Source organism: Kribbella sp. NPDC051137 (assembly GCF_040682535.1).
GTDB lineage: Bacteria > Actinomycetota > Actinomycetes > Propionibacteriales > Kribbellaceae > Kribbella > Kribbella karoonensis.
The window spans coordinates 1302091-1413588 of sequence record NZ_JBFBBI010000001.1 but is presented as its reverse complement, the minus strand read 5'-3'; the positions used below and the strand labels follow the sequence as shown (position 1 = coordinate 1413588).

General features: G+C 69.9%; 110 protein-coding genes (1 of these 110 only partly in view). 44 read left to right on the top strand and 66 right to left on the bottom strand.

The window, feature by feature from the left end:
• The 7 genes in view from tal to AB0M51_RS06680 are tightly spaced (at most 33 nt apart) and all read left to right on the top strand, a layout consistent with a single transcriptional unit that may run on beyond the window.
• Positions 1–539 carry the 3' portion of a transaldolase gene (gene tal, locus AB0M51_RS06710; RefSeq protein ID WP_344196587.1) on the top strand. 571 nt of this gene lie to the left of the window's left edge, so only the last 539 of its 1110 coding nucleotides appear in the window; the start codon falls outside the window, past its left edge; its stop codon occupies positions 537–539.
• Positions 536–2116, top strand: a complete 1581-nt coding sequence (locus AB0M51_RS06705) for a glucose-6-phosphate isomerase (RefSeq protein WP_344196588.1) — start codon at positions 536–538, stop codon at positions 2114–2116. Before tal ends, AB0M51_RS06705 begins: the two co-directional genes overlap by 4 nt.
• Before the next feature lie 28 nt (positions 2117–2144).
• Positions 2145–3695: a glucose-6-phosphate dehydrogenase gene (gene zwf, locus AB0M51_RS06700; RefSeq protein WP_344196590.1), complete on the top strand. Its 1551-nt coding sequence runs from the start codon at positions 2145–2147 to the stop codon at positions 3693–3695.
• Positions 3692–4828 carry a glucose-6-phosphate dehydrogenase assembly protein OpcA gene (locus AB0M51_RS06695; RefSeq protein ID WP_344196591.1) on the top strand — a complete coding sequence of 379 codons (1137 nt, stop codon included), beginning with the start codon at positions 3692–3694 and terminating at the stop codon, positions 4826–4828. Before zwf ends, AB0M51_RS06695 begins: the two co-directional genes overlap by 4 nt.
• Positions 4825–5544, top strand: a complete 720-nt coding sequence (pgl, locus tag AB0M51_RS06690; protein ID WP_344196593.1) for a 6-phosphogluconolactonase — start codon at positions 4825–4827, stop codon at positions 5542–5544. Before AB0M51_RS06695 ends, pgl begins: the two co-directional genes overlap by 4 nt.
• Positions 5545–5577: 33 nt before the next feature.
• Complete coding sequence (locus AB0M51_RS06685; RefSeq protein WP_344196595.1) at positions 5578–6393, top strand: isocitrate lyase/phosphoenolpyruvate mutase family protein; 816 nt, start codon at positions 5578–5580, stop codon at positions 6391–6393.
• Positions 6383–6961: a hypothetical protein gene (locus tag AB0M51_RS06680; RefSeq protein WP_344196596.1), complete on the top strand. Its 579-nt coding sequence runs from the start codon at positions 6383–6385 to the stop codon at positions 6959–6961. The genes AB0M51_RS06685 and AB0M51_RS06680 overlap by 11 nt, the downstream gene beginning before the upstream one ends.
• Here AB0M51_RS06680 and AB0M51_RS06675 read toward each other — a convergent pair.
• On the bottom strand, positions 6920–7552 hold the full coding sequence (locus AB0M51_RS06675) for an NAD(P)-binding domain-containing protein (RefSeq protein WP_344196598.1): 633 nt from the start codon (positions 7550–7552) through the stop codon (positions 6920–6922). The genes AB0M51_RS06680 and AB0M51_RS06675 overlap by 42 nt on opposite strands.
• A 65-nt stretch (positions 7553–7617) precedes the next feature.
• Here AB0M51_RS06675 and AB0M51_RS06670 point away from each other — a divergent pair, with 65 nt between their 5' ends.
• The 3 genes from AB0M51_RS06670 to def (AB0M51_RS06660) all read left to right on the top strand — a co-directional run bounded on the left by AB0M51_RS06670 (position 7618) and on the right by def (AB0M51_RS06660) (position 9683).
• Entirely contained in the window at positions 7618–7953 is a 336-nt protein-coding gene (locus tag AB0M51_RS06670) for a helix-turn-helix domain-containing protein (protein WP_344196600.1), read from the top strand.
• 95 nt (positions 7954–8048) lie between these two features.
• The gene (locus tag AB0M51_RS06665; RefSeq protein ID WP_344196602.1) at positions 8049–8864 is read left to right on the top strand and encodes an LLM class F420-dependent oxidoreductase; all 816 of its coding nucleotides are present in this window, start codon (positions 8049–8051) and stop codon (positions 8862–8864) included.
• A gap of 216 nt (positions 8865–9080) precedes the next feature.
• Entirely contained in the window at positions 9081–9683 is a 603-nt protein-coding gene (def, locus tag AB0M51_RS06660) for a peptide deformylase (protein ID WP_344196603.1), read from the top strand.
• Between the two features lie 4 nt (positions 9684–9687).
• Here the strand turns inward: def (AB0M51_RS06660) and AB0M51_RS06655 are convergent, their stop codons facing one another.
• The 6 genes from AB0M51_RS06655 to cobT form a co-directional block, all read right to left on the bottom strand.
• Entirely contained in the window at positions 9688–10236 is a 549-nt protein-coding gene (locus tag AB0M51_RS06655) for an AAA family ATPase (protein WP_363748378.1), read from the bottom strand.
• Positions 10237–10258: 22 nt separating this feature from the next.
• Entirely contained in the window at positions 10259–11098 is an 840-nt protein-coding gene (locus AB0M51_RS06650) for an MBL fold metallo-hydrolase (RefSeq protein WP_363748376.1), read from the bottom strand.
• Positions 11099–11195: 97 nt separating this feature from the next.
• Positions 11196–11999 carry a helix-turn-helix transcriptional regulator gene (locus AB0M51_RS06645; protein ID WP_363748374.1) on the bottom strand — a complete coding sequence of 268 codons (804 nt, stop codon included), beginning with the start codon at positions 11997–11999 and terminating at the stop codon, positions 11196–11198.
• Between the two features lie 40 nt (positions 12000–12039).
• Positions 12040–12840 (bottom strand): RNA methyltransferase, encoded by an 801-nt coding sequence (locus tag AB0M51_RS06640; protein WP_363748372.1) that lies wholly within the window; start codon positions 12838–12840, stop codon positions 12040–12042.
• Positions 12837–14045, bottom strand: a complete 1209-nt coding sequence (cobA, locus tag AB0M51_RS06635) for a uroporphyrinogen-III C-methyltransferase (protein ID WP_363748370.1) — start codon at positions 14043–14045, stop codon at positions 12837–12839. Before cobA ends, AB0M51_RS06640 begins: the two co-directional genes overlap by 4 nt.
• A complete protein-coding gene (gene cobT, locus AB0M51_RS06630; protein WP_344196610.1) occupies positions 14042–15076 on the bottom strand; it encodes a nicotinate-nucleotide--dimethylbenzimidazole phosphoribosyltransferase in 1035 nt (344 codons plus the stop codon). Before cobT ends, cobA begins: the two co-directional genes overlap by 4 nt.
• A gap of 126 nt (positions 15077–15202) precedes the next feature.
• Between cobT and AB0M51_RS06625 the strand changes: the two genes are divergently transcribed.
• Positions 15203–15733, top strand: coding sequence for a YbhB/YbcL family Raf kinase inhibitor-like protein (locus AB0M51_RS06625; RefSeq protein ID WP_344196611.1), 531 nt, complete (start codon positions 15203–15205; stop codon positions 15731–15733).
• An 11-nt stretch (positions 15734–15744) separates the two neighbouring features.
• Here AB0M51_RS06625 and AB0M51_RS06620 read toward each other — a convergent pair whose 3' ends face one another.
• The 4 genes from AB0M51_RS06620 to AB0M51_RS06605 all read right to left on the bottom strand — a co-directional run bounded on the left by AB0M51_RS06620 (position 15745) and on the right by AB0M51_RS06605 (position 18034).
• Positions 15745–16008, bottom strand: coding sequence for a YchJ family metal-binding protein (locus AB0M51_RS06620; protein ID WP_344196613.1), 264 nt, complete (start codon positions 16006–16008; stop codon positions 15745–15747).
• On the bottom strand, positions 16008–17063 hold the full coding sequence (locus tag AB0M51_RS06615; protein WP_344196615.1) for a crosslink repair DNA glycosylase YcaQ family protein: 1056 nt from the start codon (positions 17061–17063) through the stop codon (positions 16008–16010). The genes AB0M51_RS06620 and AB0M51_RS06615 overlap by 1 nt, the downstream gene beginning before the upstream one ends.
• Before the next feature lie 44 nt (positions 17064–17107).
• Positions 17108–17479 carry a hypothetical protein gene (locus tag AB0M51_RS06610; protein ID WP_344196617.1) on the bottom strand — a complete coding sequence of 124 codons (372 nt, stop codon included), beginning with the start codon at positions 17477–17479 and terminating at the stop codon, positions 17108–17110.
• Between the two features lie 81 nt (positions 17480–17560).
• Positions 17561–18034, bottom strand: a complete 474-nt coding sequence (locus tag AB0M51_RS06605) for a winged helix-turn-helix domain-containing protein (RefSeq protein WP_344196619.1) — start codon at positions 18032–18034, stop codon at positions 17561–17563.
• Positions 18035–18088: 54 nt separating this feature from the next.
• Between AB0M51_RS06605 and def (AB0M51_RS06600) the strand changes: the two genes are divergently transcribed.
• Together def (AB0M51_RS06600) and AB0M51_RS06595 are read left to right on the top strand one after the other, a co-directional pair.
• Complete coding sequence (gene def, locus AB0M51_RS06600; RefSeq protein ID WP_344196621.1) at positions 18089–18718, top strand: peptide deformylase; 630 nt, start codon at positions 18089–18091, stop codon at positions 18716–18718.
• 18 nt (positions 18719–18736) lie between these two features.
• The gene (locus AB0M51_RS06595; protein ID WP_344196623.1) at positions 18737–19351 is read left to right on the top strand and encodes a class I SAM-dependent methyltransferase; all 615 of its coding nucleotides are present in this window, start codon (positions 18737–18739) and stop codon (positions 19349–19351) included.
• A 45-nt stretch (positions 19352–19396) separates the two neighbouring features.
• Here AB0M51_RS06595 and AB0M51_RS06590 read toward each other — a convergent pair whose 3' ends face one another.
• From AB0M51_RS06590 to AB0M51_RS06570, 5 genes are all read right to left on the bottom strand, one after another.
• Positions 19397–20281 carry a carbohydrate ABC transporter permease gene (locus AB0M51_RS06590; protein WP_344196625.1) on the bottom strand — a complete coding sequence of 295 codons (885 nt, stop codon included), beginning with the start codon at positions 20279–20281 and terminating at the stop codon, positions 19397–19399.
• Positions 20281–21249, bottom strand: coding sequence for a sugar ABC transporter permease (locus AB0M51_RS06585; protein WP_344196627.1), 969 nt, complete (start codon positions 21247–21249; stop codon positions 20281–20283). Before AB0M51_RS06585 ends, AB0M51_RS06590 begins: the two co-directional genes overlap by 1 nt.
• On the bottom strand, positions 21246–22526 hold the full coding sequence (locus AB0M51_RS06580; RefSeq protein ID WP_344196629.1) for a sugar ABC transporter substrate-binding protein: 1281 nt from the start codon (positions 22524–22526) through the stop codon (positions 21246–21248). Before AB0M51_RS06580 ends, AB0M51_RS06585 begins: the two co-directional genes overlap by 4 nt.
• Positions 22527–22735: 209 nt before the next feature.
• Positions 22736–24871, bottom strand: coding sequence for a 3-hydroxyacyl-CoA dehydrogenase NAD-binding domain-containing protein (locus AB0M51_RS06575; RefSeq protein WP_344196631.1), 2136 nt, complete (start codon positions 24869–24871; stop codon positions 22736–22738).
• Complete coding sequence (locus AB0M51_RS06570; protein WP_344196632.1) at positions 24868–26085, bottom strand: acetyl-CoA C-acetyltransferase; 1218 nt, start codon at positions 26083–26085, stop codon at positions 24868–24870. The genes AB0M51_RS06575 and AB0M51_RS06570 overlap by 4 nt, the downstream gene beginning before the upstream one ends.
• Positions 26086–26146: 61 nt before the next feature.
• Here AB0M51_RS06570 and AB0M51_RS06565 point away from each other — a divergent pair, with 61 nt between their 5' ends.
• Positions 26147–26893: a MerR family transcriptional regulator gene (locus AB0M51_RS06565; protein ID WP_344196634.1), complete on the top strand. Its 747-nt coding sequence runs from the start codon at positions 26147–26149 to the stop codon at positions 26891–26893.
• On the opposite strand, the gene AB0M51_RS06560 is transcribed toward AB0M51_RS06565, so the two are convergent.
• The 6 genes from AB0M51_RS06560 to AB0M51_RS06535 all read right to left on the bottom strand — a co-directional run bounded on the left by AB0M51_RS06560 (position 26890) and on the right by AB0M51_RS06535 (position 31656).
• A complete protein-coding gene (locus AB0M51_RS06560; RefSeq protein ID WP_363748365.1) occupies positions 26890–28116 on the bottom strand; it encodes a sugar ABC transporter permease in 1227 nt (408 codons plus the stop codon). The two genes, AB0M51_RS06565 and AB0M51_RS06560, sit on opposite strands and share 4 nt — an antisense overlap.
• Positions 28113–28901 (bottom strand): ATP-binding cassette domain-containing protein, encoded by a 789-nt coding sequence (locus AB0M51_RS06555; protein ID WP_344196637.1) that lies wholly within the window; start codon positions 28899–28901, stop codon positions 28113–28115. Before AB0M51_RS06555 ends, AB0M51_RS06560 begins: the two co-directional genes overlap by 4 nt.
• Complete coding sequence (locus AB0M51_RS06550) at positions 28901–29959, bottom strand: sugar ABC transporter substrate-binding protein (RefSeq protein ID WP_363748362.1); 1059 nt, start codon at positions 29957–29959, stop codon at positions 28901–28903. The genes AB0M51_RS06555 and AB0M51_RS06550 overlap by 1 nt, the downstream gene beginning before the upstream one ends.
• 142 nt (positions 29960–30101) lie before the next feature.
• Positions 30102–30365, bottom strand: a complete 264-nt coding sequence (locus tag AB0M51_RS06545) for a DUF6510 family protein (protein WP_344196640.1) — start codon at positions 30363–30365, stop codon at positions 30102–30104.
• Positions 30362–31090, bottom strand: coding sequence for a ferredoxin reductase (locus AB0M51_RS06540; protein WP_363748360.1), 729 nt, complete (start codon positions 31088–31090; stop codon positions 30362–30364). The genes AB0M51_RS06545 and AB0M51_RS06540 overlap by 4 nt, the downstream gene beginning before the upstream one ends.
• Entirely contained in the window at positions 31060–31656 is a 597-nt protein-coding gene (locus AB0M51_RS06535) for a sulfite oxidase-like oxidoreductase (protein ID WP_344196644.1), read from the bottom strand. Before AB0M51_RS06535 ends, AB0M51_RS06540 begins: the two co-directional genes overlap by 31 nt.
• 114 nt (positions 31657–31770) lie before the next feature.
• On the opposite strand from AB0M51_RS06535, the gene AB0M51_RS06530 reads away from it, so the two are divergent.
• Positions 31771–32511, top strand: a complete 741-nt coding sequence (locus tag AB0M51_RS06530) for a GAF and ANTAR domain-containing protein (protein ID WP_344196646.1) — start codon at positions 31771–31773, stop codon at positions 32509–32511.
• A gap of 9 nt (positions 32512–32520) precedes the next feature.
• Here the strand turns inward: AB0M51_RS06530 and AB0M51_RS06525 are convergent, their stop codons facing one another.
• The 8 genes from AB0M51_RS06525 to AB0M51_RS06490 are packed head-to-tail and all read right to left on the bottom strand — an operon-like array spanning position 32521 to position 40402.
• Entirely contained in the window at positions 32521–33663 is a 1143-nt protein-coding gene (locus AB0M51_RS06525) for an acyl-CoA dehydrogenase family protein (protein WP_344196648.1), read from the bottom strand.
• A 12-nt stretch (positions 33664–33675) separates the two neighbouring features.
• A complete protein-coding gene (locus AB0M51_RS06520; RefSeq protein WP_344196650.1) occupies positions 33676–34797 on the bottom strand; it encodes a CaiB/BaiF CoA-transferase family protein in 1122 nt (373 codons plus the stop codon).
• Positions 34798–34831: 34 nt separating this feature from the next.
• Positions 34832–35221: a hypothetical protein gene (locus AB0M51_RS06515; RefSeq protein ID WP_363748357.1), complete on the bottom strand. Its 390-nt coding sequence runs from the start codon at positions 35219–35221 to the stop codon at positions 34832–34834.
• On the bottom strand, positions 35218–35943 hold the full coding sequence (locus AB0M51_RS06510; protein WP_363748355.1) for an NAD(P)H-binding protein: 726 nt from the start codon (positions 35941–35943) through the stop codon (positions 35218–35220). Before AB0M51_RS06510 ends, AB0M51_RS06515 begins: the two co-directional genes overlap by 4 nt.
• Positions 35944–35959: 16 nt before the next feature.
• Positions 35960–36862, bottom strand: a complete 903-nt coding sequence (sigJ, locus tag AB0M51_RS06505; protein ID WP_363748353.1) for an RNA polymerase sigma factor SigJ — start codon at positions 36860–36862, stop codon at positions 35960–35962.
• Positions 36855–37418: a DinB family protein gene (locus AB0M51_RS06500; protein ID WP_363748351.1), complete on the bottom strand. Its 564-nt coding sequence runs from the start codon at positions 37416–37418 to the stop codon at positions 36855–36857. Before AB0M51_RS06500 ends, sigJ begins: the two co-directional genes overlap by 8 nt.
• On the bottom strand, positions 37415–38866 hold the full coding sequence (locus tag AB0M51_RS06495; protein ID WP_363748349.1) for a cobyric acid synthase: 1452 nt from the start codon (positions 38864–38866) through the stop codon (positions 37415–37417). The genes AB0M51_RS06500 and AB0M51_RS06495 overlap by 4 nt, the downstream gene beginning before the upstream one ends.
• Before the next feature lie 9 nt (positions 38867–38875).
• Positions 38876–40402 carry an MFS transporter gene (locus tag AB0M51_RS06490; RefSeq protein WP_363748347.1) on the bottom strand — a complete coding sequence of 509 codons (1527 nt, stop codon included), beginning with the start codon at positions 40400–40402 and terminating at the stop codon, positions 38876–38878.
• A gap of 89 nt (positions 40403–40491) precedes the next feature.
• Between AB0M51_RS06490 and AB0M51_RS06485 the strand changes: the two genes are divergently transcribed.
• Complete coding sequence (locus tag AB0M51_RS06485) at positions 40492–40791, top strand: GNAT family N-acetyltransferase (RefSeq protein WP_363748345.1); 300 nt, start codon at positions 40492–40494, stop codon at positions 40789–40791.
• Positions 40788–41318: a YbaK/EbsC family protein gene (locus AB0M51_RS06480; protein ID WP_363748343.1), complete on the top strand. Its 531-nt coding sequence runs from the start codon at positions 40788–40790 to the stop codon at positions 41316–41318. The genes AB0M51_RS06485 and AB0M51_RS06480 overlap by 4 nt, the downstream gene beginning before the upstream one ends.
• A 25-nt stretch (positions 41319–41343) precedes the next feature.
• Here the strand turns inward: AB0M51_RS06480 and AB0M51_RS06475 are convergent, their stop codons facing one another.
• Together AB0M51_RS06475 and AB0M51_RS06470 are read right to left on the bottom strand one after the other, a co-directional pair.
• Complete coding sequence (locus tag AB0M51_RS06475; RefSeq protein WP_363748341.1) at positions 41344–41778, bottom strand: organic hydroperoxide resistance protein; 435 nt, start codon at positions 41776–41778, stop codon at positions 41344–41346.
• Positions 41779–41792: 14 nt separating this feature from the next.
• Positions 41793–42746 carry a zinc-binding dehydrogenase gene (locus AB0M51_RS06470; protein WP_363748339.1) on the bottom strand — a complete coding sequence of 318 codons (954 nt, stop codon included), beginning with the start codon at positions 42744–42746 and terminating at the stop codon, positions 41793–41795.
• Positions 42747–42797: 51 nt separating this feature from the next.
• Here AB0M51_RS06470 and AB0M51_RS06465 point away from each other — a divergent pair, with 51 nt between their 5' ends.
• Positions 42798–43460: a TetR/AcrR family transcriptional regulator gene (locus AB0M51_RS06465; protein WP_363748337.1), complete on the top strand. Its 663-nt coding sequence runs from the start codon at positions 42798–42800 to the stop codon at positions 43458–43460.
• Here AB0M51_RS06465 and AB0M51_RS06460 read toward each other — a convergent pair.
• From AB0M51_RS06460 to AB0M51_RS06445, 4 genes are all read right to left on the bottom strand, one after another.
• Positions 43444–44190: a sulfite exporter TauE/SafE family protein gene (locus AB0M51_RS06460; protein WP_344196674.1), complete on the bottom strand. Its 747-nt coding sequence runs from the start codon at positions 44188–44190 to the stop codon at positions 43444–43446. The genes AB0M51_RS06465 and AB0M51_RS06460 overlap by 17 nt on opposite strands.
• A 106-nt stretch (positions 44191–44296) precedes the next feature.
• A complete protein-coding gene (locus tag AB0M51_RS06455) occupies positions 44297–45499 on the bottom strand; it encodes an SPFH domain-containing protein (RefSeq protein WP_344196676.1) in 1203 nt (400 codons plus the stop codon).
• 81 nt (positions 45500–45580) lie between these two features.
• Positions 45581–46087, bottom strand: a complete 507-nt coding sequence (locus AB0M51_RS06450) for an NfeD family protein (RefSeq protein WP_344196678.1) — start codon at positions 46085–46087, stop codon at positions 45581–45583.
• Positions 46088–46158: 71 nt separating this feature from the next.
• Positions 46159–46941, bottom strand: a complete 783-nt coding sequence (locus AB0M51_RS06445; RefSeq protein ID WP_344196680.1) for an ABC transporter ATP-binding protein — start codon at positions 46939–46941, stop codon at positions 46159–46161.
• 61 nt (positions 46942–47002) lie between these two features.
• Here AB0M51_RS06445 and AB0M51_RS06440 point away from each other — a divergent pair, with 61 nt between their 5' ends.
• The 4 genes from AB0M51_RS06440 to AB0M51_RS06425 all read left to right on the top strand — a co-directional run bounded on the left by AB0M51_RS06440 (position 47003) and on the right by AB0M51_RS06425 (position 51531).
• Positions 47003–47737 (top strand): hypothetical protein, encoded by a 735-nt coding sequence (locus AB0M51_RS06440; RefSeq protein WP_363748334.1) that lies wholly within the window; start codon positions 47003–47005, stop codon positions 47735–47737.
• Between the two features lie 243 nt (positions 47738–47980).
• Positions 47981–49198, top strand: coding sequence for a phosphoserine phosphatase SerB (serB, locus tag AB0M51_RS06435; RefSeq protein WP_344196684.1), 1218 nt, complete (start codon positions 47981–47983; stop codon positions 49196–49198).
• A gap of 17 nt (positions 49199–49215) precedes the next feature.
• Positions 49216–50097 carry a GNAT family N-acetyltransferase gene (locus AB0M51_RS06430; RefSeq protein ID WP_363748331.1) on the top strand — a complete coding sequence of 294 codons (882 nt, stop codon included), beginning with the start codon at positions 49216–49218 and terminating at the stop codon, positions 50095–50097.
• A 66-nt stretch (positions 50098–50163) separates the two neighbouring features.
• Complete coding sequence (locus AB0M51_RS06425; protein WP_363748329.1) at positions 50164–51531, top strand: glycoside hydrolase family 16 protein; 1368 nt, start codon at positions 50164–50166, stop codon at positions 51529–51531.
• Between the two features lie 101 nt (positions 51532–51632).
• Here the strand turns inward: AB0M51_RS06425 and AB0M51_RS06420 are convergent, their stop codons facing one another.
• Positions 51633–52643 carry a hypothetical protein gene (locus AB0M51_RS06420; protein ID WP_344196690.1) on the bottom strand — a complete coding sequence of 337 codons (1011 nt, stop codon included), beginning with the start codon at positions 52641–52643 and terminating at the stop codon, positions 51633–51635.
• A 212-nt stretch (positions 52644–52855) separates the two neighbouring features.
• On the opposite strand from AB0M51_RS06420, the gene AB0M51_RS06415 reads away from it, so the two are divergent.
• Both AB0M51_RS06415 and cphA read left to right on the top strand, forming a co-directional pair.
• Positions 52856–53899 carry a cyanophycinase gene (locus tag AB0M51_RS06415; RefSeq protein WP_344196692.1) on the top strand — a complete coding sequence of 348 codons (1044 nt, stop codon included), beginning with the start codon at positions 52856–52858 and terminating at the stop codon, positions 53897–53899.
• Positions 53900–53903: 4 nt separating this feature from the next.
• Positions 53904–56693: a cyanophycin synthetase gene (gene cphA / locus AB0M51_RS06410; protein ID WP_344196694.1), complete on the top strand. Its 2790-nt coding sequence runs from the start codon at positions 53904–53906 to the stop codon at positions 56691–56693.
• Here the strand turns inward: cphA and AB0M51_RS06405 are convergent, their stop codons facing one another.
• The 5 genes from AB0M51_RS06405 to AB0M51_RS06385 are packed head-to-tail and all read right to left on the bottom strand — an operon-like array spanning position 56694 to position 61024.
• Positions 56694–57548, bottom strand: coding sequence for a hypothetical protein (locus tag AB0M51_RS06405; protein WP_363748326.1), 855 nt, complete (start codon positions 57546–57548; stop codon positions 56694–56696).
• Positions 57549–57587: 39 nt separating this feature from the next.
• Positions 57588–59273 (bottom strand): Mur ligase family protein, encoded by a 1686-nt coding sequence (locus AB0M51_RS06400; protein WP_344196698.1) that lies wholly within the window; start codon positions 59271–59273, stop codon positions 57588–57590.
• 3 nt (positions 59274–59276) lie between these two features.
• Positions 59277–60047 carry an enoyl-ACP reductase FabI gene (fabI, locus tag AB0M51_RS06395; protein WP_344196700.1) on the bottom strand — a complete coding sequence of 257 codons (771 nt, stop codon included), beginning with the start codon at positions 60045–60047 and terminating at the stop codon, positions 59277–59279.
• Positions 60047–60751 (bottom strand): 3-oxoacyl-[acyl-carrier-protein] reductase, encoded by a 705-nt coding sequence (fabG, locus tag AB0M51_RS06390; RefSeq protein WP_344196702.1) that lies wholly within the window; start codon positions 60749–60751, stop codon positions 60047–60049. The genes fabI and fabG overlap by 1 nt, the downstream gene beginning before the upstream one ends.
• A 60-nt stretch (positions 60752–60811) precedes the next feature.
• Entirely contained in the window at positions 60812–61024 is a 213-nt protein-coding gene (locus AB0M51_RS06385; protein ID WP_344196704.1) for a dodecin, read from the bottom strand.
• A 74-nt stretch (positions 61025–61098) separates the two neighbouring features.
• Between AB0M51_RS06385 and AB0M51_RS06380 the strand changes: the two genes are divergently transcribed.
• Positions 61099–61470: a DUF3099 domain-containing protein gene (locus AB0M51_RS06380; protein WP_344196706.1), complete on the top strand. Its 372-nt coding sequence runs from the start codon at positions 61099–61101 to the stop codon at positions 61468–61470.
• 176 nt (positions 61471–61646) lie between these two features.
• Positions 61647–61847: a hypothetical protein gene (locus AB0M51_RS06375; RefSeq protein WP_344196708.1), complete on the top strand. Its 201-nt coding sequence runs from the start codon at positions 61647–61649 to the stop codon at positions 61845–61847.
• Positions 61848–61912: 65 nt separating this feature from the next.
• Here AB0M51_RS06375 and moaA read toward each other — a convergent pair whose 3' ends face one another.
• A complete protein-coding gene (gene moaA / locus AB0M51_RS06370) occupies positions 61913–62932 on the bottom strand; it encodes a GTP 3',8-cyclase MoaA (RefSeq protein ID WP_363748322.1) in 1020 nt (339 codons plus the stop codon).
• Positions 62933–62989: 57 nt separating this feature from the next.
• Between moaA and AB0M51_RS06365 the strand changes: the two genes are divergently transcribed.
• From AB0M51_RS06365 to AB0M51_RS06355, 3 genes are read left to right on the top strand one after another with little or no spacing between them, the layout of a single operon-like run.
• Positions 62990–63799 carry an SURF1 family protein gene (locus AB0M51_RS06365; RefSeq protein WP_363748320.1) on the top strand — a complete coding sequence of 270 codons (810 nt, stop codon included), beginning with the start codon at positions 62990–62992 and terminating at the stop codon, positions 63797–63799.
• Positions 63708–65570: a glycoside hydrolase family 15 protein gene (locus tag AB0M51_RS06360; RefSeq protein ID WP_363748318.1), complete on the top strand. Its 1863-nt coding sequence runs from the start codon at positions 63708–63710 to the stop codon at positions 65568–65570. Before AB0M51_RS06365 ends, AB0M51_RS06360 begins: the two co-directional genes overlap by 92 nt.
• A 60-nt stretch (positions 65571–65630) precedes the next feature.
• The gene (locus tag AB0M51_RS06355) at positions 65631–66395 is read left to right on the top strand and encodes an SDR family oxidoreductase (protein ID WP_363748316.1); all 765 of its coding nucleotides are present in this window, start codon (positions 65631–65633) and stop codon (positions 66393–66395) included.
• A 92-nt stretch (positions 66396–66487) separates the two neighbouring features.
• On the opposite strand, the gene AB0M51_RS06350 is transcribed toward AB0M51_RS06355, so the two are convergent.
• Together AB0M51_RS06350 and AB0M51_RS06345 are read right to left on the bottom strand one after the other, a co-directional pair.
• Positions 66488–66961 (bottom strand): carboxymuconolactone decarboxylase family protein, encoded by a 474-nt coding sequence (locus AB0M51_RS06350; RefSeq protein ID WP_344196718.1) that lies wholly within the window; start codon positions 66959–66961, stop codon positions 66488–66490.
• 54 nt (positions 66962–67015) lie between these two features.
• Positions 67016–68110, bottom strand: a complete 1095-nt coding sequence (locus tag AB0M51_RS06345; RefSeq protein WP_344196720.1) for a DNA primase small subunit domain-containing protein — start codon at positions 68108–68110, stop codon at positions 67016–67018.
• Positions 68111–68258: 148 nt separating this feature from the next.
• Here AB0M51_RS06345 and AB0M51_RS06340 point away from each other — a divergent pair, with 148 nt between their 5' ends.
• The 5 genes from AB0M51_RS06340 (at position 68259) to AB0M51_RS06320 (ending at position 77016) form a co-directional block, all read left to right on the top strand.
• On the top strand, positions 68259–69854 hold the full coding sequence (locus AB0M51_RS06340; protein WP_363748313.1) for a M4 family metallopeptidase: 1596 nt from the start codon (positions 68259–68261) through the stop codon (positions 69852–69854).
• Between the two features lie 132 nt (positions 69855–69986).
• Positions 69987–72371 (top strand): lamin tail domain-containing protein, encoded by a 2385-nt coding sequence (locus AB0M51_RS06335; protein ID WP_363748311.1) that lies wholly within the window; start codon positions 69987–69989, stop codon positions 72369–72371.
• Between the two features lie 62 nt (positions 72372–72433).
• Positions 72434–72850, top strand: coding sequence for a peptide-methionine (R)-S-oxide reductase MsrB (msrB, locus tag AB0M51_RS06330; protein WP_344196726.1), 417 nt, complete (start codon positions 72434–72436; stop codon positions 72848–72850).
• A gap of 100 nt (positions 72851–72950) precedes the next feature.
• Positions 72951–74936 carry a S53 family peptidase gene (locus AB0M51_RS06325; protein WP_363748308.1) on the top strand — a complete coding sequence of 662 codons (1986 nt, stop codon included), beginning with the start codon at positions 72951–72953 and terminating at the stop codon, positions 74934–74936.
• A 43-nt stretch (positions 74937–74979) separates the two neighbouring features.
• Positions 74980–77016 (top strand): AAA family ATPase, encoded by a 2037-nt coding sequence (locus AB0M51_RS06320; protein WP_363748306.1) that lies wholly within the window; start codon positions 74980–74982, stop codon positions 77014–77016.
• An 18-nt stretch (positions 77017–77034) separates the two neighbouring features.
• Here the strand turns inward: AB0M51_RS06320 and AB0M51_RS06315 are convergent, their stop codons facing one another.
• The 5 genes from AB0M51_RS06315 to hemE are packed head-to-tail and all read right to left on the bottom strand — an operon-like array spanning position 77035 to position 81045.
• Positions 77035–77409, bottom strand: coding sequence for a VOC family protein (locus AB0M51_RS06315; protein ID WP_344196732.1), 375 nt, complete (start codon positions 77407–77409; stop codon positions 77035–77037).
• Entirely contained in the window at positions 77402–78097 is a 696-nt protein-coding gene (hemQ, locus tag AB0M51_RS06310) for a hydrogen peroxide-dependent heme synthase (RefSeq protein WP_344196734.1), read from the bottom strand. Before hemQ ends, AB0M51_RS06315 begins: the two co-directional genes overlap by 8 nt.
• The gene (gene hemG / locus AB0M51_RS06305) at positions 78094–79500 is read right to left on the bottom strand and encodes a protoporphyrinogen oxidase (protein ID WP_363748303.1); all 1407 of its coding nucleotides are present in this window, start codon (positions 79498–79500) and stop codon (positions 78094–78096) included. Before hemG ends, hemQ begins: the two co-directional genes overlap by 4 nt.
• Positions 79497–79994 carry a GNAT family N-acetyltransferase gene (locus tag AB0M51_RS06300; RefSeq protein ID WP_344196738.1) on the bottom strand — a complete coding sequence of 166 codons (498 nt, stop codon included), beginning with the start codon at positions 79992–79994 and terminating at the stop codon, positions 79497–79499. The genes hemG and AB0M51_RS06300 overlap by 4 nt, the downstream gene beginning before the upstream one ends.
• Entirely contained in the window at positions 79981–81045 is a 1065-nt protein-coding gene (hemE, locus tag AB0M51_RS06295) for a uroporphyrinogen decarboxylase (RefSeq protein ID WP_363748301.1), read from the bottom strand. Before hemE ends, AB0M51_RS06300 begins: the two co-directional genes overlap by 14 nt.
• A gap of 105 nt (positions 81046–81150) precedes the next feature.
• On the opposite strand from hemE, the gene AB0M51_RS06290 reads away from it, so the two are divergent.
• Positions 81151–81753 carry a DUF3000 domain-containing protein gene (locus tag AB0M51_RS06290; RefSeq protein ID WP_344196740.1) on the top strand — a complete coding sequence of 201 codons (603 nt, stop codon included), beginning with the start codon at positions 81151–81153 and terminating at the stop codon, positions 81751–81753.
• Positions 81750–83009, top strand: coding sequence for a ribonuclease D (locus tag AB0M51_RS06285; protein WP_363748299.1), 1260 nt, complete (start codon positions 81750–81752; stop codon positions 83007–83009). Before AB0M51_RS06290 ends, AB0M51_RS06285 begins: the two co-directional genes overlap by 4 nt.
• Positions 83010–83167: 158 nt before the next feature.
• Here the strand turns inward: AB0M51_RS06285 and AB0M51_RS06280 are convergent, their stop codons facing one another.
• From AB0M51_RS06280 to AB0M51_RS06255, 6 genes are all read right to left on the bottom strand, one after another.
• A complete protein-coding gene (locus AB0M51_RS06280; RefSeq protein ID WP_363748297.1) occupies positions 83168–83668 on the bottom strand; it encodes a VOC family protein in 501 nt (166 codons plus the stop codon).
• On the bottom strand, positions 83607–84914 hold the full coding sequence (locus AB0M51_RS06275) for an MFS transporter (RefSeq protein WP_363748296.1): 1308 nt from the start codon (positions 84912–84914) through the stop codon (positions 83607–83609). Before AB0M51_RS06275 ends, AB0M51_RS06280 begins: the two co-directional genes overlap by 62 nt.
• The gene (locus AB0M51_RS06270) at positions 84911–85501 is read right to left on the bottom strand and encodes a helix-turn-helix domain-containing protein (protein WP_363748294.1); all 591 of its coding nucleotides are present in this window, start codon (positions 85499–85501) and stop codon (positions 84911–84913) included. Before AB0M51_RS06270 ends, AB0M51_RS06275 begins: the two co-directional genes overlap by 4 nt.
• Before the next feature lie 87 nt (positions 85502–85588).
• Positions 85589–86077 (bottom strand): glutathione peroxidase, encoded by a 489-nt coding sequence (locus AB0M51_RS06265; protein ID WP_363748507.1) that lies wholly within the window; start codon positions 86075–86077, stop codon positions 85589–85591.
• A gap of 2 nt (positions 86078–86079) precedes the next feature.
• Positions 86080–86724 (bottom strand): dienelactone hydrolase family protein, encoded by a 645-nt coding sequence (locus AB0M51_RS06260; RefSeq protein ID WP_363748292.1) that lies wholly within the window; start codon positions 86722–86724, stop codon positions 86080–86082.
• The gene (locus AB0M51_RS06255) at positions 86721–87389 is read right to left on the bottom strand and encodes a hypothetical protein (protein WP_344196749.1); all 669 of its coding nucleotides are present in this window, start codon (positions 87387–87389) and stop codon (positions 86721–86723) included. Before AB0M51_RS06255 ends, AB0M51_RS06260 begins: the two co-directional genes overlap by 4 nt.
• 168 nt (positions 87390–87557) lie before the next feature.
• On the opposite strand from AB0M51_RS06255, the gene AB0M51_RS06250 reads away from it, so the two are divergent.
• Positions 87558–88757 (top strand): acetyl-CoA C-acyltransferase, encoded by a 1200-nt coding sequence (locus tag AB0M51_RS06250; protein ID WP_363748289.1) that lies wholly within the window; start codon positions 87558–87560, stop codon positions 88755–88757.
• Positions 88754–90865 (top strand): 3-hydroxyacyl-CoA dehydrogenase NAD-binding domain-containing protein, encoded by a 2112-nt coding sequence (locus AB0M51_RS06245; protein ID WP_363748287.1) that lies wholly within the window; start codon positions 88754–88756, stop codon positions 90863–90865. The genes AB0M51_RS06250 and AB0M51_RS06245 overlap by 4 nt, the downstream gene beginning before the upstream one ends.
• Positions 90866–91046: 181 nt before the next feature.
• On the opposite strand, the gene AB0M51_RS06240 is transcribed toward AB0M51_RS06245, so the two are convergent.
• From AB0M51_RS06240 to dxs, 4 genes are all read right to left on the bottom strand, one after another.
• Positions 91047–92528: an amino acid permease gene (locus AB0M51_RS06240; RefSeq protein WP_344196755.1), complete on the bottom strand. Its 1482-nt coding sequence runs from the start codon at positions 92526–92528 to the stop codon at positions 91047–91049.
• An 87-nt stretch (positions 92529–92615) separates the two neighbouring features.
• Entirely contained in the window at positions 92616–93917 is a 1302-nt protein-coding gene (locus tag AB0M51_RS06235; RefSeq protein WP_363748285.1) for a hypothetical protein, read from the bottom strand.
• Positions 93914–95248, bottom strand: a complete 1335-nt coding sequence (locus tag AB0M51_RS06230; protein WP_363748283.1) for a hypothetical protein — start codon at positions 95246–95248, stop codon at positions 93914–93916. The genes AB0M51_RS06235 and AB0M51_RS06230 overlap by 4 nt, the downstream gene beginning before the upstream one ends.
• 9 nt (positions 95249–95257) lie before the next feature.
• Entirely contained in the window at positions 95258–97144 is a 1887-nt protein-coding gene (gene dxs, locus AB0M51_RS06225; protein WP_344196761.1) for a 1-deoxy-D-xylulose-5-phosphate synthase, read from the bottom strand.
• A gap of 175 nt (positions 97145–97319) precedes the next feature.
• Between dxs and AB0M51_RS06220 the strand changes: the two genes are divergently transcribed.
• Positions 97320–97820 (top strand): DUF402 domain-containing protein, encoded by a 501-nt coding sequence (locus AB0M51_RS06220; RefSeq protein ID WP_363748505.1) that lies wholly within the window; start codon positions 97320–97322, stop codon positions 97818–97820.
• Positions 97821–97838: 18 nt separating this feature from the next.
• Positions 97839–98333 carry a DUF402 domain-containing protein gene (locus AB0M51_RS06215; protein ID WP_363748281.1) on the top strand — a complete coding sequence of 165 codons (495 nt, stop codon included), beginning with the start codon at positions 97839–97841 and terminating at the stop codon, positions 98331–98333.
• Here the strand turns inward: AB0M51_RS06215 and AB0M51_RS06210 are convergent.
• A complete protein-coding gene (locus tag AB0M51_RS06210) occupies positions 98330–99844 on the bottom strand; it encodes a CocE/NonD family hydrolase (protein ID WP_363748279.1) in 1515 nt (504 codons plus the stop codon). The two genes, AB0M51_RS06215 and AB0M51_RS06210, sit on opposite strands and share 4 nt — an antisense overlap.
• Positions 99845–99987: 143 nt before the next feature.
• Here AB0M51_RS06210 and AB0M51_RS06205 point away from each other — a divergent pair, with 143 nt between their 5' ends.
• Both AB0M51_RS06205 and AB0M51_RS06200 read left to right on the top strand, forming a co-directional pair.
• Positions 99988–101895 (top strand): Na+/H+ antiporter, encoded by a 1908-nt coding sequence (locus AB0M51_RS06205; RefSeq protein WP_363748277.1) that lies wholly within the window; start codon positions 99988–99990, stop codon positions 101893–101895.
• The gene (locus AB0M51_RS06200) at positions 101868–102311 is read left to right on the top strand and encodes an HIT family protein (RefSeq protein WP_363748275.1); all 444 of its coding nucleotides are present in this window, start codon (positions 101868–101870) and stop codon (positions 102309–102311) included. Before AB0M51_RS06205 ends, AB0M51_RS06200 begins: the two co-directional genes overlap by 28 nt.
• On the opposite strand, the gene AB0M51_RS06195 is transcribed toward AB0M51_RS06200, so the two are convergent.
• A complete protein-coding gene (locus AB0M51_RS06195) occupies positions 102288–102833 on the bottom strand; it encodes a GNAT family N-acetyltransferase (RefSeq protein WP_363748273.1) in 546 nt (181 codons plus the stop codon). The genes AB0M51_RS06200 and AB0M51_RS06195 overlap by 24 nt on opposite strands.
• A complete protein-coding gene (locus AB0M51_RS06190) occupies positions 102814–103371 on the bottom strand; it encodes a HEAT repeat domain-containing protein (RefSeq protein ID WP_363748271.1) in 558 nt (185 codons plus the stop codon). Before AB0M51_RS06190 ends, AB0M51_RS06195 begins: the two co-directional genes overlap by 20 nt.
• Positions 103372–103528: 157 nt before the next feature.
• Between AB0M51_RS06190 and AB0M51_RS06185 the strand changes: the two genes are divergently transcribed.
• Positions 103529–104338, top strand: coding sequence for a matrixin family metalloprotease (locus tag AB0M51_RS06185; RefSeq protein ID WP_363748269.1), 810 nt, complete (start codon positions 103529–103531; stop codon positions 104336–104338).
• 73 nt (positions 104339–104411) lie between these two features.
• On the opposite strand, the gene acnA is transcribed toward AB0M51_RS06185, so the two are convergent.
• From acnA to AB0M51_RS06170, 3 genes are all read right to left on the bottom strand, one after another.
• Positions 104412–107186: an aconitate hydratase AcnA gene (acnA, locus tag AB0M51_RS06180; protein ID WP_344196779.1), complete on the bottom strand. Its 2775-nt coding sequence runs from the start codon at positions 107184–107186 to the stop codon at positions 104412–104414.
• Between the two features lie 191 nt (positions 107187–107377).
• The gene (locus AB0M51_RS06175) at positions 107378–108304 is read right to left on the bottom strand and encodes an LLM class F420-dependent oxidoreductase (RefSeq protein WP_344196781.1); all 927 of its coding nucleotides are present in this window, start codon (positions 108302–108304) and stop codon (positions 107378–107380) included.
• Between the two features lie 10 nt (positions 108305–108314).
• Positions 108315–109130 carry a hypothetical protein gene (locus tag AB0M51_RS06170; RefSeq protein WP_363748266.1) on the bottom strand — a complete coding sequence of 272 codons (816 nt, stop codon included), beginning with the start codon at positions 109128–109130 and terminating at the stop codon, positions 108315–108317.
• Between the two features lie 1236 nt (positions 109131–110366).
• Between AB0M51_RS06170 and AB0M51_RS06165 the strand changes: the two genes are divergently transcribed.
• Positions 110367–110660, top strand: a complete 294-nt coding sequence (locus tag AB0M51_RS06165; RefSeq protein WP_363748264.1) for a hypothetical protein — start codon at positions 110367–110369, stop codon at positions 110658–110660.
• Positions 110661–111498 lie beyond the last annotated feature (838 nt).

Here is a 111498-nt window from a genome sequence, read left to right as displayed (position 1 = left end):
ATGACGTCAGCAAGATGGCCAGTGTGGCGTCGTTCTTCGTCAGCCGGGTGGACACCGAGGTGGACAAGCGGCTGGACGCGATCGGCACCGACGAGGCGAAGGCCCTGAAGGGCAAGGCCGCGATCGCCAACGCGCGGCTCGCGTTCCAGGCGTACGAGGAGATCTTCGACACCGACCGCTGGCGGGAGCTGGAGATCGCCGGCGCGAAGCCGCAGCGCCCGCTGTGGGCGTCGACCGGCACCAAGGACCCGTCGTACTCCCCCACGCTGTACGTCGACAACCTGGTCACCAAGGGCGTCGTGAACACGATGCCCGAGGCAACCATCAAGGCGGTCGAGGAGCACAGCGAGATCACCGGTGACACGGTCCGCGGCGACTACGCGGCCGACCGCAAGGTGATCGACGACCTGGAGCGGCTGGGGATCTCGTACGACGAGGTCGTGCAGGTGCTCGAGGACGAGGGTGTCGCGAAGTTCGACGCCTCCTGGTCGGAGCTCCAGGACACCGTCACCGCGGCCCTGAAGGCGGCCGCCAAGTGACGACTCCGAAGGTATCCACCCAGAACGGCGACTGGTCCGAGGTCGTCGACAAGCTGGTGGCCGAGAAGATCGCCTCCCGGATCGCCGCGAAGGACGCGACGATCTGGGGCCCGGAAGCCGAGCACGAGGCGTCGATCCGGCTCGGCTGGGTCGATCTGCACGAGACCTCGCGGCCGCTGCTGGCCGAGATCGAGGCGCTGCAGGCCGACCTGCGCGCCGAGGGCCTGGACCGGATCGTGCTGTCCGGCATGGGCGGCTCGTCGCTCGCGCCGGAGGTGATCACCCGGACCGCGGGCGTCGAGCTCGTGGTCCTGGACTCGACCGACCCGAGCGTCGTGCGGCGTGCGCTCGACGGAGACCTGTCGAAGACCGTGATCGTGGTGTCGAGCAAGTCCGGCGGGACGGTCGAGACCGACAGCCACCGGCGTACCTTCGCGAAGGCGTTCACCGACGCCGGGATCGACGCGGCGTCGCGGATCGTCGTCGTCACCGACCCGGGTTCGCCGTTCGAGAAGCTGTCGAAGGACGAGGGCTACCGCAAGACGTTCCTCGCCGACCCGAACATCGGCGGCCGGTACAGCGCGCTGACCGCGTTCGGCCTGGTGCCGTCGGGTCTGGCCGGTGCCGACATCGCCGAGCTGCTCGACCAGGCGGCCGAGGCAGCCCCGGCGCTGCAGGCCGACTCGACCGACAACCCGGCCCTGTGGCTGGGTGCCGTGCTCGCGGCCAGCGCGGGCCGGGACAAGGCGATCATCACGGCCGACGGGTCCGACATCGTCGGCTTCCCGGACTGGGCCGAGCAGCTGATCGCGGAGAGCACCGGCAAGAACGGCACCGGCGTACTGCCGGTCGCGGTCGAGGTGACCGCGCCGGAGCTGCGCAGCGACGCGGCGGACCTGACCAACGCGCTGCTCGCGGACAAGGCGACCAGCGGTGTACCGACCGCGCTGACGTCGGGGTCGCTCGGCGGGCAGATGCTGTTGTGGGAGACGGCGACGGCGGTCGCGGGGTACCTGCTCGGCATCAACCCGTTCGACCAGCCGGACGTCGAGAGCGCGAAGAAGGCCGCGCGTGGTCTGCTCGACGCGCAGCCGAAGCCGGAGGCCGCGGCCTTCACCGAGGGCGCCGTCGAGGTCCGGGGCTCCGAGGGGCTGCTGGACGGCGTCGACTCGCTGCGGGGTGCGGTCGACGCGCTGCTCGGCAAGCTCGACTCCGTCGGCTACGTGGCAGTGATGGCGTACCTCGACTCCGAGCGGGACGCCGACCTGCTGGCGATCCGGCCGGCGCTGGCCACCAAGACCGGCCGTCCGACCACCTTCGGGTGGGGCCCGCGGTTCCTGCACTCGACCGGCCAGTACCACAAGGGCGGCCACCCGGAGGGCGTGTACCTGCAGATCACCGGCGCGCATCCGACGGACGTGGAGATCCCCGACCGGCCGTTCACGTTCGGCACGCTGATCTCGGCGCAGGCCGCGGGGGACGCGAACGTGCTGGCGGAGCGCGGACGTCCGGTGCTGCGGCTGCACCTCACCGACGTCGCTTCCGGCGTACAGCAGCTGCTGTCGCTGTTCAAGTAGAGCCACCTGACACGGGAGGAAAGTGGCTATGACCGCTGAGCTCGACGAAGAGCCGACAGGTCCGGTCAACCCCTTGCGGGATCCGCAGGATCGGCGGCTGCCGAGGATCGCCGGGCCGTGCGGCCTGGTGATCTTCGGGGTCACCGGCGACCTGGCCCGGAAGAAGCTGATGCCGGCGGTCTACGACCTGGCGAACCGGGGACTGCTGCCCCCGGGTTTCGCGCTGGTCGGGTTCGCCCGCCGGGACTACACCAACCAGGACTTCGCCCAGATCGTGCACGACTCGGTGAAGGAGCACGCCCGGACGCCGTTCCGCGAGGAGGTCTGGCAGCAGCTCTCCGAGGGCTTCCGGTTCGTGCCGGGCGACCTGACCGACGACGAGGCGTTCAAGCGGCTGCGGGAGACCGTCGACGAGCTCGACGTCACCCGCGGCACCGGCGGCAACCACGCGTTCTACCTGTCGATCCCGCCGGGCCTGTTCCCGGAGGTGGTCCGGCAGCTGTCCGAGCACGGGCTGACCGACGAGAAGCCCGGCTCCTGGCGGCGGGTGGTGATCGAGAAGCCGTTCGGCCACGACCTGAAGAGCGCCCGTGAGCTGAACCAGGTTGTCGAGTCGGTGTTCCCGCCCGAGGCGGTGTTCCGGATCGACCACTACCTGGGGAAGGAGACGGTCCAGAACATCCTCGCGCTGCGGTTCGCGAACGCGATGTTCGAGCCGATCTGGAACAGCAACTACGTCGACCACGTGCAGATCACGATGGCCGAGGACATCGGCATCGGCGGCCGCGCCGGGTACTACGACGGCATCGGCGCCGCCCGGGACGTGATCCAGAACCACCTGCTCCAGCTGCTCGCGCTGATCGCGATGGAGGAGCCGGTCAGCTTCGACGCGTGGTCGCTGCGGCAGGAGAAGAAGAAGGTCCTGAACGCGGTCACACTGCCGGAGCGGCTGGACCTGCACACCGCCCGCGGGCAGTACGCCGCCGGCTGGGCCGGTGGCGTGAAGGTGAAGGGCTACCTGCAGGAGGACGGCATCCCGTCCGACTCCGCGACCGAGACGTTCGCGGCGCTCCGGGTCGACGTCGACACCCGGCGATGGGCGGGCGTCCCGTTCTACCTGCGGACCGGCAAGCGGCTCGGCCGCCGGGTCACCGAGGTCGCGGTGATGTTCAAGCGCGCGCCGCACCTGCCGTTCACCAAGACCGAGACCGAAGAGCTCGGCCAGAACGCTCTGGTACTGCGGATCCAGCCCGACGAGGGCATCACGGTCCGGTTCGGCGCCAAGGTGCCGGGGACCTCGATGGAGATCCGCGACGTGAACATGGACTTCGCGTACGGCGGCTCGTTCACCGAGTCCTCCCCCGAGGCGTACGAGCGGCTGATCCTCGACGTACTGCTCGGTGATCCGCCGCTGTTCCCGCAGCACACCGAGGTCGAGCTCGGCTGGAAGATCCTCGACCCGGTGCTCGACTACTGGGCCCGGCACGGCAAGCCGGAGCAGTACGCGTCCGGCGACTGGGGCCCGGACTCGGCGCACGAGATGCTCGCCCGCGACGGACGTGCCTGGAGGCGGCCATGATCATCGACCTGACCGATACCACGTCGAGCGAGATCGCGTCGGCGCTGCTGAGGGCGCGGCGGAACGCCGGATCGCCGGCGATGGGCATGGTCGGCACGATCGTGGTGGTCGTCGACGAGGCGTCCCACCACGACGCGATGAAGGCCGCCAACGAGGCCGGCCGCGAGCACCCGTCCCGGGTGCTGGTCGCGATCCTGCGGCCCGGCAAGGGCGCGCCCGGCCTGGACGCCGAAGTCCGTGTGGGTGAAGGGATTCCGGGCGAGGCGGTGCTGCTGCGGCTGCACGGGGAGCTGGCGAAGGTGCCGGAGTCCGTGATCACGCCGCTGCTGCTGCCCGACTCGCCCGTGATCGTGTGGTGGCCGGGCGGCGGGCCGCGTATTCCGGCCGAGGATCCGCTGGGCAAGCTGGGCCGGCGGCGGGTGACCGACGCGGCCGCCACCCGGCGGGCGTCGGTCGACTACAGCGCCCGGGCCGAGGGGTACGCACCCGGCGACACCGACTTCGCGTGGACGCGGCTGACGCCGTGGCGGGCGTTGATGGCGGCCGCCCTGGACCAGTACCCGACACGCGTGACCGGCGCCGAGGTGTCGGCGGCGCGCGGCAACCCGAGCGCGGACCTGATGGCGGCGTGGCTGCAGTCCCGGTTGAAGGTTCCGGTGGAGCAGCGGACGTCGCGCGGTCCGGGCGTGACCGCCGTACGGCTGTTCACGCCGTCGGGGCCGATCGCGCTGACCCGGCCGGACGGTGCGGTGGCGACGTTCAGCGTGCCGGGGCAGCCGGACCGGCCGGTGGCGTTGAAGCGGCGTACGACGTCCGAGCTGCTCAGCGAGGAGCTGCGGCGGCTGGACCCGGACGACGTGTACGCGAAGACGCTCGCGTGCATGGTGGAGCGGGACAGCATGCCGGCCGAGCAGAAGAAGGTCACGGAGACGGCGCGGAAGTCGGAGCCGGTGAAGGCGTCCGCGGCAGCCAAGAAGGTCGTCGCCGAGAAGGTGGCCGACCGGAAGGTCGTCGCGCAGAAGGCTCCGGCGAAGAAGACGGCTGCCAAGAAGACCGCGGCCACGAAGACCGCCGCGAAGAAGAGTGCTACCAAGAAGACCGCCGCGAAGAAGGTTGCCGGGAGCAAGCGATGACTGTGGATCCGGAGCTGGTGATTCGTCCCGACGCCGAGGACCTGGCGTTCTCGGTGGCGGAACGGCTGATCACCGCGATCGTCGACGCGCAGAGCACCGGCGGCGTCGCACAGGTCGTGCTCACCGGCGGCCGGGTGGCCGCGAAGGTGTACCAGGCGGTCGCCGAGTCTCCGGCGCGGGTCGAGGTCGACTGGCACCGGGTCGAGTTCTGGTGGGGTGACGAGCGGTTCCTGCCCGCCGGCGACCCCGAACGGAACGAGACCCAGGCCCGGGAGGCCTTCCTGTCGGCACTGGACGTCGACCCGGCGCGGGTCCACCCGATGCCCGCCGACACCGGTCAGAGCGCGGAGGCGGCAGCCACGGCGTACGCAGCTGAGCTCGAAGCGGCCGGGTCGCCGACGTTCGACGTACTGATGCTCGGGGTCGGTCCCGACGGGCATGTTGCTTCGCTGTTCCCCGGGTACCCGCAGGTCGCGGTGACGGACGTAGCGGCGGTCGCCGTACACGACTCGCCGAAGCCGCCTCCGACGCGTGTGTCACTGACGCTGCCGTTGCTCGACCGGGCGCGCGAGGTCTGGTTCGTCGTGTCGGGCGAGGACAAGGCCGACGCGGTCGCGAAGGCGCTGGCCGACGGCGACGTCCCCGCCGCGCACCCGAAGGGGCGGAACCGCACCCTGTGGCTGCTGGACGAGGCAGCCGCACAGAAGGTTCGGTAAGCGCCGAACTGTCGCGGTGACAGACTCGAGGACATGACGTTCCGAGAGTTGCATGCCGGGCAGTTCGTGATGCCGAACGCGTGGGACGCCGGGAGCGCGGTGCTGCTCGCAGCGGCCGGGTTTCCGGCGATCGCCACGACCAGCGCGGGGATCGCGTTCTCGCTCGCGAAGGGCGATCACACACTGCCGGACGGCGCGTCGGCGGTGTCGCGGGACGAGATGTTCGCGCGGGTCCGGGAGATCACCGCGGCCGTCGACGTACAGGTCAACGGCGACCTCGAGGACGGGTACGGCGCCGCACCGGCGCAGGTCGCCGACACGATCCGGCTGGCGCGCGAGGCCGGGTTGGCCGGCGGGAACATCGAGGACTACGACGGGCGGGAGCTGTACGACGTCTCGCTCGCGGTGGAGCGGATCGCCGCGGCCCGCGAAGCGGCGGGCCCGTCGTTCGTCCTCACGGCTCGCACCGACGGACAGCTGCTGCGTACGCCGGTGTCGCTGGCGGACTCGATCGACCGCGCGAACCGGTTCCGGGAGGCCGGAGCGGACTGCCTGTACGTCCCCGGGGTCAACTCGCCGGAGACGATCCGCACGCTGGTGCAGGAGATCGACGGGCCGTTGAACGTGGTGATCGGCCTGGGGACGTCGACGTTGACGGTCGCCGATCTGCAGGCCGTCGGCGTCACCCGGATCAGCCTCGGCGGCTCGATAGCCCGCGCAGCGCTCGGTTTCATCCGTCGCAGCGCCGAGGAACTGGCCACCCGCGGCACGATCAGCTTCGCGGCCGACCAGATCCAACAGGCTGACCTCAACCAGCTCTTTGCGCGATCATCCAAGGGTGAGCGCTGATCGCACCCTGCGGCCCTTGGCAACAGCCCACAGCGTCGTGGGCTTCGCCACCTGCGCCTGTCTGCTGGTCTTCTACGCCGTCGGAGAACCGTTCGGCGTCATCAACGACCTCGGCAACGCGCTCCTGGGCGCCTTGAGCCTGTGGCTGGCCTGGCTCCTCCGACCGCCGGCCACGGCGGCAGCGAGGTCCCCGCTGTCCGACCTCCTGCTCTGCGTCGCCGGTGCCGGGGCGGCGCTGACCGCCACCGGCACCGTGCTGGTGCTGACCGGCATCACCGGGTTCTACCTCGCCGGGCTCTGGTCGAGTCTCGGGTTCGCGTTGATCGGCGCGTGGCTGGTCGGAGTCGGTCGGCACACGCCGTCAGGCGGCCGATCGGGGCTGATCGCCGGTCTGGTGATGCTGCTCGGGTTGGTCGGCCTGCCGGGGATCGTGATGGGTCTCGACGACCTCGACAAGGCGCCGGCGTGGACGTTCGTGGCCGGGGTGAACTGGGCGGGCACGTACTTGCTGTTCCCGGCCTGGAGTTCACGGCTGGCCCGGGAGGACCGTCCCGAACGCCTCCGCTGACGGCGGAAACATCCCGCGCACATCTCCCCCGCTCACCCAGATCCCGATCGCGAACACAGCCGTTGCCTCCAGCAACTTAGCTCGCACCAGCCCACCCGCCGGAACCGGCACACACCCGAGATCCCGCGCCAACTCCGCCACGACCTCGGCCCCACCGGTCCGAGCCGGGTCCCCGCAGATCGGCACGCCGAGGTTGGGTGGTGGGTTCCGCCATACGGTGTCTGCTGCGAGGTTGAATGCCTTCACCACGGTGACGCCCGGCCCCACTGCCGCGCTCACGGCTTCGGCAACTGAGGCCTGGGCCAGCGTGAAGTCCCGGTGATCCACGGCATTCGTGCAGTCGATCAGCGTCGTACCCTCCGGCACCAGGCGGGCGATCTCCACCGCGACCTCGGCCGGTACGGCCAGCAGCACAACCTCGCCGTACGCCGCCGCCTCGTCCAGCGTCCCCGCCACCGCACCGACCCGCTTGGCGGCCTCGGCCGCCCGTTCGGCCGAGCGGCCGCCGATCATCACGTCGTGCCCGGCGTTCACCCATCCGCCCGCGAGTGCCTCAGCCATCAGTCCGTTGCCCAGTGTTCCTATTCGCATGACCAAGACCGTAGACAGTTCGATGCGCACCTCCCGGTGCCCAACGGAGGACGCACAATGGACGGGTGGAGCCGAGATTCTTCGCCGACTGCCAGGCGCGGGTCGCCGCCGACCTGATCAGCGGACGCTGGCCGATGGTCGTGCTGTACTCGCTGGCCCACGGCCCCGCGCGCCCCGGCGAACTCCGCCGGCAGATCGGCGGCATCAGCCAGAAGGTCCTCACCGAGACGCTGCGCCGCCTGGAACACAACGGCCTGGTCGAACGCCGCCGGTACGCCGAAGCACCGCCACGCGTCGAGTACTCGCTGACCACCGCCGGCCAGGACCTGCTCGTCCCGATCCGCGCCCTCGGCGACTGGGCCACCGTCTACGCCGACCGCCTCCCGACCGACAACCCGTAAACGCCGCGCTCCCGCAGCCAGACTCCCAGCGCCCCGCCTACCAGATCCTGGCCCTATCCGGAGGGGCCTCCGTAACGGCGGATAGACTTCGGGGTATGACAGCTTCCGAGTCCACCGACCGGCCGTACGGCGCGTTTCCCGCACGGATCGGTCTGCAGGTCCAGCCCCAGCACGCCCAGTACGCCGACATCCGGCGGACCGTCGCCGCGGCCGAGGAGATCGGCGTCGACGTGGTGTTCAACTGGGACCACTTCTACCCGCTCAGCGGTGAGCCCGATGGTCTGCACTTCGAGTGCTGGACCATGCTGGCCGCCTGGGCCGAGGCGACCGAGCGGGTCGAGATCGGCGCGCTGGTGACCTGCAACTCCTACCGCAACCCCGACCTGCTCGCCGACATGGCGCGCACCGTCGACCACATCAGCGACGGCCGGCTGATCTTCGGCATCGGCTCCGGCTGGTTCGAGAAGGACTACGACGAGTACGGCTACGACTTCGGTACGGCGGGTGGCCGGCTGGACGCCCTCGGCGAGGCGCTGCCGCGGATCGAGCAGCGCTGGGACAAGCTCAACCCGAAGCCGACCCGGGACATCCCGGTGCTGATCGGCGGCGGCGGCGAGAAGAAGACGCTGAAGCTGGTCGCGCAGCACGCGAACATCTGGCACGGCTTCGGTGACGCCGAGACGATCGCGCACAAGCACGCCGTACTGGACGAGCACTGCCGGACGATCGGCCGCGACCCGGGCGAGATCGAGCGTTCGGTGGGCGTCGGTGACAAGAAGCCGGAGGAGGTCGGCAAGCAGTTGCTCGACGTCGGCACCCGGTTGTTCACCGTGCACAGCTCCGGTCCGGACTACGACCTCGGTCTGCTCCGCGCCTGGGTCGCCTGGCGCGACGAGGTCAACGCCAAGTAGCACCTGAGCCGGGTGGCCGCGCCCACGGCCGCCCGGCCTAGGTCCTGTCTGGTGATCCAGCGCCGTAGCGAGGAGGTGCTCGGTGCGGTAGCTCGGCGCGCGGGGGCGAAGGTCTCGATGCGGAGCATCGTGGCCTTTGCACCCGTGCGGCGAGATGCCGTGCCGAGTGCCCCGCAGTAGGCGATGGATCACCAGACAGGACCTACACTTTCCCGCATGTCTACGTTGCCTCAGAACGGTTCGGTGCGGCCCATCACCCGTTGGGGTGAGGACGTCATGCACCGGGTCAACAAGCCCGTCACCGACTTCGGGGACGAGTTGCAGACGCTGGTCGCCGACATGGTCGCGACGATGAACGCGGCCGAGGGCGTCGGCCTGGCGGCGAACCAGGTCGGCGTGGACCTGCAGTTGTTCGTGTTCGACTGCCCGGACAAGGACGGCAACCACGTCCAGGGCGTGGTCTGCAACCCGAAGCTGGAGCTTCCGGAGGGCAAGGACCGCAACCTCGACGAGGGTGACGAGGGCTGCCTGTCGCTGCCCGGCGCGTTCACCAAGTGCGCCCGCCCCGACTACGCCAAGGTGACCGGCGTCGACCAGCACAACCAGCCGGTCACGTTCGAGGGCAACGGTCTGCTCGCGCGCTGCCTGCAGCACGAGACCGATCACACGCAGGGCATGGTGTTCGGCGACCGGCTGTCCCGAAAGTACCGCAAGCGCCTGTTCGCGGAGGCCGAGGAGTTCGCCCCGGACTACCCGGGCGACTGGCCGGTCTCGCCCATGGTCGACCACGACCAGGAGGAACAGACCCCGGCGACCTGAGCGGTTACCAGCGGGCCTTCTCCAGGTCGATCGCGTCGACCGTCTCCTCCGGGGTCTGACCAGTGGTGTCCAGCCACAGACCCCGGCGCGGGATCCCCTCCAGGTCCGCCTGGAGTGCCCGTACGGCGTCGTCCAGCGAGCCACCCGGCTGCTGCCAGTCACGGTAGGCGTTCCCGCCGCCGCGCCCGAGCTCCCGGGCCACGATCGACTCGACGGTCGGGACCAGGACGACCAGGTACGGGTCGACGTCGTGCAGCCGGGCGAACCAGCGCTCGACGTGCTCGCCGAGCACGATGTCGCTGCAGACGAAGTCGAACCCGGCGTCGGCGTAGTGCTGCGCCACCAGCGCGCTGGCGTCGTACCGTAACTCCAACTGCCGAACCGCCTCGGCCGACGGGTCCGGCGTCATTACCTCCGCACCCGCGACGACGCCGCGGTAGAACACGTCCCCGTCGAGCGTAGCCGCCGGCGGCCCAAGACGAGCAGCCAACAACGGCGCGACCGTGGACTTCCCGGCAGCCTGCATCCCGGTGATCAGCACGACCTTCGCCATGACACCTATGGCATCACCACGGTCAATTGCTTTTGAGGGAGCGCGTCGAGTTCCAGAGCACACCGCGGTTCAGCCGGTCGGCGTACGCCTCGATCATGGCGTTGTAGAGGTCGAGCGCTGTGCTGGTCCGGGCCCCGGCGGCGGCGAAGGTCTCGAGGTACCGGCGGGTCTCCTCGATGTACCGCGGGTCGTCCGAGGCATCGGGCAGGCGGTGCCCGGAGACGACCGCGGCCGGGTGCAGCGCGTCGAGGACATCGAGCGCCGCCAGCCACTGCTCGATGCCGTCGGCAACGGCTTCGGAGAGGTAGAGGTGGACCTCGTCGTACACGGCGTCGCCCGCGACCACCAGCCCGATCGACGGGACGTACAACGCCGAACTGCCGTCGGTGTCGGTGTGACCCAGATCGATCGCGACCAGCTCCGCACCTTCCAGCGTGAACGTGTCGCTCTCGAGCGGCTCGGCGACGACCAGGCGTTCCGGCAGCTGCCCCGGGAACCGCGCCCGCCAGAAGCCGTCCAGCCATGGCGGGGTGAGTTGCTTGCGCATCCCCTCGACCACCGGGAACAGAGCGACCATCCGGGCACCGGGGAAGCGATCGAGTATCGGGGCGGCGCCGAAGAAGTGGTCGCCGTGGCTGTGCGTGACGTAGATCGTGGTGAGGTTCTTCCCAGTGGCAGCAATCCAGCCGGCCAGGTCCTCACCTTCGGCCTGCGTCATCAGTGGGTCGACGAGAACGGCGTCGTGGTCGCCGTAGATCAGCGTGGCCGTGGTCGGTGACCACATCCGCCGTACCTCACCCGGCGGCAGATCGTCGGAGACGGCCGGCTTGGACGGCGCGACGTACGTCGAGTAATTCAACATGTTCTGCTCCTCCGCTGTTCGGCTACACGAACAGCGTCGGGCGGCGGGTGCCGTCGCAGAAGGTCGGTTCTTCCTGGGTGTGGCACACCCAGGAAGTTCAGGATGTGGCCAGCCGGGCCAACGCCTCGGCACTCGGGCTGCCCGGTTCCGCCGTACCGACGAGGAGTTGCTGTCCCGAGGCTGCGCGCACGTCGAACGTCTGGTAGGTCAGCTCGACCCGGCCCACCTCGGGATGGTTGAAAATCTTGTACGCCCGGCTGAATCCACGGGCCGTCCGGTCCTCCCACAGGGCACGGAACTCGGGCGAGCGCGGCAGCAGGTCCGCCACCAGCGCCTTGATCTCGGGATCGTCAGGGTACGTCGCCGCGTTGAACCGGACGGCGTACACGGCGCGCCGGACGACCACCTCCCAGTCACCGAAGATCTCGCGCGCCTTGGGATGGTCGAACATCATCCGCACCATGTTCGTCATCCCGAAGGGTGCCAGCAGACCGTGGGCGATCCTGTTCGTCGCGAGGATCTCGTACGCCGGGTTCAGTACGTAGGCCGCCGCAGTGCAGAAGGTGTCGAGCAGCTGCAGCAGCGCCGGATGGACCTGGTCCCGTGTGGCGCCGAGTACCGGCGCGGGCGCGAGGCCGGCGAGCCGGAACAGGTGGACCCGAGCGTCCGGGTCGAGCCTCAGCGCGTGCGCGATCCCGTTGAGCACCTGGGCCGACGGATTCCGCTCGCGGCCCTGTTCGAGCCGGGTGTAGTAGTCGGCGCTCACCACGGCCAGTACGGCGACCTCCTCGCGCCGGAGTCCCGCCACTCGCCGGCCAGCGCCGGCAGGCAGCCCGACCACGCCCGGGTCGACCCGGGCCCGTTCGGCTCGCAGGAACGCGCCGAGTTCGCCGACGGTCATGGCGATCAGACTACGCGCCCTTCGGCGTCCCCAGCGCCCGTCAGCTTCGGGTGGCGTAGAAGGCGACTGCTGCCGAGGAGGCGACGTTGAGGGAGTCGACGCCGGCGGCCATCGGGATCCGGACGGTCAGGTCGGCCTGGCGGAGGACGTTGGGTTTGAGGCCGTGGCCTTCGGTGCCGAAGATGAGCGCGAGCTTGTCGTCCTCGCGGGCGGCGAGTTCGTCGAGCGTGATCGAGTCGTCGGCGAGCGCCATCGCGGCGGCGACGTACCCCTTCTCCTGCAGGAGTTCCAGGTCGCCTGGCCAGCTCTGCAGGCGGGTCCACGGGACCTGGAAGACGGTGCCCATGGACACCTTGATCGACCGCCGGTACAGCGGATCCGCGCAGGTCGGCGTCACCAGGACCAGCCCGACGCCGAGCGCGGCCGCGGCCCGGAAGCCGGCGCCGACGTTGGTGTGGTCAACGATGTCGTCGAAGATCGCGATCCGCCGTACGCCGGCCGTCAGCAGGTCCGCCAGTGGTACGGCGGCCTGGCGCTTGTACGACGCCAGCGCGCCGCGGTGCACGTGGAACCCGGTGACCTGCTCGGCCAACTCCTCCGAGACCACGTACACCGGCTTGTCCGGCCACTTCTCCAACACATCCTGCAACGAGTCGAGCCAGCGCGCCGCGAGCAGGAACGACCGCGGCTCGAACCCCGCATCGGCCGCGCGCCTGATCACCTTGTCGCCCTCGGCGATGAACAGGCCGTGCTCTTCCTCGAGCAGCCGCCGGAGGTTCACCTCGCGCAGCCGCACGTAGTCGGCCAGCCGGTCGTCGCCCGCGTCCGATATCTCGATCATCGGAGGCCCGCGGCAACCTCGACCACGTTGCCGATGACAACGATCGCCGGAGCGCCGACGCCGTTCTCCTGCATCGCGCCGGCGATCCCGGCGAGGTCGGACGTCACCATCCGCTGGCCCGGAAGCGTGCCGTCGGCAATCGCCGCGGCGGGTGTGTCCGCCGGGCGGCCGGCCTCGATCAGCCGGGCAGCGATCGCCGGCAGGTTCTCGACCGCCATCAGCAGTACGAGCGTGCCGTGCAGCTGCGCCAGCGCGTCCCAGTTCACCAACGAGTCCGGATGCGACGGCGGGATGTGCCCGGACACCACCGTGAACTCGTGGGTCACACCGCGATGCGTGACCGGGATCCCGGACACCGCCGGCACCGAGATCGAGCTCGTGATGCCCGGCACCACCGTCCACGGCACCCCGGCCGCGGCGCACGCGATCGCCTCCTCGAACCCGCGCCCGAAGACGTACGGATCCCCGCCCTTCAGCCGTACGACGACCTTCCCCTGCTGCCCGCGGTCGACCAGGATCCGGTTGATCTCCTCCTGCTGGGCCGCCCGCCCGCGCGGCAGCTTCGCCGCGTCGACCAGCTCCACGTCCGGGTGCAGCTCGTCCAGCAGCTGCTGCGGCGCCAGCCGGTCCGCCACCACCACGTCCGCCTCGGCCAGCAGCCGCCGCCCGCGCACCGTGATCAGATCCGGATCGCCCGGCCCGCCGCCGACGAGGTACACCCCGGGCCGCCGCTCAGCGTCCCGCGCCGCCAGCTCACCGGTCCGCAGTCCCTCCAGGATCGAGTCCCGTACGGCGGCCGACCGCCGGTGGTCGCCGCCGCCGAGGACGCCGATCGTGATGCTGTCGTGCTGCCCCGACGCGGGCGTCCACGCGGTCGCGCGGGACCGGTCGTCCGACCGTACGCAGAAGATCCGGCGTTGCTCCGCCTCCGCGGACACCTGGTCGTTGACGGCGGCGTCGTCGGTCGCGACCACGACGTACCAGGCTCCGTCCAGGTCGCCTTCGACGTACCCGCGCCGGATCCAGGTCAGTGCCGGGTTGCCGAGCAGTCCCTCGATCGTCGGCGTGATCGACGGCGAGATCAGGTCGATCCGGGCGCCGGACTCGAGCAGCCGGGGCAGCCGCCGCTGGGCGACGCCGCCACCGCCGACGACGACAACGCGCCGCCCGTCGAGTACGAGCCCGGACAGGTACTGGTGCGTCACGAACCGATCCCCGCGTCCTCGAAGGTCGCCATCTCCGCGAGTGCCCGCGCCGCGCAGGTCAGGATCGGGTACGCGAGCACCGCGCCGGTCCCCTCCCCGAGCCGCAGGTCCAGGTCGACGAGCGGTTGCAGCCCGAGCTGCTTGAGCGCGACCGCGTGCCCCGGCTCCGCGGACCGGTGCCCGGCCACGCAGTAGTCGATCACCGCCGGGTGGAACGCCTGCGCGACCAGCGCAGCCGCGCCCGCGATCACGCCGTCCAGGATCACCGGGACCTTGTTCGCCGCCGCGCCCAGGACGTACCCGGCGAGCGCGGCGTGTTCGAGTCCGCCGTACGCCTGCAGGGCCCGCAGGGGCTCGGTCGGCGGTACGTCGTGCCGCGCGAGCGCCTCTCGTACGACGGCCGTCTTATGGGCGAGCGCCGCGTCGTCGATCCCGGTGCCGCGGCCGGTGACAGCGTCGGCGGTCGCGCCGGTGAAGGTGGCGATCAGCGCGGCCGAGGCCGTGGTGTTGGCGATGCCCATGTCGCCGGTCAGCAGGCAGCGGTACCCGTCCTGGACCAGCTTGTCCGCGAGGCCGAACCCGACCGCGATCGCCGCGCGCGCCTCGTCCTCGGTGAGCGCGTCGGTCCGCGAGAGGTCGCGGGTGCCGGGGCGGACCTTCGCGTGCACGATGTCCAGGCCGTCGACCGGGGTCGCGACACCGACGTCGACCACCCGGACGTCGACGCCGTTGTTCTTCGCGAACGCGTTGACCGCGGCGCCGCCGGCGGCGAAGTTCGCGAGCATCGCGGCGGTCACCTCCTGCGGCCACGGCGAGACGTTCTGCGCGTGCACCCCGTGGTCGGCCGCGAAAACCGTGACGACGGCGGGCCCCGGCACCGCGGGCGCGCCGGTCATCCCGGCGAGCCTCACCGACAGCTCCTCGAGTACGCCGAGGGACCCGGCCGGTTTGGTCAGCCGCGCATGCCGTTCCGCGGCCGCCCGCATCGCCGCCTGATCAGCGGGAGCGATCCGCTCCAGGTACTCGTCCACCAGTCCTCCACTCGTAGCCTCCGGACGATCTTCGCATCCCTTCCGTACCGCCCCGGGACAGACCGGTGGTCCGTGGACAGTAGTGTCGGATTCACCACACGTCGCTCGAGGTTGGAGGGCTCACCGATGTCGCTCGATCGTCCCGTCACACCGGACCCGTACAAGCTGCTCCCGGAGGTCAGCGGGTTCACCGTCACCAGTACCGACGTCGCCGACGGCGAGCCGCTGGCCGACGCGCACGCGTTCGCGGGCGGGAACACGTCGCCGCAGCTCAGCTGGTCCGGGTTCCCGGCGGAGACCAAGGCCTTCGTCGTGACCTGCTTCGACCCGGACGCGCCGATCGTGTCGGGCTTCTGGCACTGGGTGCTGGTCAACCTCCCGGCCACCGTCACCGAGCTCCCCACCGGCGCCGGCACCACCGAGCGCCTCGACAACGGCGCCTTTCACGTCCGCAACGACTTCGGCGCCAAGGCCTTCGGCGGCGCCGCCCCGCCCGCGGGCGACCAGGTCCACCGCTACTACTTCGTCGTCCACGCCATCGACGTCGAGTCCCTCGACGTCGACTCCGACGCCACCCCAGCCGTCGTAGGCTTCAACCTCGCCTTCCACACCCTGGCCCGCGCAATCCTCACCCCGACCTACCAAATCCCCGAGTAGCCCGGGGCAGTTCAGAGGGCCGCGACGTACACCCATTGGCCGGCTTCGCGGGTGAAGGTGCTGGTTTCGTGTTGTATGCCGGTTTCGTGGTGGGCGTTGAACTCGACGGTGCCTTCGGTGTGGAAGGGGCTGCCGCCGGTGGTGTTGAGGATCTGCAGGCGGGTCCACCGGCGGTTCGGGTCGAAGTTGATGGTGGCGGGGCGGGTGGCCTGCGACCAGGTGCGGAGCAGGTACGGCGCGTCGTGCATCACGAAGGCGGTGTACCTGGACCGCATCAACTGCTCGGCGGTCGCCGCAGTGGCCTCGCCCTGGTGGAGCGGGCCGCAACACGCGACGTATGGCTGGGGCTGGCCACAGGGGCAGTTGGGCATGTCTTGATTGTTACGGACAGCTGCGGGCTCTCGAGCGGCAGGGCCGCCACCTCGGCGTGCAGGGCGTCGTACTGGTCGGACGTGAGGTCGTCCGGAAGCAGGACGTCCACCCGTCCACCCTTGCGGCCCCAGGCGCCTGCTATCTGACCGTCGACCAGCAGGCCGTGCGGATGGAAGGAGTCGGCGGTCGGCGTCAGTTCGCGCAGGCCGGGGGCGATGAAGCGGGCGGCGCGGTCGCGGCCGAGGAGACGGAGGTCGGAGGCGACGAGGAGGCGGACGCCGCGGGGTGTGGCGGCCGTCCGCAGGCGGTCCTCGGCGGACCGGAGTACCCACGCCGGTACGCCGTCGAAGTCGACCTCGGTCAGCTCGTCCGACAGGTCGGACCAGACCGTCTGCGCGTCGGCCGGTGACATCCCGGACCACCAGGCGTAGACCTTCGGCGTCGTGGGTCCGAAGTACTCGATGTGCCGCCGGCAGAGCTCCAAGCGGGCCTCGTGTACGTCGATGTCGGGGCGCGGGACCTCTCGTAGGTACAGGGCCGTGGTGGTCCAGCGCACCGCGATCCGGCCGGTCGCGCAGGCCCCGCGCCTGCCGTGCATGCCGTCGCGGCGCTCGTGGCCGCCGAGCGGGTCACAGACGTCGTCGGCGAGCCGCTCGAGCCGCCGTACCGCGGCCGGGTCGAGCGGGAGCCGGCCGAGCGTGAAGACGCCGAAGTCGCGCACCGGGAGGACGTAGACGGCCTCTCGCGGGCTGTAGGTCTGGATCAGCGACGGGTGCTCCCAGTCCGACGGAGTGCAGCCCGTCATGCGCGCGTGCAGGCCGAGCAGCGCGTCGCGCGGGCCGGTGTCCTGCAGACCAACGTACGCCGCTCGCTCGTGGGAGTCGGGTGGTAGTCGATCGGTGAGGTGGTTCACCTGCAGGCGATAGGCGACGGCCTGTTCCCGGGTCACGCTGTGCATGGCGATGACCGTACGCACAAATCACGCCACCGGGTGGCTTGTTATCAAGGAAATGCAAGCGCCAGCGGCGCGAGGATCGCCAACGCGAACAGGTTGACCACCAGCCCGATCGCCGCCATCGGTCTGCCGCGCCGCCGGCGGTCCAGGCCGACGACGGCCAGCGCGAGGCCTGGTATCGCCAGCACGACCGCGCCGTACTGGCGCACGGCGGTCAGGTCCACCGGGGGCAGGAAGGGGGCCAGGACGGCAGCAAGACCGACGGTGAGGGCGAGCGTCCCCAACACGGCCGAGCCGGCCGGCTGGGCGGCCGCAGGCCCTGCAGGCAAGTCCCGAGCGCGTTGCTGGGCTCGCGCCTGCGCATAGTCCGGCCAGAGGTGCTGCGGTGCGCGGTGGTCGATCTGTTGGCCGTTCGTCATCGGTGCTCCACATTCGGGTCGCCCGGCGGGCGTGCCGTCCCTTGTCCTGACGCGGCGTCACGGCGCGCGGTTCCCGGCGGGCTACTCCTCGTGGAGCGGGAACGCGCGGATGATCACCGCGGTCGGGGTACCGGATTCAGCGGCCGGCTCCGACCCGACGAAGTCGTGGAGGACGCGGTGCAGGCGGGCGCGGAGTTCGGCGAGTTCGCCGTCGGCGAGCGTGACCACCGCGCTGAACGCGAAATCCTCGTCGTCGGAGGTCTTCGCGGCCAGCCAGCTCGCGTACGCGGTGTCCTCGAGCTCGCGGTTCAGCGTTGCCTGCTCGGTTCGCGCCCGCCGCCAGGGCTTGACCCGGCCCGGCGCGCCCGGCACCGCCTCGATCACGCCGAGCGCCTCCAGCCGGCGGAGATGGAACGAGCACGAGCCGGTGCTCTCGCCCAGTTCCCGCGCGGCGATCGTCGAGGTGGTCGCACCGTCCCGGTCGATCAGCCGCAGCAGCGCCTCGCGCAGCGGGTGCGCGCGGACGACGTCGCGACGGTTCGGTTGGGTGTCCATGGCGGCATCCTAGTGGCTTTGCAAAGCTCTGACTTTGCATAGTACGGTCTTTGTATGCCGACGTACATCCAAGGGCGGCTGAGTCGTCGCCTGCCCGAGCTGCTGGACGAGGTACGACGGGGCACGCCGCTGCGGGTCACGGAGTACGGCGAGGAGATCCTGCACCGCCCCTGCCGGCCGGTCACCGAGTTCGGGGCGGAGCGCTGGGGTGGGCTGATCGACGACATGTTCGCGACAATGTGGATCGCCGAGGGCTGCGGGCTCGCTGCGAACCAGGTCGACGTCGACGCGCAACTGTTCGTGTACGACCTCACCGACGAGCAGGGCGACCGGCACGTCGGGCACGCGTTCAACCCGCGCGTCGAGACGAGCACCGCGCTGCTCGGCACCCAGCCCGGCTCCGAGGGCTGCCTGTCGGTGCCCGGCGCCAACGCACCGCTCCCCCGCCCGGCGCGCACGGTCCTGCACGCGTTCGACGTCCACGGCGACCCGTTCACCGTCGAGGCCTCCGGGTACTTCGCCCGCTGCCTCATCCACGAGACCCAGCACCTGGCCGGCACGGTGTACGTCGACCACCTGTCCCCCGGCGCCCGCGACGAGGCCCTCGCCGAGTCCGCGACGAACCGCGAGTCGGTCTTCACCCGGCGCTCGACCCGCGAAAATCAGCTGACCGGCGTCCGCTGAACGCACTACCGTCCTCGGATGGAGGACCCGAAGGAGATCGTCCGGCGCGGGTACGACGTACTCTCCCGCCGGTACGACGCCGCCACCGGTGCGGACTCGAAGTACGCGTCCTGGATCGCCGAGCTGACGGACCGCCTCGCGCCCGGGAGCCGGGTGCTCGACATCGGCTGCGGGAGCGGCGTACCGATGGCCCGGGCACTCACCGCCGCGGGGCACCGGGTGCTCGGCGTGGACATCAGCGAGGTCCAGATCAGCCGGGCGCGCGAACTCGTACCGCAGGCCGAGTTCCTGAACGCCGACGCGCTGACGCTGGAGGTTGCGGCCGGGTCGCTCGACGCCGTCGTGTCGCTCTACGCGCTGATCCACATGCCACTCGACGAGCAGCCGGTGCTGCTGGAACGGATCGCCGGATGGCTGCGGCCGGGCGGGTTCTTCCTGTGTACGACGGGGCACACGGCGTGGACGGGGACCGAGAACGACTGGCTCGGCGGCGGGACCACGATGTGGTGGAGCCAGACCGACGCGGCGACGTACCGGCGTTGGCTGACGGACGCCGGGCTGACGGTCGAGACCGAGACGTACGTACCGGAAGGCTCCGGCGGGCACGCGCTCTTCTGGGCAACCAAACGCTGACCTTTGGGAAGGCGGGGAGCCTGGTGGACTCCCCGCCGGAGTGGGTCAGTCTTTGATGCCGGACTGGGTGACGCCCTGGATGAGGTAGCGCTGCAGGAAGGCGAAGATCAGCACCAGCGGCAGGATCGACACCGCGACCGCCATGAACAGTTCGTGGATGTTGATCGTCTGCGCGGTGATGAACGTCGACATCGCCACCTGGATGGTCCACGAGGACGAGTCCTGGCCGATCACCAACGGCCACAAGAACGCGTTCCAGTTGCCGATGAACGTGATCGCGGCCAGCGCCGCGAAGAACGGCAACGAGTTCGGTACGACGATCCGCCAGAACACCCCGAAGTACCCGGCGCCGTCGACCCGCGCCGCCTCCTCCAGCTCGCGGGGGAAGCCCAGGAAGTACTGCCGGAACAGGAACGCGGCGAACCCGCTGAACAGCGTCGGGATGATCAACCCGCGCAGCGACGAGACCCACCCGAGCGACGACACCACGATGAACGACGGGATGAACGTCACCGCGCCGGGAATCATCAGCGTCGCCACGATCGCGTAGAAGATCTTGTCCGCGTGCCGATAGGGAATCCGGGCCAGCCCGTACCCCGCCATCGATGCCAGCAGCAACTGTCCCGCGGTGCCCAGAATGCCGACGACGGCGGAGTTGTAGAGCGCCCGCGCCATCGGCACCGTCGTGTCGTTGAACAGTTCGCTGATGTTGCCCCACTGCAGATGCGAGGGGAACAACGTCCATGTGGGCGCGGTGATGTCGGCCTCGGTCGACAATGCGTTGCGCAGGATCAGGTAGAACGGCAGCAGGAACAGCACCACCGCGACGAACAGCGCGATCCAGCGCAGCCCGGTCCCGACCCGGCCGAGCGGGGTCTGGGTGAAGCCGATCGGCTTCGGCGTACCGGTCGTACGTTCGGCGTCGGCCATCAGTCGCCCGCCTTTCCGAAGCCGAGGATCCGGCTCTGCAACAGAGTCACGATCATGATGATGACCGCCAGGATGAGCGCGCCGGCCGACCCGTGCCCGAGGTCCTGGATCGAGCCGAGCGAGATGCCGTACAGGTACACCAGCGGCGGCCGCGCGTAGTTCACGTTGCCGATCAGGTTGTAGAACTCGTCGAACGCCTGGTACGCCGCGATCAGGTTCAGGATCAGTACGGCGACCGAGGTGGCCCGCAGTTGGGGCAACGTGATGTACCGGAACACCTGCCACCCGGGCTTCGCCCCGTCGACGTACGCCGCCTCGTAGAGCGTCGGCGAGATCCGCTGCAGGCCGGCGATGAACAGGATCATGTAGAACCCGAGCTGGAGCCACAGCCGGACCGTCACCAGCGGCAGCCAGTACCACGGCGGCGAGACCGTCGAGAGCCACGCGATGTTGTCGATCCCGAACCAGCCGAGCACCGTGTTCGCGAGGCCGAACCGGACGCCGTTGAAGATCGACAGCCGCCAGATCAGCGACGCGACGACGTACGAGCACGCGGTCGGCAGGAAGAACACCGACCGGAAGAACGCCCGGGCGATCTTGACCTGGTTGACCAGCAGCGCCAGCACCAGCGAGAGCACGAACGTCAGCGGCACGATGAACACCGCGAAGATCGTGAACGTGCCCAGGCTGGACAGGAAGTTGTGGTCGGTGAGCATGTCGACGTAGTTGCGGAGCCCGACGAACTTCGACGGCGTCGCGGTGTTGTACGCCTCGAAGAAGCTCAGTACCAGGCTCCACAGGATCGGCAGGTACGAGAAGATCAGCAGCCCGAGCACGAACGGACCGACGAACACCCAGAACCACAGGGTGTTGCCCTTGATCCCCTTCTGCCCTTTCCTGCCCGGCCGCGTCCCTCGCCGCTCACCAGCGGCGGCGGGGTCCGCGGACGTCTTGGCCGTAGCGCTCATCCGAACAACCGCTTCAGTTCGTCGTTGACGGTCTTCTCCGCCTTCGCGATCTCTGCGGCTGGGTCGGCTCCCTTCTTGATGATGTTGGTCAGCATGTCGCCGAACGCCGTACCCATCTTCGGGGTCCAGGCCGGGTCGTCGGTGTGACCGTAGTCCTGGGTCAGCTTCACCGTGTCCGCCGCGACACCGCTCTGCAGCTTGGCCGCCTTGGCCGCGACGCTCTTCCGCGGCGGGATGTGGAAGCCGTAGCTCAGCGACCAGTCCTCCTGGTCGGCCGTCTGGTCGATCCACAGCCACTTCACGAACTTCTTCGCCGCGTCGACGTTCGCGCTCTTCGCGGACACGAACTGGGTCCAGCCGCCCGAGTACACGGCCGGCTTGTTCGACGCGTCGAGGGCCGGGAACGGGATCACGCCGAGGTCGTCGCCGAGCGCCTTCTGCATACCCGGCACCGCCCACATGCCGATCCACTGCATCGCGCACAGGCCCTGGTTGATCGCGCTCGGGTCGGTCCAGTCGGTCGGCGAGCCGAGCAGGATGCTCTTGCTGGCGTAGAGCTCGTGCAGCTTGCCGAACATCTTCGCCGGGCCGTCGCCGGAGAAGCCCGGCTTGTGGTCCTTGGTGAGCCGGTCGCCGCCGGCCGCCCAGAGCGCCGGCGAGCCGAGCGCGAGGCCGCCGTCGTTGCCGACGAACATGCCCTTCACCTTGTTGGTGGTGAGTTCCTTGGCCGCGGAGATCAGGTCGTCGATGGTCTCCGGCGGCTTGATCCCGGCCTTGTCCAGCAGGGACTTGCGGTAGTAGATGACCTGCGGGTCGATGATCATCCGGATGCCGTAGATCTTGCCGTCCACGGTGTTCGTGGCCAGGTCACCCGGGAGGAAGTCGTCCTTGACGTCGGCGATGATGTCGTCGAGCGCGACCACCTGGTTGCTCTTCACCATGCCGATGTTCAGCTGGCTCTCGAAGACGTCGGGGCCTTTGTTGGACAGCAGCCCGGAGGAGAGCTTGCTGGCGTAGTCGCCCGGCGTCCACTGCACGGTGACGTTCGCGTCGGTGTAGGCCTTCGCGTACTTCTGCGCCGCCTGCTGGGTGCCGGTCTCGCCGTACTGGTGGTACCACTGCGAGAGGTTGGGTTTGGATCCACCACCCCCACCGGACGACGGTCGGCCGGTATTGCCGCCGCAGGCCGCGGTGAACGCGGCGAGTGCGGCGAGTCCGCCGGTCCGCTTCAGCAGATCGCGCCGGGACAGTCCGGCGTTCGGAACATGAGCAGGCATGAATTCCACCTTCCCGAGAGGGAACGTCGCAGGGGTACGACGCACGGTTCCGAGGTACTTAACGGCGTTAAGCATCTCCGAGTTCTGGCACACGGTACTGCAAGTCAATCGTTGTAGAAGTGCCAGCACAATGTCTCAAAAGCGCGCCCGGCGCAAGACCGGACGCGCTGTTCTTTGTTTGATCGTGTGTAGTTGGTACCGGCTCGTGATCAGCCGAACAGCTCTCCCGCCGTGGCCTTGCGGAGGAGCAGCGCGGGCGGCTGGAACCGTTCGCCGTACGTCGCAGCCAGCTCACGCGCCCGTTCGGCGAAAACGCTCGGTCCGTAGGCGTTCACGTACTGCAACGCACCGCCGTGCAGCGGCGGGAACCCGATCCCGAAGATCGACCCGATGTTGGCGTCCGGCACCGATCGCAGCACGCCCTCGTCCAGGCACTTCACGGTCTCCAGCGCCATCGCGAACAGCATCCGCTCCTGGAGATCGATCAGCGGTACGTCTCCAGCGGCCGGGAAGTGCTCCCACAACCCGGGCCACAACCGCTTCGGCCCGTCCGCCGGGTAGTCGTAGAACCCGGCGCCCGCGGCCTTCCCACGCCGGCCGAACTCGTTCACGAGACGATCCGTGACGGCCATCCCCGGGTGCTCGTCGAACGCCCCGGCGCTGTCGCCGGCCGCCCGGGCGGCGTCGCGGATCTTCTGCGGCAGCGTCAGCGTGACCTCGTCCAGCATCGCCAGCGGCGGCGCCGGGAACCCGGCCTGGGTCGCGGCCCGCTCGATCAGCACCGGGTCGACGCCCTCGGCCACCATCGCGGCGCCTTCCATCACCAGCGTGCCGAACACCCGCGAGGTGAAGAACCCGCGGCTGTCGTTGACCACGATCGGCGTCTTCCTGATCTGCCGTACGACGTCGTACGCCTGCGCGATCGCCCGGTCCGAGGTCTTGGCGCCGACGATCAGCTCGACCAGCGGCATCCGGTCCACCGGCGAGAAGAAGTGCATACCGATGAAGTCGTCCGGCCGGTCGATGCCGTCGGCGAGCCCGGTGATCGGCAGTGTCGACGTGTTCGAGCAGAGCAGCGCGTCCGGCTCGACCACGCCGGCGATCTCGGCGAACACCTTCTGCTTCAGCCCGCCGTCCTCGAAGACCGCCTCGATCACCACGTCGCACCCGGCCAGATCGTTCGGGTCGGCGGTCGGCGTGATCCGGCTGAGGAATTCGATGACCTCTGCGGTCGTGGTCCGGCCTTTCCCGACCTGGACCGTCAGCAGTTTCTCAGAATATTCTTTTCCGCGCGCAGCCGCCTCCAAAGAAACATCTTTGAGCACAACCTCGATACCGGCCTTGGCGCACACATAAGCGATTCCGGCGCCCATCATCCCGGCCCCGAGCACGCCGACTCTCCGCGCCGTGAACGCGGGTACGCCGGCAGGCCGCGAACCGCCCGCGTTGATCGACTGCAGGTCGAAGAAGAACGCCTGGATCATGTTCTTCGCGATCTGCCCGGTGGCGAGCGAGACGAAGTACCGGGACTCGATCCGGGAAGCGGTCTCGAAGTCGACCTGGCTGCCCTCGACCGCGGCGCTCATGATCGCCCGCGGCGCCGGATACGGCGCGCCCTTGAGCTGCTTGCGCAGGTTCGCCGGGAACGCGGGCAGGAACGCGGCCAGCTTCGGCGAGGCCGGCGTACCGCCCGGGATCTTGTAGCCGTCGCGGTCCCACGGCTGCTTCGCATCACCGTCGTACGCCGTGATCCACCGGCGAGCCGCGTCCAGCAGCTCGTCGGCGGCGACGACCTCGTCGACGATGCCGACCGACAACGCATGCGCGGGCTTCATCCGCTGACCCTGCAGCAGCACCTTCATCAGCGCGTCCTGCAGGCCGAGCATCCGCACCGTCCGGGTCACTCCCCCGCCGCCGGGCAGCAGACCGAGCGTCACCTCCGGTACGCCGAGCTCGATGCGGTTGTCGTCGGCAACGATCCGGTGGTGGCAGGCGAGCGCGATCTCGAGCCCGCCGCCGAGCGCCGAACCGTTGATCGCGGCAACCACCGGGACGCCGAGTGTCTCCAGCGTGCGCAGCTGCTTCTTGACCAGCTCGATCGTCGCGAAGACCTGAGCGGCGTCCGACGGCTGGATCTGCGACAACATCCGCAGGTTGCCGCCGGCGAAGAACGTCGACTTCGCCGACGTGACAATCACGCCCTTGAGCAGCGCCTTCTCCGCCACCAGGCGCTCGACGGTCCGGCCCATCGCCTCGACGTACGCGTCGTTCATGGTGTTGGCCGACGCGTCCGGGTCGTTCAGCGTCAGCGTGACCACACCGGCGTCGTTCTTCCACTCGATCATGCCGCAAGCCTCTCGATGATCGTCGCGACGCCCATGCCGCCGCCGACGCACAGGGTGGCCAGTCCGTACCGGAGCTCGCGGCGCTCCAGCTCGTCCAGCAGGGTTCCGACCAGCATCGCGCCGGTCGCGCCGAGCGGGTGCCCGAGGGCGATCGCGCCGCCGTTCACGTTCACCTTCTCGTGCGGTACGCCGAGATCCTTCATGAAGTGCAGCACCGCCGCCGCGAACGCCTCGTTCATCTCGAACAGGTCGATGTCCGACACGTCCAGCCCGGCCCGGGCCAGCGCCTTCCGGGCGGCCGGCGCCGGTCCGGTCAGCATGATCGTCGGATCCGCACCGCTGACGCCGACCGACACCACCCGGCCGCGCGGCGCCTGCCCGAGTGCCTCGCCGGCCTTCTCGTTGCCGATCGCGACCAGCGCGGCGCCGTCCACGATCCCGGACGAGTTGCCCGCGTGGTGCACGTGCTCGATCCGCTCGACGGTCAGGTACTTCTCCAGCGCCACCGAGTCGAACCCGCCGTGCTCCCCGATCGCCGCGAACGACAACGGCAGCCCGGCCAGCGTCTCGACCGTCGTCCCCGGCCGGACCAGCTGGTCGTGGTCGAGGATCTGCAGCCCGTTGCGGTCCCGCACCGGTACGACGGAACGCCCGAAGTACCCGTTCGCCCAGGCCTTCGCGGCGCGGGCGTGCGACTCGGCGGCGTACGCGTCGACGTCGGTCCGGGAGAAGCCGTCGACGGTCGCGATCAGGTCCGCGCTGATCCCCTGCGGGACGAACCCGGTCTGCAGCGCGGTCTCCGGATCCATCGCCCAGGCGCCGCCGTCGGAGCCCATCTTCACCCGCGACATCGACTCGACGCCGCCGGCCAGGATGAAGTCCTCCCAGCCCGAGCGGACCCGCTGGGCCGCCTGGTTGACCGCCTCCAGCCCCGAGGCGCAGAACCGGTTGAGCTGCACGCCGCCGGTGGTCTCCGGATAGCCGGCCATCAGTACGGCGGTCCGCGCGATGTCCATGCCCTGGTCGCCGATCGGCGTCACCACCCCGAGGACCACGTCGTCGATCGCGGCCGGGTCGAGGTCGGGGTGCCGGGTCCGCAGCTCGTCCAGCAGGCCGGTGACCAGCTGGATCGGCTTGACCTCGTGCAGCGCGCCGCTCGGCTTCCCCTTGCCGCGCGGTGTGCGGATCGCGTCGTACAGGAAGGCGTCACTCATGAGCCGATTGTGACAGTAGCACTGTCATGATGGTCAAGTGCGGACCGTTATGATCTCCGCCATGTCCGAGGTGGCGGGGGCTGGATCACATGAAGGCGTGACGTTGACGGTGGACGAGCTGTCGGCGCGCGTGGGGATGACAGTGCGAACGCTGCGGTTCTACGCGGGCCGGGGCCTGATCCCGCCGCCGATCCGGCGCGGCCGGGTCGGGTACTACGGGCCCGAGCACATCGCGCGGCTCGACCTGGTGCGGGAGCTGCAGGCGCACGGGTTCACGCTGCAGGCGATCGAGGGGTACCTGGACCGGATCCCGGCCGACGCCAGCCCGCAGGACATCGCGCTGCACCGGACGCTGCTGACCCCGTGGATGCGCGACCTCCCGGAGACCCTCGACCGGGCGGCGCTGGTACGGCGTACCGGCCGGGAGCTGAGCGACGACGACATCGAGATGCTGGTCGCGCTCGGGGTCGTCGAGCCGACACCGGACGAGGACGTGTTCCAGGTGGCGACCGCGCACCTCAGCCTCGGTGTCGAACTGCTCGACCTGGACCTCCCGGTCGAGGCCGTCCTGGACGCGGGCCGGATCTTCACCGAGCACGGCCGCGCGATCGCCGAGGAGCTCACCGAGGTGTTCCGGACCAAGGTCTGGCCGCACTACCGCGACTCCGGCGGCCCGCCCGAGCACATCCAGCAGCTCGTCGAACGCTTCAAACCCGTGACCATCCAGGGCCTGGTCCTCGCCTACGAACGCGCCGTCGGCGAGACCCAGCGCGACACGATCCGCCGTACCCAGAGCAAACCGCGCTAGGCCCTGCCGTGGGACGTGCGGGTGCGGCGGGCCAGTGAGTCGACGCCGACAGCGAGGAGCAGGACGACGCCGGTGACGAGGAAGCGGTACGACGAATCGAGGCTGAGCAGCGTGAGTCCGGACGAGATCGCCTGGATGACCAGCACTCCGAGGACCGCCGCGAACGCCGTACCGCGGCCACCGAACAGGCTCGTGCCGCCGATGACCGCGGCCGCGATCGCATTCAGGTTGACGTCGCCGCCGCCGCTCGCCTGGTTCGCCGCGGCCAGCCGCGCGGCGCCGAGGATGCCGCCGAACGCGGCGAGCGTCGTACAGATCGCGAAAACCGACGCGTAGATCAGCCGGACGTTGATGCCGGCCCGGCGGGCAGCCTCGACGTTGCCGCCGACGGCGTACACGGCCTTGCCCCACTTCGTCGAGGTCAGCCCGTAGTGCAGCACCAGCGCGAGCGCGACGAACAGCACGAACATCCAGCCGACACCTCGTGCCCGGTTCAGGTACCAGACCGCGAAGCCGAGCCCGGCCACCAGCACGCCGCTACGCACCAGCAGGAAGCGCGTCGACCGCGCGGACAGGTTCGCCGTACGTCGTATGCGCGCCGTCCGGAGACCCACCGCAAAGAGCACCCCGGCCGCGAGCAGGACGATGACGTACGACAGCCACGGCGGCACGAACCGGAGCTGGGCGAACTCGACCAGCCCCGAGTCGAACGGCAGGTTGACCGACCCGATCGCACCCAGCGCCTTCAACTGGAGGCCGAGGAACGACAGCAGACCCGCGAGCGTGATGACGAACGTCGGGATACCGACCCGGTTGTAGATCTCGGCGTACAGCAGGCCGATCGCGCAGCCGGCGGCGAGCGCGACGAGCACCGCCAGCCACGCCGGCCAACCCTCCTTCACGAACAGGATCGCCATGATCGCCGCGGCCAGTCCGCTGATCGAACCGACCGACAGGTCGATCTGGCCGACCAGCAGCACCGACACGATGCCGAGCGCGATGATCCCGACCGGCACGCACTCCATCAGTAGGTTCACGAGATTGGTGCTGGACAGGAAGATCGGGTTCAGGATCTGCAGTACGACGCAGATCACCAGCAGGCCGGCGATCACCGGGAGCACGCCGAGCTCACCGGCCCGGACCCGGTTCACCAGCGCGGTCGCGGATCCGCGCAGGCCGGTCGCCTGCCGGAGCCGCTCGTCGGACAGATCCACCGCGGTCACTGTTCCCCTCCGATCGCCGTGTCTTGTACCCGGGCCGCGCGCCGCGTGACCAGGCCGTCCTGGTTGTCCTGCGCCCCGGTGATCGCGGCGACGATGTCCGCGGACGGCGTACTGCGGGCGTCGAACTCGCCGTTGTTGCGCCCGAGGCGCAGTACGACGACCCGGTCCGCGACCGCACGGACGTCGGCCATGTTGTGGCTGATCATGATCACGCCGTGGCCGTTCTCACGCAGACGGTCGATCAGGTTCAGCACCTCGGTCGTCTGGACCACGCCGAGGGCCGCGGTCGGTTCGTCGAGGACGATGATCTTCGGGTCGCCGAGCAGCGACCGCGCGATCGCGACGGTCTGCCGCTGGCCGCCGGACAGCGCCGCGACCGGGAGCCGTACGGTCGGGAGCTTCGCGGACAGCTGCCGGAGCAGCTCCCACGAGCGGACCTCCATCGCCACGTCGTCCAGCCGGAACGGCTGCAACTCGTGGCCGAGGAACAGGTTCTCGATCACGTTCAGGTTCTCGCAGAGCGCGAGGTCCTGGAACACCGTCGCGATCCCGAGCCGGTGCGCGGCCGCCGGACCGGGGATCGTCACCGCGCGACCCTCGAAGCTGATCGTGCCGGCATCCGGCGCGTGCACGCCGGACAGCACCTTCACCAGCGTCGACTTGCCGGCGCCGTTGTCGCCGACGATCGCGACCACCTCACCGGTGTCGACACTGAGTCCGACGTCGGTCAGCGCCGCGACCGCACCGAAGCTCTTGCTGATGCCGCTGAGCTCGAGGGTTGCCATCAGCTCAGCCCCAAGTCGGTGCAGGCGGCCTTGTACTCCGCCGTACAGACGTCGGCGATCTTCACCGCGAAGCCGGGCTCCTTGAGCACCTTGGCGATGTTGTCGCGGGTCACCACCGTCGGGGTGAACAGTTGCGACGGGGTATCGAACAGCGTCGTCTTCCCCTCGGGCTTCTTGCCCTGGGCAAAGTCGTTGGCGACGGTGGCGGCCGCGTCGGCGACGATCTTGATCGGCTTCGAAATCGTGTTGTACTGATCGCCGGAGACGACCCGCTGCAGCGCGGCGAGCTCGGCGTCGTTGCCGGTCACCGGCGGCACCTTGGCGCCGGCCGCCTTGAACGCCGCGATGGTCGCACCGCCGGTGCCGTCGTTGGCAGCCACCACTCCCGCGACCTGGTTCGGGAACCGGGTGATCTGGCCGCTGACCCATTCCTGCGCTTTCGGCGGCGCCCAGCCCGGTGTGTCGAACTCCGCCAGCAGTTTGAAGCCACTCGGATCGACGGCGCTGTGGATGCCCTTCTTGATCAGTCCGGCCGCGGCGTCCGTCGGCGACCCGTTGACCTCGAGGATGCCGCCGGCCGCCTTTGTCGCCTTCAGGTGATCCACCAGCGACTGCGCGATCATCCGTCCGATCTTCTCGTTGTCGAACGAGACGTAGTAGTCGGCCTTCTTGTCCGGGATCGGCCGGTCGTACGCGATCACCGGGACGCCCTGGCCCTGCGCGGCCTGCACGATCGACGCGGCGGCGGCAGAGTCGACAGGGTCGATCACGATCGCCTTCACGCCCTGGGCGAGGACCGAGTTCGCCTGCTGTTGCTGCTTGGCCGGATCGGCGGCCGCGTTCTGGTAGAGCACTGTGCAACCCGCGCACAGCTCCTTCATCTTCGCGGTGAACAGCGGCGCGTCGAACAGTTCGTACCGCGTGGACGCGATGTCCGGCATCAGGAACGCGATCTTCGCGTCCGCCGAACCACCGCCGCCCGCGCCGTTGTCAGCGCCACAGGCCGCCGACGCGAGCGCCAGCATCCCGGCCACCATCAACACCCCGAAGCGCTTCATAGCCTCACACCTCTCACGATTTACTGTTAATTTCACACAGTCACGTGATACCGAACAGCAGAGATGTACGGACTGTCAAGGTCCCGGCACACAAAGAAAACCCGGCAGGGAAGATCCCCACCGGGTTTGGCTGATCCGGGTTCTAGTTCGGGATGCGGAGGTAGGTCAGCCCCCTGAGGTCGAGGTAGGTGCTGTTCGGGGTGGTGACCACGCGCAGGAGGACCGCGTCGCAGCCGGGGCAGCGCGCCACTGTGCCGGGGGCGTTGACGTACACGCGGGACTCGGCGAACACGTTGGTCCGGCCGCAGCCGTCGCACTGGCCGATCGCCGCGGTCAGATCCACGGCGAACAGCTCGCTCAGGGCTCCGGCGGCCGCATTGCCGTCGAGATGGCTGTCTTGACTCATCCGAACCGCTCCGTTCTGACTCGCGCCGGGTCGTGGCCGGCCGCGACCAGCAGATCCGCGACCGTCTCCACGAACGCCGTCGGCCCGCACACGTACGTCGTCGCGCCGTCGGCTGGTTTGTACGCGTACTCGTCCAGAACCTCCGCGTCGATCCGGCCGACCCGCAGCTCCCCCGCCGGCGCCTCCCGGGTGTAGACGAGGTGTACGTCGACGTCGTCGGACGACGCGAGCTCCTTCAGGTCCTGGACGTAGATCACCGACTCGGGGCCGCGGACCGAGTACAGCAGCCGCATCGGTGTCGACGTACCGGTCGCGGCCTGCAGCATCGACCGGAGCGGTACGACGCCCGACCCGCCGCCGATCAGCTGCACCGGACCGTCCTGCTCCGGCTTCCACACGAACCATCCGCCGACCGGCCCGCGGATCTCGAGCGGATCGCCGGCCTTCAGGACGTCGACCAGGTAAGCCGAGACCTCTCCGCCCGGCACCGCCTCGACGGTCAGCTCGATCGTGTCACCCGACCAGGCCGAGGCGAGCGAATACGACCGTGATGCCCGGTACCCGTCGTCAGCCGTCAGCCGCACGTCGAGGTGCTGCCCGGCGAGGTGACCGGGCCAGTCCGGGACCTCCAGCACGATCGTGCGGGCCGTCGCGGTCTCCCGCCGTACCTCAGCGACCGTGGCCACCTGCCACGTCAGTCGCCGGCGTATCGCTGTTCTTTCCATGGGTCTCCGTACTCGTGGTAGCCGGCGGTCTCCCAGAAGCCGAGGTCCTCGGTGTCGGACAGCACCAGGCCGCGGACCCACTTGGCGCTCTTCCAGAAGTACAGGTGCGGGACGAGCAGCCGGGCCGGTCCGCCGTGCTCGGGGTCGAGCGGCTCACCGTCGTACTCGTAGGCGATCCAGGACTGCCCGTCGAGCAGGTCGTCCAGCGGCAGGTTGGTCGTGTAGCCGCCGTAGCTGTGCGCCATCGCGAAATCCGCGCCGGTCTCGACGTCCGCGAGCAGCGTGTCCAGCGACACGCCCTGCCAGCTCGTCTTCAGCTTGGACCAGCGGGTCACGCAGTGGATGTCCTTGGTGATCTCCTCGGACGGCAGCGCCATCAGCGCGGCCCAGTCCCACTTGTGCTTCTCACCGGTCTCGGTGGTGACCGTGAACTCCCAGTGCTCGGGCAGGATGTGTGGCGTCGGCCCGGCCGACAGCACCGGGAACTCGTGCGTCAGGTACTGCCCCGGCGGCAGCTCCGAGCCACCCCGCCGCCGTCCGGCGAACCCCGGCGAAACGATCCCCACGGCATGCCTCCCTCGGTGCGCGAACACTCCGTGTATACAGGACTAGACTGCTACCTCTCGCTGCCCCGGACCTCGGTAGCCCCAGTTGCTGTCGCCTGCCCGGAGGAAGCTCTGATGAGCGAATGGTACGACGCTCCTCCTGCCCGGAGGGTGCGGGAAGTCCTCATCGAGCTGTCCGACACGCTCGTCACCGATTTCGACGTCGGCGAGTTCCTCGACCGGTTGGCCGCGCACTGCGGCGAACTGCTCGAGGTCGCGGCCTGCGGCATCCTGCTCGTCGACCACCACGGTGCGCTGAACCTGATCGCGGCCTCCAGCGAGCAGGTTCGGCCGGTCGGGCTCGTCCAGCTGCAGAACCTCGAAGGACCGGGCCTCGACGCGTACACCACCGGGCGACCTGTGCAGTACGCCGACCTGAGCGACGGCGGCAGCCCGTGGCCGAGCTTCGCGGCCGCGGCCGTCGACGGCGGGTACGTGTCGGTTCAGGCGCTGCCGATGCGGCTGCGTGACGCCAGGCTCGGCGCGATCAACCTGTTCGGCGAGAAGCTCGGTCCGCTGTCCGGGGAGACCGTAGAACTCGGGCAGGCGCTCGCGGACGCGGCGACGATCGGGATCCTGCACCAGCGGGCGCTGGCGCAGCAGGGGCTCGTCACCGAGCAGTTGCAGAACGCGCTGAACAGCCGGATCCTGATCGAGCAGGCGAAGGGATACCTCAGCCACAGCCTGTCGATCGGCACCGACCAGGCGTTCGGCGTACTGCGGAGCTACGCACGCTCGACCAACCACCGCCTGGCCGACGTCGCCAGCGACGTCGTCCACGGCCGCCTCACCCTGCAGGCCCCGGCCTCCGACTGAGCCGCCTGGTCAGATTCCCATCGTTCGGCCGATGATTTCCTTCATGATTTCCGTGGTGCCGCCGTAGATGGTCTGGATGCGGGTGTCGAGGTAGGCCTTGGCGATCGGGTACTCGGTCATGAAGCCGTAGCCGCCGTGGAGTTGGAGGCAGCGGTCGACAACCTTCTTCTGGAGTTCGGTGGTCCACCACTTCGCCATCGCGGCCTCGGCGACGGTCAGGGTGCCGGCGTTCAGTTCCTGGATGCAGCGGTCGACGAAGACGCGCGCGATCTGCGTCTCGGTGGCAAGTTCGGCGAGCACGAAGCGGCTGTTCTGGAACGACCCGATCGGGCGCCCGAACGCCTTCCGGTCCTTCACGTAGCGCAGCGTCTCGTCCAGCATGTTCTCGCAGGCAGCGGCCGCGACCACCGCGATCGTCAAGCGTTCCTGGGGCAGCTTCTCCATCAGGTAGACGAAGCCCTTGCCCTCCTCGCCGAGCAGATTCTCGGCCGGCACCCGCACGTCGTGGAAGAACAACTCCGCGGTGTCCTGCGCCTTCAGCCCGATCTTGTCGAGGTTCCGCCCGCGCTCGAAGCCGGGCATCCCGCGCTCGACGACGAACAGCGAGATGCCCTGCGCACCGGCCTCCGGATCGGTCTTCGCCACCACGATCACCAGGTCCGCGAGAATCCCGTTCGAGATGAACGTCTTCTGCCCGTTCAGTACGTAGTGGTCGCCGTCGCGCCGGGCCGTGGTCCGGATGCCCTGCAGGTCGCTGCCGGCGCCGGGCTCGGTCATCGCGATCGCGGTGATCGTCTCGCCCGAACAGAACGCGGGCAGCCAGCGCTTCTTCTGCTCGTCGGTCGCATAGTCCAGCAGGTACGCCGAGTTGATGTCCGTGTGGATCGTGAACCCGACACCGCTCGCCCGCACCCGGGTCAGCTCCTCGATCAGTACGGCGTTGAACCGGAAGTCCCGCGCACCGCCGCCGCCGTACTCCTCGGGCATCATGAACCCGAGCAGCCCCGCCGCACCCGCGGACTCCCAGAGCGAGCGGGGCACGATACCGGCCTCCTCCCAGGAGGAGTGGTGCGGGACGATCTCCTGGTCGCAGAACGCCCGGACGGTCTCCCGGAAGGCATCCTGATCAGCGTCGAAGAGCTGACGTTCCACGGGCGGTTCCTCTCAGAGTTGTACGGCGGCGCCGGACTCCAGCAGTGCGTCCACAGCGGTGATCCCCCAGTCGGCCAGGGCCTCCCGGGTGTGCTCCCCCGGCCGCGCGGGCGGCCTGTCCAGGCTGGTCGGCGTACGGTCGAAGCGCGGTGCCGGCGCGGCCTGGCGGACCCCGTCCACCTCGACAAAGGTGCCGCGGGCAACAAGATGCGGGTGGTCGGCGGCCAGCGGCAGCACCGGCGCGACACAGGCGTCGGAGCCGTCGAAGACCGACGTCCACTCCGCCTGCGTACGTTCCCGGAACTTCTCGGTCAGCACCTTCCGCAGCTCGGGCCACTGGGCCGGATCGTTGCGGTCCGGCGGGTTCAGCCCGAGCTTGTCGATCAGTTCGGCGTAGAACCGCGGCTCGAGCGCGCCGACCGCGACGTGCTTCCCGTCCGCGGTCTCGTACACGTCGTAGAACGGCGCGCCGGTGTCGAGCAGGTTCGTCCCGCGCTCCTGCCGCCACGACCCGGCCGCGAGGGCGCCGAGCAGCATCGTGGTCAGATGCGCGGACCCGTCGACGATCGCCGCGTCCACGACCTGCCCCTGCCCGCTGCGCTGTGCCTCGTGCAGCGCCGCGAGCACGCCGATCACCAGGTAGAGCGAGCCGCCCGCGAAGTCGCCGAGCAGGTTCGCCGGCACCTGCGGCGGTCCGCCCGCGCGACCGATCAGGTGCAGCGCACCGGACACGGCCAGGTAGTCGATGTCGTGCCCCGCGGTCTGCGCCAGCGGTCCGTCCTGCCCCCACCCGGTCATCCGCCCGTACACGAGCCGCGGGTTGACCTCATGACAGTCCGAGGGCCCGAGCCCGAGCCGCTCGGCGACCCCGGGCCGGAACCCTTCGACCAGGACGTCGGCCCGCGCGGCGAGCCGGCGTACGACGTCCACGGCGGCCGGCTGCTTCAGGTCCAGCGCGGCGCTCCGGCGGCCGCGGTTCACCAGGTCGAGCTCCGGCGGGCCCATCGAGAGCCCGCCGCCGGGGCGGTCGATCCGCAGTACGTCGGCACCGAGCTCGGCGAGCAGCATGCACGCGAACGGCGCCGGGCCGATCCCGGCCAGCTCGACCACCTTCACGCCCTCGAGTGGACCCATACCGACCATTGTGACAGTTCTACTGTCACGGTCGTCAAGTGAGCTTCCGCACCCCCGCGAGCGCGACCAGCGGCAGCACCACCATCAGCGCGAGAATCACCGCCAGCCCGGTCGACAGCAGGCCCTGTCCACTCTCGAGGTGACCGAGGTGGAAGGCGAGGTGCGGCCCGGCGTACACCAGGTAGGCGATCAGCGCGACCGCGGTCAGGAACCGGTCGAACCGGATCGCGGCCGCCGCCAGCACGATCCCGAGCCCGAGGCTCGCGCCGCCGAAGTCGTGGAACAGATGATCGCTGTACGGCGGCGTCCAGTTCACCGTCGGCACGTGGTCGTAGAACGTCTTCGGCACGATCGACAGCCACAGCCCGAGGATCACCTCGAAGGCGGCGAACACGATCAGCACGGTGCGTACGTACGTCCTCATCGCAGGTACTCCGCGAACGTGATCTTCCCGTACGCCGGTCCGTCGACCGTCGCCTGACCGGCCGCGAACGCGCCGAACGCCTTCCCCGGGACCCGCACCGGCAGCACCGCGCGCCTCGCGGACCGCGCCTGCTTCCACAGCCGCGCCAACTCGACCACGGAGCGCCGTTCCGGGCCGCCGATGTCCGCGGCCCGGCCGTTCAGCGGTTCCTGTTCCGCGAGCTCGGCGAGCCGGACCGCGACCTCCTCGACCGCGATCGGCTGCAGCGGCACGGCCGGCGCCAGTACGGCCGGGAGGAACCTCTGGGTGCTGAGGATCCTGTCGACGAGGTTGTGGAACTGCGTCGCCCGCAGCACCGTGTACGGCACCCCGGACCCCGCGACCAGGCGTTCCGCCTCGAGCTTGTACCGGTAGTACGGCAGCGGGATCCGGTCGATGCCGGCGATCGACATCACGATCAGGTGCCGCACCCCGGAAGCGGCCGAGAGGAGGTTGCGGGTCTGCTCGACGTCCTTGCGGCCGGAGCTGGTGGCCAGGTGTACGACGACGTCCGCGCCGTCGAGGGCCGCGCTGAGTCCGTCGCCGGTGGTGAGGTCGCCGACGACGCGGTCGGGTCCGGGTTTCCGGCTCAGCACCCGGACCTGGTGGTCGAGGGTACGAAGCCGCGCCACAGTCGGCCTGCCGAGCGTTCCGGTACCGCCGGTGACAAGTATGGAGGTCATTCAGGTGTCCTTTCGGTCACCATGTCAGATCCGACAGCCCTCCGATCTGTGACAGCTGCGCGGTCGCGAACGCCAGCTTGTCCGGATTCATCACGAACTCCACGTGGGTCACCCCATCGGCGCCGACCGCGATGAACGCGATCGCGACCACCCCGTCCGGACCGGCCGCCACCAGCGCCGGACCGCCGTTCGCCTCGGTCAGGTACGCCTCGATGCCGCCGCCGAACCGCCGTACCGCACCGGACAGGTACCGCGCGACCTTGCTCCGGCCAGTCACCACGTTGCGGGCCGCGGTCACCTGGCCGCCGCTGTCGGCGCGCGACACCACGTCCGCGGCCAGCAGTTGCTCCAGCTCCTCGATCTCCCCCAGCCGGGCCGCCGCGACGAACAGCTCCACCAGCTTGCGCCAGCCCGCACGGTCGACCGGCTGCTCGCGCCGCGGCTCGGCCGCGAGCTTCTTCCCGGCCCGCGACGCCAACTGCCGGGCGTTGGCCTCCGACGTACCGATCAGCTCCGCCACGTCGCGATACCCGTACGCGAAGGCCTCGTGCAGCACGTACGCCGCCCGCTCGGCAGGCGTCAGCCGTTCGAGCATCAGCAGCAATGCGAACGACACCGACTCCCGCTCCGCGACGACCTCCAACGGCCCGAGCGCGTCGAACTGCCCGGTCAGCACGGGCTCCGGCAGCCACTCACCGACGTACGTCTCCCGCCGCGCCCGCGCCGAGGTGAGCTGCTTGATCGAAAGGTTCGTCACCACTCTGGCGAGGTAGGCGTCCGCGTCGCGCACCGCCGTACGGTCGACACCCTGCCAGCGCAGCCAGGCGTCCTGAACGATCTCCTCGGCGTCGGTCGCGGAGCCGGTCATCCGATACGCGATCCCGAACAGGCGACCCCGAAGCCGCTCGACATCATCCATGCCGGAAGGTCTCCGCCGCCTTCTGGATCGTGGTGTAGAACTCCGACCAGCCGGCCTCGTCGAGCATGTCCGCGTCCTGGCCGCCCTGCCCGTCGATCAGCTCCCGGACGATATCGGCGTGCCCGGCGTGGTGCGCGGTCTCGTCGACCACCCGCACCAGCAGCGCCCCGAACGTCGTACCGCGCTGCCCCTCTGCCCAGTGCGGCACTTCGGCCGGGTACTCGAGGTCGAGCTCCGCGATCGAGCGGTCGCTGTGCGCGCAGGCCTCGCGGTAGAGACCGGTGATGTACTCCGTCGACTCGTCCGCCCTCGCCCACATGTCGGCGCCTCCCCAGACCGAGCCGTCCTTCTCCCACGGCAGGACCTCGGCCGGCGGGCGCCCCACGCTGGTCCCCAGATAGACGTACTCGATCCCGACCAGGTGCTTCACCAGGCCGAGCAGGTTCGTACCGGACGGAACCAGCGGCCGCCGCCGGTCGTACTCACTCAGCCCGTCGAGCTTCGCGAGCATCAACGCGCGGGTCGCCTGGAGGTAGTCCTGCAACACGGTCTTCACGGGGCTCCTGGGGGTACGAAGGGAACCGGCGGGGCGCCGTACTCGACGAGGTGCAGGAGCGCGGCGGTGTCGGCGTACTCGTCGATCATGTCGGCCAACCGGTCCAGCCGATCCTCGCGGAGGGCGGCGAAGGAGACGGAGCCGTCAGGGGCGGGTTTGCCGGTCAGTTCGGCGATCTCGGTGAGGAAGGCGTGCCGGGCCGCGTCGTCGTCCAGCAGACCGTGCCAGATGGTCCCCCAGACGTTGCCCGAACGGCAGCCACCCGGGAAGTCCGCGGCGTCGCCGGTAACCTCGACGATCCCGTGGTGGATCTCGTACGCCGTCGGCGCGGGCCGGCGCAGCACCTTCTCCCGGTCGAAGACCGTTGCGACGGGCAACAACCCCAGTCCTGGGTGATCACCGCCTGTCTCCACCCCGTGAGGATCGGAGACGACTGATCCGAGTGCCTGGTACCCACCACAGATTCCCAGTACTGGAAGGCGGTTGGCCACCCGAGTCTGCAACGCGTCGGCCAGGCCGTTCGCGCGGAGCCAGGACAGATCGGCGACCGTCGCGCGCGAGCCGGGGAGGACCACCAGGTCGGCGTCGCGGACTTCGGTGGGGCTGGTGGTGAAGAACACGCTGTTGGTCGGCTCGGCCGCGAGCGCGTCCAGGTCGGTGAAGTTGCTGATCCGCGGAAACCGCACCACCGCGATCGTCAACAGCTCCCCCGAGGACGTACGCCGTACCGGGATGTCCAGCGCGTCCTCCGAGTCGAGCCACAGCTCCGGCAGCCAGGGCAGCACCCCGTACGTCGGCCGCCCCGTCACCCCGGCCAGCATGTCGATCCCCGGCTGCAGCAACGAGACGTCACCGCGGAACTTGTTGATCAGGAACCCGCCGATCAGCGCCTGGTCCGCCGCGTCCAGCAGCGCGACGGTTCCGAACATCGACGCGAACACTCCCCCGCGATCGATGTCGCCGACTACGACCACGGGGGCCCGGCTGTGCTGCGCGAGGCCCATGTTCACGTAGTCGGACTGCCGCAGGTTGATCTCGGTCGGGCTGCCGGCGCCCTCGCTGATCACCACGTCGTACCGGGACGCCAGGTCGTCGTACGCCGCGAACGCCGCCTTCGCCAGCTCCGCGCGCTCAGTGAGGAAGCCGCGCGCGGACAGCTCGCCCCACGGCTCCCCCATCAGTACGACGTGGCTGCGCCGGTCGCTGCCCGGTTTGAGCAGCACCGGGTTCATCGCGGCCTCGGGTTCGGCGCCGGCGGCGACGGCCTGGATCCACTGCGCGCGGCCGATCTCGGTGCCGTCGGCGCAGACCATCGAGTTGTTCGACATGTTCTGCGCCTTGTACGGCGCCACCCGCACGCCCTGCCGCGCCAGCCAGCGGCACAACCCGGTGACAACGGTCGTCTTCCCGGCGTCGGACGTCGTCCCGGCGATCAGCAGCGAACCCACCGGGTCATCTTAGGGTTCGGGGCTTCGTCGCTCCGTGCTGGGCAGGCGGGGCGTGGGCCCCTGGAAGCGGGTGCTGCCGGTCGACGACAGCGGCTTGGCGATGTTCTCGAGCGACTTGCCTTCGGCGTCGACGCCGAAGAACCAGGCGATCAGCCCACCGATCAGCATCACCGCCGCGCCGACGATGTACCCGACGGTCAGCGGCCCGCGCGCCGGGTGGTCCCCGGAGCCGATCAGCGACGCGAACAGGAACGGCGCGATCACGCCGCCGGTGAGCTGCGAGATCGCGAAGAAGAACGAGATCGCCTGGCCGCGCAGCTCGATCGGGAAGATCTCGCTCACCGTCAGGTACGCCGACGACGCACCGGCCGACGCGAAGAAGAACACCACACACCACAGCCCGGTCAGCGAGGCGGCGTTCAGTGCGCCGGCGTTGAACAGCAGCGCCGTGACGAACAGGACCACCGCCGACAGCGCGTAGGTGCCGAGGATCATCTTCCGGCGGCCGATCGTGTCGAAGAGGTGGCCGAGCAGCAACGGCCCGGCGAGGTTGCCGATCGCGAACGGGAAGAAGTACAGCGCGACGCTGGAGTCGCTGAGGCCGAAGTACGCCTTCAGCACCAGCGCGTAGGTGAAGAAGATCGCGTTGTAGAGGAACGCCTGGGTGACCATCATCGAGAAGCCGAGGAACGACCGGCTGCGGTAGTCGCGGAGCATCACCCGGGCGATCTCGCGGTACGTCACCGGCGGGTAGTCGACCAGCTCGATCGCCTCGTCGTCGCGGACCTCGCGGAGCTCGCCGCCCTGCCGGCGAACGGTCGCCTCGATGTCGTCGACGGTCCGCTCGGCCTCCGCGACCCGGCCGTGCGTCATCAGCCAACGGGGGCTCTCCGGGATGTGCCGGCGCAGGTAGATGATGAACAACCCCATCACCGGGCCGATCAGGAAGCACAGCCGCCAGCCCCACTCGATCGGGACGATGCTCTTGTCCAGCAGGACCAGCGCGACCACGGAGCCGATCAGCGCACCGCCCCAGTACGTGCCGTTGACGCCGATGTCGACGCGGCCGCGGTACCGGGACGGGATCAGCTCGTCGATCGCGGAGTTGATCGCCGCGTACTCACCGCCGATGCCCATGCCGGCGATGAACCGGAAGACCAGCAGCGACGCGAGGCCCCAGGACAGGCCGGCCGCACCGGACGCGATCAGGTAGACCAGCAGCGTGACGATGAACAGGCTGCGCCGCCCGAGCCGGTCGGTCAGCCGCCCGAACAGCAACGCCCCGACCACCTCACCGGCCAGGTAGATCGACGCCATCAGACCGACCTGGGAGGTGGTCAGGTGCAGGGTCTGCGGCTCTTTCAGCACGTTCCCGACCAGCGACACGAGCTGGATCTCCAGCCCGTCCAGGATCCACGAGACCCCGAGGCCGACGACGATCATCCAGTGGAACCGGGTCCACGGCAGCCGGTCCATCCGGGCCGGCACCAGACTGGGGATCGCCTTGCCCTGCTCCAACGCGTGCTCGTTGCTCATCTGTGCTCCTCCCGCCGTCGAGCCCCACAGCAGGTACCCCAACTGTGACGATGCCAAAACCGTCGGTCACGGTGGCTAGAGTTGCGGGCATGGAGAACGACATCGCCGTGGCGGACGCCAAGGAGCGCAGCCGGTACGAGGCGCACGCCGCCGACGGGACCCTGATGGGTTTCGTGGACTACCACCTGCACCCGGGTGTCATCACCTTCGTGCACGCCGAGACGCTGCCGGAGTTCCGCGGCCGCGGCGTGGCCGGCCGGATCGCCGCCAAGTCCCTCGACGACGCCCGCGCGCTCGGCCTGCGGGTGAGGCCGGCCTGCCCGTTCTACCAGAGCTACCTCGAGGAGCACCCCGAGTACGCCGACCTCGTGAAGGAGGCCGCGGAGTGACGGCGCCGGTGATGGGCAAGCTCGAGTGGAAGCCGGCCGCGGACGTTCCCGAGCTGCTCGCGGCGCCGGTGCGGGACGCGCTCGGCGACCTCCCGGCGTACGCGGCGCCGATCGACGCGGAGCTGGCCGACACCGCGGCGTTCTGCGCGGAGTACGACGTACCGATGGCCGCCTCGGCGAACTGCGTGATCGTGCTCGGCAAGCGGGCCGGTGAGGAGACGCACGCCGCGGTGCTGGTACTGGCCACCGACCGCGCGGACGTCAACGGCGTGGTCCGCAAGCACCTCGGCGTCCGGAAGATCTCGTTCACGGCCCAGGACGACGCGGTCGGCCGCACCGGCATGGAGTACGGCGGGATCACCCCGATCGGGCTGCCGGCGGACTGGCCGGTGCTGGTCGACGAGGCGGTCGTCGCGGCCGGCCCCGTGGTGATCGGCAGCGGGATCCGCGGCTCGAAGATGCTGATCGACGCCGCCGCCCTGGCGAAGTTGCCGGCAGCAACCGTCCTGGACCTCGCCCAGCACTGAGCCACCCGGTGAGCCGGCCGGTGGTTCAGGCGATCCGCAGGTCGACCTTGATGTTGCCGCGGGTGGCGTTCGAGTACGGGCAGACCTGGTGCGCCTGGGCGACCAGCTCCTCCGCGGCGGCACGGTCCTCGATACCCGGCAGGCTGACCACCAGCGCGACCTCGAGACCGTACCCGGCGCCACCGTTGATCGGGCCGATGCCGACCTGCGCGGTCACCGTCGAGCTCTCCACGTCCTGACGGGCCCGGCGGGCGACCACCTTCAGCGCGCTGTGGAAGCACGCCGCGTACCCGGCCGCGAACAGCTGCTCCGGGTTGGTGCCGTTGCCGTTGCCACCCATCTCGACCGGCGGCGCGACGGTGACGGCGAGCTTGCCGTCGTCGGTCGCGACCTTGCCGTCCCGGCCGCCGTCCGCGGTGGCCTTGGCGGTGTACAGAACCTTCTCAACAGCGACCGTCATAGCTGGTTTCTCCTTCAGCGAGTGGGGTCGAGCAGGAGCTTGCCCACGGTACGGCGGGCATGCAGGTCTTCGTGGGCGGTGGCCACGTCGGACAGCGCGTACTCGCCGCCGACGATCGGGCGCAGCTCGCCGCTCGCGGTCAGGCCGAACAGTTCGTCCAGCGGACCGCCGAGCAGCTGCGGGTTCGCGAAGCAGTCGGCCAGCCAGAAGCCGGCGATCGTCTTCGAGCCCTTCATCAACCGGCCCGGGTCGACCGGCGCGGCCTGCTGCCGGGACGCGGCACCGAAGGTCACCAGCCGGCCGAACCGGGCCAGCGCGGCGAACGACGCGTCGAACGTCGGGCCGCCGACCATCTCGAGCACGATGTCGACCGGCTTCCCGCCGTTCGCCTCACGGATCCGGTCCTCGAGGCCCTCCGGCGTACCGTCGATCGCGGCATCCGCGCCGAGCTCGAGGACCTGCCGGCGCTTCTCGTCGCTCGACGCGGTCGCGATCACGCGCCCCGCACCCCACAGCTTCGCGAGCTGGACGGCGAGTGAGCCGACACCGCCCGCACCGGCGTGCACCAGGACGGACTCCCCCGGCTGCAGGTGTGTGGAGGTCTTCAGCAGATGCCAGGCCGTCGTCCCTTGCAGCACGAGCGCGAGCGCCTGTCCGTCGGTGACACCCTCCGGCACGTCCCATGCGTACGGCGCGTGCGCCACGGCCTGCTCGGCGTACCCGCCGGAACCGACCAGCGCGACCACGCGGCGGCCGTCCGCCGTGTGACCGACGACCTCGCCGCCGGGGATCAGCGGCAGCTCGGTCTTCGAGAGGTAGCTGTTCTCGACCTGATGGGTGTCCGCGTAGTTGATACCCGCGCGGTCGACCGTGATCAGGACCTGGCCGTCGCCGGCGACCGGCTCCGGTACATCGCTGATCTTCAGGACCTCGGGTCCGCCGAACTCGGTGATCTGAATGGCTCGCATACACCGTACTATACACTGTACGTTAGGAAGATCGAAGGGAGCTGGGTCACAGTGGCGCGGACACCGCGGAACACCCTGAGCGCGGAACTGATCGTGCGCACCGCGCTCGAACTGATGGAGGCCAAGGGCGCGGACGCGTTTAGCCTGCGCGGGGTCGCTGCCGAGCTGGGCGTCGGCCCGATGGCGCTCTACACCTACTTCCGGAACAAGGACGAGCTGTACGACGCCGTCCGCGATCACCTGATGTCGTTGCTGCCCGCCGTACCGGGCGATGCGTCGTGGCCGGACCAGGTGCGGTCGGTGTGCCGGTCGCTGCGGCTGCTGATGCTCCAACATCCTTGCCTGGCGCAACTACTCGCGGGGCGGCCGTTGAGCGGGCACGAGACCGCGCGGGTCGCCGAGGGCCTGCTCGGCGTACTGCGCTCCGCCGGGTTCGACCCGGAGACGGCGGCGCGGACGCACACCACGCTGTTCACGTACGTGCTCGGCTCGACGTCGTGGGAGATCCAGATGGCCGCCGAACGCCGGGACCCGGAAGCGTGGCGGCGGCTACGGGCGTCGATGGAGTCGCTGTCGGCGCGTGAGTTCCCGTCGGTCGTCGAGCTCGCGCCGGAGCTGGCCCGGACGACCGGCGGCGACGAGCAGTTCGACTACGGGCTCGACCTGTTGCTCGCCGGGCTCGCCCGGCAGAAGGAGCTCAGAACATCAACGTGACGATCGCTATCGCGCCGATGCAGACGATCAGCGTGCGGAGCGCGATCGGCGGCAGCCGCCGGCCGTAGCGAGCACCGAGGAAACCGCCGATCGTGGAACCGACCGCGATCAGCACCGCGACCAGCCAGTCGATGTCGTGCACGATCACGAACAGGATCGCGGCGACGGTGTTCACGGCCGTCGCCAGGACGTTCTTCAACCCGTTCATCCGCTGCAGGTTCGAGTCCAGGCCGAGGCCGAGGATCGCCATCAGCAGCACACCTTGCGCGGCGCCGAAGTACCCGCCGTAGACACCGGTGGCGAAGACCGCCGGGATCACCCACCAGGCGCCGCGGTGCAGGTGCGACGGGGCGCTGATCCACTTCGACAGCCACGGCTGGAAGGCGACCAGCAGACAGCCGAGCAGGATCAGCACCGGTACGACGGCGTGGAACGCGGAGTCCGGCGTGGTGAGCAGCAGCACTCCCCCGAGGATGCCGCCGACTATCGAGGCCGGGACCAGGCGGAGCATCCGGCCGCGCTGACCTTCCAGCTCCCGGCGGTACCCGATCGCGCCGGCGGCCGCGCCCGGTGCCAGGCCGACCGTGTTGCTGACGTTCGCCAGCACCGGGGGAATTCCGACGGCCAGTAGGGCGGGGAACGTGAGCAGCGTGCCCGACCCCACCACAGCGTTGATCGTTCCCGCGCCCATCCCCGCCAGCAGGACGAACACCGCCTCGAACCATGTCATCGCTAAGAGACTTTACGCACCTGTTCAGGCACCCGCAGAACTGTCCGGAGGTTGAACAGGCAAGAACCCTCCCGGACTGCGTCCGGGAGGGTTCTCGGCGGTGTTGTCAGCGCTGCGGCGGTTCCTGCGCCGGCGGCTGGGCGGCCGGCGGCTGCTGCTCCGGAGTCGCTGCCGGGGCCGCTGTCGGGGTCGGCGGCGGCACGGCCGGCATGCTCGGCGCGGCCTGGCTGCGGCTGCTCACGGCCGCGGACTCGGCGGCCGCGATCGCTTCGCGGACGGCGTTGTCGGCCTCGGCGACCGCGGACCCGCCGGCGCCCGAGCCGGCACCCGCGGTGTCGAGCTCCGGGACCTGCCCGTTGTCGAGCTCCGGCGCCTCCCAGTTGCCCTCGGCCTGCTGCGCGATCCCGGCCACCTGGCCGACCGCGGAGCCGAGCCCCTTGAGCGCGTCGCCGATCTCGCTCGGCACGATCCACAGCTTGTTCGCGTCGCCCTGGGCGATCGACGGCAGCATCTGCAGGTACTGGTAGGCGAGCAGACCCTGGTCCGGCTTGCCGGCGTGGATCGCGTTGAAGACCGTGGTGATGGCCTGGGCCTCACCCTGTGCCTTCAGGATCCGGGCCTGCCGCTCGGCCTCGGCGCGCAGGATCCGGGACTGCTTGTCGCCTTCGGCGGTGAGGATCGCGGACTGCTTCTGGCCCTCGGCGGAAAGGACCGCCGACTGCCGCATACCTTCCGCGGTGAGGATCGCGGCGCGCTTGTCCCGGTCCGCGCGCATCTGCTTCTCCATCGAGTCCTGGATCGACGGCGGCGGGTCGATCGACCGCAGCTCGACCCGGTTCACCCGGATGCCCCACTTGCCGGTCGCCTCGTCGAGCACGTACCGGAGCTTCTCGTTGATCTCCTCGCGGGAGGTCAGCGTCTGCTCCAGGTCCATGCCACCGATGATGTTCCGCAGCGTCGTCATGGTCAGCTGCTCGATGGCCTGGATGTAGTTGGAGATCTCGTACGTCGCCCGCACCGGGTCGTTGACCTGGAAGTAGATGACGGAGTCGATCGACACCATCAGGTTGTCCTCGGTGATGACGCCCTGCGGCGGGAACGCGACCACCTGCTCGCGCATGTCGATGGTGTAGCGGACCTTGTCGACGAACGGGGTCAGCAGGTTCAGGCCCGGCTGCAGGCCGGTCTTGAACTTACCGAACCGTTCGACGATCCCGACGGTCTGCTGCTGCACCACCCGGACGGACTTCACCAAGGTCACGATCACCACCAGGGCGACCAGTGCCAGGACTATGAGGAACGCGGTCACTCGACCCTCCACTCGAACGATCGGACGGACAATCTGCCGCCGTACCTCCGACACTACTGCGGGTAGGGGACCACTCGACGCTCAGGACTGCGGCGGGTCCTGCGGTTTCGGGCTCTCGACCTGGGGCAGCGGGTCGCTCACCGGATACACCACCGCGGTGGCGCCGTCGATCGACATCACCTCGACGCGGGTGCCGGGCGCGATCGTCGACACCTCGTCGTACGGGCGTGCCGTCCACAGCTCACCGCCGAGCCGGATCGAACCGCCGCCGTCGGGGTGGATCTCCTTCACCACCGTGCCGGTCCGGCCGATGACGTGGGCCGAACCGGTCTTGAGCTCCTGCCCGTGATGGATCTTGCGGACGATCATCGGCCGGATCGCACCCAGCATCGCCGCCGCGGTGATCAAACCGACGACGATCTGCAGCCAGAGCAGTCCCGGGAAGAACGCGGCCACCCCCGCCGCGGTCAGTGCACCGGCCGCCAGCATCAGCAACGTGAAGTCCAGCGACGCCAGCTCGGCCAGGCCGAGGACGGCGGCGATCGTCAACCACGCCGCCCACATGTTGTCCCGCAGCCAATCCATCATTTCCCAAGCCTATCCAGGTCGGGGGCTTCCGGCAGGGGTTGGACGCGTCCGGGGCGCTGCTGGATCCCGGGTCAGAGCGCGCGGGCCGTGTACCGGCCGTCCTCCTGCTTGAGGGTGAGCGCCAGGTCGAAGGTGTCGCTGAGGTTCTCCGCGGTCAGCGCCTCGTCCATCGGGCCGGCCGCGACGATCCTGCCCTGCTTGAGCAGCAGCGCGTGCGTGAAGCCCGGCGGGATCTCCTCGACGTGGTGGGTGACCAGCACCATCGCGGGCGCGCCGGCCGCGGTCGCGATCGAGCTCAGCGAACGGACGAGCTGTTCGCGACCCGTAAGGTCCAGACCCGCCGCGGGCTCGTCCATCAGCATCAACTCGGGGTCGGTCATCAGCGCGCGGGCGATCTGCACACGTTTGCGCTCGCCCTCGGACAGCGTGCCGAACGTACGGTCCGCCAGGTGCGCGATGCCGAGCTCGGCAAGCAACGCGTCGGCGCGCTCGTGGTCCAGCTCGTCGTACTCCTCGATCCAGCGGCCGAGAACGGCGTACGACGCGGAGACCACGACGTCGGACACCCGCTCGCTGCGCGGCAGCCGGTCCGCGAGCGCGGCGCTGGTCAGCCCGATCCGAGGGCGGAGCTCGAACACGTCGACCGCGCCCAGCACCTCACCGAGCAGCCCGACGACACCGGTCGTCGGGTGCACCTGGGCGGCGAGAATCTGCAGCAGCGTGGTCTTGCCGGCACCGTTCGGCCCGATCACCACCCACCGGTCGGCTTCGTCGATCGTCCAGTCGATCCCGTCGAGCAGACGCGCGTCCCCACGAACGACCGACACCCCGGCCAGCTCCACCACTGCAGTCATGGTCAAAACCTAAGGGGTCGCCCTTTTCGGGCCGCTGGTGGGTGGTGCGAGACTTACGGGCGTGCTGACGACCTCCGCCTCGGTCCGGTTCACCGTCTGGACGAATGCGATGCTGACCGGCGCCTGCGATCCTGACACCGCCGCGCACAAGATCCTCGGCGACGACGTCGGCCACCACGTCGCGGGCCTCGCCGGGCACCCCGAGCCGGCCACGTTGCCGGTGGCGCTCAATCTGTTGCGTGCCGCCGGTACGACGCAGGCACATCTCGCGTTGCCGGTGCCCGGGGATCCGATCGGGCTGGCCGGTCCGCCCGCGTTCAACGAGGCGGCGCTGGAGACCGGAGAGGCCGTCGTACTCACGGGGCCGGAGATCGGGCTGGTGCCGGCGTACGTCGGGCCCGCCGTGCAGTGGGCGGTGCTGCCTGCCGCGTCGCCGCTGCCGGCCGACTTCGGCGAGGCCGACCGGGGGCTGCGGATGGCGCTGATCGACGCGGCGGAGTCGCTGGCCGCGCTCGAGGTCGCGAAGTGGAAGCCGGAGGTCGCGGACGCGCTGATCGACATCCGCAAGATCGGGCGCGGGGGCGGGGACGATCTGGCGCCCGGGTACGAGCCGCGCGCGGTGAAGACCGCAGCCACCGCCCGCCGCTGCCTGGCCATCGCCGACGCCGCCCTGGAGGACGACGGCGCCGCGGTAACCGGCGCCGAAGCCGACGCCCGCCGTCGAGCCCTCCTGGAACTGGCAGCCGCCGCCCGCCGCGCCCTGGTAGCAGCCTGCGCCCCACCCGTCCACACCTAACCCCACCCCACCCCCCCACGCACTCCCACAACCCCACCTCCCCCCACACCCCACGCACTCCCACAACCCCACCTCCCCACGAACCCCCCCGTCTCCTCACCCCCACCGCCCCACACACCCCGCGCCTCCCCCCATCTCCCCGCACTCCGCGCGGCCCCACCGCGTCCCGGGCGCAGTGCGGTTGTGCTTGAGATCTGGACCGGACAACTGGCTGTCAGGTGATTTAGGTAGGTTTGCGGCGAGATGACTGGACTGGGTGAGGTGGAGACGGCGGCGGCCGAGCGGCCGACGTTGCTGGTGACGTTGACGGGGACCGACCGGCCGGGGCTGACGTCCGCGGTGCTGTCCACCCTGGCGACCCGTGGGCTCGAGGTGATCGACGCCGAGCAGGTCGTGCTGCGGGGTCGTCTGGTGCTCGGCGTACTGGTGTCCGCGCCGCGCGACCACAAGGACCTGAAGGAAGAACTGAAGGCGCTCGCGACCGTCCTCGACGTCGACATCTCGGTGAAGAAGGGTGTCGGAGACAACGAGCCGCGGCGCAAGGGCCGCAGCCAGGTCACGATCATCGGTCATCCGCTGTCCGCCGCCGGTCTCGCCGCGGTGGCCGGCCGGATCGCCGACACCGGCGCGAACATCGACCGGATCAGCCGGATGGCGCGCTATCCGGTAACCGCGATGGAGATCGCCGTCTCCGGTGTCGAACCGGAAGCGCTGCGCACCGTGCTCGCCCAGGAAGGCGTCCGCCAGGGCCTCGACATCGCCGTCCAGGACGGCGGGCTGTACCGGCGGGCGAAGCGGCTGATCGTGATGGACGTCGACTCGACGCTGATCCAGGGCGAGGTCATCGAGATGCTCGCCGCGCACGCCGGCCGACTGGAGGAGGTCGCCGCGGTCACCGAGAAGGCGATGCGCGGCGAGCTCGACTTCGCCGACTCCCTCCGGCACCGGGTCGCGGCCCTCGAAGGCCTCCCGGTCTCGGCCCTGGACGAGGTGTACGCCGCCATCGAGCTGGCGCCCGGTGCCCGCACGCTGGTCCGCACGCTGAAGCGGCTCGGGTACCAGTTCGCGATCGTCAGCGGCGGGTTCAGCCAGATCACCGGCCGGCTCGCCGCCGAGCTCGGCATCGACTACGCGAAGGCCAACGAACTGGAGATCGCCGACGGCAGGCTCACCGGCCGGGTGGTCGGCGAGATCGTCGACCGCCCGGGCAAGGCGACCGCACTGCGCGAGTTCGCCGCCCACTCGGGTACGCCGCTCAGCCAGACCGTCGCGATCGGTGACGGCGCCAACGATCTCGACATGCTGGCCGCCGCCGGCCTCGGCGTCGCCTTCAACGCCAAGCCAGTGGTCCGCGCGGCCGCCGACACGCACCTCAGCGTCCCGTACCTCGACACGATCCTCTACCTCCTCGGCATCACCCGCGAGGAAGTCGAGAACGCGGACGCCGACAACCCGGCCTAGGTGGCAGGATCCGGGGTATGGAGTTCACGACCCGCCCCGCGATCCTTGACGACGCGCCGGCGATCCACGCGATCATCGCCGCCGGCGAGCAGGCCTGGCACGGCCAGGTCGAGTCGGCGCCGGACCGCGTTGCCGCCGACCTGCAGCGCCCGCTGATCACGCTCGACCTCGACACCCGCGTCGTCGAGACGCCCGACGGTGAACTCGTCGCCTGGGCGTGGGTCCACGGCGGGCGGCGCTCACAGATCGACGTGCACCCGTCGTACGCCGGGCGCGGCCTCGGAACCGAACTGCTCGACTGGGCCGAGGGGCGGGCCCGGGAGCACGAGAGCGACCGGCTCGCCCAGACGGTCGACGACGCGGACGAGGCCGGTACGGCGTTGCTCCGGTCGCGCGGGTACGACGTCCTCGCGACCAACTGGTTGCTCGAACGACCCGTCGACGGCGAGGCCCCGACGATCCCGGACGGCGTGACCGTACGCCCGTTCGCGCCGGGTGACGAGCGGACGGCGCACAAGGTCGTGCAGGACGCGTTCGACGAGTGGCAGCCGCGCCGGCACGGGTACGAGGAGTGGGCCGGGACGACGATCGAGCGCCCGAGCTTCGACGCCGCGTTGTCACCCGTCGCGCTGGCCGGTGACGAGATCGTCGGCGTCGTGATCGGCCTCGAGCTCCCGGACTCCCCCGACGGGTACGTCGAGCAGGTCGCCGTCCGCAAGGACTTCCGCGGCCGCGGTATCGCCCGCACCCTGCTGACCGTCGCCGCCCAGCAGACCGGACTCCGCGGGAAGCAGACGCTGACCCTCTGGACGCACTCCGGCACCGGCGCGCTGGCGATGTACCAGCGCCTCGGCATGTCGGTCCGGCGCAGTACGACGGTCTATCAGACGCAGCTGTGACGAGCCATTGACACCACGGCGTGAGAGCGCTCCCATAGACCTCATCCACCGCCCCTGGAGGTCGACATGCGGATCCGCCCCCTCGCACTCGCCCTGACCGCTCCCCTGGCCGTCCTGCTGGTCGCCGTCGCCTCGCGAGGCGTCGTCGCCGAGGCCGACGTACCGGCACCGCCGACCGGCTGGTCGACGATGTGGAGCGACGACTTCAACGGCCCGAGCGGCAGCCTGCCGTCGGGCACGAACTGGATCATCGACACCGGCCACGGCTACCCGGGCGGCCCCGGGAACTGGGGCACCGGCGAGATCCAGAACTACACGAACAGCACGAACAACCTGTCCCTCGACGGCTCCGGGAACCTGCGGATCACCCCGCGCCGGGACGCGGCCGGCAACTGGACGTCCGCCCGGATCGAGTCCCAGCGCGCCGACTTCAAGCCGCCGGCCGGAGGGGTGCTGGCGATCGAGAGCCGGATCCAGATGCCGAACGTCACCGGCGACGCCGCGCTCGGATACTGGCCGGCGTTCTGGGCGCTCGGCTCGCCGTACCGCGGGAACTACTGGAACTGGCCGGGCATCGGTGAGTTCGACATCATGGAGAACGTCAACGGGATCAACTCGGTCTGGGGCGTGCTGCACTGCGGCGTGAACCCGGGCGGCCCGTGCAACGAGACGACCGGCCTCGGCGCGAACCGTGCGTGCCCCGGCTCGACCTGCCAGTCCGCCTTCCACACGTACCGCTTCGAGTGGGACACCTCCGTCTCACCGAACCAGCTCAGGTGGTACGTCGACGGGCAGCAGTTCCACTCGCTCAGCCAGAGCCAGTTCCCGGCCGACACCTGGTCGAACATGACCTCGCACGCCGGGTACTTCGTGCTGCTGAACCTCGCGATCGGCGGCGCGTTCCCGGACGCGCTGAACGGCCCGACGCCGCGCGCGTCGACGGTCCCGGACAAGCCGATGGTGGTCGACTACGTCGCGGTGTCGACGAAGGGCGGCGGTACGACGACTCCCCCGCCGCCGAGCTCGTCGGCGTACAGCATGCTGCAGGCAGAGTCGTACAGCCAGCAGTCAGGTATGGGCCTGGAGACCACGACCGACACGGGTGGCGGTCAGAACCTGATGCAGGTCGGCAACGGCGACTGGGCGCAGTACCGCGGCATCGACTTCGGCAGCACACCGGCCACTCAGTTCGTGGCGCGGGTCGCGTCGGGCGCCGCGGGCGGCGTGAGTGGACTGGTCGAGGTACGGCTCGACAGCAGGTCGAACCCACCGATCGGCAGCTTCGCGATCGCGAACACCGGCGGCTGGCAGTCCTGGCGAACGGTCCCCGCCAACATCTCCGCCGTCACCGGCGTCCACGACGTCTACCTCACCTTCACGAGCGGCCAACCGGCCGACTTCGTCAACCTGAACTGGTTCACGTTCGGTCACTGACCAACTTTGAGAAGCCACCAACCACGATTTCGCGTTCAGAATGGTCGGTGGCTTCTCAAAGTTGAGGTCATAGGGGTACGGCGAAGTAGTGGCGCGGGTCGTCAGGCGGCGTGTAGGTAGTGGGTGGGGTCCAGCGGGTCGGGGGCGCGCCAGATCGGCGGGTCGCCGGGGCGGGAGCTGCCCCTGCCGAAGGCGGCGCACAGGCGGGCGACCAGGTCCGAGCGAGGATCGAGGACGTCCTCCCAGCCGAAGTGCACGAGCTCGACCGCTCGATCGCTCAGCCGCTGATCGCGCCGGTGGCTGCGGCGCAACTGCCGGCGCCGTTCCTCGGGGCTGTCGCTGTCGTACTTCGCGAGACCGTCGGCCTCTCCGATCGTCCGGAACCGCGGCCACCAGAAGTCCACGCGTTCGGGCATCCACAAGCGACCGTCCCAGAACTGGGCCTGCAGAATCGGCGCCGGCAAACCGGCGATGGCGAAGACCGCCCGGGCTATCGACTCCAGTACCGACTCCGCCCGCGGATCGCCGAAGCCGACCGTGGTCCGGGCCCGGCGGATGCCCGGCCATTGGAACTGCCGCTCCATGACGTCGTCGAGCTCTGCGCGGGACAGGCCGCTGCGCAACGCGTGGTCGACGGTCACAAGCGCCTCGGGGAACGGCAGTGCGCGGGCGAGGTCCACCACAGTCCTCGCCGTACTGGTGACCGGCAGCCACAGGTGCTGAGCGACATCGGCCGGCTCCAGGGTTGCGCGCCGTACCACGATGTCGTCGCGGCGCTGGTTCCGCTTGGCAATGGCCGGCCTCGTCAACCACACGGCGTCGCCGGGAGGCGCCGACTGACGCCGGCTGTCCGTCCAGGTGCGCAGCCCCGCCAGGTGCGCGGCGCTGAAGTGGCTCACGACTGAGTCGGGGTGCAGCGCCTGTGCGCACGCGATCCGAGCGAGCTCCGCGTCGAGGTGGCCGTCGATGTAGTGCCCGTGGTGATGCTGCAACTCCTGCCTACGCACGAGCCGTCGCAGGTCGGCGTCCCGGAGCCCGGCCCCCAGCAGCACCCGCCGCTCTTGCGGTGCCCCAACAAGCTCCAGCACCTGCCCCCGAACCCCAGCACTCAACCGATCCACCCCACCAAGATGCCCCACCCTCGACCCCACCTACCTCCCCCAACCACCGCCCTGTGGATAACCCACCCCGGGCCGACCGACCCAACTTTGAGAAGCCACCAACCACGATTTCGCCTTCAGAATGGTCGGTGGCTTCTCAAAGATGGGGTGGGAGGGAACGGCGGTGGTGGGGCGGGGGGTGGGGAGGACTTATTCTTCGGCTTATGTCTGAACTGCAGGGTGGGCCGGGTGCCCTGTTCGCTATCGGTGGTGCCGAGGACAAGCTGAAGAAGCGGACGGTGCTGCAGGAGTTCGTCGAGGCGGCGGGTGGGTCGAAGGCGCGGATCGTCGTGGTGCCGACGGCGTCCGCGCTCGGTCCCGACGTCGTCGACGTGTACCGCGCGCTGTTCGCCGCGCTCGGTGCCGAGAGCGTGGTCGGCGTCCGCCCGGAGAACCGGGAGGACGCCGACGACCCGGCCTTCATCGCGCCGCTGAACGACGCCACCGGGATCTTCATGACCGGTGGCAACCAACTCAAGCTCGCGGGTGTCGTCACCGGTACGGCGTTCGGCCGCGCGGTGACGGCCGCGCACGCGCGCGGCGCGGCGGTCGGTGGTACGTCGGCGGGCGCGAGCATCCTGGCGGAGCACATGATCGCGTTCGGGCGCTCCGGTGCGACCCCGCGGCAGCGGATGAGCCAGCTGTCCGGCGGGCTCGGCCTGGTGCAGGGCGCGATCGTCGACCAGCACTTCGCCCAGCGGAACCGGTACGGCCGGCTGCTCTCACTGGTCGCGCAGTCTCCCGGCCTGCTCGGGATCGGCGTCGACGAGGACACCGCGGCGGTCGTCCGCGGCAGCCACCTGGAGGTCGTCGGGCGCGGCGCGGTGACGATCTTCGACGGCAGCCGGATCACGTCGAACGCCCACTACGCCAAGCGCTCCGAGCCGATCCTCGCGTCCGGCGTCGTGCTGCACGTGCTGCCCGCGACCGCGACGTTCGACCTGCAGGACCGGGTGCTGCTGTCGTACGGCCCGCAGCCGGCGGCGTCGGAGTACGCCGAGATGGCCGCGGCCGAGGCAGACCTGCAGCGGCTGGCGAAGGAGATCGCGGCCGAAGGGGTGTCGCCCAGCTACTACGCGGAGCGCAAGCGGCGCGCGGGACGCCGTACCAAGGCAGCTGCCGCCGGGGAGTCCAGACCGGAGGCGACCGAGCCGATCAAGGCCGGCGCCGAAGCCGATCTCCCCGACCGCACGCAACCAGAACAGTGACCCCATGACCGACGCAACGCCGTCCCCTGACCTCAAGATCATCGAGACCCGCGTCTACCGCGGCCCGAACGTCTGGAGCTACGACCCCGCGATCCACCTGGTCGTCGACCTCGGCTCGCTGGAGAAGTTCCCCTCGAACACGATCCCCGGCTTCACCGAGCGCCTCCTCGCGCACCTGCCCCGCCTCGACCAGCACCACTGCTCCCGCGGCCGCCGTGGCGGGTTCATCGAGCGGCTGTACGAAGGCACCTGGCTCGGGCACATCTCCGAGCACGTCGCGCTCCAACTGCAGCAGGAGGCCGGCCACGACATGCGCCGCGGCAAGACCCGGCAGGTGAAGGGTTCGCCAGGCGTCTACAACATCACCTACGCGTACGCCGACGAGGCGGTCGGCCTGGCCGCGGGCGAACTCGCCGTACGGTTCGTGAACAACCTGGTCGAGCCGGACCCCGCGTTCGACTTCACGCAGGAGCTCGAGAAGTTCATCAAGCAGGCCGAGCGGACCGCGTTCGGCCCGTCCACGCAGGCGATCGTGGACGAGGCGGTGTCCCGGGACATCCCGTGGATCCGGCTGAACAAGGCCAGCCTGGTTCAGCTCGGGCAGGGCGTGCACGCGAAGCGGATCCGGGCCACCATGACGTCCGAGACCGGGTCGATCGCGGTCGACGTCGCGAGCGACAAGGACCTGACCACCCGGCTGCTCGCGTCGGCCGGTCTGCCGGTCCCGCGCTCGGAGTCCGTCCGCACGGTCGAGGAAGCGGTCGCGGTCGCGCAGAAGATCGGCTACCCGGTGGTCTGCAAGCCGCTGGACGGCAACCACGGCCGCGGGGTCTGCCTGAACCTGCTGGACGCCGACGCGCTCCGCGAGGCCTTCCCGATCGCCGCCGAGCAGTCCCGGCGCGGCTTCGTGATCGTGGAGAACTTCGTCACCGGCAAGGACTACCGGTGCCTGATCATCAACGGCCGGATGGAGGCGATCGCCGAGCGGGTGCCCGCGCACGTGGTCGGCGACGGCGTGCACACGGTGGCCGAACTCGTTGACATCACCAACGCCGACCCGCGGCGCGGTGTCGGCCACGAGAAGATCCTCACCCGGATCACGATCAACAACGCCGCCCGGCAACTGGTCCGCGACCAGGGCTTCGAGCTGGACGACGTACCGCCCGAGGACGTGATGGTGAAGCTGACGCTCACCGGCAACATGTCCACCGGCGGGATCTCGATCGACCGCACCTGGGAGGCACACCCGGAGAACGTCGAGATCGCCGAGGAGGCGGCCCGGATGATCGGGCTGGACATCGCCGGCATCGACTTCATCTGCCCGGACATCACCCAGCCGGTGCGCGAGACCGGCGGCGCGATCTGCGAGGTGAACGCGGCACCGGGGTTCCGGATGCACACCAACCCGACGATCGGCGAGCCGCAGTACATCGCGAAGCCCGTGGTGGACATGCTGTTCCCGCCGGGGGCGACCAGCCGGATCCCGATCGTCGCGGTCACCGGGACGAACGGCAAGACCACCACCGCGCGGATGATCAGCCACGTCTTCAAGGGCCTCGGCCGCAAGGTCGGGATGACGTCGACGGACGGCATCGTGATCGACGAGCGACTGGTGATCCGGCAGGACGCGTCCGGGCCGAAGTCCGCCCGGATGGTGCTGCAGAACCCGCGGGTCGACTTCGCGGTGTTCGAGGTCGCCCGCGGCGGAATCCTGCGCGAGGGCCTCGGGTACGAGCGCAACGACGTCGCCGTGGTGCTGAACGTGCAGCCGGACCACCTCGGCCTGCGCGGCATCGACACGCTGGAGCAGCTCGCCGACGTGAAGTCGGTGCTGGTCGAGGCGGTGCCGCGGACCGGGTACGCCGTGCTAAACGCGGACGACCCGCTGGTCCGGAAGATGCGCCGCAAGTGCTCGGGGCAGGTCGTCTGGTTCAGCATGGCCGAGCCGGGCAGCGAGGTCCGCGACTACATCGAGGGCCACTGCCGGCGCGGTGGCCGGGCCGTGGTGCTGGAGCGGTCGGACCTCGGCGACATGATCGTGGTGCGGCACGGCCGCCGGTCGATGCAGCTCGCCTGGACCCACTTGCTCCCGGCAACGTTCGGCGGCCGGGCGATGATGAACGTGCAGAACGCGATGGCGGCGGCCGCCGCGGCGTTCGCGGCCGGTGCGCCGCTGCACGACATCCGGCAGGGCCTGCGGACGTTCAGTACGTCGTACTACCTGTCGCCCGGCCGGTTGAACGAGATCGACGTCGACGGGCGCAGCGTGATCGTCGACTACTGCCACAACGCGCCGGCGATGCGGATGCTCGGCGACTTCGTCGACCGGCTCGGCGAGAGCCTGAACGCGTCGTCCGAGCTCGGCCGGCCGTCCCGGATCGGCGTGGTCGCGACCGCGGGCGACCGGCGCGACGACGACATCCGCGAGCTCGGCGAGGTCGCGGCGCAGCACTTCGACGCGGTCGTGGTCCGCGAGGACGCCCGGCTGCGCGGCCGGAAGCGCGGCGAGTCGGCGGACCTGGTCACGGCCGGGGTGCGGGCCGCCATGGAGAACGGCGCGCGCTGCCGGCGGGTGGACGTCGTACTCGACGAGCTCGACGCGGTCCGCTACGCGCTCGACCTGTCCAACCCGGGCGACCTCGTGGTCCTGTGCGTCGACCAGCACCAGTCGGTCCTGGCCGAGCTCGAGTCGGTCTCCCACCTCGCCCAGGCCGGCGCCCGCTCCGGCGACGAGGGCGGCGATCCCGACTTCGTCCAGCCGGACGAAGAAGTGGTCGAGGAGACCGTCAGCTGATCAGGACGCCGGCTGCTGTCGTTTCGGCAGCAGCCGGCGGCGCGGCTCCACCTGGTCGATCCAGTCGAGGTCCTCGGACAGTACCGCGTCGTTCGACCTGTCGGCGTACGGGTCCGGTGGTGGCGGCGCCGGCGGCAGCGCACGCAGTTTGAGCGTGACCATCGGGATCGCCAGCAGTACGCCGACCACCATCCACGGCCAGTACTCCCGCAGCAGCGGCTCGAACGACTGGAAGAACGCATCGGTCGACTCGTTGCCGACGGCGTCCATCGGTTTCCCGGTGGACGCGGCGACGAGTCGCACCGCCTCGACGAGGGCGAAGCACACGAGGTAGAACCCGGTCAGCGGGATCCACGCGCCGACCGACCGCCAGCCGCGCTTCCAGCAGGCGATGTAGAGCAGCAGCGCGAGCCCCGCACCGACCAGCGCGCCGTTCAGCTGCCACAACCAGCGCCAGTCGCCCAACTGCTCGGCCGGACGCATGGCGGTCCACGCGATCGGCAGTGCCAGCGCGAACGCCGCGACCACCGAACTCCTCGCGCCGAGCGCGCCGAAGAACCCGCCGAGCGCGGTTGCCACCAGCAACGTGATCAGCAGCTTCAGCTCGCCGAACGACGTCCCGGTCGCCCACCACAGACCCGCGGCAACGACGAGCACGACCGGTACGGCGATCCGGATCCGGCCGATCAGCAGGCCCGCGAGCACACCACCCGCGAAGCCACCGAGCACCAGCAGATCGATCCGCGGCGGTACGAAGTACGTCGTACCCTCCGGCAGCCCCTTCAGGTACGTCGCGGAGAAGCCGCCCACGAACCAGGCGACCACCGCGGCCGGAATCGACCACAGGTAGCGCATCACAACCCCGTTCCCACCCCAGCGGGCGGACCGTCGGGGCTAGTGCTGGGCTCTCTCGACCTTGCTCTTCAAGATCTCCGGTGTGTCGACAGTAGCTCCCTCGGACCGCAACCAGGCGTCAAGACTCGCCCGATCCTGCAGAGACATGACCGCCACCACATCGCCCGCCCGGGCCTCCGCGACCAGCGCCTGCGCCGCCTCCAGCTCGGTCGGGAACGCCGGCACATCCTCCACGCCGACCGACGCGGCCCCGGCCCGGAACACCGCTTCGAGCTCCGCCGGCGGCCGTCCGCGCAGATAGTCGCTCTTGTGACCGATCGCCACCCGGTCAGCGGCCCGGGCACCCATCGCGCCGAGCGCCGCGACCATGTCGTCGGCCCGGTCCCCCGGCGACCCGAGCGCCAGCATCAGCCGGCCGCCCTCCGGCTTGACGCCGTTCATGATCTCGATCAACGCCTCCAGCCCGGCCTCGTTGTGGGCGAGGTCGATCACCACGGTGAAGTCGCGCAGCGAGTACATGTTCATCCGGCCGGGGTTGTTCTCGTTCGGCGCGAACGTGCTCAGGCCCTCGATCACCGCCGCCCGCGGCAGTCCGAGCCCGAGCGCGGCCGAGGCCGCGGCCAACGTGTTCTCCACGTTGTAGTGCGACAGCCCGGACAGCGTCATCGGTACGTCGGCCACCTTGACCAACGGCTCCGGGTCGCGGGCGTTGTCGAGCACCGTGACGAACCCGTCGAGCACAGTGGTCGCGCGGCCACCCTCGTCCAGCACGGTCCGGATCGACGGCGAGTCGGGCTCCCGCGAGAACACCCAGCACTTGGCGGGCGAGCCGAGCCGCATCGCGAACGTCCGCGGGTCGTCGCCGTTCACCACGCACCAGCCGCGCGGCCGGGTGATCTGCGTGATCACCGCCTTCACCTCGGCGAGCTGGTCGACGGTGTCGATACCGCCCAGCCCGAGGTGGTCCGCGGTGACGTTGGTGACCACCGACACGTCGTTGTAGGCGACACCGACGCCGCGGCGCAGGATCCCGCCGCGCGCGGTCTCGACCACGGCCAGCTGGATCCCCGGCCGGGACAGCACCTGGGCCGCACCGCTCGGACCGGAGAAGTCGCCGTACTTGATCAGTTCGCCGTCGAAGTACACGCCGTCGGTGCTGCACCAGCCGACGTGCAGGCCGGCGGCGCGGCCGATGTGCGCGATCATCCGGGACGTCGTGGTCTTGCCGTTCGTCCCGGTCACTGCGACCACCGGCACCTTCGGCCGCAGCGTCGGCGGCGGGTTGCCCGGCGGCTCGTCCCGGACACGTTCCCCGACGGACGCGATCAGCCCGCTCAGGTCATCCGCACCGAAGGCGTCGAGGACCTCGACGATCGCCGCGCCCAGCGCCCGCGCGCGCCCCTCGTGCGCCCACGGGAACGCCACCACGAGCCGTCGTACGTCGGCCTCCGGACGGACCCGGACGCCGATCCGGCCGATGCCTGCCTCGCGGGCGATCCGCCGTACGACGTGACCGACGACGCGGATCGCGAACCGCTGCCGGAAGCCGGAGCCGATCCGGCCCGGACGGGTGCTGCCGAGGCCGATGGCCTGGGCGTAGGTCTTCGCCGCCGGGGCGGGCGCGTCCGCGAGCGCCGACACGTCGAGCGTGAGCTTGATCGCGGCGCGGCTGAAGTAGAGGTTGGCGCCGTCCAGGACGCGCAGCTCCACCAGAGAACTGGACACCTATCACGCTCCCATCGCGTGGTAGCCGCCGTCGACGTGGACGATCTCGCCGGTCGTCGAGGGGAAGAAGTCGGACAGCAGGGCGACGATGGTGCGCCCGGTCGGCTCGAGGTCGGACGGGTCCCAGCCCAGCGGGGCGCGGTCCAGCCACGGCTCCTCGAACTTCTCGAAGCCCGGGATCGCCTTCGCTGCCAGCGTCTTCAGCGGGCCGGCCGACACCAGGTTGCAGCGGATGCCCTGCGCGCCGAGGTCCCGCGCGAGATACCGGTTCGTGGACTCGAGCGCCGCCTTCGCGACCCCCATCCAGTCGTACCCGGGCCAGGCCACGGTCGCGTCGAAGGTCATCCCGACCACGCTGCCGCCCCGGCTCATCAGCGGCGCGCAGGTGACCGCGAGCGCCTTCAGGCTGTACGCCGAGACGTGCACGGCCTGCGCCACGTCCTCCCACGGGCCGTCCAGGAACTTGCCGCCGAGGATGGTCTCCGGATTCCCGTACGCGATCGAGTGCACGACGCCGTCCAGGCCGTCGACGTGCTCCCGCACCGCGTCCGGCAGCGCCGCGAGATGCTCGGCGTTCGTGACGTCGAGCTCCAGCACCGGCGGCTCGACCGGGAGCCGCTTCGCGATCCGCTTGGTGATACTCAGCGCGCGGCCGAAGTTCGAGATCAGCACGGTGGCGCCCTGCTCCTGCGCCACCTTGGCCGTGGCGAAGCCGATCGACGAGTCGAGGGTGACTCCGGCGACCAGGATCCGCTTGCCGTCGAGGATGCCCATCAGTGGCCCATCCCGATTCCGCCGTCGACCGGGATCACCGCACCGGTGATGTACCCGGCCTCGTCCGAGGACAGCCAGCGGACCGCGTTCGCGATCTCCGAGGTCAGGCCGAACCGCCCGAGCGGGATCTGGCTCAGGTACTGCTTCTGCGTCTCTTCCGGCAGGACGGCGGTCATGTCGGTCTCGACGAAACCGGGGGCGACCACGTTCGCGGTGATGCCGCGGCTGCCCAGCTCGCGGGCGATCGACCGGGCCATCCCGATCAGGCCGGACTTGCTGGCCGCGTAGTTCACCTGGCCCGGCGAGCCGAGCAGGCCGACCACCGAGGAGATGAACACGATCCGGCCCTTGCGCAGTCGCAGCATGCCCTTCGCGGCCCGCCGGGCGACCCGGAACGAGCCGGTCAGGTTGGTCTGCACGACCTGGTCCCAGTCCTCGTCGGACATCCGCAGCAGCAGCGTGTCGCGGGTGATGCCGGCGTTCGCCACCAGCACCTCGACCGGGCCCTGCTGCTCCGCGATCGTGTCGAACGCGGCGTCGACCTGCGCCTGGTCGGTGATGTCGCACTTCACGCCGAGGAGCCCCTCCGGCGGCGGGCTCGCGTTGTAGGTCACGGCGACCTGGTCACCGGCCTCCTTGAACGCGGTAGCGATCGCCAGACCGATACCCCGGTTGCCTCCGGTCACCAGCACAGACCTGCCCACAAGCCCTCCTCACGTCGTCGGTCGGAGGAACGCTATCCCACTCGGGCCGGTGCTTTGGTCTCAGGAGTCTTCGAGCCGGAAACCTACCTTCATCGTCACCTGGTAGTGCTCGATCTGGTTGTCTTCGATGTGCCCGCGGATATCGGTCACCTCGAACCAGTCGAGATGCCGGAGGGTCTCCCCGGCGCGGGTGATCCCGTTGGTGATCGCCTGGTTCAGGCCTTCCTTCGAAGTGCCGACGATCTCGGTCACGCGGTAGGTGCGATCGGTCATGACGAGCCTCTCTCCAGCCTGGCTGCGCCGGGGCGGCGGGCGCGGCGTACCGTTGTTCCTGGTGAGGAGGATAGATGTCGAGACGCCATGAACGGAGCGGCGCGGCGGTCATCTCGGTGACCAGTGCGCAGCCGGGCCGTTCCGAGGATCTGGACAGCCGGATCGTGCGGTACGCCTGGATGATGTCGATCCGGGTGGTGTGCTTCGTCCTCGCCGTGGTCACCCCGTCGCCGTGGCGCTGGGCCTTCGTGGTCGGCGCGATCGCACTGCCGTACTTCGCGGTCGTGCTGGCGAACGCCCACCGGTCCGCGACCCAGGGCGGCGCGAGTCCCTTCATCGCCCCCGGCCGGACGGCGATCGGGGACGGCCGGACGACCGTCGTACCGGCCGGCGAGGAGCCGGTTCAGGACCGTGTTCAGGACCGGGGAACCGACACCGAAAAGTGATCTGGGCCGGGACTGGAAAACTTGGACTGATTCGTGTCAGAATCTCCCGCGTGCCTTGAAGTTCAGCAGTGGAATTCAGGGACTTGATGCGGCGTCGGACGGCTCCCCCCGTGGCTGTCCGACGTCGCTTCATTTTTGCCCTTATTGATTATTGAGACATCAGGAATATCGGGAATGTGACTGAAGAACCTGCTCCGACCACCTGCTCCGCCAAGGGCTGCGGCAACACCGCCACCTGGGCGTTGCGCTGGAACAACCCGAAGATCCACACGCCGGACCGGCGGAAGACCTGGCTCGCCTGCGACGAACACAAGGAGAGCCTGTCGGACTTCCTGGCGCGCCGGTCATTCCTGCGCGAGATCGAACCATTCACCTAAGGGAATGTCGCCACGCCGGAGACGTACCGAAAAAGCACATTTCCGGATTAGGCCGGAGTCGCCGGTCAACCGCCGATGGCTGACATCGGGCGGGCCGGTTGCAGGAAGCTCGGGTCGTTGATGCCGTGGCCCGGGAGTTTGCGCAGCATCACGCGCCGCCAGCGGTCCGCCAGTTCCGCGTCGTCGGCGCCGGCCCGCAACGGTGACCGCAGATCGGACTCGGTGCGCGCGAACAGACAGTCGCGGATCTGACCGTCGGCGGTCAGCCGGACGCGGTCGCAGTCCCCGCAGAACGGCCGCGTCACCGACGCGATGATGCCGACCGTCTGCGGTCCGCCGTCGACCAGGAACGACTCGGCCGGCGCGCTGCCGCGCTTCGACGCGTCGTCCGGGGTCAGGTGGAACCGGTCGGTGAGCATGCCGAGGATGTCGTCGGCGGTGACCATCGTCTCCCGGTGCCAGCCGTGCTGGGCGTCCAGCGGCATCTGCTCGATGAACCGCAGTTCGTACCCGCGCGCGAGGCAGAACTCCAGCAATTGCGGCGCTTCCGTGTCATTCACGCCGCGCATCAGGACCGCGTTCACCTTCACCGGCGTCAAGCCCGCGTCCTGGGCCGCCTCGAGTCCGGCGATCACGTCCTTGAGCCGGTCCCGGCGGGTGAGCTGCTTGAACGTGTCCGCGTTCACGGTGTCGAGGCTGACGTTCACCCGGTCCAGACCGGCGTCTTTCAGTGCCTGTGCCTGGCGGGCGAGCCCGATTCCGTTGGTGGTCAGCGAGATCTCCGGGCGCGGCGTGAGTTCCGCCGTACGGCCGACGATGCCGACCAGGCCGCGGCGGAGCAGCGGCTCGCCGCCGGTGAAGCGGATCTCGTGCACGCCGAGTCGGGTGACGGCGACCGAGACCAGGCGGACGACCTCGTCGTCGGTGAGCAGCTCGGGCTTGCCGAGCCAGTCAAGGCCTTCCTCCGGCATGCAGTATGTACAACGGAGGTTGCAGCGGTCTGTCAGCGAGACCCGCAGGTCCGTCGCCACCCGGCCGTAGCGGTCTGCCAGGCCGAGTTGTGCCACTTCCCGGATCTCCGTCATTCCCCCAGCGTACGTGCCGGGCGTCGGCCATTTCAGGGGATGGCTTAAGTTCGAGACGTGGGTCGTGTGATGAACCTCCGCTGGATCACTGCCGCGCTGGGAGTACTGGTGCTGGCTGCCGTGTGCGTCGCGCTCGGCCGCTGGCAGCTGCACCGGCTCGACGAACGCAAGGCGCGCAACGAGGTCACCAGGTCGAACTTGGCGGCCGAGCCCGCGCCCCTGGACCAGATCGTCGGCCCGCAGGGTGTCGTCGGCGACCAGCACGCCTGGCGTACCGCCGTCGTCACCGGGCACTACGACGCGTCGAAGCAGGTGATCCTGAAGTACCGCAACGTGAACGACAAGCCCGGTTTCGAGATCGTCACGCCGCTGGTGCTGTCCGACGGGAAGGCGGTGCTGGTCGACCGCGGCTTCATCGCCCGGCAGAGCTCGGAACTGATGCCGCTCAACGTCCCCGCCGTACCGACCGGCGAGGTGACCGTCACCGGGCGCCTGCAGCGCAGCGAGCGCGGCGGCCACACCACCGGCGGTACGCCGGACGACGGGACGGCCCGGCTGATCAACGGACCCGACTTCGCGAAGGTCCTCGGGCTGAACCTGTACGACGGCTACCTGCAGCTCACCAAGCAGGACCCGGCCAACGACCCGGCCTTCGGCGGGTTCCCCGGCCCGGAGATCGACGACGGTCCACACTTCTTCTACGCGCTGCAATGGTTCTTCTTCGCGCTGCTGGCGATCGGCGGGCTGGTCTACTTCACGAAAACGGGAGGTCGCGGTGGCAAATCGGGGGACGACGCCGAAGACAGCTCAGACGACAGCCCGGAAGACGTCGAGCAGCCCGCGGCCCACGCCGGAGCACCGGATTGAGGACTACGCGCTGATCGGTGACCTGCAGACCGCCGCACTGGTGTCGAAGCAGGGCTCGATCGACTGGCTGTGCTTCCCGCGGTTCGACTCCCCCGCCTGCTTCGCGGCGCTGCTCGGCACCGAGGACAACGGCCATTGGCGGATCGCGCCGCGGGACGCGGACGCGGTCAGCAGCCGGCACTATCGCGGCGACACGCTGGTCCTGGAGACCGAATGGTCGACACCGACCGGGTCGGTGCGGGTGATCGACTTCATGCCGCCCCGGGACACGGCGCCGGACGTGGTCCGGATCGTCGAGGGCGTCCACGGGTCGGTCGAGATGCGGTCCGAGCTGAGGCTGCGGTTCGACTACGGGCACGTGGTGCCGTGGGTACGCCGGTCCGACGGCCAGATCGACGCGATCGCGGGACCGGACGCGGTCTCGCTGCGCTCCGACGTCCACCAGTACGGGCGGGACCTCACGACGTACGGCGATTTCCGGGTCGGCAAGGGCGACCGGGCCTGGTTCGTCCTGACCTGGCACCCGTCGCACCACCCGGTCCCGCGGGCGACGGACGCGATCGCGTCGCTCAAGCCGACCGAGGACTTCTGGACCGACTGGATCGGCGGCACCACCAGCACCACCGAGCTCAGCGAGGAGGTGACGCGGTCGATCCTGACGCTGAAGGCGCTGACCTACGCGCCGTCCGGCGGGATCGTCGCGGCACCGACCACCTCGTTGCCGGAGACGCTCGGCGGCTCCCGGAACTGGGACTACCGGTACTGCTGGTTGCGCGACGCGACGATGACGCTGTCCGCGATGCTGCGCGCCGGTTTCACCGACGAGGCCGAAGCGTGGCGGAACTGGCTGCTGCGCGCGATCGCCGGCTCCCCGCAGGACGTGCAGATCATGTACGGCGTGACCGGCGAGCGCCGGCTCACCGAGTTCGAGGCCGGCTGGCTGCCCGGGTTCGCCGGGTCGGCGCCGGTCCGGATCGGGAACGCGGCCGCCGAACAGCTGCAGATCGACGTGTTCGGCGAGGTGATGGACGTGCTCGCGCTCGCCCGCGAGCACCAGATCGGCGCCATCGAGGAGGCCTGGCAGGTGCAGCGCGGGCTGATGGGGCACCTGGATGAGGTGTGGAACCAGCCCGACGAAGGGATCTGGGAGGTCCGCGGCGGGCGGCAGCATTTCACGTACTCGAAGGTGATGGCCTGGGTCGCGTTCGACCGGGCGGCGCGGGCGGTCGAGCGGTTCGGGCTGAGCGGGCCCGCGAAGGAGTGGCGGGCGCGGGCGGACGAGATCCACAAGGAGGTCTGCGAGCAGGCCTACGACCCGGACCGGAACACGTTCACCCAGGCGTACGGGAGCAAGGCGCTGGATGCCGCCGTACTGCTGATCCCGCAGGTCGGGTTCCTGCCGGCCGACGATCCGCGGGTGGTCGGCACGGTGGACACGGTGCAGCGCGAACTCGCTGCCGACGGGTTCGTCCGGCGGTACCTGACCGAGCACACCGACGACGGGCTGGTCGGTGACGAGGGCACGTTCCTGATCTGCTCGTTCTGGCTGGCCGACGCGCTGGCGATGGTCGGCCGAGTCGGCGAGGCCCGCGACCTCTACGAGAAGCTGGTTGCCCTGCGCAACGACGTCGGCCTGCTCGCCGAGGAGTACGACGTGAGCGCCGGGCGGATGCTCGGGAACTTCCCGCAGGCGTTCTCGCACCTCGGCCTGGTGAACACGGCCTGGCACCTGACCACGGCCGAGTCCCCGGTCCGCAAGTCGGCGTACTAGTTTCTTGCCGTCGGCCACCGTCGAGGTGCGCCCGGGGGTGCGGTGCGGCAGGATGGTGGTGTGGACCTCGGACTGCGTGATCGCACCTACATCGTCACCGGCGCCAGCGCCGGGCTCGGCTTCGCCACCGCGAAGGCGCTTGCCGCCGAAGGCGCCCGGCTGGTGATCTCCAGCCGGAGCGAGGAGTCGATCGCCCGGGCCGCCACAGAGCTGTCGGGGCTGGGCGGGCACGTCGTCGGGATCCCGGTCGACAACGCCGACCCGGAGAGCGCGGAGCGGCTGGCCGCGACCGCGATCGCCAAGTGGGGCGAGCTGCACGGTGCGCTGATCAGTGTCGGCGGCCCGCGCGCCGGGACCGCGCTGGACACCGACGAGGAGGACTGGCGGGCCGCGTTCGACAGCGTGTTCCTGGGCGGGCTGCGGATCGCCCGGGCGGTCGCGCGGGCCGGGGCGGAGGGTACGTCGATCGCGTTCGTGCTGTCGTCGTCGGTGAAGTCGCCGATCAACGGGCTGGCGATCTCGAACGGTCTCCGCCCCGGGCTGGCGATGGTCGCGAAGACGCTCGCCGACGAGCTCGGACCGAACGGCATCCGGGTGAACGGCCTGATGCCCGGCCGGATCGCGACCGCCCGGCTGCAGGAGCTGGACGGCAAGTCCGGCGACCCGGAGGCGGTCCGCCGTGCCTCCGAGAAGACCATCCCGCTCCGCCGCTACGGCACCCCCGACGAGTTCGGCCGGGTCGCCGCCTTCGTCCTCTCCCCCGCCGCCTCCTACCTGACCGGCGCCATCATCCCGGTCGACGGCGGAGCACTCCGCACCATCTGAACCGCCACGCCATCACAATCCACCGCCCGCCGCGACGGCTACGCTCAGCCCGGCGGTTCGCCGGCGATGGTGATGGCCTGGGCATCCGCGGATCACCCCCACTGGCCCGGTACGTAGTCGCCGGCCGGCTGCTGGGTGATCACGTTGATGCGGTTCCAGGTGTTGATGCCGGCGATGGCGGCGACCAGGGCGCCGAGCTGTTCCTCGGTGTAGTACTTGGCCGCGGTCTGCCACACGTCGTCAGGGACTCCCCCGGCGGCGTCGGCGATCCGGGTGCCGGCCTCGGCGAGCGCCAGCGCGGCGCGTTCCTCCTCGGTGAAGACGGTGGCCTCACGCCAGACCGCGACGAGGTTGATCCGGACCGCGGTCTCGCCGTGGTGCGCGGCGTCCTTCGAGTGCATGTCGACGCAGACCGCGCAGCCGTTGATCTGGCTGACCCGCAGCTCGAGCAGCTCCAGCGTGCTGAGCGGTACGCCGGCGTCCATCGCACCGCGCGCGGCGGTGTTCAGGTGCTTGATGAACTTGCCGAGCACGGGGTTGGTGAACAGATCCAGACGAGCGTCCATAACAGGTTGTCTCCTTGCGAATGAGCATCTTGACACCCACCCGACGAGACAGCCCTACGGAATGTCAGGGATCCGGTTGCCCTGCTCGTCCCAGTGCTCGGCGACCTTCTTGCTCGGCTGCACCCGCGGCGGCTCGCCCGGCATCTTCGGATAGTCGGGCGGGAAGTTCAGCTCGCCGCCGGGCAGCTCCTCCCACAACCGCAGCAGCGGGTCGAGCGCGTACGCCGTGTCGTCCATGTCGGCCCACGGATCGCCGTCGGCGAGGTACTCGGGCACCGTGTGCAGGTTGAACGCCCGCGGGTCGTCGACGTCGGCGAGCCGCTCCCACGACATCGGCGTACTGACCGGAGCCCCGGGCCGCGGCCGGAGCGACCAGGCGCCGGCGACGGTGCGGTCGCGGAGGTTCTGGTTGAAGTCCAGGAAGATCGAGGCGTCGCCGCGCTCCTCCTTCCACCACGCGGTGGTGACGCCGTCGTCGCGGCGCTCCAGCTCGCGGCCGAGCCCGATCGCGGCGTGCCGGACCTCGTCGAACGACCACTCGGGCCGGATCCGCACGTAGATGTGGATGCCCCGGTTGCCGCTGGTCTTCGGGTACCCGCGGAGCCCCAGCTCCTCGAGCAGCTCGCGCGCGACGGCGGCCACCCGCCGGGCGTCGGCGAAGGTCGCCCCGGGCTGCGGGTCGAGGTCGAGGCGCAGCTCGTCGGGCCGGTCGAGGTCGGTCTTGCGCACGGCCCACGGGTGGAAGGTCAGCGTGCCCATCTGCGCGGCCCAGACCGCGGCGGCCGGCTCGGACAGGCACAGCTCGTCGATCGGGCGGCCGTTCGGCGTCAGCACCCGGCAGGTCTCCAGCCAGTCCGGAGCGCCCTTCGGCAGGCGCTTCGAGTAGAACCCGTCGCCGGTCTGCCGGCCGATCGAGTCCACCGACAGCGTCATCCCCTCACGCCAGCCGCCCGGCCAGCGTTCGAGCGCCACCGGCCGGTCCCCCGAGGCGTGCATGAACGCCGGAGCCACGGCAACGAAGTACTCGCAGACCTGCAGCTTGGTGACTTCCGGAGCCCAGTCGGTGGCTTCGTAGACCACCCGCTCGGGACTCGAGACCCGGACCTCACGCTCCCCCACGGTGAGCATCACCGCCGTGCTCTTCGCCATGCGGTGACGGTATCGCCCCCGGCCGACCAAAACCGGGGAAAGGCAACTTTTCCCAACCTCTGGCCACGGTAGGTGACCGGACGGTAACGTTCCAGCACCTCGTTCCTGGGGCGTGAGGCCCCCGGGACACCTGACAAGGAGCGCGAGGATGAACAGATCCGCCCTGTTCGCCGCTGCGACTGCAGTGGCGACCACCACCGCCCTCGGACTGACCAGCGCAACTACTGCCACCGGCGCACCGACGGCAAGCCCTGTTCCCACCCCCGCTGCGGCCGTCGCGAAGGCCAAGGAGGCGATCAGCGACAACCTGTCCGCGCTGCGGGCCACCACGGCCGACGCGTTCGTGGTCAAGGACGTGATCGTCGACAAGGACGGCAGCAGCCATGTGCGGATGGACCGCACGATCGGCGGCCTGCCCGTTCTCGGGGGCGACGTCGTCGTCCACGAGACCAAGGACGGCGCCTTCGAGGGCGCCAGCCTGACCCTCACGAAGAGCGCGAACATCAGCCGTACGCCGAAACTCGCCGCCGCGACCGCCACGGCCAAGGCGCTCGCCAAGGGTCTGAAGGCCGAAGGCAAGCCCAGCCTGGTGATCGAGGCCCGCAAGGGCGCACCGCGGCTGGCCTACCTGGTCACCACGGCCGGCACTCAGAAGGACGGTACGCCGAGCCGCATCACCACCACGGTCGACGCCCTGACCGGCGCGAAGCTGATCAGCGAGCAGCACATAGAGACCGCCACCGGCGACGGCAAGAGCCTGTACTCCGGCACCGTGCCGCTGGAGACGAGTACGGCGACCGGCGGCTACACGCTGACCGACGCGACCCGCGGCGGCGGCTGGACCGGCGACGCGAACAACCAGACCGACTCGATCCTCTGCCAGCTCTTCCAGCTGGGCTGCCCGACGCCGACGAAGTTCACCGACGCCGACAACCACTGGGGCACCGGCACGACCGCCGACCGGACGAGTGCCGCTGTCGACGCGCACTACGGCGCCGCGACGACGTACGACTACTACAAGAACGTCCAGGGCCGGAACGGGATCTTCGGCGACGGCAAGGGAGTTCCGAGCCGTGTGCACTACGGCTCGAACTACGTGAACGCGTTCTGGGACGGCAAGCAGATGACGTACGGCGACGGCGACAGCGTCGCGGCCGGCCCGCTGGTCTCGCTCGACGTCGCGGGCCACGAGATGTCCCACGGCGTCACCGAGCACACCGCGAACCTCACGTACTCCGGGGAGTCCGGCGGCCTGAACGAGGCGACCAGCGACATCCTCGGCACGATGGTCGAGTTCTACGCGAACAACGCCTCGGACCCGGGCGACTACTACATCGGCGAGAAGATCATGAAGGACCGCCCGGCGCTGCGCTACATGGACAAGCCGAGCAAGGACGGCAACTCCCCGGACTGCTACTCGTCGAGCGTCGGCAACCTGGACGTGCACTACTCGTCCGGGATCGCCAACCACTTCGCGTACCTGCTCGCCGAGGGCTCCGGCGCGAAGACGATCGGCGGCCTGCCGCACAACTCGCCGACCTGCAACGGTTCGACGCTGACCGGGATCGGGCACGACAAGCTCGGCAAGATCTGGTTCCGCGCGCTGACGACGTACATGACCAGCGGTACGACGTACGCGCAGGCCCGGACCGCGACGCTGAACGCGGCCACCGACCTGTACGGCGCGAACAGCGCGGAGAAGGCCGCCGTCGCGGCCGCCTGGTCTGCGGTAGCCGTCAACTGATCGAAGTTTCGCCGGTCCTGTCCCACTGGGGCGGACAGGGCCGGCGAATGATCACCCCTGCTTTTCGACACCGCACCCGGTGTTCACGTGTTGGACCTTGGAAGGACCACGTACCGGTGTGAGAATCCGGCCATGTCTGCCCTGAACGGATCACGACGCCGCGTCGGCGCTCTCGTGGTCGCCTCGAGTCTCGCCGTGGCCGGCGCCGCGACGCTGATCGCCCGGCCCGCCGACGCCGCCTCCACCGACGTACTGATCACCGAGGTGTACGGCGGTGGCGGCAACAGCGGTGCGCCGTACACCAACGACTTCGTCGAGCTGACCAACAACGGCTCCGCTCCGGTCGACGTGAGCGGCTGGTCGATCCAGTACGCGTCCGCGGCCGGTACGTCGTGGCAGGTCACGAAGCTGACCGGCAGCATCGCGCCGGGCGCGGTGTACCTGGTCCAGGAAGGCGGCGGCGCCACCGGGCAGCCGATGCCGACTCCGAACGTGACTGGCACGATCCCGATGTCCGCCACCGCCGGCAAGGTCGCGCTGGTCACCAGCCAGACCGCGCTCGCCTGCGGCTCCGGGTGCCACGCCGACCCGGCGGTCCGCGACTACGTCGGCTTCGGTACGGCGAACGACTCCGAGACCGCGCCCGCGCCGGGCCTGTCGAACACCACGTCGGCCGCCCGGGCGAACCCGAAGCAGGACACCGACAACAACAGCGCGGACTTCGTCGCGGGCAACCCGTCGCCGGGCACGCTGACCGGCGGGCCGGCCGAGCCGCCCGTGGACGCGAAGATCCACGACATCCAGGGTGCCGCGCACCGCTCGCCGCTGGAGGGCAAGCGGGTCGGCAACGTCACCGGTGTGGTGACCGCGAAGGGCAGCAACGGGTTCTGGTTCCAGGACACCCAGCCGGACGACAACCCGGCCACCAGCGAAGGCGTGTTCGTCTTCACCAGCTCAGCGCCGACGGTGTCGGTCGGCGACGCGCTGAGCGTCGAGGCGACGGTCGCCGAGTTCCGCCCGGGCGGCTCCGGCGGTACGACGAACCTCACCACGACCGAGCTGACCAACGCCAAGATCACCGTCACCGGGACGGCTCCCGTGCCGGCTCCGACGATCGTCGGCCCGGGCGGCCGCGTGCCGCCGTCGACGGTGATCGACGACGACTCCAACGGTGACGTCGAGAAGACCAGCACCGCGTTCGACCCGGCCAACGACGGGCTCGACTTCTGGGAGTCGCTCGAGGGCATGTGGATCGGCATCAACCAGCCGGAGGTCACCGGTCCGACCAGCTCGTACCGCGAGCTGTCCGTCGTACCGGCCGGGTCCGGGGTCCGCACGGTCCGCGGCGGCATCCTGCTGCAGAAGACCGACTCGAACCCGGAGCGGATCCTGCTGGACGACGTGCTCACACCGATCCCGGACGCGAAGACCGGCGACACGCTGGCCGGCACCGTGAACGGCGTCGTGGACTACTCGTTCGGGAACTTCAAGTTCCTGCCGACCACGACGCCGACCGTGATCGACGGCGGGGTCCAGCGCGAGGTCACCAGGCCGTCGTCGCCGGCGCAACTGTCGGTCGCGACGTTCAACGTGGAGAACCTGGACCCGTCCGACGGTGACGCCAAGTTCGACGGTCTCGCGCAGGCGGTCGTCCACAACCTCGCCTCGCCGGACGTCCTCGGCCTCGAAGAGGTGCAGGACAACGACGGCGCGGTCAACTCCGGTACGACGGCCGCCGACAAGACGCTGAACATGCTGGTCGCGGCGATCGCGAAGGCAGGCGGGCCGAAGTACGCGTGGCGGGAGATCGACCCGGTGAACAACGCCGAGGGCGGCGAGCCGGGCGGCAACATCCGGGTGGCGTTCCTGTACCGGACCGACAAGCCGCTGACGTTCGTCGACACGCCGGGCGGCGGCTCGACGACCGCGACCACGATCGTCACCGACCACGCCGGACGGCCGCATCTCAGCTCGTCGCCGGGCCGCGTCGACCCGGCCAACCCGGCCTGGGCCGCGACCCGGGTCCCGCTGGCCGGCGAGTTCAAGTGGCACGGGCAGACCGTGTTCGTGGTCGTGAACCACTTCAGCTCCAAGGGCGGTGACGACCCGCTGTGGGGCCGGTTCCAGCCGCCGGTGCAGTCCAGCGCCCCGAAGCGGCACGAGCAGGCCGCCGCGGTCCGCTCGTTCGTGGACCAGATCCTGGCGAAGGACAAGGGCGCGAACATCGTCGTCCTCGGTGACCTGAACGACTTCGACTGGTCGCAGACCGCGGACATCCTGGTCGGATCCGGCAACACCGCACTGGTCGACCTGCCGCGGACTCTGCCGCTGAAGGAGCGGTACAGCTACGTGTTCGAGGGCAACAGCCAGATCCTGGACCAGATCCTGGTGTCGCAGAACCTGCGGCCGACCGCGCAGTACGACGTCGTGCACATGAACGCGGAGTTCCCGGACCAGATCTCCGACCACGACCCGCAGGTGGTCAAGCTGACCCCGCTCCCGTCCTGGGTGCGCTAACCGCAGTGTTACGTCGGTCGCCCGGGCGGGGTTTTCGCGTCCGGGCGGCCGATACTGGTGTGGTGACAGATGACACCAAGCAGTACGCCGTCCAGAAGTCCGACGCGGAGTGGAAGGCGCAGCTCTCCCCCGCCGAGTTCCACGTGCTGCGCCAGGCCGGCACCGAGCGGCCGTTCGTCGGTGAGTACACCGACACCAAGACGGTCGGCGTCTACCGGTGCCGCGCCTGCGACGCCGAACTCTTCCGCAGCGAGACCAAGTTCGACTCGCACTGCGGCTGGCCGTCGTTCTTCGCCCCGCTCGCGGAGGACCGCGTCGAGTACATCGAGGACTCCACGCTCGGCATGAAGCGCGTCGAGGTCCGCTGCGCCAACTGCGGCTCGCACCTCGGCCACGTCTTCGAGGGCGAGGGCTACGGCACACCCACCGACCTGCGCTACTGCATCAACAGCATCAGCCTCACCCTCCAGCCCGAGTGATCAGGTACTGGTGGTCCGCCTGACTCAGGGCTACCTTGAGCCCAAGGTCTCTCGGGGGCAGTGATGGCCGTGTGCACGGCATCTTTGCAGGAGGCAACAAGTGGCGGAAATCAGGTCGCGTGCGACAGCCGTCGCCGCAGCAGCGGTACTGGTAGCAGGAGCGTTGGTGTGGACGCAGTCCGCATCGGCCGCACCGTCGGGGCGGCATGGCCTGGCCGGGAGCGTCCCGCCCTGGGCCACCGCCGCCGCCAAGGTCGGTGAGGCGTCCGGCTCGGACAACGTCGGGTTCCGGGTCTATCTGGGCTGGCGCGATGCCGGCGGCGCGGAGGCGCTGGCCACCGCGGTGTCCACGCCCGGATCGGCGAGCTACGGGAAGTACGTGACTGCGGCGAAGTTCCGCGGCCAGTTCGCGCCGTCGGCGTCCGACGTGTCGGCAGTCCAGCAGTGGCTGCGCAAGGCGGGCTTCGACATCGGCGTCACGCCGGGCAACAACCGCTATGTGCAGGCCGAAGGGACGGTCGCGCAGGCCGCCGCCGCGTTCGGCGCCAAGTTCGGGGTCTACAAGGTGGCAGGCCAGACACTGCGGGCACCGGAGTCGGAGTTGTCCGTCCCGTCGACCTTGCCGTCCTCGATCACCGCGGTCATCGGACTGGACGAGTCGTCGGCGCTGACCAAGCCCGACGCCCAGTCGCCTGACGCGACGCCGTCACCGGCCTTCGTCAACGCGCCGCCGTGCTCGGCCTACTGGAACGAGAAGAACACCGCGACCACCCTGACGCCGGACGGCACCAAGGCGCCGGACGCGTACGGCCACCCGAACCCGTGGGCCGTCTGCGGCCACACCCCGGCACAACTGCGGAGCGCGTACGGCGTGGCGGGCGCGGGCAACGACGGCACCGGCCAGACGGTCGCGATCATCGACGCGTACGCCTCGCCGACGATCGTTGCGGACGTCAACGAGTACTCCAGCCGGCACGGCCTGCCGAAGCTGACCGGTTCGACCTTCAGCCAGGTCACCCCGCCGGGAGTGTTCAACCGGCCACAGAACCGGCGCCAGGACCCGCAGGGCTGGTACGGCGAGGAGACGCTCGACGTCGAGGCCGTCCACGGCGTCGCCCCCGGCGCCAAGATCGTGTACGTCGGCGCGCCGAACAACTACCAGGACCTCGACGCCGCGATGAACCACGTCGTCGACCAGCACCTGGCTTCGATCGTCACGAACTCGTACGGCTTCTCGACCGAGCTGCTGCCGACCGGCTACGTCAAGCCGCTGAACGACACCCTGATCGAGGCCGCCGCGACCGGCATCGGCGTGTACTTCTCCTCCGGCGACGACGGCGACCACACCGGCGGCAACCCGGCGAACGCGAGCCACGCGACGCCTGACTGGCCCGCTGTCAGCCCGTGGGTGACCGCGGTCGGCGGGACCGCGCTGGCCGTCGGCGCCGCCGGCAACTACCTGTTCGAGACCGGTTGGGAGACCGGCCGCTCCGACCTGTCCGGTGGCGTCTGGTCGCCGACGCCGCCCGGCGACTACACCGGCGGGTCCGGCGGCGGCACCAGCCGGCTGTTCACCCAGCCCGCGTACCAGAAGGGCGTGGTGCCGAACGCCATCGCGACCGCCAACGGCACCCGTCCGCAGCCGATGCGTGCGGTACCGGACGTGGCCGCGATCGGCGACCCGAACACCGGCTACCTGATCGGCCAGACCCAGGCGTTCCCGGACGGGACGTCGAGGTACAGCGAGTACCGGATCGGCGGCACCAGCCTGTCCTCGCCGGTCTACGCGGGCCTGATGGCGATCGCCCAGCAGAAGGCCGGGCACGACATCGGCTTCGCCAACCCGCTCCTGTACTCCAAGGCCGGCAGCTCGGCGTACCACGACATCGTCCCGCCGGCCGCACCGATCGCGGTGGCCCGGAACAACTACACCAACAGCGTCGACGCCTCCGGCGGCACTTTCGTCAGCCTCCGCACCCTCGGCTTCGACTCCGGGCTGACGATCCACGTGCGCCCCGGCTACGACGACGTGACCGGTGTCGGCTCACCGAACGGAGCAGCCTGGCTGAACGCCTTGTCCCAGTAGACTGGACCGCCCCGAGCCAACCCGGACGGGGCGGAAAGGATCCATGGCTGACGACACCCGCAGACCGCGCCTTCTCGACGTCCTGTCTGCAGATCAAGCCTGGGAGGTCCCGGACGCCTGGGTGGCCGGCGTCCGGGCCCGCCTCAAGGCGTGGGCCGACGATCCCGCGGCGCTGCGCCCGTTGCGCGCCGAGGCCTTCCCAGACTTCGTCAAAGGCACTCCGGCGGCGGTCTGGTTCACCCATCAGGTGGCGCCGCTGCTGAGTGGCTGGATCCCGGTCCTGCACGGCGAGTACGCCGACCTCTCCACCGAGCTCACGCACGAGTTCTACCGGCCGTCCTCCCGTCTCGGCGGCAACGGTCACGTGATCTACGTGGCGCACACCGACTGGCACCTGCAGGCGATCGCCGGCGCCCGCGGCTTCCGTGAGGCGGGCCGTAAGCAAGCGCTGCAGCTGTCCCGCGACGTCGTCCGGCTGTTCGTCGACGCGCCCCCGCTGGCGGCCCGCGCCGAGGCTCTGACCGCGGCGTTCGACCGGGTGCTGGCCGACCGCGACGTCACCCAGCTGCACGTCACCGGCGAGTACGACGAGATCGCGAAGTACTGGCGGACCGACGCCCTGACGCCCGCCGAGCGCACCCTGCTCCCCGAGCTGGCCGGCCCGACCGCCGCGCTCCGGTACTCGCTGAACTCGATCCGCGACACGCACGCCCGGATGCTGATGACGAGCCCGGACGAGTACGCCGGCGACTTCGCCCAGGTGCTGTCCGAGCTGATCCTGGCCGCCGGGCTGCGCGGTATTCCGCAGACCGTGGCGAACATCCTCGGCGACGCCGCCATCGACGTCCACCACGCGCTCGAGGACCTTCGCCCGCGGTTCAGCCTGCAGACCTGGCACGGCCACGTCAACCAGTGGATGTCGCGCGCGATCCGGAACGGGCAGTCGCCGCTCGCCCGGTCCTGGGGCGCCGCCGCGGCGCGGGTCGGCGTACACCTGTCCGGCGTACTCACCGGACAGCCGTGGCCGGAGCCGGAGATCCCCGACCTGACGACGCTGTTCCGGATGCTCGACCGGGAACGCTGGAGCGCTCTGGAGACGGCCGCGGCGGCCGAGCAGGACAACTCGCTGGCGGCCGCGTGGAGCGACGTGAAGGTCAGCGAGGACAAGGCGCAGACCGGCGAGAGCAGCTTCGAGGACGGGGAGCTGCCGCCGAAGCCCGTCGATCTGAGCGACAACCCGCTCGCGGAGCTCGACTCGCTGATCGGCCTGGACTCGGTGAAGGACGCCGTTCGCCGGATGGTCGCGGAGGTGAAGACCAACCTGCGCCGGACCGAGCTCGGCCTGCCCAGCCACGAGCGGGCCCGGCACATGGTCTTCGTCGGCAAGCCCGGTACGGCGAAGACGACGATCGCCCGGCTGCTCAGCCGGATCTACCACCAGCTCGGCGTCCTGGAGAAGGGCCACGTGGTCGAGGTCGACCGGTCCGACCTGGTCGGCGCCGCGGTCGGTTCGACGGCGCCGATGACCGCGGCCAAGTTCCGCGAGGCGCTCGGCGGCGTGCTGTTCATCGACGAGGCGTACAGCCTGACGCCGGAGAACACGCCCGGCGACTACGGTCTGGAGGCGGTGGCGACGATCCTGAAGATGATGGAGGACCATCGCAACGACTGCATCGTGATCGTCGCCGGGTACCACCGCGAGATGCAGCGCTTCATGGAGTCGAACACCGGTCTGCAGTCCCGGTTCCCGAAGCTGTTGTCGTTCAGCGAGTACGACACCGACCAGCTGGTGCAGATCTTCGAGCTGCAGGCGCGCCAGAAGGGCATGATCTACGGCGAGGAAGTGCTCGACAAGGTCCGCACCGTGATCCCGCCGGCGCCGCGAGGCCACAGCTTCGGTAACGGTCGTTTCATCCGGAACGTGCTCGAGGAGGCCGTCTCCAACCAGGCCACCCGGCTGTCCGCGAGCGACCCGGACAAGCTCACCGAACGCGACCTGCGCGAGCTGATCCCCGCGGACGTCCGGCCCCCGACGTCGATGCGCGCCGAGGACTACCTGCTGCAGAAGCCTGGTACCTAGATCGGCTCTAGATCGGCTCTAGATCGGCATGGCGAGAGCGACGGGGTTGCCGTCGGGGTCGGCGAGGTACGCCTGGCGCTCGCCCCACGGCATCGTGGCCGGCTCCTGCAGGACCGGGTGGCCGGCCGCGCGGAAGCGTTCCACCTCGGCCTCGACGTCGTCGACGTACACGAACAGCTCGAAACGCGGCGCCGTACCGACGGTGATGCCGAGCTGGGCCTCCGGCCAGTTGGCGTCGGAGAGCCCGAGGGACGAGTCGCCGCGCTCGAGGCCGACGTAGTGCGGGTCGCCCTCGAGCGGGAACTGGTACCGCGACTCGTAGCCGAGCAGCGTGTAGAACTCGACCGCTCGGCGTACGTCGGTCACGTACAGGACCGGGAAGGCCTTAGACAAGGTTCGCGACCAGGTCGGCGACCTCGGTCCGCTTGCCCGTGTAGAACGGGATCTCCTCGCGGGTGTGCCGGCGCGCCGTCGCCGCGCGCAGCTCACGCATCAGGTCGACGATCCGGTGCAGCTCGTCCGCCTCGAAGGCCAGCATCCACTCGTAGTCGCCGAGCGCGAACGCCGCCACGGTGTTCGCCCGGACGTCGGGGAAGGTGCGCGCCATCTGACCGTGCTCGGCGAGCATCGCCCGGCGCTCCTCGTCGGGCAGCAGGTACCACTCGTAGGACCGGACGAACGGGTACACGCAGACGTACGCCCGCGGCTCCTCGTCGGCCAGGAACGCCGGGATGTGGCTCTTGTTGAACTCGGCCGGCCGGTGCAGCGCGAACTGCGACCAGACCGGGACCAGGTGCCGGCCCAGCCGCGACCGGCGCAGCGCGTGGTACGCCTGCTGCAGCGCGTCCGAGCTCGGGGCATGCCACCAGATCATGAAGTCGGCGTCGGCCCGGAAACCCTCGACGTCGTAGATCCCGCGGATCACCACGTCGTCGGCCGCCAGCTTCCCGACCAGGTCGTTGAGCTCGGCGGTCAGCTCGTCCCGGTCCGCGTCCCCGAGCGGCGTCTCGACCTTGAACACCGACCACAAGGTGTAGCGGATGACGTTGTTCAGCTCACGAGCCTTCGGCTTACCAGTCACGACTTCATTGTCTCCCTTGTGTTCAGGTGCTCCCGCACCCGGGTGGCCGCCTTGCCACCCGATGCCACACACGCGGCGATCCCGACGCCCCGGTACGCCGCCCCGCAGACCGCCAGCCCGGGCACGCCGGCCACTGCCGCCTCCACCCGGTCGACCCGGTCGAGGTGCCCCACGGCGTACTGCGGCAACCCGCCGCCCCACCTCGTCACGAGCGATCCGACCACACGGTCCAGCCCGATCGCCTTCCCCAGATCGGCCACCGCGAGCCGGACCAGCTCGTCGTCGGAGCGCTGCAGCACATACTCCTCACCGAGCCGGCCGACCGAGGTCCGCAGTACGGCGAGGTCTCCCCCGGCCTCCGCGGACCAGGCCCACTTGGCGTGCGAGTACGTCGCCGCCTTGATCGTGCGGCCCTCGACCGACGGCACCAGGAACCCGGAGCCGGTCGCCCCGGCGGGCCAGTCCGTCTTCCGGACCGCGATTGTGACGATCGCCATACTCGCGTACTCGATCGCGCTCAGCTCTGTCGCTGCCGCGGGCACCAGCCCGGCCAGCATCCGCGCGGCGGGCGTCGCGGGGACTGCGACGACGATCGCGTCCGCGGTCAGGTAGGTCGGCGCGGGCACCGGCCCGGCCTCCAGCTCGAACCCGTCGGCCGTGCGCGTGATCCGCCGTACGGCGAGCTTGGTCCGGATCTGCACGCCGCGCTTCTCGAGGTCCTGTTCCAGGGCGGTGACGATCCGGTTGATGCCGCCGGCGACGCCCGCGAACACCGGCTGACCGGCGCGCTTCTGCCCGAGCTCGCGCAGCTCGGCCGTGGCCGCGAGCAGGCTCGGCGCGGTCCGCAGCTTCGCGAACAGGTCCGGTACGGCGGCGGCGAGCGAGATCTCCTCGGCCCTCCCGGCGTACACCCCGCCGAGCAGCGGGTCGACCAGCTTGTCGGTGACCGCGGACCCCATCCGCTGGGCCACGAACCGCCCGATCGCCACGTCCTCGGTCAGCCCGGGTGCGGCCAGCTCCGACTCGTGCGCGACCTGCTCGGCGGCCGCCTCCCCGAGTACGTCCGTGGTCGCGGACGGATCCACCGGGACGCCCATCACGGTCGGTGGGATCGCCCGGATCCTGTCGCCCACCCACAACCCGGCGGTCGTGGTGGCCGGATGCACCAGGTCGTCGCCGAGCCCGACCGCCCTGATCAGGTCGACCGCCTCCGGCCGCCGGGCCAGCACCGATTCGGCGCCCAGGTCGACCGGCACGCCCTCGACGTCGGCGCCGGCCAGCTTCCCGCCGAGCCGGGGCGACCCTTCGAGGATCGTGACCTGCGGCGGGTTCGGCCCGGTCGCCAGCGCGTGCGCCGCCGCCAGCCCGCTGATCCCGCCACCGACCACCACAACCCGGTTCACAACGCCTCCAAGACGTATTTCTTGCCCGGCCCGAGATCCGTGCTCGAGACGCCGACCTGATGGAACCCGACGCGGGTGAGCACCGCCTGTGACGCCGGGTTCCGGTCCGAGGCGCCCGCGCGCAGCGAGGTCAGCCCGTAGCCGCGAGCCAGCTCGAAGATCGCCCGTACGGCGGCCGTCGCCAGCCCCTGACCCGCCCGCTTCTCCGCGATCCGGTAGCCCAGCTCGGCCTGTCCGTCCACCAGGTCGATCAGGTTCATCCGGCCGACCACCGCGCCGTCCTCGTCGACCAGCACGTGGAAACGGCAGACGCCCGCCTCCTGCTCCGCCAGCTGGGCGGCGTGCCGGGTCGGGAAGTCCGCGAAGTACTCGTCACCGCGGTCCCAGATCCACGACGCGAAGTACGCCCGGTTCTCCAGCTCGAACGCCAGCACCGCGTCGGCGTGGTCCGCACGCAACGGCTCCAGCGTCACCTGGTGGTCAGGCAGGTACATGAGCTGATCGGGAGGCCGACTGCACGTACTTGGTGATCCGCTCCAGCACGTCCGGATCCGCGTTCGGCGGAACGCCGTGGCCCAGGTTGAAGATGTGGCCGGGCGCCGCCTTGCCCTCGGCAAGGATCCGGTCCAGCTCCGGCTCGATCGCCTCCCAGCCGGCGAACAGCAGTGCCGGGTCGAGGTTGCCCTGCACCGGCTTCGGCGTACCGATCCGGCGGACCGCCTCGTCCAGGGGCACCCGCCAGTCGACGCCGACCACGTCCGCGCCGGCCGCGCTCATCAGCCCGAGCAGCTCGCCCGTGTTCACACCGAAGTGCACCCGCGGTACCCCGTAGTGCTCGATCGCCTCGAACACCCTCGCGGTGTGCGGCAACACGAACCGCTCGTAGTCCCGCGGCGACAGCCCGCCCGCCCACGAGTCGAACAGCTGGACCGCCGACGCACCGGCCTCCACCTGGATCGCCAGGTACGCGATCGCGACGTCCGCGAGCCGGTCCGCGAGCGAGTGCCACAAGGCGGGGTCACCGTGCATCATCGCCTTGGTCTTCGCGAAGTCCTTGCTCGGCCCGCCCTCGACCAGGTACGACGCGACCGTGAACGGAGCGCCCGCGAACCCGATCAGCGGCGTACCGCCGAGCTCGGAGACCAGCTGCTGGACGGACTCCGTGGTGTACGGCACGTCCGCCGGGGTGACCGGCCGGACCCTTCCGACCCCCTCCGCGTCCCGGATCGGCTCCGCCACCACCGGGCCGATACCGGGCTTGATGTCGACGTCGAACCCGGCCGACTTCAGCGGGGCGACGATGTCGGAGTAGAAGACAGCCGCGTCCACCCCGTAACGGCGGACCGGCTGCAGCGTTATCTCGACGACGATGTCGGGCCGCGTGAGGGCCTCGAGCATCGGGATGCCCTCCCGGACCTTGCGGTACTCGGGCAGCGCGCGGCCCGCCTGGCGCATGAACCACACCGGGGTGTGCGGCGGCCGCTCACCCCGGGCAGCGAGCAGATAGGCGGAACTGTCCAGTGATGGGGGTAACGTCGAGGCCACAGTCCGATGATCCCACGCGGCGACCGGCGCTCGGCGGCCTGGTCGCGCACAGCTACCGGCGCGTCTAAGCAGGCGGCGGTGAGTAATCAGTCGTAGGCTGCCGATATGGGTGCCCGCAAGCAGGTCGACGCGCCACCCGCGGAGTTCGCCGAAGCAGTCTCGCAGTTACGAGGTGCCCGGTTCCGGCCCGAGGTTTTCGTCGAGGAGATGCCCGCACCGCAGCGGATCGCACCGCATGCGGCGGCGGTCAGCGCGGACGTGACGGTCGACGGTGACGATGTCGCCACCGGCCGGCTGGTCGTCCTCTACGATCCCGCGGGGAACGACGCCTGGCAGTCGACCTTCCGCTGTGTCGCGTACGTGCGTGCCGCCGTCGAACCGGAGATGGTGACCGACGCGCTGCTCGGCGGCGTGGGCTGGACCTGGCTGATGGAGGCGCTCGCGGACCGCGGTGCCGACTTCCTGGCACCGAGCGGTACCGTGACCAGGGTGGTATCGGAGAGCTTCGGCGGGATGGCCGACGACGACGCGACCGCGGAGATCGAGATCCGCGCGTCGTGGAGCCCCGTGCCCGGACCCGGCGGACTGATCGACGTGACGGGACACGCCGAGGCGTGGGGTGAGGTGCTGTGTACGGCGGCCGGCCTGCCGCCCGTTCCGCCGGGCGTGGTCGCGATGCCGACCCGGCGCGGACAGCGGGGCCGATGAGCCCAGCCGACCAACAGCCCTCCGCACCGGAGGCTCCGACCACTGACCTGCCCCTGCTCGAGCTCAGGGACGGGCTGTCCGAGGTGATCGACACCGACCCGGCGCTGACCGAGGCGGTCGAGGCGTTCCAGGCCGGCACCGGTCCGGTCGCCGTCGACGCCGAGCGCGCGTCCGGCTACCGGTACTCGCACCGCGCGTACCTGGTGCAACTGCGCCGTGAAGGCTCCGGCTCCGCCCTCGTCGACCCGATCCCGTTCGGGGACCTGTCCGCGCTCGGCGACGCGATCGTCGACACCGAGTGGATCATCCACGCGGCCAACCAGGACCTGGCCTGCCTGGCCGAGGTCGGGATGGTGCCGCGGAAGGTCTTCGACACCGAGCTGGCCGGCCGGCTGCTGGGCTACCCGAAGGTCGGGCTCGCGTCGCTGGTCAGCGAAGTGCTCGGCTACCGGATGCGCAAGGAGCACTCCGCCGCCGACTGGTCCACCCGGCCGCTGCCGGCCCCCTGGCTGGTGTACGCCGCGCTCGACGTCGAGATGCTGATCGAGCTGCGGAACGCGATCGAGCAGGAGCTCCGCCGCGCGGGCAAGTGGGAGTGGGCCGATCAGGAGTTCACCGCGATCCTCGACGCTCCCCCGCGGGAGCCGAAGCCGGACCCGTGGCGTCGTACGTCGGGCATGCACCGGGTGCGGAACCGCCGCAGCCTGGCCGTCGTGCGGGCGCTCTGGGAGGCCCGCGACCAGATCGCGGAGTCCGCGGACATCTCCCCCGGCCGGATCCTGCCGGACGCCGCGATCGTCGAGGCCGCGTCGGCGATGCCGGCCGACCGGGACGCGCTGCAGAAGCTGACCGCGTTCAAGGGCCGCGGCGCGCACCGGCACATGCGGACCTGGTGGGAGGCGGTCGACCACGCCCGCAGGCTCCCCGAGTCGCAGCTGCCGAAACAGGGCCCGCGGTACGACGGCCCGCCGCCGGCCCGCGCCTGGGCCGACCGCGACCCCGACGCCGCCGCCCGGCTCTCCGCGGCCCGTACGGCGGTCGCCGAGATCGCCGAGGCACACCGCCTCCCCACCGAGAACCTGCTGGCCCCGGACACCATCCGCCGCCTTGCCTGGTCCCCGCCGCCGGAAGTGAACGTCGACGTGGTCACGAACTTCCTCCGCGACCACCACGCCCGCCCCTGGCAGATAGCCCTCACCGCCGACGTCCTCACCGACGCCATGACCTCCGAGGCCCCCGCCAAACCCCTGGACTAATCCAACGGACACCGCTCCGCAGAAAGGACACCGCTCCGCGGCGGCAGTTCTTTCGGCCGCCTCCGGCGGCGTGCTACCGCCACCGGGCGGGAGCTGACGCGGCTAGCGGGAGCCCATGCCGGGCTGCTGAGGGTCCGAACAGGGCGCTCAGACAGGTGCTAGACCTCTGGGTGGAAGATCGCGCTCTGGACGTACTCCATCGCCCTGACGAACTTCTCGTCGGTCAGCCGCCGGGTCATCTCCTCGGGCGTCACGTCCTCGATGCGGGTCTGGAGCCAGTAGAGGTTGCCGTACGGGTCGTGGACCCGGGCGACCACGTCACCCCAGAAGAGGTGGGTGGGCTCGGTCACCACCGTGCCGCCCGCGGCGACAGCCTGCCTCAGTGTCGCCCGCACGTCAGGGACGTACAGGCGGAGGAACGCAGGTGTCGCCGGCCACTCCGGCTGGTCTGTCGCCTCCGGCCGGTCGAACATCATCACTACCGAGTCGCCGATCCGCGTCTCGGCGTGGCCGATCCTCCCGCGTTCGTCGACGACCCTCCCGCCGAGGTCCTCGGCGTCGAACGCCGCGGCGAGGAAGTCCATCAGCCCGGCAGTGTCACGCCCGATGATCCACGGCGTCACCGTGTGATACCCGTCCGGGATCCAGCGCACTGTCATCTCCTGCTCCTTGGGGTCGGTTGTCTTCGACCCTAGGAACAGAACCGGACGGCTTCTGTCCGCTACTACCAAAGATCTCGCCGCGCAACGTGAGCAACGTCTGCAGGGCGCCGATCAGGATCACCGTCGCGATGATCGCGAAGATCTGGCGATAGCTGAGCAGGCTGACCAGCAGACTGCCGAGTGCCAGCGAGACCGCCTGCGGCGTCGAGATCAGGACCTCGACGGCGGTCGACACCCGGCCGATCAGGTGGGTCGGCGACCGCCGCTGCATCAGCGTCGTGAGCGACACGAACGTCCACGGCAGCCCGACTCCGCAGATCGCGGCGCCGACCAGCACCACCGCGATCGACGGTGCGGCGGCGCAGACGATCGTGGCCGCAGCCAGCACGACCAGTCCGGCGACGCAGGTGGCGATCTCCCCGAGGCGCCGTACCAAGAGACTCGCGGTCAGCCCGCCGAGCACGGCACCGACGCCCTGGCAGGTCACGAAGACGCCGGAGAACGTCGGCGGCTTGCCGAACGCGTCCATCAGCGCGTAGATCGACGACTCGAAGAACCCGATCACCAGGATCGAGATCGCCAGCCCGAGCAGGACGTTGCGGAGCACCCGGTCGGCGACCAGGAACCGTACGCCCCCGAGCAGGTCCTCCCGGAACGTGCTCCTCGCCGGGGCCGGGGTCTCGGTGATCTTGATCGTCGCGATCAGCAGTCCGGCGATCGCGAACGTGGTCGCGTCGATCACCGCGACCAGCCAGCCGCCCGCGGAGGCGAACACCGCCGCGCCGACGAGCGGCCCGAAGAGACGGTAGCCCTCCTTGATCGTGGCGAGGCTGGAGTTCGCGTCGACGAGCAGGTCGTCCGGCAGGAGCTCCTTGACCAGCCCGTTCACAGCCGCGGGCAGCACGACGAACGAGACGCCGTACAGGAACGCGACGGCCCAGATGATCCACACGTCGCCGGCGTCCCGGACGAGGACCAGCGGGAGTACGGCGGCCGCGCTGGCGAGGTTGCCCCAGACCAGGATCCGCTTGCGCGGCAGGCGGTCCACCCAGACGCCGAGCAACGGCGCGCCGAGGGCCGGCAGCACCATGAAGAAGAACGTCAGGCCGGCCTGCGCGTTCGAGCCGGTGAGCGTCTTCACCCACATGCTCAGCACGAGCAGCATCACCGAGTCGCCGAGCATCGACGTACTCAGGCCGCCGAACAGGCGCCCGAACCCGGGCTGCGCGAACAGCTTCCTCATGCCGGATCGACCCCCGGGAAGTACGTCGGCACACCCCAGGTGACGAATTCGCACAGCCGCGAACCCGCGGGCCGCTGCCCCGGGTCGGTGAGCCGCTCGACGTACCGGTCGAGGACCGCGTTGAGCGCGTCGTTCATCTCCCGGAGCTCGTCCGCGGTGAGCCAGGCGACCATCTCGGTGTTGTTGCGGGCGGCACGCCACTCGTCGGTGTCCTCCGGCGCGCGTTGCTGCGACTCCCGGAGCCGGTCGATCGCCCGGCCCATCATCACGTCGGACAGGCCCTCCGCCGCGCGCCGCTGCTCGCCCGACGCCGACGCGTGCTCCTCGTCCCAGCGGAACCCGAGCCCCGGCACCTGCCACGGCCGTTGCCGCCCCTTGCCGCCCTCGGCCTCCACGACGAACCCGTGCTGCGCCAGCTTCCGCAGGTGCCACGAGCAGTTCGCCGGCGTCTCGTCCAGCCGATCCGCCAGCTCGGTCGCGGTCAGCGGTCCGCTGATCGACAGCAGCTCGATGATCGCCATCCGCACCGGATGGGCCAGGGCGTTGAGCTCGCGGGGGTCGCTGAGGCGGCGATGCGGGGTAGGCATGCGTCGAAAGTACTCTTTCGAAACACCTCTTGCAATACCATCCAGAAGAATCGCCCGCGGCGAAACCAGCGGGCGATCTCCGGTGGGTCAGGCGGGGAGTTGTGCCTCGATGGCGGTGATGACCTCGTCCGACTCCGGCTCGGTGCGGGGGCGGAAGCGGGCCGCGACGGTGCCGTCGGCGGAGATCAGGAACTTCTCGAAGTTCCACTGGATGTCGCCCGCCTCGCCGTCGGCGTCCGGCGTCAGCGTCAGTTCGGCGTACAGCGGGTGCCGGCCGTCGCCGTTCACCTCGAGCTTCCCGAGCATCGGGAACGTCACGCCGTACGTCGTCGAGCAGAACGTCTCGATCTCCTCGGCCGACCCGGGCTCCTGTCCGCCGAACTGGTTGCACGGCGCCCCGAGCACGGTGAAACCGCGCGACTCGTACTTCTTCTGCAGGTTCTCCAGGCCCTCGTACTGCGGTGTCAGGCCGCACTTCGACGCCACGTTCACGACCAGCACCGCCTTGCCCTTGTACTCGCCGAGCGAGGTCGGTGCGCCGGACAGCGTGGTCAGCGGAATGTCGTACAGGCTCATGCTCATCCTCGGGTTGTCGGTAGATGCCGGGCGAGAAAGTCTTCGGTACGCCGCCACGCGAGCGCGGAGGCGTCGGCGTTGTGGAACATCGGCAGCGGGTTGTCGAACGCGTGCCCGGCACCGTCGTACCGGTACACCTCGGCACCTCTCAGCGCGGGCACGATCGCGTCCACGTCCAGGAACGTGTCGTCGTTGCCGAAGTGATGCAGGCTCGCCGCCTGGGGACGGAGATCGAGCAGTCGCGGCAGCGCAGAGCCGTAGTAGCTGACCAGTACGTCGGGAGCCGCGACAGCGGCCACGTTGTACCCGAGCCCACCACCGAAGCAGAAGCCGACGACCGCGGTACCCCGGCCGCGCGCCTTCAGGTACTCCAAAGCCGCGACCGCGTCAGCGACGGCCTGGTCCCAGTCGACCCGCTGGACGATGCTCATCGCGCGCGGCATCAGGTCCGGCGCGGACTCGTCCAGCTCGGTGTCGTCGAGACGCCAGTAGATCTCCGGCGCGATCACGTAGTACCCGAGGGAGTGCAGATCCGCCGCACGGTGCTTGATGTAGTCGGAGACCCCGAAGATCTCCTGGAGCAGCAGGATTCCGGGCGCGTCGGTCTCCGCGGATCCCCACTCGTGGAATGGAATCTCCAAGGTCACACGGTGAAGCGTACGACCTCTGGTTCGACCGGTACCGGCTTGGGTGCGGGCATCCACGCCTTCGTCTCGGCGATCGCGTCCAGCAGCAGGTGGTACAGCCGGTCGTCCGGGTTCGGCACGCAGGCCTGCGAGATCCCCTCGACGGCGCACGAGACCGCGCGGGGCGCCGTACGGCGGGCGAAGTCCGGTGTGACGCGACGCGAGCGGGCAGTGAAGGATCGCGCCCACTTTGTCGCCTGCGGGACGGCCTGCAGGATCGCTTCCGACTCCGGCTCGAGGTCGTCCAGCGGCCGCCCGTCGAGCGCGGCCAGCTGCCGCTCCCCCACCAGCAGCGCGACCGCCAGGATGTACTGGCGCTCCTGCGAGACGACCGGCAGCGCGTGCCGGATACAGCCGGCGGTGACCCGCGGTACGACGTGTGGGTCATCGGGGGTCAGCCCGATCACGGACGGGATCAGTGGCGCCAGCCGGGAACGTCCCGAGTCGCTGGTGCAGTCGTTGACGTCACGGGCAACGCCGGCCAGCAGCGGATGCGTGCAGGCGGGATGGTCGGACCAGGGCTCGCCGGCCAGGTACGACGCGAACTCCATGAAGCAGGCGCCCTTGCGCGGGCTGCGGTGTTTCCCCCGGCTGAGGACCGGTACGGCCAGATCAAGATTGTTCATGGAACAACTCCAGTAACGCGGACCTTGACCACCAGCATGCGCCCAATCGCGCCGCATTGCCACGGGTAACCCACTTGTGAGCGGGCGCACACGGCCCGGTTGTTTTGGAGTTCTGTTACTCACGGGTAGCATCGGGGTAGATTTCCCGACCTTCAGAGGAGGGCCCTCGTGCCCCGTGAGATCCGCGATGTGGTGTACGTCGACGGCGTTCGCACCCCGTTCGGCAAGGCCAAGGGCCAGTACGCCGAGACTCGCGCCGACGACCTGGTGATCAAGTGCATCCGGGAGCTGCTGCGGCGGAACCCGGGGCTGCCCCCGGAGCGGGTGGACGAGGTCGCGATCGCGGCCACCACCCAGATCGGCGACCAGGGCCTGACCATCGGCCGGACCGCCGCGCTGCTGGCCGGCCTGCCGAACACCACGCCCGGCTACGCCATCGACCGGATGTGCGCCGGCGCGATGACCGCCGTCACCACCACCGCGGCGGGTGTCGCGTTCGGTGCGTACGACGTGGTCATCGCCGGCGGTGTCGAGCACATGGGACGGCACCCGATGGGCGAGGGCGTCGACCCGAACCCGCGGATCATCTCCGAGAAGCTGGTCGACACCTCCGCGCTGGTGATGGGCTCGACCGCCGAGAACCTGCACGACCGGTACCCGGCCATCACCAAGGAGCGCGCCGACGCGTACGCCGTGGCCTCCCAGGAGAAGGCGGCCAAGGCCTACGCGAACGACCTGATCCAGCCGGACCTGGTACCGGTCGCGACGCGCTCCGCGGAGCAGGGCTGGGGCTACGCCACCACGGACGAGCCGATGCGCCCGGGGACCACGGCCGAGGATCTCGCCGGGCTGAAGACGCCGTTCCGCCCGCACGGGCGGGTGACCGCGGGCAACTCCGCCGGTATCAACGACGGCGCGACCGCCTGCTTGCTGACCTCCGCCGAGACGGCCGAGGAGCTCGGGCTGACCCCGAAGATGAAGCTGGTCTCGTACGCGTTCGCCGGTGTCGAGCCCGAGGTGATGGGCGAAGGCCCGATCCCGGCCACCGAGAAGGCGCTGCGGCTCGCGGGGCTGACCATCGACGACATCCAGGCGTTCGAGGTGAACGAGGCGTTCGCGGTCCAGGTGCTGGCGTTCCTGGAGCACTACGGCATCGCCGACGACGACCCGCGGGTGAACCCGTACGGCGGTGCGATCGCGTTCGGGCACCCGCTCGCGTCGTCCGGTGTCCGGCTGATGAACCAGCTGGCCAAGCAGTTCGAGCAGCGCCCCGAGGTCCGCTACGGCCTCACCACGATGTGCGTCGGCCTCGGCATGGGCGGCACGGTCATCTGGGAGAACCCCAACTGGGAAGGTGCGGCCGCATGAGCCTGCAGGAACTGATCGACAGCGCGTCGGCACTGTCGACCGACGAGGTGGTCACGGTCGCTCACTCGCGGGATGTCGTACTCCCCGGGAAAGCCGGCTTGATGGCGCTCATCACGCTGGACAACGGGCACGACCACACCAAGCCGAACACCTTCGGCCCGAAGGGCCTCGGCTCGCTGAACGCGGCGATCGACGCGGCGCTGGCCCGGGACGAGATCGTCGCGATCGGCGTCACCGGCAAGCCGTTCATCCTGGCCGCCGGGGCGGACCTCACCGGCGTACCGAAGCTGACCGACCGGGAGCAGGCGCTGGCGCTCGGGAAGATCGGGCACGGCGTGCTGCGGAAGCTGCAGGACGGCGGCAAGCCGTCGTTCGCGTTCGTGAACGGTGTCGCGCTCGGCGGCGGGCTCGAGGTCGCGCTGCACGCGACGTACCGGACGGTCTCGGTCGCGGCCGGGATGCTGTCGACCCCGGAGGTGTTCCTCGGCCTGCTCCCCGGCTGGGGCGGCAACTTCCTGCTGCCGAACCTGATCGGCGCGGACAACGCGGTGAAGGTCGTCGTCGAGAACGCGCTGAACCAGAACAAGATGCTCAGCGGGCCGGAGGCCGTGAAGCTCGGCATCGGCGACGTACTGCTGGAGTCGGCGGACTTCCTCGAGCAGTCCCTGCTCTGGGCCTCGAAGGTGCTGACCGGGTCCGTGGTCGTCGAGCGGGCGGAGATCGACCGTGGCGAGGCGTGGGACGCAGCCGTTGCCCGAGGCAAGGGTTTTGCCGACGTCAAGGTGAGCGGGGCGGCGCCCGCGCCGTACCGGGCCCTGGAGCTGATCGCGGCGGCCAAGGACAACGACCGTGACCGCGGGTTCGCGGCCGAGGACGAGGCGCTCGCCGACCTGATCATGAGCGAGGAGCTCCGCAGCGGGCTGTACGCGTTCGACCTGGTGAACAAGCGGGCCAAGCGGCCGGCCGGTGCGCCGGACAAGTCGCTGGCGCGGCCGGTGAACAAGGTCGGCGTCGTCGGTGCCGGTCTGATGGCGGGGCAGCTGGCGCTGCTGTTCGCGCGCCGGCTCGAGGTACCCGTGGTGCTGACGGACCTGGACCAGGAGCGGGTGGACCGCGGGGTCGGGTACGTGCACGGTGAGATCGACAAGCTGCTCGCGAAGGGCCGGGTGCGCCCGGACAAGGCGAACCAGCTCAAGGCGCTCGTCACCGGGTCGGTGGACAAGAGCGTGTTCGCGGACGCGGACTTCGTGATCGAGGCCGTGTTCGAGGAACTGCAGCTGAAGAAGACGATCTTCGCCGACCTGGAGAAGATCATCCGGCCGGACGCGGTCCTGGCGACCAACACGTCGTCGTTGTCGGTGACCGAGATGGCCGCGGACCTGGAGCACCCGGAGCGGGTCGTCGGGTTCCACTTCTTCAACCCGGTCGCGGTGCTGCCGCTGCTGGAGATCATCCGCGCGGACCGGACCGACGACGCGTCGCTGGCGACGGCGTTCGCGGTCGGCAAGAAGCTGAAGAAGTCGTGCGTGCTGGTGAAGGACGCGCCGGCGTTCGTGGTGAACCGGCTGCTGACCCGCTTCCTCGGCGAGGTCAGCGCGGCGGTGGACGAGGGTACGCCGATCCCCGACGCCGACAAGGCGCTGTCGGCGCTCGGGTTGCCGATGCCGCCGTTCGTGCTGCTGCAGCTGGTCGGGCTGCCGGTCGCGCTGCACGTCGCGGAGACCATGCACCGCGCCTACCCGGAGCGGTACGCGGTCTCCGGGAACCTGGCGAAGGTGGTTGCCGCCGGCAAGAGCTCGTTCTACGTCTGGCCGGAGGGCAAGCCGGTCGTCGACCCCGAGGTCGAGGCCCTGGTCACGGTCGGCGACAAGCCGTCGACCGCCGACGAGCTCCGCACCCGCGTGCTCACCGCTCTGGCCGAGGAGATCAAGATCATGCTCGACGAGGGCGTGGTCGCGGAGGCCCAGGACATCGACCTCTGCCTCCTCCTCGGCGCCGGCTGGCCGTTCCACCTGGGCGGAATCACGCCGTACCTGGACCGCACCGGCATCGCCGAGAAGGTCAACGGCACCCGCTTCCTGCCGAAGGGCGTCGCCGGCCTCGCCTAGTACCGCTGGGGGTCGGTGCGGCGCCGGAAGCCCGCTCCGGCCCCCAGCAACCAGGGACACAACGCACCTCACCTGATGTGGGGAGTATTTCTTGCCGATCCGGGCGGAGAATCCTCCCCACTCCGGGTAGCTGCTCGACCTGCAGCAGCTACCCGGTTGTTGCTCAGTTGTCAGTTCTTCGTCAGGCCTTCTGGGCCTCGCCGGTTTTCTGTTCGATGCCGACGCGGCTCTTGCGGTAGCCGTACAGCGCGTAGATGACGAACCCGATCACCATCCAGACCAGGAACCGGATCCAGGTCTCGATCGACAGGTTCAGCATCAGGTAGACGCAGATCAGCGCGGCCAGGATCGGGATCACCGGGTTGCCCGGCACCCGGAACGAGCGCTTGATGTCCGGCCGGCTGCGGCGCAGCAGCGGGACCGCGATCGAGACCAGCGTGAACGCGGCCAGCGTGCCGATGTTGACCATCTCCTCGAGCTTCCCGATCGGGGTGACTCCGGCGATGATCGCGACCAGGACACCGATGCCGATCGTCAGGCGGTACGGCGTACCCCACTTCGGGTGCGTCTTGCCGAGCTGCTTCGGCATCAGGTGGTCACGGCTCATCGCGAACACCACGCGGGCCGCGCCGATCATCAGCGTCAGGACGACGGTGGTCAGACCGGCGACCGCACCGGCCGAGATCAGTGTCGCGAAACCGCCCCTGCCGACCGACTTGAACGCCTCCGCGAGCGCGGCCTCGCCGTTGATGTCGCTGTACTTCACCATGCCGGTGATCACGATGCAGACCAGCACATACAGCACCGTGCAGATCGCCAGCGAGCCGATGATGCCGCGCGGCAGGTCGCGCTGCGGGTTCTTGGCCTCCTCGGCCGTGGTCGCGACCACGTCGAACCCGATGAACGCGAAGAACACCAGCGACGCGCCGGACACCAGGCCCATGATCCCGAACGTCGACGGCGTGAACCCGAAGACCGCCTGGAACAGCGGGGTGGTGACGTCGACGCCGCCGCCCGGCGCCGGCACGCTCGGCGGGACGAACGGCGTCAGGTTCGAGCCCTTGATGTAGAACAGGCCCGCGACGATCACGAACAGCACCACGAACAGCTTGATCGCGACCAGCACCAGGTTGACCCGCAGCGACTCCTTGATGCCGATCGTCGCCAGCGTCGCGAGCACCAGGACCAGCAGCATCGCCAGCACGTTCACGTGACTGTCCGGCCCGATCGAGTCCGGCCAGCCCAGGCCGATCTGATCCAGGAACAGTTTCGCGTACGTCGACCAGCCCTGCGAGACGACGCTTGCCCCGAGCATCAACTCGAGCAGCAGGTCCCAGCCGATGATCCAGGCGAAGATCTCACCGAGCGAGAAGTACGAGAACGTGTACGCCGAACCGGACACCGGCACGGTCGACGAGAACTCGGCGTAACACAACGCGGCCAGCGCACAGCAGATCGCGGCCAGGACGAAGGACAGTGCGATCCCCGGTCCGGCGTACAGCTTGGCCGCACGCCCGGTCAGGGTGAAGATGCCGGCACCGATGATGACACCGATGCCGAAGACGGTCAGGTCGATCGCGGTGAGGCGTTTCTTGAGCTGATACTCCGGCTCGTCCGTGTCGGCGATCGACTGCTCGATCGTCTTCTTCCGCACAAGACTCATCTGCGCCTCCTCGACAGTGCCTCATTGCGAGACGGGGACGGAACCCTTCGAGGTTGCCTCTCTGACGGGATGAGGTCAAACCGCCACTCAGCGTTGTGGCCTGTATGTTGTGAGTGCTGTCCACAATGTCGCCTCGGTCAGCCCCGTGCGGTCCTGCAGGATCCGGTCGCGGGACCCCTGGTCGACCCCGTTGCGCGCCATGTCCTCGTACAGCTCTTCGACCTTCGGCAGCCCGATCCGGTGGACGAGGAACCGGACGGCCAGCCAGCTGACGCCGTACACGTCCGCGGAGTTCTGGTAGAAGCCGCTGTCGCCGGGCAGCGCGGACAGCTGCGGTACGGCGGTGTCGACGACCTCCTGCTCCCACTTGACGACCTCGCCCGGCCCGCTGATCGCCTCGATCCCCCGCCAGGACACGTATTCCGCCGCGCCCTCGGCCAGCCAGAGCGGCTCGTACCCGCCGAGCGCCGCGGTCACCACGTGGGTGATCTCGTGCGACAGCAGGATCTCGTCGACCTGGTCGCGCTGGTTCGGGTTGATCACGATGTACCCGCCGGCGACCGTACCGTCGGCGGTTTCCTGACCGGGCAGCGACGAGAACGTCGACCCGGTACTGGCCGCGGACTCGATGTCCTCGTCGGCGAACCGGGCGTCCCGGACATCGGTCTCGTCGAGTGCGATCACCAGCACCGACCCGCTCCACTTCAGCGGCCAGTACGCCGTCACCTCGGCGAGGCCCTCGTTCGCGGCGCGGACGATCGCCCGGCCGCGCCTGGTGTCGCCCTTCTCGACGATCACCATCACCCGCGGCGCGCGCTGCACCTCGATCCGGCCGAGGTCCCACGCCTCGCGGTGCGCGCCCGGTCCGAGGTCCGGGTCGAGCTCGTTGTCCGCGGTCAGCAGCCAGTGGCCGTCGCGCGCGACGAACGTGTAGCCCAGCTCGGTCGTCACCGGCGTGAAGTCGACCTCGGGGATCTGGTAGCGCATCAGGATCCGGACCAGGTACGTCGTCCGCCCGTGGGCCCTGAGCAGCGCCGGGTTGAAGCGTTCCTCGGCCTGGCTGTAGCCGATCTCGGTGAAGCCGATCTCCATCAGGTTCGCGAACAGGATCTTCTGGGCGGCGACCAGCTTCTTGTTCAGCGGATCGACGTCGGCCAGGAACTGCTGCTCGTTGCCGGTCTGCACGGCGCCGGCCCGGCGTACCAGGATGGTGTCGATCGCGACCCTGCGGGCCGCGACGGCGGCGGCGATCCGGGACGGCTTCGTCGTCCGCACCGGGGTCGGCGCGGACGCGCGGGCCCGGAGTTCCTGCTCGCGTTGTTCAACGGTGTAGACGACGCCGCCGGAGACCAGGACCACCGCCAGCAGCAGACCCAGCCACCGCCTCATGCTGCCGCGGCTGCTTTCAGGGCACGGAACAGTCCGGCCTCCGTCATTCCGAGGTGTTCGAGCATGATCCGGTCGCGGTCCTTCTGGGTGACGCCGAGTGAGGCGAGCTCACGGTACAGCGTCCCCACCTCGGTCGGGCCGAACCGCGTGAACAGGTAGTCGAGCGCCAGCCAGGACAGCGGGTACGAGCTGTCGGCCTGGTCGAAGAAGGTCGCGTCCGCGGGCAGCGCCGTCACGTTCGCGAGGTACTTCGTCCGGACGTCCAGGCGGTACTGGCCGATCGCCAGGTCCTTCTGCCCGGCCATGGGCAGGAACTCGACGTACGTCGCGGCGCCCTCGACCATCCAGCGCGGGGCGTACGGCCCGTACGGCGCGGTCGCGACGTGGGTGAACTCGTGTGCCAGGGTGCGGGCGTCGACCTTCGACCGGTTGTTCGGGTTCAGCACGACGTACGAGTCGGTCCGCTCTCCCTCGCCGGTGACCTCGCCGGGCAGCGTGCGGTACACGAAGGTCGCCATCGCGAGCGCGTCCTCGGCGTTCTTCGGCTGCGAGTAGTCGGCGCCGCGGACCACCTTGTCGGCGAGCGCGATCACCACGCCGGAGCCGTTCCACCCGCCGGGCCAGTTCTTCGACACCGCCTGGACGGCGTTCCGCGACATCGCGACGAGCTTGTTCGCGAGCGCGTCCTGCCCTTGCTCGACGACCACGAGGACCCGCGATGCGCGCTTCACCAGCACCGGCCCGAAGTCCCAGGCCTCCTCGTGCGAACCGCGCGGCAGGCGCTTGTCGAGGTCGGAGTCCGACACCAGCATCCAGCGCCCGTTCGACCGCCGGCTGAACGTGTACCCGAGCATCGCGCGCACCGGCACCAGGTCGATACCGCGGAGCTGGTATTCCATCGCGACCGCGACCAGGTACGTCGACGGGCCGTACTTCTGCGCGATCGCGTCGTCGTACTGCTGGGCGAGCTGCTGGTAGCCGAGCTTGGCGAAACCGAACTGGCGCAGGTTCGCGAACAGCGTGCGCTGCCGGGCGACGAGCTTGGTGTCCGCGGGGTCGACGTCCGCGACGAACTCCTGCTCGTTCCCGGTCAGGACCGCCTGCGCACGGCGCTGCAGCACCTGGTTGACGGCCGCGGACCGGGCCGCCAGGTCGATGGCCGGCGTACTCGGGCCGGCGGCCGCCGCGTCCTGGTTCCGCTGGCTCGACCGGTGCAGGTACAGTCCGCCGCCGACCGCGGCCGCGATCAGGACCAGCGACAGCAGGACCGGCCAGACCCGCGACCGCCGGCGGGCGGCGTGCCTGCTGTGTCGCCCTCCCCCGTCAGACATGGCGCCTGGCTAAGCGTTCCGGCCGCCGGCCCGGTCCGGCTCGTCGAGGGACACGTCGACGTGCTGCGTGAGCTGCTCGGTGATCTCGCGCGCGATCTCCTGCCCGGTCAGCCCGATCTCCTGCAGCACGGCGGCCCGCTTGGCGTGCTCGAGGAACACCTGCGGTACGCCGAAGTCGCGGAACGCCGTCCGGACGCCGCCGTCGCGCAACGCCTGGGCGATCATCTCGCCGCAGCCGCCGGCCCGGCCGTTGTCCTCGATCGTGACGACCAGCTTGAAGTCCGCGGCCAGCTCGACGAGCTCCGGCGGGACCGGCTTGACCCAGCGCGGGTCGACCACGGTGACACCGAAGCCGTGCGCCTCCAGCCGCTGCGCGACGTCCATCGCGGTCGCCGCCATCGCGCCGATCCCGACCAGCAGGACATCCTGGCCGGAACGCTGCAGTACGTCGACCTGCCCGACCCGGTCGATCTGCTCGATGTCCGGGAACACCTCGCCCTTCGCGAACCGCAGCGCGGTCGGGGCGTCGTCCACGTCGACCGCCTCGTTCAGCAGCTCCTGGAGGCGCTTGCCGTCCCGCGGCGCCGCCAGCCGCAGCCCCGGGACGAGCTGCAGCAGCGACATGTCGTACACACCGTTGTGGGTCGGTCCGTCGTCACCGGTGACCCCCGCGCGGTCGAGGACGAACGTGACGCCGCACTTGTGCAGCGCGACGTCCATCAGGGTCTGGTCGAAGGCCCGGTTCAGGAACGTCGAGTACAGGCAGACGACCGGGTGCATCCCGCCGAGCGCGAGCCCGGCGGCGCTCGTCACCGCGTGCTGCTCGGCGATCCCGACGTCGAAGGTCCGGCCCGGGAACTCGTCGGCGAACGGCGCCAGGCCGGTCGGGTGCAGCATCGCCGCGGTGATCGCGACCACGTCCGGGCGCCGGTGGCCGATCTTCACCAGCTCGTCGGAGAACACGTCGGTCCAGCCGCGCGGCTTGTTCAGCGGACGGACCTGGTGCAGGTTGTCCTCCTCGTCCTGCTCGGCGGCCGGGTAGCCGAAGCCCTTCTTGGTGACCGCGTGCACGATCACCGGGCCGCCGAAGGCCTTCGCGTTCCTCAGCGCGTCCTCGAGCGCCTGCCGGTCGTGGCCGTCCACCGGGCCGACGTACTTCAGCCCGAGGTCCTCGAACATGCCCTGCGGGGCGAGCATGTCCTTGAGGCCCTTCTTGACGCCGTGCAGCACCTCGTACATCGGCGGGCCGACGTACGGCGTCCGGCCGAGGTTCTTCTTGATCAGGTCGAGGATCTTCTCGTACCGCGGATTCGTGCGCAGGCTGGTCAGGTGGGTCGCGAGGCCGCCGACGGTCGGGCTGTACGAGCGGCCGTTGTCGTTCACGATGATGACCAGGTTGAGGTCCTTGGCGGCGGCGATGTTGTTCAGCGCCTCCCAGGCCATGCCGCCGGTCAGCGCGCCGTCGCCGATCACCGCGGCCACGTGCCGGTTCTCGCCGCGCAGCCGGTACGCCTTCGCGAGGCCGTCGGCGTACGAGAGCGCGGTCGAGGCGTGGCAGTTCTCCACGATGTCGTGCTCGGACTCGGTCTGGCTCGGATACCCGGACAGGCCGCCCTCCTGGCGGAGCGTGCCGAAGTCCTTCGCCCGGCCGGTGACCAGCTTGTGGACGTACGCCTGGTGGCCGATGTCGAACACCAACCGGTCCCGCGGGGAGTCGAAGACCCGGTGCATGGCCAGCGTGATCTCGACCATGCCGAGGTTCGGGCCGAGGTGGCCGCCGGTGCGGGTCACGGTCTCGACCAGCACGTCGCGGATCTCGGTCGCCAGATCGGTCAGCTGCTGATCCGTCAGCTTCTTGAGGTCTTCGGGACCCTCCACCCTCTCCAGCACGCGCATCGAGCTCCTCCCGCGGGTCGTCCTCGAATGCTTGAGTCTATGCACGCCACGCCCGGATTCCGAACTCGGAGACAGCGTGCTGGCCCGGTCCCGGGCAATCTCACACTCCAAGACGCTACGCCCGTGTGGCTGGTTCGGACGTGTGCTGCGTCTCACTTAGGGTGATCAGGTGGAGATGGTGAGGACGTTGTTCCGGAAGTACGACGGGCAGCCGCACCGCCTGGTCGAGGCGATCCGGCTCGGTGAGGACGAGCACGGGCTGTGGGTCGGCTCGCTCCCCGGCAGCCAGGGCCAGCGCGCCGACGGCAGCTGGAAGTCCATCGACCACCACCGGGTCCGGCTGTTCCCGCGCGGGCAGTGGTGGAGCGCGCTGTTCAACGACGAACCGCACCAGACCGCGATCTACTGCGACATCACGATGCCGGCCGAGTTCGGCGTCGACTCGGTCACCGCGGTCGACCTCGATCTCGACATCCGACTGCTCCGCGACGGCAGCGTGCACGTGATGGACGAGGACGAGTTCCACGAACACCAGATCCGCTACAACTACCCGCCCCAGGTCGTCGCCACCGCGCGGGCCGTGTGCGACCGGCTGGCCGCCACCATCACCACCGCGGAACCCTTCGTGACCGCGTACAAGCCGTACCTGGAGCAGATCCGCTCGCTGACGCCCTGAGCCGATAGGTTGAGGGCCATGCGCGATGTCCGGGTTGTCTACCGCAAGTACGACGACAAACTGCACTGGCACCAGTGGATGCGGTATCTCGGCGAGGACGAGTACGGGGTGTGGCTGGGCGCGCCGGCCGGGTCGGTGTCGCAGCGCGGGGCCGAGCCCGAGGTGACGCAGGAGCAGGCGCACGTGCAGCTGTTCCCGCGGGACAAGTGGTTCACCGCGATCTTCAACGACGCCCCGCGGTACACCGAGATCTACGCCGACATCACGACGCCGGTCGAGTTCTCGGACGACGTGGTGACGATGATCGACCTCGACCTGGACGTGATCAAGCGCCGCGACGGCACGGTCTTCATCGACGACGAGGACGAGTTCGCGGAGCACCAGCTGAAGTACTCGTACCCGCCGGACGTGATCGCCACCGCGCGCGAGACCTGCGACTGGCTCTTCCGGGCCGTCTCCACCGAGGAGCCGTTCCTGACGGTCTACAAGACCCACTTGGACAAGATCCGCTAACGCACCCGGTGCACGCTCAGGGTTCCGTTCTTGAGCATCATCAGGCCGGGCAGCGGGCCGCGTTGGCCGGCGAACATGTCGGCGACCGGGGCGACGGTCAGGTAGAGGTTCTGGCCGGCCGGGACGTCGACCGCGATCGCCGGGAGCTCGAAGGAACGCCGTACCCCGCGCGCGGCGTGTTGCTCGCGGAGCGGCATCGTGTTGTTCTGCACGACCTTGGCGGTGAGCGGGCTCTTGCCGACGCTGAGCGCGAAGTACGCCGCCGACTGCGGGATGATCGTGTAGACGTTCGCGGTCACGGTCGGCGTACCGGCGACCGTGACCGGGCCCTTCGCGATCGGCAGGTTGACGGGCAGCCCGGCGCCGGTCGGTACGACGATCTTGCCGAGCGGGTAGCGCTTGTTCGGCGTCAGGCTCCGTTGTGTCAGGCAACGACCGTCGGCGGTGGACAGGTGGTACGTGCCGAAGCCGCGCAGCCCTTCCGGCTTGTGCAGCAGCTTCTCCTGCATGAAGCGGATCGACAGGCTCGAGAAGTTCGGTGAACCGAGCGCGATCGAGCACGGGTCGCCGGGCGTCGCGTACCCCGGCGGTACGACGGCCGGCAGCGTGTGGCCGCCGTTGTACCCGACGAAGATCGACCGCGCCCGGGCCTTCGCCGTCAGCGCGTGGTCGAAGTTCATGAGTCCCTGGTTCAGGTTGAACAGGTTGTCGGAGATGCCCTGGCCGAACAGCACCGGGATGTCGAGCTTGCGCCCCTGCGCCACATGCCACGCCGGACCGTTGTGCGCGAAGAACGCGTCCAGGTCGCGCCCCGCCTGCCCGCCGGGCCAGGCGCCGGTCGCGATCAGCGCGACGAACGCCTTCGACACCGCCGGCGGCAGGTGCGTCCCGCCGCCGGCGAACAGGATCGACAGCCACATCGTCCGGGCCGCTTCCTGCGGTGCGAGGCTCTGCTTCAGGTCCCACCAGGTGATCTCCGGCGCCAGCGCGTCGAACCGGGTCGCGCCGCGGTCCCGGAGCTCGGTGAACGCGCCCGCGAACTGGTAACCGCCGCCGTACGACCCGCCGATCGCGCCGATCAGCGGGTCACCTGGCCGTTGCTTCGTCACCCAGTCCAGGCCGGCGACCAGGTCGACGAGCTTGACCACGTCGCGGCCCTCGTAGTCCGGGTTCATCACGTGCGCGACGCCGGTGCTCTGCCCGAAGCTCCGCTGGTCGAAGCTCAGTACGCCGAACCCGGCGTCCAGCCACGCCTTGAACGCGGCCGGGTCCGTGGTCCGGCTGCCGCCCCAGCCGTGGCTGTGGAAGATCAGCGGCACGGTGTGCTGCTTCGTCGCATCCGCAGGCCTGAAGAGCGTGTAACAGATCTTCACGGGCGTCGTCGTCCCAGGCTCGGGCACCGACTCCACGCATCCGTTGGTCACGGCCGCGTCGGCTGCCCGTGCCGGGACCACCGGCGACAACAGCAGAGCGACGACACCGACCAGCGCAAGCACACGACGACACACCATCAGTCACTCCCAGTGGTCAACGGATCCCGCTTCGCACACGCTAGAGGACCCGCCGCGCGATGACCAGATCCCGCACGCGACCTTCGCTCAGCCTTCGGCGAACCGATGGGTGGAATCCGCGGCGCCGCTGCGACACTGTGCCCGTGCATATCGCGATCGAGGTCGTGGCCCTCGTCGCCGTCGTCGCGGCCGGCGCCGCGCTGGCGCGGCGGATCGGCCTCTCGGCTCCCCTGCTGCTGGTGGTCATCGGGATCGCCGCGTCGTACCTGCCGTTCATCCCGCGCGTCGAGCTCGAGCCCGAGGTCGTCCTGGTCGGCTTCCTGCCGCCGCTGCTGTACTCCGCGGCGATCAAGACCAGCCTGGTCGACTTCTCCAAGCACCGGCGGTCGATCGGGCTGCTGTCGGTCGGTCTGGTCGCGTTCACCGCGCTCGGCGTCGGCGTCGTCACCTGGTGGCTGCTCGGCCGGGTCGCGGCGTCGATCGGTCAGCATCCGCTGCCGTTCTGGGCGGCGTTCGCGATCGGCGCGGTGGTCGCGCCACCGGACGCGGTCGCCGCCACCGCGATCGCCAAACGCGTCGGCCTGCCGCGTCGGATCGTCACGATCCTCGAGGGCGAGAGCCTGCTGAACGACGCGACCGCGCTCGTCTGCCTGCGGACGGCGCTCGGGGCGGTGCTCGTCGCCCCGACCGTGCTGCACGTCGGGCTGGACTTCCTGCGCGCGGCCGGTGGCGGCGTCCTCGTCGGTGTCGTGGTCACGTTCGTCCTGGCGAAGATCCGCCGGCGCTTCACCGATCCGGTGCTCGACACCACGCTCAGCCTGACCGCGCCGTTCATCGCCTACATCGCGGCCGAGAACCACACCGTCCGGGCGTCCGGCGTACTGGCTGTCGTGGTGACCGGCCTGCTGCTCGGTCACAAGGCACCGATCATCCAGTCGGCCAAGTCGCGGATGTCGGAGCGGACCAACTGGCGGACGTTCCAGTTCCTGCTGGAGAACACGGTCTTCCTGCTGATCGGCCTGCAGACCCGGTGGATCCTCGACGACCTCACCGCGAGCCCGTTGCCGGCCTGGCTGATCGCGACCACGACCGTCGCGGTGTTCGTCACGGTCGTGTTGCTGCGGCCGATCTGGGTGATCCCGACGACGCTGCTGTCCCGCCGGCTCCTCGGACCGTCGCGGCCCGGGCCGGTGTCCCGGCGTGCGCTGATCGTGGTGTCCTGGGCCGGCATGCGCGGCGTGGTCACGCTTGCCGCGGTCTTCACGCTGCCCCCGCAGACGCCGCACCGCGAAGTACTCGTGTTCATCGCCCTGGCCGTCACCGCGGGCACGCTGCTCGTCCAGGGCTCGACCCTCCCCTGGCTGGTCCGCCGGTTGCGCCTGCCCGGCCCCGACCCGGCGGAGGACGCGCTGCAGGAGGCCGCCGTACTGCAGGGAGCGCACCGCGCCGCGATCGCCAAGCTCGACGAGCTCGCGAAGGCGTCCGACCCGCCCGCGGTTCTCGACGTACTGCGGCAGCGTGGTGAGGCCCGGGCGCAGGCGGCCTGGGAGCGGCTCGGGCGACCGGAGAGCGAGTACGAGACGCCCAGCGAGGCGTACCGGCGGCTGCGGATCGCGATGCTCGAGGCGGAGCGGTCGCACATCCTGAAGGTCCGCGACGCCGGGCTGGTCGCGGACGAGGTGCTGCAGCGGGCCCAGAGCGCGCTCGACATCGAGGAGTCGATCCTGGACCGCGACGAGGACGACGACGTCGGCGGGCGCTCCGAGGACCTGCGGCCGAAGGTGCCGCCGGGCGGGGCGTGTTCGCACCTCGACGAGGCGCCGGTGGTCGTCACACCGAACACGCCGGACGGCTGCGAGGAGTGCCTCGCGACCGGCGACTCGTGGGTACACCTCCGGCTCTGCCTCGGCTGCGGGCACGTCGGCTGCTGCGACTCGTCGGTGATGAAGCACGCCAGCAAACACCACGAGGAGACCAAGCACCCGGTGATGCGCAGCTTCGAACCGGGCGAGACTTGGCGCTGGTGCTTCGTGGACGAGAAACTGGGCTAGTGGCTGACTGTCTGTTCTGTTCAATCATTGCGGGGACGACGCCTGCGCAAATCGTGCTGGACACACCTGACGTCGTGGGGTTTCTCGACGTACGGCCGGTGTTCAAGGGGCACACGTTGCTCGTGCCTCGGGAGCACGTGCCGACGCTGGTCGAGCTGCCCGACGAGCTGACCGTGCCGTTGTTCGGGGCGGCCCGCTCGGTGGCGGCCGCGGTCCGGACGGCGTTCGACGCGCAGGGGTCGTTCGTTGCCGTGAACAACGTTGTGTCGCAGTCGGTGCCGCATCTGCACGTGCACGTCGTACCGCGCACCAAGGGTGACGGGTTGCGCGGGTTCTTCTGGCCGCGGACGAAGTACGCCGACACAGCCGAGGCCGAGGAGTACGCCGGGAAGCTACGCGCCGCGCTCGCGTCTTAGGACGTACTCCACCTGTGGCAGCGGGTTGCCGTCGCCGAAGTCTCTGGTCTGGGTGGCGCCGGTCTCGGTGAAGCCGCACTTGGCGTAGAAGCGCCGGGACTGCGGGGTGTCGCGCAGGGTCCAGAGGTGGACGCGGTCGGTGTCCAACTGCTGGAGGGTCGCGTCCATGAGAGCGGCCGAGACGCCGCTCCCCCAGCCGTCGGGGTGTGTGTAGAAGCTGTAGATCTCCGCGTACCCGGGGCGCGTCTCGGAGGGGAGCGTCCACGACATCGCCAACGGCCGGTCGCCGAGCAGCCCGAGCATCACCAGCCCGTTCCCGTCCGCCAGCCGCTGGTGCCATCTGGTCAGCCGGCTCGCGATCCCTTCGCGCGCGACCTCCACGGGGAACAGCGGCGCGTACGCCGCGCCCCAGGAAGCAGCATGGATCTCGCCCACCGCCTCGGCGTCAGCGGCGACCGCACGCCGCGCGGAGATCCGCCCGCCCGGCGCAGGCTCGGGGTGATCAGCGGACGGGGCGGTCAAGGCGGTCCTCCAGCTTGGTGAGAGCGCGGTCGACGGCCGCGCGGACGGTCTGGTCGGGATCGTCAGCCAGCCGGCGGACGGCGTCGGCGTGTTCGTACTCCCCCGCGGCGCCGACCGCTCGGACGGCGGCTGCGCGCACTCGGGGGAGCTCGTGGTCGAGCAGCGGCAGCAGCACGTCGACGAGCTGGCCGAGCTCCCGTTGCGCGGTGATCTTCGCGACGTGCTCCTGCACCCGCCACGCCGGATCACCCGCGGCCTCGCGCAGCACGTCGACGAGGTCGTCGCGCCAGACATACAGGAACGCCCGAACCGCCCACACCCGGATCCAGTAGTAGTTGACCGGATCGACAGGCGACTTCCACCCGCCCGGATTCTCCGCCCCGGTGATCGCCACCAGCTTCGGCAGCGCGGCGCCGTACGCCTCCTCCCCCGAGATCTCCTCGGTGAGAAAGGCGACGCACCAGTCGATCACGGTGTCCTCGCCGAACTCGGCACAGGCCGCCCGCATCACGTCCCGCGGGGCGTCTCTCGTCGTCATGGAGCCAGTAAAGCGCAGCGCTACGACAGTTTTTGACTACCGGCAGTACCGGAACTGCCGGTCATTCTTCCTGGTGGTCGCCTGGCCGCGGCGGTGCAATCGAAAGGTCCGAAGGCGGACACATCGAAGGAGGGGAACGATGAGGCAAGCAGTACGCATGACTGCGGTACTCGCCGCCGCTGGGGTCACGATCCTGACTTTCGCTGCCACCAGCAGCGCCCAGCCGGTCCGGGCAGTGGTCCAGCCGACCGCTGTACAGGCCGCGCCCGCACCACACGATGACACCGACACGGTCTACGTGACCGGGAAGGCAAAAGACGGGTCGACCACCGTCACCATCTACGATCCGGCCGAGGGGGTTTCGCCGGATCAGCTGCGCACCATGCTCCGCAGGAGCGGCGTCACCGGCGTACTTGCGAAGGGCGTCCAGCCGCCGACAACGCAACCAGGCCAGAAGAGTGCCCAGGCGACCGCACCGCAGGCATGCCTGAGCTACGGGTCGGCGCGTGAGTGGTGCAACCACCGCTGGAGCTACGGCGCGTTCAACGACCCGCAGGTCTACTTCCTGGACCACACATCCTCGCGCTGGCCGGTCACGAACGCCGTGGCCGACTGGTACAAGGCAGTCGGCATCGACGCCTACTACCGGTGGTACACCGCGGGCTGCCCGAGTGGCCGGCACTGCGTCAACGTGTACAACGGCAACTACGGCGCGAGCGGCTGGTACGGCCTGACAACGTGGAACCCGGGCACGCAGGGTCCCGTCACAGTCAAGCTGAACGACCACTACTCGCTGACGGCGAACCAGCACCGCACGATCGCCTGCCACGAACTGGGGCACGCGCTGTCGCTGGCTCACGCCACCAGTACGTCGAGCTGCATGTACTCCGGTACGTACATCTCGCTGCATCCGAGCAGCAACGACTACAGCCTGCTGCCGCGCATCTACCCGAAGCCGGGTACGTGATCGGCAGTGCATGACAGCGGGGCCGGTCGGTAGGACAGCCGACCGGCCCCGCGCCTTGTGCTTGTTGCTGTGGTCAGCCCGCGATCAGCGAGCGGAGCACGTACTGCAGGATGCCGCCGTTGCGGTAGTAGTCGGCCTCACCGGGGGTGTCGATGCGGACGACCGCGTCGAACTCCTTGACGCCGCCGTCGGGCGAGGTCGCCTTGACGTGCACGGTCCGCGGGACGGAGCCGTCGTTCAGCGCGGTGACGCCGGTGATGTCGAACGTCTCCTCACCGGTCAGGCCGAGGGACTCCGCGTTCTCACCCTCCGGGTACTGCAGCGGCAGCACGCCCATGCCGATCAGGTTCGACCGGTGGATGCGCTCGAAGGACTCGGTGATGACGGCCTTCGCGCCGAGCAGCGCCGTACCCTTCGCGGCCCAGTCGCGGGACGAGCCGGAGCCGTACTCCTTGCCGGCCAGGATCACCAGCGGGGTGTTCTGCGCCGCGTACGCCTGGGCGGCGTCGTAGATCGTGGTGACCGGAGCGTCGTCCTGGGTGAAGTCGCGGGTGAAGCCGCCCTCGGTCCCCGGCGCGATCTGGTTGCGCAGCCGGATGTTCGCGAACGTGCCGCGGATCATCACCTCGTGGTTGCCGCGGCGGGAACCGTACGAGTTGAAGTCCTTCCGGTCCACGCCGTGCTCGGCCAGGTACTTTCCGGCCGGGCTGTCGGCCTTGATCGAACCGGCCGGCGAGATGTGGTCGGTGGTGACCGAGTCGCCGAGCTTCGCCAGCACCCGGGCCCCGGCGATGTCGGTGACCGGCGACGGCTCCTTCGCCATCCCGTCGAAGTACGGAGGCTTGCGCACGTACGTCGACTCGGCGTCCCAGGCGAAGGTCTTGCCCTCGGGCGTCGGCAGCGACTGCCAGCGCTCGTCACCGGCGAACACGTCCGCGTAGTCCTTCGCGAACATCTCCTTGTTGATCGAGCTCGCGATCGTCGCCTCGACCTCGTCGGCGCTCGGCCAGATGTCCTTCAGGAACACGTCGTTGCCGTCGGTGTCCTTGCCCAGGGCATCGTTCTCGAAGTCGAAGTCCATCGTGCCGGCCAGCGCGTACGCGATCACCAGCGGCGGCGAGGCCAGGTAGTTCATCTTCACGTCCGGGTTGATCCGGCCCTCGAAGTTCCGGTTGCCGGACAGCACGCTCACCACCGCGAGATCCGCTTCCTGCACGCCGGCCGAGATCGCCTCGGGCAGCGGGCCGGAGTTGCCGATGCAGGTCGTGCAGCCGTAGCCGACCAGGTGGAAGCCGAGCTTCTCCAGGTACGGCGTGACGCCGGCCTTCTCGTAGTAGTCGGTGACGACCTTCGAACCCGGCGCGAGCGACGTCTTCACCCACGGCTTCGACGCGAGGCCCTTGTCGACCGCGTTCTTCGCGAGCAGCGCGGCGGCCAGCATGACCGACGGGTTCGACGTGTTGGTGCAGGAGGTGATGCTGGCGATCACGACGTGGCCGTGGTCCAGCTCGATCTCCTGACCCTCCAGCGTGACCTTGGTCTTCTTCGACGGGCGATCGCTCGCGGCCGCGACCTGGTGCGGGTTGTCGTCCGGGTGGCCGTGGCCGTTCGGCGCGTCGCTGGCCGGGAAGCTCCCGGTCTCCGACGGGTCGACGTCCTTCTCCTCGGCCGCGTAGTCCGGCAGCACGCCGCGGAACGACTCCTTGGCCTTGCTCAGCTCGATCCGGTCCTGCGGGCGCTTCGGGCCGGCGATCGACGGCACGACCGTCGACAGGTCGAGCTCCAGGTACTCGGAGTACCGCGGCTCGACCGAGGGGTTGTGCCAGAGGCCCTGCTCCTTGGCGTACGCCTCGACCAGCGCGACGTCGTCGTCGGAGCGACCGGTCAGCCGCAGGTAGTCCAGCGTCACGTCGTCGATCGGGAAGATCGCGCAGGTGGAGCCGAACTCCGGGCTCATGTTGCCGATCGTGGCGCGGTTCGCCAACGGGACCGCCGCGACGCCGTCGCCGTAGAACTCGACGAACTTGCCGACCACGCCGTGCTTGCGCAGCATCTGGGTGATCGTCAGCACGACGTCGGTCGCGGTCGCGCCGGCCGGAACGGCTCCGGTCAGCTTGAAACCGACGACCTTCGGGATCAGCATCGACACCGGCTGGCCGAGCATCGCGGCCTCCGCCTCGATACCGCCGACGCCCCAGCCGAGGACGCCGAGACCGTTGACCATCGTGGTGTGGCTGTCGGTGCCGACGCAGGTGTCCGGGTACGCCTGGCCGTTGCGGACCATCACGGTCCGGGCCAGGTGCTCGATGTTGACCTGGTGCACGATGCCGGTGCCCGGCGGGACGACCTTGAACTCGTCGAACGCGGTCTGGCCCCAGCGGAGGAACTGGTAGCGCTCGCGGTTCCGCCCGTACTCGAACTCGACGTTGCGCTCGAAGGCGTCCGGCGTACCGAACACGTCGATGATCACCGAGTGGTCGATGACCAGCTCGGCCGGCGCCAGCGGGTTGATCTTGGTCGGGTCGCCGCCCAGCTCACCGACCGCCTCGCGCATCGTGGCCAGGTCGACCACGCACGGCACACCGGTGAAGTCCTGCATGATCACCCGGGCCGGGGTGAACTGGATCTCGGTGTCCGGGGCCGCGTTCTGGTCCCAGTTGCCGAGCTTGCTGATGTGCTCGGCGGTGATGTTCGCGCCGTCCTCGGTGCGCAGCAGGTTCTCCAGCAGGACCTTCAGCGAGTACGGCAGTGTGTCCGCACCCTCGATGCCCGCCAACCTGAAGATCTCGTACGACTGCCCGTTGACCTCGAGTGCCCCCTTGGCACCGAAGCTGTCGACGCTCGCCATCAACCTGCTCCTCTGTCCAGTCCGTGTCCGCACTGCATCTATTCGCTTATGGCCATCCTGCCGAGCGAGTCAGCCGGTGGCGAGGTCAGGTTCCCCTAACCTCGCACCAAAACTCTCTCGACATCAAGATACACGACATCGAGCCAACTTTCAGCGAGTCACCGCCGGCCCGGAAACGGGGCCGACTCGGCTCAGGAGACCTGAGGTAGGACGTCGGAGGCGATCAGGTCGAGGTGGTCCAGGTCGTGCAGATCCATGATCTGGACGTACTGACGGTCCGAGCCCGCGGCGGCGAACTGGCCGAGCCGGTCCACGACCTGGGCCGGCGTACCCGCGATGTCCTTCTCCGGGTGCGGCTCACGGCCGACGGCCGCGGCGCGCCGCTTCACCTCGGCGTCGTCCTTGCCGACGATCACCGTGTGCGCGGTGGACAGCGCGAGCGTCCTCGGGTCCCGCCCGGCTGCGTCGCAGGCGGCCCGGACCCGCTCGAACAGCGTGGCGGTCTCCTCGACGCCGCGGAAGCCGGCATTGAACTCCGCGGCGTACTTCGCGGCCAGCGCGGGCGTCCGCTTCTTGCCCGCGCCGCCGACGATGATCGGCGGATGCGGCTGCTGCACCGGCTTCGGCAGCGCCGGCGAGTCGGAGATCTGGTAGTGCTCGCCGTCGAAGTCGTACTTCTCCCCGACCGGTGTGTCCCACAGCCCGGTGATCAGCTCGAGCTGCTCGGTCAGCAGGTCGAACCGCCCAGGGGTGTCCGGGAAGTCCAGCCCGTACGCCTTGTGCTCGGCCTCGTACCACCCGGCGCCCAGCCCGAGCTCGGCGCGGCCGCCGCTCATCTGGTCGACCTGCGCCACCGAGATCGCCAGTACGCCGGGGTTGCGGAACGTGGCGGAACTGACCAGCGTGCCGAGCTTGATCCGCTGTGTTTCACGGGCCAGCCCCGCGAGCGTGATCCACGAGTCGGTCGGCCCCGGCAGGCCGTTGCCGTCGCCCATCACGAGATAGTGGTCGGAACGGAAGAACGCGTCGAACCCGTTCTCCTCGGTCTTGCGCGCGACGGCGAGAAGGTCGTCGTACGACGCGCCCTGCTGAGGTTCGGTGAAGATCCTGAGAAGCATGGCGCCAACGCTATCTCGCGCTCGTGTACAGCTTCTCCAGGTACGACGGCTGCCATTCCGGGCCGCGGTCGTACAACCGGCGTACCAGCCCGTCCACGTCCAGCCGCTCCTCGACCGGGTTGTCCCACCAGTCCGGCACCTGGTCGTACCACCGGTCGATCCGCAAGGTACGCCCGGCCGCGTCGATCCGCGCGAACAACCACCCGCCCTGCGCGCTCTGTGCCTCGGTCAGCCACAGGTCACCGAGCAGCTCGCTGAGCTTGTCGTCCGCGACCTCCGGATCGTCCACCTCCGGCGGCTCCAGATCGAACCGGTACGACGGCGCGTTCGGATCCAGCACCTGCACCTGGATCGTGAACCCCGAAGGCACGATCGCCGTCCGCGCCCGGCACCAGGCCCGCAACGCCACCACCGCCGCCGACTCCTCCGGCCGCGGCCGAGGCCGCTCCACCTCGGCCCGCATGGCCTCCTCGAGCGACCCGGCCGGCGGCACAACCCTAGGGCCCCCGCCCCCGATCAACCCGAGCCCAGGCACCACCATCGGCACCGCCGTCAGCCCGTTCGGATCGTTGACCGGCACCCCGGCGGACCCACTCGCGGTCTGCTCGTCCGGCTCAACCCCTGCCGCGTGCCCGTTCAGCTCACGCTGGTCGCCCGCCTGATCCCCGCCATCCCCGTGCGCCCACCGCGGCACGAACTCCTGACGCCGATCCCCGGCCACGTCAGCCACGCCGCCGTCCCCGACGGTCGCATCATCATCCACCACCGGCAACGACCCAGTAGGCGTCTCGTCCTCCGGGTCCCCCACCACCCACCGAGCCCCCACACCACCAACCGAAGCCCCGGCCGCCCACCCCACATCACCAGAGCCGCCCCGCTCCACACCCTCATACGACCCACGCCCGACGTCCCCATCGAAACCACGCGCCACGCCCTCGTACGGCCCACGCCCGACCCCACCGTCGGAACCACGCGCCACGCCCTCGTACGACCCACGCCCAGCGCCACCGCCTGCCACAGACGTCGAACCGTCATCCGGGACACGCTCAGCGCCATCCTCAGCGCCACGCGCCAAACCCTCACCCGGCAGACGCTCAACGTCACCGTCAGCGCCGTACGCCGAGCCCTCATCCAGCACACGCCCAGCGCCACCGTCGGGCCCATACGCCGAACCGTCGTACGACATACCCTCAGCGCCACGTGCCATACCCTCATCCGGCGCACGCTCGGTGCCAGCGTCGGGCCCATACGCCGAACCCTCGTACGGCGCATGCCCGATGCCACGCTCGGCACCCTCATACGACACGTGCTCGGGGTGGCCATCGGAGATGCGGTCCGAATCCTCGTGCGGGACACGCCTGGGGTCACCGTCGGTGCCACGCTCCTCGTACGGCGCGTGCTCCGCATCGCCGTACACAGCGTGCCCGGCACCGTCGTACCCCACACGCCCGACATCTCCCCCGCGGGCGCCCTCCGCTCGCTCGTGCGGCAGACCCGGATCGCCGTACGCCGCAGGCCACGCGGCACCGTCCGGTGCGGTCCCCGCGCCAGACACCGGCTGCACCTCGGGCTGAGGCCCCGGCCCAGGCGCAGTCTCTGGTTGCGGAGCGGGATCGGGCTCTGGATCCGGGAACGGCTCAGGCAAGGGCTCCGGCCCCGGCTGCGGCACAGGATCAGGCTCCGGGGACGGCTCGCCCGGCTCAGGCCCCGGGACAGGCTCAGGCCCCGGCACGGGCTCTGGTCCCGGAACAGGCCCTGGGACGGGCTCAGGTCCCGGCACAGGCCCTGGGACGGGCTCGGGTCGCGGCACAGGCCCTGGGATCGGCTCGGGTCCCGGGACGGGCTCTGGTCCCGGAACAGGCCCTGGGACGGGACCAGGCCCCGGGACAGGCCCCGGAATGGGCTCTGGTCCCGGCACCGGACTCGGGCCGGGAACCGGCTCCGGACTTGGACCCGGTGTCGGTCCGGGGGTCGGCTCCGGGTCGGGAGTTGGGCCGGGGACGGGTGGGGTGGGGTCGGGCCATGGAGCAGGGTGTGGTTCTGGTTGGGGCCAGGGTTCGGGGTGAGGTTGCGGCCACGGCTGCGGCTGCGGCTGCGGCTGCGGCTGCGGCTGCGGCTGCGGGTAAGGCTCTACCTGACCTTCAACCTCATACCGCTGGTGACCGCCCCCATCCGGTACGTCGGTCCCGGCCGCGTACACGTCCGACTCGTCGTCAACCGGCACCGCCGGTACTGCGGGAATCTCAGCAGTCTGGTCGTCCGGATCCAACTCGACGCCGGCCGCATCCGCCACAGTTCCTGCACCGGCCGCGGGCAACTGCTCCGGGGGTGCGCTCGGCACAGGTGCGAACGGTGACGGGCCAGTGAACGAGGCGAGGTCCTCTTCGTCAGCGTCCTCGCCCGCATCCAAGGGTCCTTCGTCGAGAACCGCCGCGATCTCAGCCGTCGGCGCGTCATCGTCCTCGAGGTTGACGGGTGCCCCGGCCTCAAGCTCGCCCGCACGACCTCCAGCCGCCGCCTCACCCGCCAACGCCGAGCCGCCAACCGCACCCGCCCGGGGCGCGAACGGCGACCCAGCCGGCACCTCATCAACCGACCCCGAAGGCGCAAAAGGCGAACCATTCGGCACCTCGTCCGCACGGCTGGTGGGCGGCTCGTGGGCGGAGTCGGTGCGGGCGTGTGGCGCGTCAGAGGACGGGGCGCCCGGGTACGCCGACGGGGCGAACGGGGAACCCGTCGGCACTTCATCCCGGGGGTCGCCAGGGGTAACCGGTGGAGTGCCTGCGTAGGCCGACGGCGCGAATGGTGAGCCGGTTGGCGTCTCATCCGCGGAAGTCGTCGTTGGCTCGTGGGCGGCGCCGGCGTGTGGCGTGTCAGGGGCCTGGGCGGCCGGAAGCGCCGACGGGGCGAAGGGGGAACCGGTCGGGGGCTCGTTGGATTGGGGAGGTTGGTGGGGTGGGTTTTCTTGCCATTCGCCGTTGACCCAGCGGGGGCCGGTCCACTCGGGGGCGGGGGTGTCGTCGGTGAAGGGGGTGTAGGCGCTGGTGGGTTCCTGGTCCGACCAGGAGGGTTGTTCGGTGGTTTCCCAGTCCTGGTCGGGGGCAGGAGCTGCCGCGGCTGCTGGGGCGTCGGCGAAGAGGCTGTTGAAGAAGTCTTCGCCTTCGTACTGGCCGCCGCCTACCCGGGGAGGTTCG

Excerpts from the sequence above, each read along its gene's own strand:
- moaA (WP_363748322.1), bottom strand. The coding sequence starts at position 62,932 with ATGACGGAGATCCGGGAAGTGGCACAACTCGGCCTGGCAGACCGCTAC.
- AB0M51_RS06515 (WP_363748357.1), bottom strand. The coding sequence starts at position 35,221 with ATGAGGACGTACGTACGCACCGTGCTGATCGTGTTCGCCGCCTTCGAG.
- AB0M51_RS06655 (WP_363748378.1), bottom strand. The coding sequence starts at position 10,236 with ATGGCGAAGGTCGTGCTGATCACCGGGATGCAGGCTGCCGGGAAGTCC.
- AB0M51_RS06650 (WP_363748376.1), bottom strand. The coding sequence starts at position 11,098 with ATGTTGAATTACTCGACGTACGTCGCGCCGTCCAAGCCGGCCGTCTCC.
- AB0M51_RS06570 (WP_344196632.1), bottom strand. The coding sequence starts at position 26,085 with ATGAGTGACGCCTTCCTGTACGACGCGATCCGCACACCGCGCGGCAAG.
- acnA (WP_344196779.1), bottom strand. The coding sequence starts at position 107,186 with ATGGCGAGCGTCGACAGCTTCGGTGCCAAGGGGGCACTCGAGGTCAAC.
- AB0M51_RS06445 (WP_344196680.1), bottom strand. The coding sequence starts at position 46,941 with ATGACTGCAGTGGTGGAGCTGGCCGGGGTGTCGGTCGTTCGTGGGGAC.
- AB0M51_RS06580 (WP_344196629.1), bottom strand. The coding sequence starts at position 22,526 with ATGCCTGCTCATGTTCCGAACGCCGGACTGTCCCGGCGCGATCTGCTG.
- AB0M51_RS06245 (WP_363748287.1), top strand. The coding sequence starts at position 88,754 with ATGAGCCTGCAGGAACTGATCGACAGCGCGTCGGCACTGTCGACCGAC.
- AB0M51_RS06340 (WP_363748313.1), top strand. The coding sequence starts at position 68,259 with ATGAACAGATCCGCCCTGTTCGCCGCTGCGACTGCAGTGGCGACCACC.
- AB0M51_RS06620 (WP_344196613.1), bottom strand. The coding sequence starts at position 16,008 with ATGCGGTCCAGGTACACCGCCTTCGTGATGCACGACGCGCCGTACCTG.
- AB0M51_RS06585 (WP_344196627.1), bottom strand. The coding sequence starts at position 21,249 with ATGAGCGCTACGGCCAAGACGTCCGCGGACCCCGCCGCCGCTGGTGAG.
- AB0M51_RS06385 (WP_344196704.1), bottom strand. The coding sequence starts at position 61,024 with ATGACCGATCGCACCTACCGCGTGACCGAGATCGTCGGCACTTCGAAG.
- zwf (WP_344196590.1), top strand. The coding sequence starts at position 2,145 with ATGACCGCTGAGCTCGACGAAGAGCCGACAGGTCCGGTCAACCCCTTG.
- AB0M51_RS06615 (WP_344196615.1), bottom strand. The coding sequence starts at position 17,063 with ATGCACAGCGTGACCCGGGAACAGGCCGTCGCCTATCGCCTGCAGGTG.
- AB0M51_RS06210 (WP_363748279.1), bottom strand. The coding sequence starts at position 99,844 with ATGGTGTGTCGTCGTGTGCTTGCGCTGGTCGGTGTCGTCGCTCTGCTG.
- AB0M51_RS06345 (WP_344196720.1), bottom strand. The coding sequence starts at position 68,110 with ATGGCGAAGAGCACGGCGGTGATGCTCACCGTGGGGGAGCGTGAGGTC.
- AB0M51_RS06695 (WP_344196591.1), top strand. The coding sequence starts at position 3,692 with ATGATCATCGACCTGACCGATACCACGTCGAGCGAGATCGCGTCGGCG.
- AB0M51_RS06215 (WP_363748281.1), top strand. The coding sequence starts at position 97,839 with ATGCGCGATGTCCGGGTTGTCTACCGCAAGTACGACGACAAACTGCAC.
- AB0M51_RS06590 (WP_344196625.1), bottom strand. The coding sequence starts at position 20,281 with ATGGCCGACGCCGAACGTACGACCGGTACGCCGAAGCCGATCGGCTTC.
- AB0M51_RS06190 (WP_363748271.1), bottom strand. The coding sequence starts at position 103,371 with ATGACGACGAGAGACGCCCCGCGGGACGTGATGCGGGCGGCCTGTGCC.
- AB0M51_RS06625 (WP_344196611.1), top strand. The coding sequence starts at position 15,203 with ATGTCGCTCGATCGTCCCGTCACACCGGACCCGTACAAGCTGCTCCCG.
- def (WP_344196603.1), top strand. The coding sequence starts at position 9,081 with ATGTCTACGTTGCCTCAGAACGGTTCGGTGCGGCCCATCACCCGTTGG.
- AB0M51_RS06665 (WP_344196602.1), top strand. The coding sequence starts at position 8,049 with ATGACAGCTTCCGAGTCCACCGACCGGCCGTACGGCGCGTTTCCCGCA.
- sigJ (WP_363748353.1), bottom strand. The coding sequence starts at position 36,862 with ATGGATGATGTCGAGCGGCTTCGGGGTCGCCTGTTCGGGATCGCGTAT.
- AB0M51_RS06425 (WP_363748329.1), top strand. The coding sequence starts at position 50,164 with ATGCGGATCCGCCCCCTCGCACTCGCCCTGACCGCTCCCCTGGCCGTC.
- AB0M51_RS06510 (WP_363748355.1), bottom strand. The coding sequence starts at position 35,943 with ATGACCTCCATACTTGTCACCGGCGGTACCGGAACGCTCGGCAGGCCG.
- AB0M51_RS06605 (WP_344196619.1), bottom strand. The coding sequence starts at position 18,034 with ATGGACACCCAACCGAACCGTCGCGACGTCGTCCGCGCGCACCCGCTG.
- def (WP_344196621.1), top strand. The coding sequence starts at position 18,089 with ATGCCGACGTACATCCAAGGGCGGCTGAGTCGTCGCCTGCCCGAGCTG.
- AB0M51_RS06540 (WP_363748360.1), bottom strand. The coding sequence starts at position 31,090 with ATGGAAAGAACAGCGATACGCCGGCGACTGACGTGGCAGGTGGCCACG.
- AB0M51_RS06470 (WP_363748339.1), bottom strand. The coding sequence starts at position 42,746 with ATGCGAGCCATTCAGATCACCGAGTTCGGCGGACCCGAGGTCCTGAAG.
- AB0M51_RS06300 (WP_344196738.1), bottom strand. The coding sequence starts at position 79,994 with ATGTACCTGCCTGACCACCAGGTGACGCTGGAGCCGTTGCGTGCGGAC.
- AB0M51_RS06545 (WP_344196640.1), bottom strand. The coding sequence starts at position 30,365 with ATGAGTCAAGACAGCCATCTCGACGGCAATGCGGCCGCCGGAGCCCTG.
- AB0M51_RS06240 (WP_344196755.1), bottom strand. The coding sequence starts at position 92,528 with ATGAGTCTTGTGCGGAAGAAGACGATCGAGCAGTCGATCGCCGACACG.
- AB0M51_RS06380 (WP_344196706.1), top strand. The coding sequence starts at position 61,099 with ATGTCGAGACGCCATGAACGGAGCGGCGCGGCGGTCATCTCGGTGACC.
- AB0M51_RS06595 (WP_344196623.1), top strand. The coding sequence starts at position 18,737 with ATGGAGGACCCGAAGGAGATCGTCCGGCGCGGGTACGACGTACTCTCC.
- AB0M51_RS06565 (WP_344196634.1), top strand. The coding sequence starts at position 26,147 with ATGTCCGAGGTGGCGGGGGCTGGATCACATGAAGGCGTGACGTTGACG.
- AB0M51_RS06220 (WP_363748505.1), top strand. The coding sequence starts at position 97,320 with ATGGTGAGGACGTTGTTCCGGAAGTACGACGGGCAGCCGCACCGCCTG.
- AB0M51_RS06235 (WP_363748285.1), bottom strand. The coding sequence starts at position 93,917 with ATGAGGCGGTGGCTGGGTCTGCTGCTGGCGGTGGTCCTGGTCTCCGGC.
- AB0M51_RS06280 (WP_363748297.1), bottom strand. The coding sequence starts at position 83,668 with ATGACAGTGCGCTGGATCCCGGACGGGTATCACACGGTGACGCCGTGG.
- AB0M51_RS06185 (WP_363748269.1), top strand. The coding sequence starts at position 103,529 with ATGACTGCGGTACTCGCCGCCGCTGGGGTCACGATCCTGACTTTCGCT.
- AB0M51_RS06175 (WP_344196781.1), bottom strand. The coding sequence starts at position 108,304 with ATGCTTCTCAGGATCTTCACCGAACCTCAGCAGGGCGCGTCGTACGAC.
- AB0M51_RS06265 (WP_363748507.1), bottom strand. The coding sequence starts at position 86,077 with ATGAGCCTGTACGACATTCCGCTGACCACGCTGTCCGGCGCACCGACC.
- AB0M51_RS06475 (WP_363748341.1), bottom strand. The coding sequence starts at position 41,778 with ATGACGGTCGCTGTTGAGAAGGTTCTGTACACCGCCAAGGCCACCGCG.
- AB0M51_RS06285 (WP_363748299.1), top strand. The coding sequence starts at position 81,750 with ATGAGCCCAGCCGACCAACAGCCCTCCGCACCGGAGGCTCCGACCACT.
- AB0M51_RS06255 (WP_344196749.1), bottom strand. The coding sequence starts at position 87,389 with ATGAACAATCTTGATCTGGCCGTACCGGTCCTCAGCCGGGGGAAACAC.
- dxs (WP_344196761.1), bottom strand. The coding sequence starts at position 97,144 with ATGCGCGTGCTGGAGAGGGTGGAGGGTCCCGAAGACCTCAAGAAGCTG.
- AB0M51_RS06230 (WP_363748283.1), bottom strand. The coding sequence starts at position 95,248 with ATGTCTGACGGGGGAGGGCGACACAGCAGGCACGCCGCCCGCCGGCGG.
- AB0M51_RS06415 (WP_344196692.1), top strand. The coding sequence starts at position 52,856 with ATGTCTGAACTGCAGGGTGGGCCGGGTGCCCTGTTCGCTATCGGTGGT.
- AB0M51_RS06350 (WP_344196718.1), bottom strand. The coding sequence starts at position 66,961 with ATGGACGCTCGTCTGGATCTGTTCACCAACCCCGTGCTCGGCAAGTTC.
- AB0M51_RS06575 (WP_344196631.1), bottom strand. The coding sequence starts at position 24,871 with ATGATCGAGTGGAAGAACGACGCCGGTGTGGTCACGCTGACGCTGAAC.
- AB0M51_RS06675 (WP_344196598.1), bottom strand. The coding sequence starts at position 7,552 with ATGCGAATAGGAACACTGGGCAACGGACTGATGGCTGAGGCACTCGCG.
- AB0M51_RS06485 (WP_363748345.1), top strand. The coding sequence starts at position 40,492 with ATGGAGAACGACATCGCCGTGGCGGACGCCAAGGAGCGCAGCCGGTAC.
- AB0M51_RS06610 (WP_344196617.1), bottom strand. The coding sequence starts at position 17,479 with ATGACGAACGGCCAACAGATCGACCACCGCGCACCGCAGCACCTCTGG.
- cphA (WP_344196694.1), top strand. The coding sequence starts at position 53,904 with ATGACCGACGCAACGCCGTCCCCTGACCTCAAGATCATCGAGACCCGC.
- AB0M51_RS06405 (WP_363748326.1), bottom strand. The coding sequence starts at position 57,548 with ATGCGCTACCTGTGGTCGATTCCGGCCGCGGTGGTCGCCTGGTTCGTG.
- AB0M51_RS06640 (WP_363748372.1), bottom strand. The coding sequence starts at position 12,840 with ATGATCGAGATATCGGACGCGGGCGACGACCGGCTGGCCGACTACGTG.
- AB0M51_RS06275 (WP_363748296.1), bottom strand. The coding sequence starts at position 84,914 with ATGAGGAAGCTGTTCGCGCAGCCCGGGTTCGGGCGCCTGTTCGGCGGC.
- AB0M51_RS06490 (WP_363748347.1), bottom strand. The coding sequence starts at position 40,402 with ATGAGCAACGAGCACGCGTTGGAGCAGGGCAAGGCGATCCCCAGTCTG.
- AB0M51_RS06550 (WP_363748362.1), bottom strand. The coding sequence starts at position 29,959 with ATGAAGCGCTTCGGGGTGTTGATGGTGGCCGGGATGCTGGCGCTCGCG.
- AB0M51_RS06530 (WP_344196646.1), top strand. The coding sequence starts at position 31,771 with ATGAGCGAATGGTACGACGCTCCTCCTGCCCGGAGGGTGCGGGAAGTC.
- AB0M51_RS06335 (WP_363748311.1), top strand. The coding sequence starts at position 69,987 with ATGTCTGCCCTGAACGGATCACGACGCCGCGTCGGCGCTCTCGTGGTC.
- AB0M51_RS06685 (WP_344196595.1), top strand. The coding sequence starts at position 5,578 with ATGACGTTCCGAGAGTTGCATGCCGGGCAGTTCGTGATGCCGAACGCG.
- fabI (WP_344196700.1), bottom strand. The coding sequence starts at position 60,047 with ATGGGCATCCTCGACGGCAAGCGGATCCTGGTCGCCGGAGTCACCCTC.
- serB (WP_344196684.1), top strand. The coding sequence starts at position 47,981 with ATGACTGGACTGGGTGAGGTGGAGACGGCGGCGGCCGAGCGGCCGACG.
- AB0M51_RS06520 (WP_344196650.1), bottom strand. The coding sequence starts at position 34,797 with ATGGGTCCACTCGAGGGCGTGAAGGTGGTCGAGCTGGCCGGGATCGGC.
- pgl (WP_344196593.1), top strand. The coding sequence starts at position 4,825 with ATGACTGTGGATCCGGAGCTGGTGATTCGTCCCGACGCCGAGGACCTG.
- AB0M51_RS06645 (WP_363748374.1), bottom strand. The coding sequence starts at position 11,999 with ATGACCGTCGGCGAACTCGGCGCGTTCCTGCGAGCCGAACGGGCCCGG.
- AB0M51_RS06290 (WP_344196740.1), top strand. The coding sequence starts at position 81,151 with ATGGGTGCCCGCAAGCAGGTCGACGCGCCACCCGCGGAGTTCGCCGAA.
- AB0M51_RS06270 (WP_363748294.1), bottom strand. The coding sequence starts at position 85,501 with ATGCCTACCCCGCATCGCCGCCTCAGCGACCCCCGCGAGCTCAACGCC.
- AB0M51_RS06450 (WP_344196678.1), bottom strand. The coding sequence starts at position 46,087 with ATGATGGATTGGCTGCGGGACAACATGTGGGCGGCGTGGTTGACGATC.
- AB0M51_RS06555 (WP_344196637.1), bottom strand. The coding sequence starts at position 28,901 with ATGGCAACCCTCGAGCTCAGCGGCATCAGCAAGAGCTTCGGTGCGGTC.
- AB0M51_RS06460 (WP_344196674.1), bottom strand. The coding sequence starts at position 44,190 with ATGACATGGTTCGAGGCGGTGTTCGTCCTGCTGGCGGGGATGGGCGCG.
- AB0M51_RS06430 (WP_363748331.1), top strand. The coding sequence starts at position 49,216 with ATGGAGTTCACGACCCGCCCCGCGATCCTTGACGACGCGCCGGCGATC.
- AB0M51_RS06320 (WP_363748306.1), top strand. The coding sequence starts at position 74,980 with ATGGCTGACGACACCCGCAGACCGCGCCTTCTCGACGTCCTGTCTGCA.